A 115343-nucleotide genomic window follows, 5' to 3' on the forward strand; every position below is an offset into this window, starting at 1 on the left:
ACTCTAAACGCCATTCCTGTAAGTTTACCTTCCAATGATGGAATAACTTTAGTTACCGCTTTAGCAGCACCAGTAGACGCAGGGATAATGTTTAATAAGGCACTTCTACCGCCTCTCCAGTCTTTCCTGGAAGGACCATCAACAGTCATTTGCGTAGCTGTGGTAGCATGAACCGTAGTCATTAACGCTTCCTCAATTCCAAAATTGTCGTTCAATACCTTTGCCATTGGAGCAAGACAGTTCGTAGTACAAGATGCATTGGAAACAATATTATCCGATGCTTTAACATCTTTATGGTTAACTCCCATTACAAACATAGGGGCATCACTAGAAGGTGCAGATATAACTACTTTCTTAGCACCTCCATCAATATGGTACTGTGCTGTTTCCAAGGTAGTGAAAATTCCGGTACATTCCGCAACGATCTCGGCTCCTACTTCATCCCACTTTAAGTTTTTTGGATCTCTCTCAGCAGTAATTCTAACCGTTTTACCATTAACTACCAAGTGACCATCTTTTACTTCAACGGTACCATCAAATTTCCCGTGTACGGAATCGTATTCCAACAAATACGCTAAATGATCAACATCTAACAAATCGTTGATTGCAACTACCTCTACATTATCTCTTTTGGCAATGGCTCTAAAAACCAATCTACCTATTCTTCCAAAACCGTTAATTCCTACTTTTAAATTTGACATTTTTCTTCTGTTTTAATTTGTAATTATGTTGTCATGATTTCTGAAACTCGCAAGAGTTCCTTATCAATCTTCGTATGTCCTTTTATTGCTTTGCTAATCGGTGTCAAAGTAATCGTATTATCCTGGATGCCCACCATTAGGTTGGTCTTCCCTTCCAATAACGCCTCTACTGCCTTAACCCCCATCCTGCTTGCTAGTACCCTATCGAAGCAAGAAGGTGAACCTCCACGTTGCATATGACCAAGTACCGATACACGCACATCATAGATAGGCAAGTGTTTCTCTACGTACTCTTTAAGTTCAAATACATTGTTTCCGGTCTTATCTCCTTCTGCCACCACCACGATACTAGATGATTTTCCAGATTCTTTACTGCGCTTAAGCGATTCCAATAACCTTTCCAATCCCAAATTTTCTTCGGGAATTAAAATTTCTTCTGCGCCCGCACCTACTCCAGCATTTAATGCGATGTGACCAACGTCCCTTCCCATTACCTCTACAAAGAAGAGCCTGTTGTGGGAACTAGCGGTATCCCGAATCTTATCTATACACTCCACTGCCGTATTCAAGGCAGTATCAAACCCAAGCGTATAGGTAGTACCGAAAATATCGTTATCTATAGTTCCTGGAATTCCAATAATAGGAACACCAAACTCCTTGTTAAAGGTTAAAGCACCTGTAAAACTACCATCGCCACCGATTACCACAAACGCATCTATCCCAGCTGCCATTAGCTGATCGTATGCTTGTTGACGCCCTTCTTTATTTCTAAAAGGCAAGCAACGGGCCGACTTAAGTATGGTCCCTCCTTTATTGATTATATTATTTACACTGCGCGCATCCATGACTTTAAAATCACCTTCCATCATGCCCTCGAATCCTCTATAGATACCGACACATTCTATCTTTAAATACGCACAAGTACGAACTACTGATCTTATTGCAGCGTTCATCCCTGGGGAGTCTCCCCCCGATGTCATAACACCGATTCTTTTTATTGTTGAAGCCATTAATTTTTTAAAAAAGCAAAATTAGCAAACTTATTTCAATTAATACAGGACTTTAGCTTTAATTTGACGAATAGATAGCACTAAAACGTTTTCGTTGCATACTATTCTTCAGATTGTTAAATTCACAATCAAAATTGCAGTAAAAGTGATAAATTACCCCTAATACGAATTCAATTTTCTAAGCCGATTAAACTTAGTTTTCCCTCCCTAAAATTTTACGCAACAAAGCCCTAAAACTATCAAAATCGACTTGGTAAGAAAGCCCCACTCCCTGCGTATATCCTTGGCGGTCTGCTAGGAATTGCTGGATTTCATTTTCCCTATTGAATATCTTAGCACTTAGGGTGCCTTCCTCATTCAGCAAGACCTGCACCTCTACATCACCCGCTACTACGGTTTCGGAAACTCCACCTACCGGAACCCCAACCCTACCGTTCAATAGAATCCTATCGCTTATTTGGGTAGATAAGGTAACCCCAATCCTGTTTTCGGTCTGTATATCCGTACTCTTATCAAAAATCCCCTGCTCATAAGAAAGCCCAAGGTTTAACTTGTCATTATCACCAGCTAAAACGGAGTTCAGTAAGCCAGAGGCCGACTGTAACAAGTTGCCAGTTACTGCCTGTTGGTTAATTCCCGTTTGCTCATTTACAAAAGATCCTTGTGCCAATAAAAACAAAGCGTTTCTCTCAGCAATAGTTGGGTCTTGCAACCTATATTCCAATTCCGACTTTACAATGGAGTTGGTTCCTGGGAAATCTATTCTCCAATCTATAACCGGACTCTCCAATTCCCCAGTTAAGCGCACCACTACATCTGTAGGAATACGGCGGGTATAACCGGGATTATCCAACAATGGGGCCGGATTCGCGTTTAGGGAATAGATGGCTTCCATGTTCAATTGCGCTGCTAAAGGCTCCCTTTCCCAAGTAATGTTCCCACCAGGTTTTACTTTAAAGGTCTTATCTATAATACCTCCAAACATATAGTGGAACTCTCCCGTTACCACCACAAAATCCCCATACATATTAAACTTCCCGTTGGTATTGATCTCTATAAACAGAATCCCCACTCCGGTACCTTTTAAAGAGCTTCCCGTTTTGGTATCCACTACTATTTCTACCTCCGCTTCTGGTGTAACATCCAGGTTAAACGCCAACTCTAACCCCTCTACATCCCTAAGAACGCGCTGGGAAGTTGCTTCCCCTTCTTCTTTCTTTCCTACAAAATTGATAAAAGAAAAATCCCCCACACTGGCTACGTCGCTAATCGGAATTTTAAGGGAGGTACCCCTAGCCGTCTCCCCATCTACTTTAATGGTTAAGGCATGGGTAGGACCATAGATCCTTCCCTTTCCATTTAAATATCCCGTACCATAGTAAAGCACCTCTTCTTCAAAGGGGGTATTCAATATTAAAAACCGATTTTTCTCCGTGTCTACGTTCAGATCCAAACTCCAGTCCTTAAATAAGTTATGGGTTATAGTCCCATCTAAAGTAGCACTTGTCTTCATGGCGATATCCGTCAGCTTCACCTTTTGAAAGTTAAAGGTCTGGTCATTGAGCCTAACTTTCGAAAAAGGTGCAAAACTATAATCTACGTTTAAATAGGGAATGGCTATTCCCGCTTTATCTAAACTTAAGAGTCCGCTCATATTGGGATTCCTCAACGGACCTTTTAACTGCGCACTTCCTCTTAAGAGTCCGCGAATGTTCGTAATAACACCTTCTCCCAGCGGACTAAATGGTTCTAGATTAAAGTCGTTAAAATCTACTATCAGATTAGCCTGCGGCTCTTCGTCCTTTTCATCAATAATATTACCCACCACGCTAAGCTTCTCTTTCCCATCTTGAACCAAAGAGGAGTTCACCACAAAACTTGTTAAGTCTTTATTACCAACTATCCCAATACCTAGATCACCCAAAGGAAAATCATTGATACCAAATTTAGATATCTTTAGACTAGAGGATGGCAGATACACATTGTCTTTCTGAAGAAGATTAAGTGTCCCATTTACCTGTCCCATTAATTTAAGACTGTCTATCTCCGGGGTAATCTTTTCTAGGGATACCGAACTGAACTGTAGCTCCACATCTTTAAAGGTAGAATCTGCCAATTGCCCTCTTAGCCTAATCTGCTCCCTATCCCCATGGTTCATCACCATTTCTTGGATAACAATACTATCTAGCGAACTGTTGATGATCACTTTATTTTTAGTGTTCCCTTCTTTGTTCAATATCCACTTGTTCCCCTTAAAACTGATATCAGAGGTCTTAAGACCGATGACCGATTTCTTCTCCTTATTAAAAGTGTGGTAAAAGTTTAAGTTATAACTATCATTAAAATTGCTTCCCCCCTTAAATTCCGTCCTAAAGAACAGTGTATCCTTTAATGTGGTGTTAATCAGATTAAAATCTTTTACATTATAATAAGGAGTAGCCATATCCCCCACCGAAATATAGGTGTTAAACAAGGGGTTTTTATTATCTATCTTAACATCAATACTATCCATTTCGTTACCATAGGCCATGATGCTTGGGGACTTAAAATTCAATTTAAAGTCGCCCTCATCTGCAATAATATTTCCTCGGATAAAAGTATTGGGATCAAACTTTACCTCTGGGAAAAACACATCTACAATTTTGTTGTATATCTTAAAATTAAAGGTGAGACGTTGGTTTTTTGATATTTTGTACGGCTTGTAATTGGTATAGATACTCCCTAGGGAATTTTGCAACAACCGCCCCATTTCTTTCACCTTAAAATTCCCTTTTAAATAACCCGTAATAATGTCCGGGGAATTTATATCGATTACCCTAGTGGTATCGTTTTCAAAAGTGGAGGATATTTTAAAGTCGTCAAAATAATAGGTATCATTTACATTTTGAAAAATGGTTTTACTGAAGTTGATATCCCCAGCAATATTGTCCAGTGAACTGCCGGTTATATCCATAACAATATCTCCCTTAAAAATGGAAACACTATCTTTTATAAAATTCAACTTCTTAAGATCGGCATAATCTACGGAAGCTATAAAATTGAAATTATTCCTATTTTCTTCAAAATCTGCCAACCCCTTAAACGAAAATTTTACATGCTCATCATTACTCAAGAGTGAACCATCAAACAGCTGTTCTTTTAATACCCCAGATACTTTTAGGTTCTGATAGTTGTACCCATTAAATTCTAAGGAATACACTTCCCCTATCACTTCGGTATTCAGATTTTCCTTTACAAACCCCTTGCCTTCCACATTAAAATCGAGATTGGTTATCCCTACTTTTTCGCTCTCTATCAACTCTCCAAGATCAAAATCTATCAAAGCAACGAACCCCTTATAGGAAGCGTTGTCTATATGATCTATATCCGTTAGCTCTAGATCCACATAACTATTCCCTATCAAGGTGTTGATATTGGACCTAGTCTTTATGGAAGATTCGGTAATATTTGCATCCCCACGAATGGTGAATTGCCCCAGTCTCTCTATTGACGAAGGAAGCACATCCCCTAAAATATTGGGCAACAACGCCCGAATTTCATAATAACTAGAGGTTACATTCCTCATCTCGGCATTGAGGGAAAACTTACCTTCGGGATTAAAAAGATTCTTGAAGTTAAAGTCGCCCCTAATCCCAGTATCATCCATATTCAAAAACATCCTGGTAATATCTAGGTCATTCAAGACCCCATCTATCTTAGAGGAAAAGAGGACAATCTTATCACTCCCAAACTGGTCGTACAGGAGATTTATTTCATTTAGGGCCACGGTAGACTCTACAAATTCGGCATCTACATTCACCTTGTTCATAAAATCGGCCAGATCTTCACGCTCATAATTAAATACTACATTTCCCGATAACTGGGACTGCGGGGTTTTTATAGCTAGCGAATCAAAGCGCATTTGCTCCTTGGTATATTTAAATTGAGTGTTCATTTTATCAACGATCACCCCTCTTCCACTCCTAAAGGACATGGCTTTGATATTGGAAACCACATCTGGCCCTGTGATACTGAAATTACCTGCAGAAATATTAAGGTCATTAAAATGCAACATTTCCTCCGTCTCCTTGTTCTCATCTATCATTTTGAACAGACTATTGGAAATTTCTACGTTGGAAGAAGAAAGGAAGAAAGGGGGCGACTCCGGATCCCTAGGTTTCTTATCATCCAACTTATCAATAAAAACCTCTAGGTTAGTACCGCTCTCGGCCTTATATGTTTTAAGTTTAAAGTTTAACCCTTCTACATAGATATCCCCAAACTCCAATTTTCCTTTCACAAGATTCCCAACGTTGAGAATAGAGGTCTTTAAATCTTTTATATAAAAAAGGGTGTCCTGCTTATAGTCCTCCACATAAACCCCCTTCAGGGACGTGTCCCAAGTAATTAAGGACAACCGCATGCGATCAATATTAATATTGGTCCCGTACTGCTTATTTATTGCTGCAGCGGCATATCTAGCAAAACCTGTCTGTACAATGGGCAGGGTAAGCAGCAAACTTCCCATAATCCCCATAAGGAGGAATACCAAAAATACTCTGACCAGAAATTTTCTTAATTTTTTGATAGGGCTTAATGTTTTACCTTTGTACATTCAATTTTTATTCCAAATTCCAAACTAAGTGGAAAATAAAGCTATATATATTCTCGCCATAGAATCTTCCTGTGATGACACCTCGGCGTCTGTGATGTGCAACAATAGAACCCTAAGCAATGTTGTGGCCACACAAAAAATCCATGAGGAGTACGGAGGGGTAGTCCCCGAACTCGCTTCAAGGGCGCACCAACAAAATATTGTTCCCGTAGTACACCAAGCCTTAGCTCTGGCAAATATCGATAAAAAACAGTTATCTGCCATAGCTTTTACCCGCGGACCAGGACTAATGGGATCTTTATTAGTAGGGACCTCTTTTGCCAAGTCGCTTTCCCTCGGATTAAACATCCCTTTAATTGAGGTAAACCACATGCAAGCCCATATTTTATCGCACTTTATTGAAGAAGAAAATTATAAGATTCCTACCTTCCCATTTATTGCTATGACCATTAGCGGTGGACATACCCAGATTGTTTTGGTGAAAAATTATTTTGAAATGGAAGTTTTGGGGGAATCCTTAGACGATGCCGTTGGGGAAGCTTATGATAAAAGCGCAAAAATATTAGGTCTTCCCTATCCTGGGGGACCTTTAGTGGACAAATATGCACAATTGGGCAATCCTAAGGCATTCCCCTTCCCGAAGCCTAAAGTAGATGGACTTAATTTTAGCTTTAGCGGATTAAAGACCAGCATTCTCTATTTTATACAACGGGAAACCAAAAACAACCCTAACTTCATAACAGAGAATAGGAATGACATTTGCGCTTCCATTCAGCATACCATTGTAAATATTTTGATGGATAAATTAAAGAAAGCAGTAAAGCAAACGGGCATAAAACAAATTGCAATAGGGGGTGGAGTCTCAGCCAATTCGGGGGTTAGAAAGGCCCTAGCAGATGCAGAAAACAAATGGGGGTGGACAACATACGTTCCCAAATTTGAATATTGCACAGATAACGCTGCGATGATAGGAATTGTAGGATACTTAAAATACAAGGAACACGATTTTTCAGATCAGGATATTACTGCCCAAGCCCGGTATATTCTTTAGACAATTTACTACTAAAATAGAGCCGACAACAATTACAAAATCCCATATCACTAGATGCAACTTTTTTACCATCCAGATTTAGACGATACCACTATCGACTTTTCCTTCCCTCCAGAGGAGAGTAGACATATTTCCAAAGTATTGCGAAAAAAACCAGGCGATATATTACATATTACCAATGGTAAGGGGATTATATTTGAGGCGGAGATCAGCAGTGCAAACCATAAAAAATGCGAAGCAAAAATAAGCTCAAAAACTACCTCTCCCGAAAAGCCTTATAGGCTGCACATGGCAGTAGCTCCCACAAAATTGAATGATAGGTATGAATGGTTTTTGGAAAAGGCCACTGAAATTGGAGTCCATGAAATTACTCCGGTTATATGTGATCATTCTGAACGCAAAGTCATAAAAAAGGAACGGATGGAAAAGGTATTGCAATCCGCCATGAAACAATCACTTCAAACCCACCTTCCTAGGTTAAACGATGCTATCCCCCTGAACGAATTCCTAGAGAAGACCCACAGCGGAGAGCTCTTTATAGCGCATTGTGAAGTAGATCAAGTGAAGAAGGAGTTATACCATACCCTATCCCCTAAAGAGGCTACAACGATCTTAATTGGCCCTGAGGGCGATTTTTCACCATCAGAAATAGATTTAGCACTACGTAAAGGGTTTAATCCAATAGCTTTGGGGGAAACGAGATTGCGGACCGAAACAGCTGCTGTAGTCGCCTGCACTACGGTTGCAATGATAAACCTATAGCTTTGACCGTCCAAAAATAAATTACCACTAGAAAAGGCATCATGGGCAATTTGGCCTCTTTCTCCGAATATTTAATTTTGTTTTTAACCAGTTTACGCAGGACAGAAAATATCTAGATTAATATTGCTAAATTTGAGAGGATAAAATTCTGGGACCCAAATGAAACACCGAAGTACTTTTGTTTATCTCGTTTTACTTTTTCTATTCACTTCTCCCACAAACGGCCAAGAAATTGCCGTTTTAAAATATGGGGGCGGTGGAGATTGGTATGCTAACCCTACCTCACTACCCAACCTAATCGGTTTCTGCAATCAAAATATAAACACAAAATTAAATCCCAAGCCGGCAACAGTTGAAACTGGCAGCTCCACTATATTTCAATATCCCTTTCTACATATGACCGGACATGGGAATGTGTACTTTTCAGATGAAGATGCTAAAAACCTAAATAATTATCTTCTTGGAGGCGGATTCCTCCATATAGATGATAATTATGGGATGGAGCCCTACCTCAGGAAAGAACTGATAAAAGTATTCCACAACAAAGAATTAATTGAACTAGGTGCAGATCATCCTATCTTTAACCAACAGTATCAATTCCCGAGGGGACTTCCCAAAATACACGAACACGATGGGAAACCACCACAAGCCTTTGGCATCTTCCATGAAAATAGACTGGTACTCCTTTTTACCTATGAAAGCGACCTAGGAAATGGCTGGGAAGACCAAGAAGTGCACAACGACCCGCAAGAGGTAAGGCTTAAAGCACTAGAAATGGGTGCAAACATAATTTCTTATGTTTTTAAAAACTAACCTATGAATTGAGCATGACCGTAAACGGGTCGCAGGTAACAATATATTTGCGAACTGGACTGCCGCCAGGCAAAGTTTACCTATCTGTACTGGAGTTTACCTGCTGATAGGCAGGCGCAGTTAAAGTAAGATCATTAAAAACATTAACTATGTACACATGAAATCAAAAACAATAGCCAATGGTATCCTGAGGGCAGTTGGCGTTATTACCGCAATAGTCCTTTTAGCCTATTTTTTATATCAAATACAATCTGTAATCGCATATATCCTTATTGCGGCAGTTGTGGCCCTAATAGGTAGGCCCGTTGTATTTTTCTTGAAAAGAAGATTAAAGTTTCCAAACATCCTAGCGGTTACGGTTACACTGCTGTTGATCATAGGCATATTTGCTGCTATAGTAGCCCTTTTTATTCCTGTAATCACCCAACAGGGAAAAAATCTGGCTTTATTGGATTTTGATGAATTGCTCAATAGCCTCAACTCTGTTTATAATGATGCAATACACTATTTTGGAGGTCAAGGTGGCGGCAATGAAGAAGTGATCAAGAAAACCGATATCGGAAGAAATATTAAGGAAGAATTACAAACTGGACTTATACCCAATTTTTTAAATGCTTTTATGACCTTATTCAGTGATATTAGCATTGGACTCTTTTCTGTATTATTTATCTCCTTCTTTTTTCTTAAGGACAGCAATCTTTTACAAAACGGCTTACTGATTCTAGTACCCCAAAGCAAAGAAGAGAAGCTTGTTAATTCCATGGAGAAAATTAAGAATCTCTTGTCGCGTTATTTCGTGGGACTCCTCGTTCAGATATTTATTCTCTTCTCTATTTACAGTATTTTACTCTTGCTAATTGGCTTAGAAAATGCCATAATAATCGCCTTCTTTTGTGCGATATTCAACATCATTCCATACTTGGGTCCAATCATTGGTGGAGGACTTATGATAGCGCTGACAATAACCAGTAATATGGATGCTAATTTCGTCAATGAAATCCTCCCAAAAACAGGCTATGTTTTAATAGGTTTAACGATAGGACAGTTGGTAGATAATTTCTTCTCTCAACCTATTATTTTTTCCAACAGCGTGAAGTCGCACCCCCTAGAAATTTTCTTGGTAATCATCATCGCAGGATTGCTTTTCGGGATTACAGGAATGATCATTGCCGTACCCGGATACACCGCAATAAAGGTTATTTTAAAGGAATTTTTGTCCGAAAATAAAATTGTAAAATTCATGACTAAAGACTTATAGCAAAGCTTTGAATAAAGATATATTAAATACTGGTACACAAGATTTTATAAATAATAATTTAACAACTGACACGATGTCAGTTCTGCTAAAAGACCACGGTTTTGAAGGGGTAACCTCCAAAGAGATCGTTCAGCAGATAGAAGCGAAAAATAAGTGCAAGGAAAAGCTACCCACATGGTTTAAAACCCCACTTATCTATTACCCAGAAAAGCTGCATATAGAGCAGACCTCCTCCGAGGCTACCGCACAATATAAGGCCGAAATCAGTAGCGGAAAATCGCTCTTAGACGTCACTGGCGGACTAGGCGTAGACAGCTATTATTTTAGCCTTAGAATCGACCGAGTTATACACAGTGAAATTAATCCAAAACTAGCCGAAATTGCCGCTTATAATTTTAAAGTTTTAGGCAGGGATAACATCAAAACATTGACTACGGATGGGCTGGAATTTTTAAAGAATTCGGACTCCCATTTCGACTGGATTTATGTGGATCCTTCTAGGCGCAATAATGTCAAGGGAAAAGTATTTATGCTAGCGGATTGCCTACCCAATGTTCCTGAAAATTTGGACTTGCTTTTTGCTAGCGCAAAAAATATCATGATTAAAACTGCACCGCTTCTAGATATTTCAGCGGGTATTTTGGAGTTGAGATCTGTAAAGGAAATTCATGTTGTCGCCCTTAAAAATGAGGTGAAGGAATTGCTTTGGATCCTAGAAAGAGGGTGCCAGGGCGAGATAGAAATTAAAACCGTGAACCTTACCTCCACAGAAAGGGAGACGTTCAACTTTAAATTAAACAACGAAGCCATAGCATCTCCTGGTTATTCGGATCCTCAGAGTTATCTGTATGAGCCAAATTCCGCTATTCTAAAATCTGGAGCCTTTAAAACTATAGCCGAAAGCTTTGGAGTAAATAAACTGCACGAACATTCGCACCTATATACGAATAACCAGCTTTTGGATTTCCCAGGGAGACGGTTTACCATTGAAGGAGTCTTCCCCTACCATAAGAAAGCCATTAGTAGTCTAGATATAAGTAAAGCGAATATTACCACTCGGAATTTCCCCGTCTCGGTAAGCGATATTAGAAAGAAGTTTAAAATTAAGGATGGAGGAACAACCTATTTGTTCTTCACAACGGATATGCATGGAAACAAAATAGTGCTAAACTGCGCAAAAGTGTAATTGGATAGCCATTTCGCTATGGACAGTCCCACTTAAAGTTGGCCACTTTATCATTGGATCCGGCCGATAGGTTATAGTGCCACCATTCCGTTCTAATGGACCAAAATCCATATTTTTCCATGGTTTCCTTTAGCAAAAGTCGGTTTTCCAATATGTGTTGGGGCAAATCCAGATTATCATGGTATGCTCTTTTACCAAAGAAATCAAAATCGGTTCCCATATCCAATTCCTCACCCTCCAAAGTAACTAGGGTAATATCTACCGCTCCGCCTTTATTGTGAATGGAGCCTTTAACCGGATTGGCAACATATTGGGGATTGGGAACAATAGCCCACATTTTATACTGCACGGAATTGGGACGGTAGCAATCAAAGAACTTTATTTTAAAACCCTTGCTCACAAACTCCTTATTAGCCGCTAACAAGGCCTTTGCCGTTTTCACCCGAGTGTAACATTCTGCACAATCATACACCTGTTCCTTTAAAAAATTATTATCGGTCGCATACCTCATATCATATACAAAGTCATCGCTATAGTCCGCCAAACGCACAAAGGTGGTGTCTGCAAGCCCTTCCAAAGATTTTAAGGGAACTTTCTCTACCCTACTTACCTGTACCTCCTCTATAGATAACGTATCCTGTGGGCTCAATACTTCAGGGGATTCCGCATTTTCTTTCCCACTCTTTTTCGGTTCGCCACAACCTATCATAAACAGCATCATAATCACTCCTAGGCACTTAAAATAAAATCTAGCACTTTTCATCCTAACTGATTGGTTATTTTATTCAACTGTTAAAAATAAAAGATTCTTTTTAGAGAGCAAGTCTTAAGCTTCATTTGTTGAACAACTACCCTTTTTACAACAGTACTAAAAGGTGCCTACTCAATTGTTTATCAATAAAAAACCTTATCATTAATAGCGAATCTATAATGTATAATTACCTAAATAAGTAACAGCCCAAATAGATAATGGCTGTTTTAATTGATACGTTTATTCTAACTTAAGTTTGCGTTGGGCGCATTAGATCTAAAGGCAAAACGATTTTCATTATCCACCACGTTCTCTATGAAATAAAAGAAAGCAGCTCCTAAAGAGTACATTAAAACATCTAAAATATCAGCCGTGTATCGATCATTGATCTCTGGAAGGTATACTTCAAAGTACAAGGAATAAAATAGTGTAAGTGAGATAATTGAGGATAGTGTTAAGTTTAAATTATCGTCCGATTTAAGCCATCTAACTACATACCTACACATATAGAGAACTATAGGCATGCATAAAAGATCGTTCATATAATAAGCCGTCCAAGAAGGCAGCATTCCGCCATCACCCCACCTTTGAATAGCATATATTGCTCCTCCAAGAATAGAGAAAACAGGGAAATATATCTTTTTTACCCTAACCAATCCGTTGCTCATTTTATTCATCTGCCGTCTCATAAAAGCAATAGGCCTATGCCACTATATAACTGAATAGAAAGGCGATAAAAGCGCCAATTGACATAACCACTACCCAAATGGAGTAAAACAGCATAGCTGGAATTTTAACGAGTAAGTTGGGGTGTTTCAAGGCCTTTTCAAAAAACACGGTTACCGGGTTGGGTTTTTCTGCAGCTTTTTCTTCTTGTTTCTTAGTATCACTAGCTTCTCTCGCCAGTTTCCTCTTGATATGAATATTTATCAATTCACCACAATTACTACAGTAATCGCTATTAACGTTTACAGTACCACAATTAGAGCATTTTCTGTAGGCCACCTTCCCCATTTCCATTTTATTCAAAAGATTCATTTTTATACATGCCTGGAAACCCTTTATCTTATTTAAGCTCAACTATTAAAAGTCCCAATCCACAAAGGTCGTTAGAAAAAGGCATATAACAAATTTTGAAGAATACATTAGAGCTACACGACTACAGCACTGTCTCTGCGCAAGGGCTTTCAAATGATGTGGTTTTTAAAATCTACTAATTCGATTGCTTTGATTTTTACAGCTTCTACCACCTAATACAATTGATCGGTGCACAAAGCTTAAGTAGCACATATAAGCTCAGAGAACTTGGACTAAAGTCAGATGTACCTCTGTCATCTAACCCTATGATTAATAAGGCAGCAGTACAGTATATTTTTTTGAAGAGGAATACTTTTTATGAAGTGAGGATGTTAAACACGTTCTCTTACTAACTGAAGGGGGAATAACCGCACTTATCGTGAGCAAATGACAGCTTAGTTTCTTATTGGGCAGGTCAAAATTAAATTCTATACTTCCAACACCACACTAAATTCCAATGGCATACCTATTAAATTAAAACTTCATTATGAAGCGCGCAAATTATTTAATATCAACATTTTAAAATTTAATTATCGAAGCAGTGTTTTGACTAAAGTCCTATCTACATAATGCTCTTAATCCCCGTGATAAATCACGGGGCTATTCAATCTCCCAACTCTTGAGCTGGACTCCTTTAAATTGCCACAGGGCTATTCCCGTGTTGAAAATCAATTTGAAAAGAAGGCGTTTAGCCCAACTTTTAAGGTCCTATTTTTAAGGTAAAAATAAAACTATCTACCTCTCTTAATCCCCGTGATAAATCACGGGGCTATTCAATCTCCCCTAACCCATCTTCATCTTCAACTCTTGATTTGAACTCCTTTAACTTGCCACAGGTCTTTATCCCATGTTTAGAACCAATTTGGGAAGAAAGGCTGTAGCCGAGTCATATAACAAAAAACCCCGAAGCATACGCATCGGGGTTTTTAAAGACAACTCTTATCATTAGGTCAATAAATTGCCGTTTTCGTCCCATTCGGCAATAACATTACGCTTACTCTGATCTACACATTTAGCAATCCATTCCGGGTCATACGACATTCCGTGCTGCTCCAAAACATCTTCTGGAACTCCGTCCCAAACATTGGGAGAATTTCCCTTGTACCCTAAATCGGCAATACCCACTTTAGAAGTATAATAACCGGTTAAAGTAAGTCCACGGAACATATGGAAAAACTGAATTTCCAAAGGTTGTTTACTTAATGAAACCTCAGGATCATGATAGCAAATAGTATCACAAATTTGTTTCTGCTGCTCTAGCGTAGCCGATTTAAAATCGACCCCAAACTCTGTATTGCTCTTATGGTCCAACCACATTAATCCCCCTAACAAAGTCATTTGCATAGTAGGGAGGTCCTTTCCGATAAACTCGATAAACTGGGGCACTTCCGCCTCAATAGGTCCACCATGCGGCTCTTTTGGGGGAAGAATCACCGTGCTCAGCACCGCAATGGTTTCCATTTCGTGTTCGTTAAATAGCTCTTCCTCATGTAGTTTTGCATCTCGCTCCGCTTCTTCTGGTGTTCTACCATAAAAACCTTCAGCGCCTTTAATGATTTCTTCCTCAGCAGGTGCCTTTGTTTCCGGGGTACATCCGTGAAATGCCAAACCAGCGGCACCAACCCCCAAAATCATTGTCTGTATACTTTTTCTCCTGTCCATCATCTTCTAGATATTTTGCTGTTTCAACTGTTCAATAATGTAATCCGAAGCCCTCCAGGACAAAGCCATAATGGTCCAAGTACAGTTCTTATCCGCTTGGGAAACAAAAGGCCCTGCATCCACAATAAATACGTTGTCTACATCGTGCAACTGGTTAAACTTATTGGTTACCGAAGTTTTTGGATCGTTCCCCATTCTTGTGGTTCCCACCTCATGAATAATTCTTCCAGGAGCTTCCAATCCGTAATCGTTTTCTTTTCCTGGTTTGCTACCTAAAGGTTCTCCACCCATATTGTGAATCAACTCTTCAAAAGTATCCTGCATATGTTTAGCCTGATTTATCTCAAAATCGGACCATTTATAATTGAATTTCAATACTGGGATACCGTACTTATCTACAGTTGTTGGGTCAATTTCACAGTAGTTATCCTTTCGTGCAATACCTTCTCCTCTACCTCCGAAACCTATAACAGATCCGTAGTATTTTTTCACATCATCCCGAAGTCCATCCCCATATCCTCCTACTTTTAAACCAAAAAACTTATTAAAATCATTGGGGTTGTATGCAAATCCGTAGTTTGGCATTCCCATTCCTCCCCATACTTCAATATGGTATCCTCTAGGGAAATCTAGCTTGGAATTATCGCCCCACCATGGAGAATATACGTGCATACCTCCCACTCCATCTTCATTATAGGATGTTTTTCTGTTCATAAGACCTGGAATGAATCCTGCCCTACTAGCTCCCGTAGAATCGTGTAGATATTTCCCAATAAGATCACTACTATTACCCAATCCGTTAGGATGCTGCTTACTCTTAGAATTCAATAGAATTCTTGCAGAGCTACATGCAGAAGCGGCTAGGATTACTATCTTCCCTCTTAATTTATATTCTTTTCGGTCGTCCTTACTAATATAGGACACTCCAGTAGCTCTTCCTTCCTCGTTGGTAGTAACCTCTCGTACAACCGAGTTTACATATATCCTTATCTTTCCTCCACTTTTTTGTGCGGGAAAAATCAAACAACTACCAGATGAGAAATCCGCATATACGGAACAGGAGCGTGCACATTGTCCGCAATAGAAACAGACGCCCCTATCGTTATTTAATTTTTTTGTAAGCATGGACAGTCGACCCGGAATAACGGGGATGCCCGATTTTTTTGCACCTTCAATATAAAAAAGCTCATGTAATCTTGGTTTTGGAGGAGGCAAGAAAAATCCATCAGGATCATCTTCCAACCCTTCATTGGTTCCAAAGACACCAATAAGCTTATCTACCTTATCGTAATAAGGTTTTACGTCATCATAACCAATAGGCCAATCCTCTCCATGCCCATCCCTAGTTTTTCCTTTAAAATCTTTTGGTCCAAATCTCAGGGAGATACGCCCCCAGTGATTTGTTCGCCCACCTAACATGTGGGATCTAAACCAATCGAATTTTGTTCCTGGCTCTCTTGTATAAGGTTCACCTTCAATTTCCCATCCGCCATAGGCCATGTCAAACTCTCCAAAGGCACGGGTAGTTCCCGCACCTCTTCGGGGCGATTCATAAGGCCATTTTAATTGGGTCATCTGTTCCGGGTTCTTGGGGTCAAAAAAAGGTCCGGCCTCCACAACGGCTACATTTAGCCCCGCATCGGCCAATTGCTTAGTTGCCATACCACCGCCCGCACCCGAACCGACAATAATCACGTCGTATACTTCTGAGGATTCTTTGATTTGCATAATAAAAATTTATATTGGTGTTCAATATAGGTTTAAAATAATACTAAAATAAATATTTTTATACGAATAACCACTCATCATACCCCAATTGACACAAAACCACCAGTAAATGATAAAATTTTATCATAACTTAAATTTGTAGATAATTGTTATATCCTGTTACGGAAACAACCAAAATCTACTTTTATAATCAATATAAGATACCACTATATAGCGCTGATCGCATTTTCTTTAAAAAATATTCATTTGTAAATATATACTAATAAATAACAAAACTCCTCTTACGTTTTAAGGTAAAAGGAGCTTTGTCCTGACCACTGTTCTCTAATCTCTTTGCAGGTTAAAGAAAAATTGACTAATACCCGTTGTTATCTGTTCCTAAACTTGGGTTTCGTTGAATTTCCTGCTCAGGAAGCGGTAACAGCATATGTTTTTCTTCAATTACCTTTCCTTGTGATGTAACATGTCCAACTGCATTTACAAAACTAACTACCCCTGGGCTACTCGTTACAGGGAATTTTCTGGTACGAACAATATCAAACCAATTTTGAAATTCAAATACCAATTCTCTGTGTCGTTCTACCCACACCTCTTCTACAAACTCATTAACATCTAGTCCAGACAGAGACTGATTTATCGTTGTGATATCCGTATTCCAATAGGCTCTTCCACGAACTTGAGAAAGATAATTCACTGCATCTGCGTTTACTCCTGATGACTTTGTAATAGCCTCTGCAGCAATTAATAATACATCAGCATAACTTAACATAGCCTGATCTTTCCCAGACAGGGCGGTATCAAACATGGCCTCGTCATCATGCCAAATATAAGGTGAAGGAGGAAAGGTTTTATTAGTTCCTTCCAAGGTAGTATGAAAATACTGCTTTTCCTGTGCTCTTAAGTCATTCACAGGATCATATAGATCTAGAAAACTGCTAGATGGCTGATAGGCACCGTTGGCGATATCATATAATACGTCTTGGGAAAACCCTGTTGGATAAGAATATCTTGGAAAAGTAGAAGGTGCAATCGCAGCATCAAACTCCTTAATATAAATATGCTCTTCTGCAGACGCATCTGCCTTTCTTATTTTGTTATACGCTGAATTCCCAAAATCCAATTCGCCTGGATTCAATTCGTCATGCTGCACAAGACTATAGGTACCATAAACTCCATTGATAATATCTTGGGCCAATCCAGCGGCGTCCCCATAACGATCCGCATTAAGAGGTGCACCACTCATAGTGAGATATACCTCGGACAATAATGCCGCCACTGCTCCTGCTGTGATTCGTTTTCCGTTATTTACCATCGTAGCCGTGGATAACCCACCGTTTTCCAAAGCATCTTTTAGATCTGACTCAATCAAAGCATAAACCTCAGCGACTGAACTTCTTTCCAAATAAAGGTTATCTAAAGAATTATAAGGTTCAGTCGTTAGGGGAATAGGTCCAAAAAATCTCACTAGATAATAATAGGCATAAGCTCTAAAAAACTTAGCCTCACCAATTAATTGGCTACGCTCTTCATCTGAAAGACCTGGTGTTTCAGGAATGTGTTTTATAGCATTATTGGCCCTGGAAATTCCAAGGTACAACTCTCTCCATCTTCCCTGTAAATAATCCCCAATATTATCACCATTAAGTGTTAGTTGTTGGGTATTGCTAACATGCAATTCCTGACCGGCATATTCATTAGAAAAGAAACCCGACATGTATGCACCTAACATTACTGGCATTCCACTGTAGACACCACCGTCTGTCATGTTTGGGGCACCTGTTCTATAAAGTGAATTAACCGCACTATACGCTTGGTCTGGTTCACTAAAAAATTGATCGGAAGCTAATTCACTCAACGGCTCCTCATCTAAAAAATCGGAACAAGCACTTAAACTTGCTACTATTAGAAGTAATAAAATATATTTGATTTTCATGATATACATTCTTTATATTTAGAATTAAAACTTAAGACTACAACCCAAAGTAAAAGTTCTTGGTTTAGGGTATTGGAAGAAAAAGATATTCTGGCCCCACTGGTCACCACCCCAAGAAGTTGCCTCTGGATCATAACCTTGAAAATCTTTAGAATGGATTACAAAAGCATTTTCCAAACTTGCATATACTCTTAAGTTGTTCAACCCCATACTTTCCAAAGCAGCCTCATTAAAACTATATCCTAATGAAAAAAGATTACCTCTTATATAGGATCCATTAGCAATCCAGTGGCTATCTACCTGGCTATTTTGCCCAGCATAAGATTGGTTTCTAATCTCTTGAACCATGGTGTTTTGGTTTTGCTCCGTCCAACCATCATATAAAATAGTGGCCAAGCCGTTGGCAATTCCAGACCTGTCTTCTGTAGAGTGGTAGAACTGCTGCATTATATCTACCCCTCCCACAAATTGTATGTCCGCTGTAAAGTCAAAATTCTTATAGTTAAAAGTATTAGAGAAACTACCTGTAAAATCTGGTAATCCCTTACCTAAAATTTTCTTTTCTTCAGAACGTTTTGCTTCTCCTGGTAAGGCACCAACTAATGCGGCCTCTTGTGCCTCATCAGTTCCCCAAGTTCCTAGGCGCTCGTACCCCCAGAATGAACTTAAGGATTCTCCAACCCTTAAAATGGTCTGACTTCCAGAAACCCAGTTTGGACCGGGTAAAATATCCTCGTCATTTTCCCCCAAGCTTTTAATGGTGTTTTTGTTGTAATTTATATTAAAAGAAGTTTGCCAATTAAAATCTGGATTAGCTATGTTCTGTGTTACTAACATGGCTTCTATCCCTTCGTTAGATACCGCACCAATATTATCCCTTACGGAAACAAACCCAGTTGCGTATGGCACTGGCCTATCTAATAATAAATCTGTAGTTTCCTTATAATAATAATCAAACTCAAATCTTAACCTATTATTAAAGGCTCCAAAATCTAACCCTATATCCAATTGACTTGTTTTTTCCCACTCCAAATCAGGATTGGATAATCTGTTTACAGAACTTGCTGCTACTCTAGTTCCGTTGAGCAAAATGGTTCCGGTAGAAACGGTTGCCAAAGAACTATAAGCGGGAATTTCAGTATTACCTGTTATACCATAGCTAGCTCTTAACTTAAGTCGGTTAATTATTGCACTATCGGCTAAAAAATCTTCTTCAGACATCATCCATCCTAATCCTGCAGAAGGGAAGAAACCGTACTTGTTATTTGTTCCAAATCTAGAAGATCCATCTACCCTACCGGTTAGGGTAACCATATATTTGTCCTTAAGCGTATAACCCGCTCGCAAGAAATAGGAATTCAATGCCCATTTATTATAATTGGAAACCGGAGCGCTTGGGTTACTAGCCGCACCGATATTATTATATTTAAAGAAATCATCACTAAATCCACTAGCTTGAATATCTGAAGACTCAAACATATTCTCCTGCCAGCTTAATCCCAGCATACCATTAAATCTGTGATCGTCTATTTCTTTCTGATAGGTTAAATAGTTTTCTTGCTGCCAGTAGGTGCTCTTAGAATTATAGACTCTTGCGAATCCATTGGGAGCCGAAATATTTACCAAATCACGTGGAGAATATTCCTGTTTATTATTGATGCGTTTATCAAAACCAAATTGGGTTCTAAACTCTAATCCCGGAAGAATCGTAAATTTAGCGAAAGCATTCCCAAATATCTGGTTCCTTTCCCATAGTCTTTCCTGGGTTTCTAACACGTGTACCGGATTAGCCATTGCTTCTAGGTTATAGGCATCCTCAATATCAAAACTACCACTATAGGTACCATCAGGAAACTTTACAGGAAATATCGGGGGCATTTCTATCATGGTACGTCTTGGTACCTGGCCTCCGCCTCCTTCTTCAAATTCCCTTTCTTTAACATTATTTACCAAAAGATTGACACCAAAAGATAGCCAATCCTTAGGATTAATATCATAAGCTATCTTTCCACTTATTCTATCTACGTCATTATTCAACATTATTCCTTCCATATGGGAATAATTTAAAAAGGCACCTATTGATGATTTATCATCACCACTTTGAATACTTAATTGATGGTTATTAGAGATGGCAGTCCTGGTGGCTTCATCCTGCCAATCGGTATCATATAAAGGCTTTCCACTAGAATCAAACAATCTTGGGTCATTAGTTGTAAATACGGGCACCGGACCGTCTGGTCTGTATTTAGGAGTATTTTCCATACCAATTCTAACTACATCCAACCACTCTTCAGCATTCAAAAGATCCATTTTATTTTGCATCTGTCCAACACTAATAAATCCGTCGTACCCAATTGTCATTCTTCCACTCTGGGTACCCCTTTTAGTGGTAATTAATACCACGCCGTTAGCTCCACGAGCTCCATAAATAGCAGCAGAGGAAGCATCTTTCAATACTTCCATACGCTCAATATCGTTCGGATTTAAGTATTTTATGTCTTCCATAGCTACTCCATCTACTACATATAAGGGGTTTGAAGATGAATTAATAGTACCTACTCCCCTAATGACGATTTTAGGCTCTCCGGATGGGGATCCAGAATTTAGAAACACATTAACTCCAGCTACTTTACCTTGTAGACCTTGAAGCGAGTTGTTTACAGGAGCTTTTAAAAGATCCTCGTTACTCAACACCCCTACAGCACCTGTTAGATCAGATTTTCTTTGCGTTCCATAACCCACAACAACAACCTCATCCAAGCTAGCAGCCTCAGCCTGCATTACTACTTCAATATTGCTTTGGTTACCCACCAAAACCTCATAATTGGCAAAGCCTATGGATGAAAAAACCAATATATCGTCTGAATTTGCATTTATGTCAAACACGCCATCAAAGTCGGTCGCAACACCTTTCGTAGTCCCTTTTATAACGACACTAACTCCCGGTATTGGAGTTCCATCAGTGTCCTTAACGGTTCCAGAAACTTCATTTTGAACAGGTACATAATCTATAGGTTCCGCACTTATGTGCTTTTTAGGCATAAGACGAATTTGTCTATTATTATAGATGTTGTAAGAAATTTGAGAATTTTTAAACAATTCATTAAGTACTACATCTATAGTTTTATTTTTTACTTGGATCGATACTTTTTCATCCAATGATATATTTTTATCACGATATAGGAATCTAAATTCAGTATCTGATTCTATTTTATTCAAAACTTCTTCCAAACTAACATTTTCGAGCTTTAAAGATATTTTGGTGTTTTCGGCATAACTATTTGCCTGCATTTTAAAAAGTGAAAACAAGAGCAGTACTACCATAAGTTTTGCTCTTAGGTTATTTTTAATAGGATGGGTCAATAACATCCCATTAGGATTATTCTTTTCCATAATTTTAATTGGTTATTTAATAATTTTAATGAACGGTCACTTTTTTAAAAAATGGGAAAGATTGTGTAGCCCCCATTTTTGTTATACTAAATGATTTAAATAATTTACTGTCACAACATAATTTGAGCGATTTTAGGGGTTTATAATTATTTTTTTATTACTCACGGAATAGCTAAATGGCCGTTCCAATTTGAAATAATCCATCACGTTGGTAATACTTTCAATATCTACATTAAAAGATGCCGTAAAGATTTCTTTGTCTAAAAATTTATCATTATTAATGATCTCCACACTGTAACTCCTCTCCAATTTTTTTATAATATTTTCAAAGGACATACTCTTAAATATCAATTCCTCATCCATCCAACTAGTATAAAGATTAACATCCACTTCATTAATATCGAAGCTTCCAGCTTCACGGCTCCAAGATGCCATATGCCCAGGTGTTAATATAGCACCATTCTTAGGGTCATTTGTATTATAAAACTGAACCGAGCCTTCGGTTAATACAGTAGATATATCGGGGTCTCCTGGATACGAAGAAATATTGAACCTAGTGCCTAATACCTTAATTACCATTTCATTGGATATAACAGAAAAAACTTGTGTAGAATCTTTGGCTACACTAAAAAAGGCTTCACCTTTTAAAAACACCTCACGCGGATGGCCTTTAATAAAACCAACAGGATACCTCAAGGAGCTACCCGAATTAAGGATTACCTGCGTCCCATCTGACAAATAGACTCTATATTTTTTACCATTGGGAACATAGAGTTCGTTGTACATAAGACGAGTTACCCGAGCATCGTCCTTATATTTTAAGACCCCTTTTTGTTGATTTACAAAAGCTACCCCTTTAGAGTTCTTAAGTTCGGTACTATTTGCAGGATCTATCTCTATAAAACTTCCATCATCCAAACGTAGCGCAATTGCATCCATTGGCAACTTATCTTCCGAAATATACGCTGGAGCAGGCTGCTGATAAAAAAAATACGAAAGGCCCAAAATCCCTATAAAAACTGCAGCTATCCTTAGTATAAAACTAAACTGATAGTTGCTTTTATAAGCACCCGTAATTTTTCTCAACTCCTGTTTCTTGCTCCTATCAAACTCCTTTCGCAGCTTTCTACGTCTGATACCTAATTTTTTGTCCGTAAGGTTTTTAAGAATATAGGCTTCATCTTCCTCATCAAAATGGGATTTTAAATCCATAACATCTTGACTATCCCCTCTTAAAATGGACAATGCCAACCTTTTGGATAACGAAATTATTCTTTTTAAACTAGCCATCTATTAATGGAATACAAAATGAAAATTATTATTCCTTTTCATTCTAAGACGATATAAAAATTGGTGTGGGTGAAAAAAATGATAAAATTTATTATTTCATAAGCTAAACAACAGCAAAATTTGAAATATATCATTTTTTAGTAATAATTTTAATTTACGATATGCAACCTTTTTCTGTGATTTTATAGTATTCACCGAGACTTGAAGACGTTCGGCTATTTGATCATTGGTTAAACCTCGCATTCCCAATTTAATCACCTTTTTATATTTTTTAGGAATTGAGTCTAAAGCTTTATCAACTTTTTCAGAAGTTTCTACCAACAGCACCTCCCTAATAAAAAAAGATTCACCTTCCAAATGCATCATATCCAGACCTATACGTTGTGATTTCGTTCTAGAATAACTGCTTTTTAGAAAGTCCAAACACTTATTTCTAACCGCAGTGTATAAATACGATTTTGTGGCCGCTTTATCTTTGATCATTATTTTTTTCTGCCAAATATTTACAAATACATCTTGAACCACATCTCTGGAATCCTCTGTATTTTTCAAATATCTATGTGCAAATAAACAAAGCGGTGTATAAAGCGCTTCAAACAATTGCTTGTATTCCTTCGGCGTTAATGCAATATTTTCCTTAGACAAATTTGAGGGTAATAAAATTCAATTAGAACTTGAGTTGAAAAATGTCGAACAAGAACTTATTAAAAATTCTTCATTTGCTCCATCGCCTCTTCTACTGTGGCTACGGGAAGTTTACAAGTATGATCCTGACACACATAAATATAAGTCCCGTCATCTGCATAGCGCTCTTTAAAAAGTGGCAAATCGCTAGATTTTGCACTCCCCACAATTAAAGTGTTAGGTATATTATAACGATGCAAACCTGCCAATAAACTATTGGCATCATCACCTACAACAGCAATCTCAAAAAATGGGTAAACCGACTTCAGCAATAAGGAATTCCATTTAGCATAATTATAGGCATTGGTTTCAATAACCGGAACCATGGCTGACAGCATCTCTTTGGCCTTATTGGTAGCTTCTTTATTGTATTCAATATGACCTAAGAGCAGGAGATTTTCTGCCATAATAGAATTAGGAGAAGGCAACACCCCATCATCGGTCATAACTATTTTTGAAATAAGTTCCTCATCAGCATTATAGGTGAACATACCTGAAGGCGCATCCTTAAATTTTTCTTGGGCAATTTCCATCAATTTATGGGCAAATTCCAGATACTCATCAGACATGGTGCTACTATATAGTTTTAGCGATGCATTGGCTAAAAAAGCATAATCCTCCAAAAACCCGTGATCTGTCTTGCTTCCTTTTTTATAGGAATGGACCAGATGATCCCCTTTTAACCCATTTTTCTTAAGAAAGGCAAACACCGCTTCAGCTTTTTTTAAATAGGCAACTTCCCCAAAAGCATTATAGGCATCTACAAGTCCATTTATCAAAAGTGCATTCCAAGATATTATAATCTTATCATCTATCTGCGGCCGCGTTCTTTTATTTCTAACCTTTAGTAGTTTTTCTTTCCACCCCTCCCGATGCTGATCCAATTCGCTTTGGGACATACCGTATTTCTGTGAAAAGGCGTCATCGTGCAAAGTGCGGGAAAGCACATAATTGTCCTTTTCCCAAATGTGGGAAGGTTTTATACCGAAATATTCCGAAAACATAGTGAAGTCTGCACCCAAAGCAGATTTTAATTCCCCCTCTGTCCACACATAAAATTTCCCTTCCTCTCCTTCGCTATCCGCATCAATTGCCGCATAATACCCTCCCTCCGGATTTTTCATTTCCCGATCTAAAAAAGCGATGGTTTCTTCAACAATATTTTTAAACAACGGGGCTTTAAACACCTTATATCCTTTAGAATACAGACTCAGTAGTTGTGCATTATCATAAAGCATTTTTTCAAAATGGGGGACTTTCCATTTAGAATCGGTGCTATACCTATAAAATCCTCCAGCCAACTGATCGTACACTCCGCCCATAGCAATCTTATCCAGAGTAGTTTCTACATAATCTCTACTTTCTGTATCTTCCGCTAGCAGGGCATAATCTAGAAGAAAATCTAAATTTACCGGTATCATAAACTTCTGCTCTCCTTTATTTCCACCCCATTTTAGATCCCAGTTGGACTTCCACTTCTCCACACTTGATTTTAATACCTCCTGAGTCAATACCCCTACATCTTTAGTTGGCGATATTAGGTTAATATTCTGAATCTCCTTAGCTACCATATCAGCATATTCATTGGCCTTTTCTGGTTTATCCTTATATAGTGTACTTATATCTGCAAGCACTTTGCTCCACTGCGCTTTGGTATGATAGGTTCCACCATATATTGGCTTGCCATTGGGAAGGGTTATCACATTTAACGGCCATCCCCCATTCCCTTTTAGCAGTTGTAAGGCGGTCATATAAATATGGTCTACATCTGGACGCTCTTCCCTATCTACTTTTATATTGATAAAATTCTCATTCATTAATTTTGCTACCTCCTCATCTGCAAAGGTTTCCTCTTCCATTACATGGCACCAGTGGCAAGAAGAATAACCCACACTGACCAATACTAATTTATTTTCCTTTTTGGCCTGTTCTAAGGCTGCGGGACTCCAAGGTTTCCAATTCACTGGATTATGGGCGTGTTGCAAGAGATAAGGACTGGTCTCGTTAATAAGTTCGTTGGTGTATTTATGGTCTTTAGCCTGACTATTACCATTGGAACAGGAAAGGAAAATTAAGGCCATAGCGAATAGTATAGTGTTTATTGATAATTGCATAATTTGCTTGGTTGTTATCATAGGTATTGCTAGTAAAGATGCTAAAAACATCCAACAAGGCAACAAAATACAAGATTTTAAACAATGTTTAGGTCTGGCCAACACTTTTAACTTAATCCGATTTTTCCTGTTCCATAAACCAATGGTATAATGTTTCGTTTTCATAGGCTTTATCCCACGCATTGTGACCTACCCCCTTATATATGGTAAACTGCACCCTATACCCCATCTCCTTAAGCTTGGCGACCATATTTACCGATTCTGAAATGGGGATAGAATCGTCCTGATCTCCATGAAAGACCCAAATAGGCATCTTTTTATTGATCCAAGAGGCATAGGGTAAAGGTGCCATACCGCAAACAACGGCTAGGGCTGCAAATGTATTTGGATATTGAACGGCCATTTCCCATGCAGCACCTCCACCCCTACTTAATCCTGTAAGATATATTCTATTGGGATCTACCTTATTCTCTTCGATTATCGTTTCTAACAATTGATGCACAGCTCTGGTATTCCACCACATTTTTTCATTCGGATTTTGGGGCGCTAAAATCAAAAAAGGAAACTTCTTCCCTCGGGACAACAGTTTTGGTGGCCCATTCCGTTTTACTGCATCCAGACTACCCCCAGCTTCGCCCCCTCCGTGCAAAAAAAGGAGCAGCGGAAACTTTTCATCTTCATTGCTCTGATAATTCTCGGGGTAATAGAGATAGTATTTTAAGGTTTCCGTAGTAATAACCTCCATTTTAGAATCTATTAATTCTGGAGAGGACTGCGAGGCGCAACCCATCAAAACAAAAAAGCTACAGAAAAACAATATTTTAAATCTCATAAATTGCAGTTTAAATAATTCCATATTAGGATAGCACCTATCAGTTGTTTACTAGTTCTTCCAATAAAGTGATAAATTGACGATTTTTAATTCGAAAATTTTAATATAAAACACCATTTTAACATTCAATAATTTGATAAAACAAAAATTGCTCACAACGTTATAAAATAGAAAAAACACTATTTCTTCAATTTTACGTTTTACATTAGTATTTTTATCCTAAATAGCTACACTTTATATTAATGAAGAAAATTGTCACCTTTGGAGAAATACTCCTAAGATTATCTACAGAACGACATTTGCGGTTTTCACAGGCAACCAATTTTAATGCCACTTATGGTGGGGGCGAATTTAATGTTGCCGTTTCCTTGGCCAATTTTGGTATGGAAACCGAATTTGTTACCAGACTGCCTCGGAACGATATTGGGGATTGCGCATTACAGGAAATAAGGAAATATAAAGTAGGAACAGATCACATTAAATTTGGAGGTGACCGATTAGGCATTTATTTTCTAGAAACTGGGGCAGGAGTCAGGGGAAGCAAGGTGGTTTATGACAGGGAAAATAGTGCTATTGCGACCATAGAATTAGGCAGTATAGATTGGAAAACCGTTTTTGCCGATGCAAAATGGTTCCATTGGAGTGGGGTTACTCCCGCCTTATCCAGTAATGCCGCCGCGGTCTGCCTAGAAGCAGTAAAAGCAGCTCATGAACTAGGACTTACCATCTCCTCAGATTTAAATTACCGATCCAAACTATGGAAGTATGGTAAGGAACCGAAAGATATTATGCCCCCACTCTTGCAGTACAGCCATATACTACTAGGGGATCTAGACACTGCTTTTTTTATGACCGGGCAAGAAAAAAAAGATCCCAATTATCAAGACACGGTATCCTTGCCCAAAATTTACGACCAGCTGTTTAACAGCTTTCCCAATTTAAAATTTGCTGCCACTACCCTAAGATATTCTATTAGCGCCTCCCATCAAAAAATTGGAGGTATCCTATATGATGGTACATCAATATACAATGCCGAGACCAGAGAAGTTACGCCTGTAATAGACCGTGTAGGTAGCGGCGATGCGTTTATGGGCGGATTAATTTACAGCTTGATAAAAAATCCGCAAGAAAAGCAAGAGGCTATTGATTTTGCTACTGCAGCATGTTGCCTAAAACATACCATTTCGGGCGATTATAATTTGGCTACCATAGAAGAAATAACCCAATTGGCTGCCGGGAATACGTCCGGAAAAGTAAGTCGATAATATAAAACACACCAGCATGTCACAATTTTCAAGAATAGAAATTGCATCCTTAATGAAGGAAACGGGACTTGTTCCCTTGTTTTACCATCCTGATATTGCCATAGGAAAGAAGGTTTTAAAAGCCTGTTATGATGGGGGCGCTAGGTTAATTGAGTTTACGGCTAGGGGTAGTTTCGCCCATGAGGTTTTTTCGGAACTCAATAAATATATCATCCAAGAACTCCCGGGAATGGCAATGGGAGTTGGCTCTGTAACCGATGCCGCTGCCGCTTCCCTCTATATGCAAATGGGAGCCAATTTTATTGTTACCCCTTCTTTAAGAGAAGATATCGCCATAGTTTGCAATCGTAGAAAAGTCCTATGGAGCCCAGGTTGTGGGTCCGTTACAGAAATCAATAAAGCGGAAGAAATGGGCTGTGAAATCATAAAATTGTTCCCAGGCGCCAATTTTGGGCCTAATTTTATAAAGGCTATTAAAGGCCCCCAACCTTGGACCAGCGTAATGCCTACAGGTGGTGTTACCTTGGAAGAATCTAATTTAAAAGCCTGGTTCAACGCCGGAGCCACCTGCGTAGGTATGGGCTCAAATTTAATTAGCAAGTCGGTTTTGGAAAATAAGGATTATAAGGGATTGGAAAATACTGTGAGAGAAACACTAGCTCTTATAAAGAAAGTACAGGGTTCTTAGCGTACAAAAAATTAGTTCATACGCTAAAAACCCTATAGCTTAAGAGGGGAGCGACTTCCTGATCCCTAATTCTAGGCCACGGAGTTCTGCCAACCCTCTTAATCTACCGATGGCCGAATATCCTGGATTGTTTTTTTTCCTAAGGTCATCTAACATCTTATGCCCGTGATCTGGACGCAAGGGCATTCTTAAATCCTTCCTGCCCAAATCTTTGCGTTTCTTCTGCTCTATTACTAAGGCTTTTAGCACCCCGTACATATCTACATCTCCAGCCAAATGATCGGCCTCATGAAAATTACCATCTTTATCCCGTTCCGTACTCCTTAAATGCATAAAGTGTATCCTATGCCCTAACCTCTCTACCATTCCTACTAGGTCGTTGTCTTCCCTAACCCCAAAAGACCCCGTACAAAAGGTGAGTCCATTACTAGGACTGTCCACCGCTTTAAAGAGCTCCAATATATCCTGTTCGGTACTTACCACCCTTGGCAATCCCAAAATAGGATATGGCGGATCATCTGGATGGATACACAGCCGTACACCACTTTCTTCTGCAACAGGAACTATCTGCCGTAGAAAGTCGATCAAGTGCTGTTTTAATTCCTTAGGACCAATATGATTATAAGTAGCAAGGATCTCATTAAATTCTTTTAAGGTATACCCCTCTTCTGCTCCGGGGAGACCGGCGATAATATTATTGATCAGTCGTTTTTTATCCTTTTCGGAAATTCCCTCTAGATAAGCTTTGGCAGCCTCTTGTTCTGTTAAAGAATATTCTTTTTCTGCATTTGGGCGTTTTAACAAGAAGAGTTCGAAGGCTGCAAAAGCCTTTTTCTCAAACCGCAGTGCCGTAGAGCCATCCTCTAGCCCATAATCCAAATCGGTTCTTGTCCAATCTAAAACGGGCATAAAATTATAGCAGATCGTGTCTATTTCGCAGCGCGCCAAATTACGGATAGTAGTCTTGTAGTTTTCCACATGCTTTATATGATCGCCCCTTTGCGTCTTAATATCTTCGTGTACGGGTACACTTTCTACCACAGACCAAGTTAATCCAGCTTCCTCAATCGTATCTTTCCGAGCCTGTATTTCTTCCATTGGCCATACAGCCCCATTAGGGATGTGGTGCAGCGCAGTTACTATCCCGGTAGCTCCAGCTTGTTTAATATCCGCTAAGGAAACTGGGTCATTAGGGCCATACCATCTCCATGTCTTTTCCAATGTTAATTCCATAATTCAATTGCAATAGAACAGCGTTCACACGCCTTGGTTTATACTATTTGTATACCTAGTGCCAAACTAAGCCAATAATGGCTACAAGATACAGATTTGGCGGACTTTCACAAAGGGAGTTTTTAAAGAAGCTTTTACAATTTATTTGCATGGATAAATGCAAAATAAGTTAGAAGTATAACCACGAAGAGAGAAATCCTTATTTCTGCCGTGTTTCAAGCAAAAACAGGCTATAAAATTTAACCATTTCAATTGTTTGCAGTACTTTTATAGATTAAACCAATAATGAACTAAAAATCGAGTTATAGATGATTAAGAGTGGAATCGATAAGGCAACCAGTTTTGAAAAACGGTTTGAAAAAGTAAACACGGTAATTTTTGAATCTTCAGAAGTTGCCTCTAAGGCAGTAGCTGCAGAAATTGCAGCACTGATTAGAAAAAAGCAAGAAGCCAACGAAATGTGTGTACTTGGACTTGCTACAGGTTCATCGCCGAAAAGATTATATGCGGAATTAGTTCGCTTACACAAAGAAGAAGATCTAAGTTTTAAGAATGTAATTACTTTTAACCTAGACGAATACTATCCAATGGAACCAGACGCCATACAAAGTTATGTGCGTTTTATGAAGAAGCTTCTGTTTGATCAAATCGATATTGACCCAGAGAATTGTCATATTCCTGACGGTACACTTGCAAAAGAGGATATAGCCGATTACTGTAAGGCATTTGAGGCCAAAATTGATGCTTTAGGTGGAATAGATTTCCAAATTTTAGGCATTGGTGGGAACGGACATATTGGATTTAACGAATCTGGATCTTTACCCAACTCCAAAACGAGATTAGTTACATTAGACCATATCACCAGAGTTGCGGCAAGTCAGGATTTCCAAGGTTTATACAACACTCCAAAGACTGCTATCACTATTGGAATTAAGCAAATTATGCGGGCCAAAAAGGTGGTTCTATTTGCTTGGGGTGAAGGAAAATCTAACATTATTAATAAAGCGGTAGAAGGGCCAATTACTGAGCAGGTTCCCGCCTCTTACCTACAAGATCACCCTAATAGCGTTTTTGTGGTAGACAAAGGTGCGTCTTCCCTACTTACCAGAGTAAATTCTCCTTGGGTTGTAGAGAAAGTAAATTGGGATGCTCAGTTGATCAAAAAGGCTGTGGTGGGGCTAGCTTCAAAACTAGAGAAACCAGTTCTTATGCTAACAGAAGCAGATTATATTGAGAATGGTATGAGTGACCTATTAACAGAAGTAGGTGATGCTTACGATATCAATATCCGTATATTTAATAAATTACAGCACACTATTACTGGTTGGCCAGGAGGTAAACCAAATGCAGATGATACCAATAGACCAGAACGTGCCAATCCTCCTAAAAAACGTGTACTTATTTTCAGTCCGCATCCAGATGATGATATCATTAGTATGGGTGGTACTTTTATGCGATTACAAGATCAAGGGCATGAGGTGCATGTAGCCTATCAAACCTCTGGGAATATTGCCGTAGCTGATGACGAGGCATTACGATTTTCAAATTTTGTGGTAGATTATAATCGCTCATTTGGCTTAGACAATGAAAAGTCTCTTGAAATTTACAAAAAAGCCACTAAATTTATACAGGACAAAAAGACAAGTGAAATAGATATTCCAGAAGTGAGGAGTATAAAAGGTATGATCCGAAGAAGTGAAGCTAAAGCTACTAGTTACTATGTAGGTCTTACTGATGAGCAGATCCACTTTAACAACCTTCCTTTCTACGAAACGGGTACCATAGAAAAAAATCCATGGGGAGAAGAGGACGTTAAAATCACTATGGACTTAATCGATAAGATTAAACCTCATCAAATCTATGCTGCAGGAGATTTAGCAGATCCGCACGGGACACACAAGGTTTGTTTAGACATTATTTTTGAATCTTTAAAGCGATTAAAATCTGAACCATATATGGACGATTGTTGGGTATGGTTGTATAGGGGAGCTTGGCAGGAATGGGATATTGAAGATATAGAAATGGCCGTTCCTATGAGTCCTAGTCAGGTTTTGGCGAAACGATATGGTATCTTTAAGCACCAATCCCAAAAGGATGGTGTAGTATTCCAAGGTTCGGATTCCAGGGAATTCTGGCAACGAGCAGAAGACAGAAACAGAGAAACTGCCATGAAGTATGATGAGTTAGGATTGGCGCATTATGCTGCAATGGAAGCGTTTGTACGCTATAAGTTTTAAGGAAACCTTATATAAAAATAAAAAAGTGGCTGTCCCGAAAAGGCAGCCACTTTTGTTTTATTGAATTGGTGTTTTTCACTCATTTACAGAGAAGTGAATGCAGGCCGTTCCATTCAGTCGTGGTCCATCTGCCTATTCCATATCTCATGGACTTGGCAGGTGATTGACAAAATTAATTCTAACAACTTTTTCTAAAGCACTATAGATACCCCTATCTTGCCACCCTAACAATAACGAATATGACAGAAAATATGCAAACGTAAATTAAATAGGATAAATTTGTCCGAAATAAGAATATGAGTTATATTTGTACCAATCAATCTAAGTGATCTATGTTTTCTAAAGCTTGTGAATACGGTATAAAAGCAACTATATTTATTGCGCAAAAGTCCCTACATAAGACGCGTGTTAGTCTTAAGGAAATTGCTGCAGAAATAAACTCTCCCGAAGCATTTACAGCGAAAATATTACAATCCCTAGCTAGAAACGGTTTGGTAGATTCTCACAAAGGTCCTACTGGAGGTTTTGAAATGAACAGAGCAAAGATGGACACCATAAAATTATACGATATCGTAAATGCGATAGACGGTGATAATATTTTTGTTGGTTGTGGACTAGGCTTAAAACATTGTGACGCCAATAAGCCCTGTCCAGTTCACGATAAATTTGTTGGGATAAGAGAAAATCTTACCCAGATGCTAAAGAATACGACCATGTATGAGTTGGCATCGGGATTAGATATTGGACTGACTCAGTTAAAACGATAATTTTTTAATAGTTTAATTCACTACAGGTTCATAATAAAATAATAAAAGATAAAAAGGTATTAAAATCGCAATATGAATAACAAACGCTCACTTATAACATTGCTTACGCTACTTTTGCCAATGTTAATATTGCCACAAAACACCAATATCAGTACTGATAATTGGATAACGAGTCCGGGAATTATAGGAACAGTAGTGCTTATCCTTATCGTATTCCTAGTCGCTATTATCATTCTCTTGGCAAAATTAAATACCTATGCAGATACCTATAAAAGGAAGCAGCTAAATAAGAAGGGCCTAGAATTCACTGAAGAGATGATAGGAATGCGGGAAGAAGAAATAGATCGCATTCTAGAAGGCCGTAAAAAAGCCCTTAATTTTAAATTATCGGGAGACGAATTAGGGAGTCAGGAAACGGTAAAGGACCGCAAAGGGCTGGTAAACATGGTAACACATGAGCCAGAAAATCCTATGTTTGATGAGAAAAAAAACACTCCCATTGCGCTAGAAACTCCAGAACCATTAAAGAAAATTGTACTTTATTACCTAGGAACCGCAGTTTTTTGGCTCGTATTTGGAACACTTGTAGGGCAATATGTTGGCATGAAATTCGTATGGCCCGAAATGGACAGTCAACCGTGGCTCTCCTTTGGTCGTCTTCGCCCAGTACATACCAATGCTGTTTTTTGGGGGTGGGCATCATTAGCGATGATTGGCTTGGGTTATTTTGTGATTGCCCGTACCTCCAATACCGTGATCCACAATTATAAAAGTGCTTGGTATTCTTTAATCCTGATAAACCTCGCCGTGCTCTTGGGCACACTCTTCTTAATGGGAGGTATTAATAACGGAGGTGGGGAATATAGAGAATACATATGGCCTGTGATGTTACTTTTTGCAATTGCCATCATTATAACTTTTTGGAATTTCTACAAAACGGTTGCAAGTAGAAAAATTAAAGATATCTACGTATCCAACTGGTATATTCTAGCTGCATTAATATGGACCACGGTATTAGCAATTATTGGGTATCTGCCCAATTTCCAGGACGGGCTGGGAGAAACCGTAATTCAAGGTTACTATATGCACCAGGGAGTTGGTATGTGGTTTATGACATTTACCCTTGGTTTAATATACTATTACCTTCCATCTTCACTTAATAAGCCTATTTATTCTTACTCTCTGGGCGTATTGGCCTTTTGGACACAAATGTTGTTCTATACTATGATTGGGACACACCATTTTGTGTTTAGCCCTCTTCCCTGGTGGTTGCAGACTACCGCTATAGTGTTTAGTGCCGGGATGTTTATTCCTGTTGTTGCTGGTACTACCAACTTTTTAATGACCATGAAAGGAAGTTGGAACCATATTTCCAAAAGTTACGTACTACCTTTCTTTCTAGTAGGCGTTATTTTTTACTTTGTAGGTTCTACACAAGGAAGTTTACAGGCTTTCCGGTTTACCAACTATGTATGGCATTTTACAGATTTTAACGTGGCTCACTCCCATATGACCATGTACGGAATTATCACTTTTATCCTCTGGGCCTGTTTTTACACTATTTTACCCAAATTAACGGGAAAAGAACCACCTCAAGTTTTTGTAGGCGCCCATTTCTGGTTAGCATTTATAGGGCTATTCGCTTATATGATGTCCTTAATGGCAGGAGGCACCTTAAAAGGGTTAAGCTGGATTGATGGCAATGCTTTTTTAGAGTCTGTTATTTTAATGAAACCATACTGGGTATGGCGTGCTATTGGTGGTTCGCTAATGTTTGTCTCGCATCTGGTTTTTGCCTATAACTTTTATTACATGGTAAACAATAAGAAACCTATTGAAAATTTAGATGCTCCAGTATTAGAGCGTGTGAATAACTAAAAACAAGAACGACATGTTTGATTTTCATAAAAACCATAAAATACTTGTCCTTGCTGCTTTTTTAGGGTTTGTAACCTTAAGCTTTATAGTTGCAGTGTTTCCTGCCTATCAGATGCAAGATGTTGAGCCCCTTCCAGGGCAGGTTCAATTGACGGAAAATGAAAGAAAAGGGCTTAATCTTTATATTAAAGAAGGATGTGTGGCCTGCCATACCCAACAGGTTCGGAATATAGAAATGGATAATACCTGGGGAGATCGCCCCTCTATCCCCTCCGACTATATTTTTAGTAAGGAACGAATGGATATATGGCGACAATCACCTTCCCTTTTAGGAAGTGAAAGAACGGGTCCCGACCTTACGGATATAGGCAGAAGGCAACCTAGTGAAGCTTGGCACCTACTCCATTTATATAATCCGAGGACTGTGGTAGGAGCGTCTATAATGCCCTCCTATCCTTGGTTATTTAAAGAAGTAGAAAGTGGTTCGGTAAAAGAGAATAATGTGGTAGTAAATCTACCTGAAGGCTATGCCACATCATCTGGGAGAACGCTAATTGCCAAAGAAGAAGCCTTACAACTGGTAGCCTACTTACAATCCTTAAAGCAAGTAAAGTTACCAGACGGGCAAGTTGAAGAATTTATACCAGCCTTAAAACAAATACAGACAGAAGGAAATAAAGTGAATCAAGGAAGTGCCAGTGCTTCCGGTATTAATGGAGCACAACTTTATAAACAAGCCTGTGCTGTTTGCCACCAAGATAACGGAAAAGGAGTTGCTGGGGCTTTCCCTCCCTTGGCAGGAAGTCCGATTGTAAACGATGTAGACCCTGAGCTTATGATCCGGATTATTTTACAAGGTTATGATGCGCGTAGTGAATATGCTTCTATGCAGCCCTTCGCAGATCAATTATCCGATGCTGAAATAGCAGCTATTGCAAATCACGAACGTACAAGTTGGGGGAATAATGCACCAGAGATTACGGAAGAAGAGGTAAGGAAACTACGTGAATTTGTGGAGAATCAACCAAGCAACTAAAATTGATAAAAAAATATGGATATAAATGAAAGTGATGGAAAACTAGTTACCCCCGTTTAAATACACCTTTTATTAAGCAAGCAGTTAGCAATAAACTTGGTAAAAAAGTCCATTGCCCAAAATTTAGACCAGTCTAGAAAAACGGAAAACAATTGAGATTGGATTATACAACCATTATTGAACAACTAATCGCTTCGGCACAAATTATTGCTATAGCATTTCAAACCATTGCCGCAGCAAATAAAGCTAGAGAAAAATGAAAAAATATTTAATCATCGTCATTCTGTTTTTTGCCTATCAACCACAGATGCTGGCATGCGACCAATGTAAAGAAATCCACTCCAATAATGTGGAGAATATAACAAATGATGAAAAACTTTCAGAAAGTATGGAACCACAGCAAAACTATTTACCAAGTTTAATAACAGCAACCCCATTTGAGGGTAGGCAATTGGCTATTACTCTGGCAAGAAAATCAATTGCAGAGATACAAACCGATCCTGAAACACGGAAAAAATTAAGATCGGATTATGCGACGGATACACAGCAACTAATCGCTTCGGCACAAATTATCGCAATTGAATTCCAAACGATTGCCGCAGCAAATAATTATTGGAGAAAATGAAAAAATATATCGTTCTGGCAATATTATTCATTGGCTATCACCCCCTATTGTTGGCCTGTGACCTATGCAAAGAGAAACAGCCCAAAGGTTTGGAAAACATAACCCATGGTCAAGGACCTACTGGTAATGTAGATTATATAATTACTTGGTCCGCTGTTATTTTGGTGGCAATAACACTTTTCTACAGCCTAAAATTTTTATTGCGGCCAAAAGAGAGCAATCCAGATCATATAAAAAATATTGTTTGGGATCAAAATTTTAAGGAAAATGGAGGACAATAGAATTATAAAAGTATATCTAGATGATGAAAAGCAGCCATTTGCAGCTTTTTCACCGCCTGTAAAATTTGTATTGGACACCACCAAGATTCCAGATGGTAAACATACTTTAAAAATCGTTGCAAGATCATCTAGCAATGTAGAAGGAATAAGGGTTATTCCATTTGAGGTACGTAATGGGCCGGCAATATCAGTAGTAGGTCTTAGTGAAAATGAGGTGGTGGACACCCAAATTCCAATTACTATTAACGCCTATGGCAGTGAGACCAAGGATTCGTTTGTAATTAGAGGGTCGGAAACCCCAAAAGCAATTCCGTCATGGGTATGGGCGCTAATTATTGCTTTTGTGGGCTTTGCCTTGTTCTATATAATAATGTACTGGAATCCTGATCTTTATACGTCTTTTTTCTAATGAAACAACACCTGCGACATAGAACCGACATTCATCGTTTAGTAGAGACCTTTTATTCTAAAATAAAGGAGGACCCCATGCTAGCGCCTATTTTTAATGAGGTAATCAAGGAAGACTGGGAAGTTCATATAAAGAAAATGTACTCATTTTGGGGAACGGTACTTTTAAATAAACGTACCTATTATGGTAATCCATTTATGCCCCATGCCGACCTTCCAGTTGAAAAAATACATTTTGATCGATGGCTATTACTATTCAATGAAACCCGTAATGAAAATTTTGAAGGGGAAAAAGCAGAGGAAGCAAAATGGAGAGCTCAAAAAATGGCTGAAATGTTCCACCACAAAATCCGCTTATATCGAACAACAAAGAATAGACCGCTGATATGAAAGGGTTAATAAAATCGGCCATTATTCCTTCTTCCGTTTTTATATGGATAGGATTTGTAGGTGCTATAAGCTTTATGGAGGCGTGGATTAAATTCCAAGTTACCGAACTCTCCCTCCCAGTGGGGCTGAAAGTTGGCAAATTAGTCTTTCATGCGCTGAATAAGGTGGAATGGACTTTGGCAATAATCATACTTATTCAATTGTTTAGGACAACTGGAAAAATTATTAAATGGAGTAACCTGTACTTACTCATAGCCATATTCATTTTGGTGCTACAAACCATAGTGTTATTACCAATTTTAGACATTAGGGCCAATGCCATAATCGAGAATCAAACTTTACCAGAATCACATGCTCATATTTATTATGTAGCAACGGAAATAGTAAAAGTAATAACACTTTTTTTATATGGTTTTAATTATCATAAAAGTAACTCATGAACAATACTCTCGATAAAATAGAAGATAAATATAATAGGTTAGGCGAAAATCCCGAAACTTACCTTAAGGGACTATTACATGCCAAACCCATAACGTATTGGGACTATATTGAGGTAGATACCTTACTATCTCTACAGAAACCAAGAACTAATTTTAAAGATGAGTCCATTTTTATAATGTACCACCAAGTAACGGAGCTCTTTTTAAAAATGATGCTGCATGAGTTGGAGCAAATTGTTGACGAGAAGGAGATTACTAGTCAGTTCCTACTTGTAAAACTAGATCGATTAATAAAATATACCTCCCTATTAATCAACTCCTTCGATATAATGAGGACAGGAATGGACTATGATGACTACAACACTTTCCGATCTACCCTTACCCCTGCAAGCGGATTTCAATGTGCCCAATTTAGGTTGATAGAGTTACATTGTACCTCCCTAAAAAACTTAGTGAGTAATACCTATAAAGACCAACTTTCCCCTGATCCCGGAATTAAAGAGTGTTTCGATACGATTTATTGGAAAGATGCAGGCATTAACCACAAAACAGGAAAAAAGACCTTGACATTACAACTCTTCGAGGAGAAATACCACAAGAAATTTTTGAATACTGCTGAGGAATTATCAGGTAATACTCTAGAAGATAAATTAAAGCAACTTCCCACCATCACAGATGCCCTACGGGAAAAGTTGCGCAAATTTGATCGACTTTATAATATTGAATGGCCCCTAGTCCATTTAAACACCGCTGAACATTATTTGAACGGTAAAGGGGAAAACAAGAAAGCCACTGGTGGTTCTGAATGGAAAAAATACCTACACCCAAAATATCAGCAACGTAAATTTTTTCCCTCTATGTGGACAAAAGAAGAACTCGCAGAATGGGGAACTAACATTAAAAGCGAACACTATGGAAGTATGGACTAAACCAGAGCTTACCCATAAAACGGTAGGTAAATCTATAAAAGTAGTGCAAATAACTGCTTTGGCAGGAATGGATATGCCGCTTCACCACAATACCAAAGAAACGGTAATAGTAGTACATGAAGGAGAAGCTATTTTAAAGACCCAGCACAAAGAATTGGTTTTAAAAAAAGGGGCTACACTGTTAGTACCTGCATATATAGATCATTGCCTAAGGGTAATACACGATTTTAAGGCTGTTGCCATAATGCAAATAAATTCTGAAAAAAACTTTAATTATATATAAGATGAAATGAGCATGACCGCAACCCGGTCGCCAGCCCGAAAGATTCATTCTGGCGGGCAAACACTAATGAATCTATGCGAATCGCACCCGCCGAAACGACATATTCGGGCAGGTATGACCGTTAATCAACAATACACATTTACATATGAAAAATTTAATGACTAAAAATATCGGACAAATCGTAGCGGATAATTATAGAACTGCACAAATTTTTAAAAATCATAAAATAGATTTTTGTTGTAAAGGAAATAGAACAATTATAGAAGTTGCCGAGAAAAATAAGCTTGACGCGAATTCTCTTTTAAGAGAAATTGAAACGGTACAGCAACAAACGAATGGCGACAATATAGATGTTATGACCTGGCCTTTAGACCTACTTGCCGATTATATTGAAAAGAAGCACCACAGATACGTAGAAGCACAGATACCGGTACTAAATCAGTATTTAGCCAAACTTTGTAGGGTACATGGGGAACGTCATCCAGAATTATTGGAAATCACCCAGCATTTTAATAAATGCGCTGGGGAATTGGCCATGCACATGAAAAAAGAGGAGCTGATGGTCTTCCCTGCTGTTAGGAAAATGGTGAAAGCCAAACATACTGGAACTAAATTGGAGCCCTCTAAATTAGGTAGCATCAAGAATCCTATTCAAATGATGATGCAAGAACATGAGAACGAAGGGGACCGATTTAGACTGATAGACGAATTAAGTAATAACTATACACCACCTACGGATGCTTGTAATACTTATAGGGTCACTTTTTCACTGCTCCAAGAATTTGAAGAAGACCTACACAGACATATCCATTTAGAGAACAACATCCTTTTTCCAAAAGCGGAAATCTTGGAGAAGGAACTCAATGATTAAGTCCGTTGTTGACCTAAAGTATTGTATGCTGTTATTTGGCACGGTTTAGAACTAAGAATTTACGCCGTGCCTTAACGGCGGATTACTATACATGGAAACTAACAATAACAACAGAAATGGTAAACATTGGAATAAAACGAATTTATGATGCTCCAGAGGAGAGGGATGGATATCGAATTCTGGTAGATCGGATCTGGCCACGGGGAGTTAGCAAGGAAGATGCTGAGTTAGATGAGTGGGCAAAAGAAATTGCGCCATCAGATAAGCTCAGAAAATGGTTTGATCATGACCCTGATAAGTTTATGGAATTTGATAAAAGATATCGACTTGAACTCCAAGAAAAAGAAGAAAAACTGAATGAGCTTAGGGAAAAAGCCAAAGAAAATATGCTAACCCTTCTTTATGGAGCAAAGGATACAGAACATAATCAGGCCATTGTGTTAAAAAAGATTTTGGAAAATTAAATTCAATGAATACCTAAACAACAGGGCTTTTAAAAATTAAAAGATGCTCTGTTAATTCTTAAACAACAATAAATGGAACAGAAAAAGCCGATCAAAAGACATAAGGCGATGCAGCCTTTAAGTAGAGAGCACCATCAAGGATTGTTGTTGTCTTGGAAAATAAGAACAGGTATCTCAAAAGGAGTTTCTGCGGAACGGATAAAAACCTATTTAAACTGGTTTTATGCCACTCATTTGGTGCCCCATTTTAGAACAGAGGAAAAGTTAATCTTCCCCATCTTAGGTAATGATCATGAGCTGGTAAAAAGAGCTATTGCCCAACACAGAAGATTGGAGCGACTTTTTAATACTTCCACTGATTTAGATAGGACCATTAGTTTAATCGAAGAAGAACTTGAAGCCCATATAAGATTTGAGGAAAGAATCCTTTTCAACAAAATTCAAACAGTAGCAAACGAACAACAATTCGAGACAATAGCTAAACTTCATCCGGAATCCAAGTTTACGGAGAACAGCAATGATGTATTCTGGGAATAGAAAACAATAAATATGAATCTCATGAAAATTTACAACGAATTACTAACGGAATTTAAAAGAGGCCAAACCGGGTATTCTACCATTGCTATTATTGGTCAAAGTTGTATTGGGTCAGTTGCAGTCATGCTGGCCCTAAAAAATGAAATGCCCATTGCACTTAGATTTTTCTTGGTTTTAATGGTCACTATTTTATGTATGGCATATAACGCAGCGGTATTGGCCCATTTAAAAGCTAAAATCACATTTAATCTATTAATAGTTAGTGTAGTCTTTAGTGTGATTACTATTGCAGCAAACATCCTTTAGGGTATTTTTAACCCTTACTAAATGGCGGCCTAATAACTAACCAAGATTTTAGATGTACACTTTAACCTATTTTGATGAGTTTGGGGACCGCTGCACGGCTAGTTTTAGCACCAATGAGTATCATAGCCTTATGGAACTCCTTTTTGATAAATATCTAGAGGAATGGGGCGAATGTAAAGGCAGGGCGTGGTGCGGAACCTGTCACATCAAAATTATGGAGGGATCTATTGGTCAGGAAATGGAGGAAGAAGAAAAGCATACGCTTTCCAAGATTGATGGAGCTACCAATGAGAGTCGTTTAGCCTGCCAAATTCCCGTAAATGCAGCATTGAACAATCTCGTTTTTAAAATCGTTTCTGAAAACCAGTATGACTAACAGCTCAAATTATAGATATTAATATGCGAAACCTTTTATTTCCCGACGTGAAGTACACCCATTATCTTTGTGACACGCATAATTAACTACCTTAGGGTAAAACTATGAGGCATAGGTTGGAAACCACCGATAAGATTATAACTTAAGCGTCAAAGATTTTAAAACTCACCTTGTGAGTAAGCAATAATTAAGTACATGATAATAAAAACAGAAATAAAAGAGCGAGAAGACGTTAATCTTCTTGTGACTAGCTTCTATGCTAAAATCAGAAAGCATGAGGTTCTAGGCCCTATTTTTAATGGTATAATTACGGACTGGGACAGCCACCTGGAGTTATTGACCGATTTTTGGGAAAGTCACCTTCTACTTAAACGAAAATATATGGGCAACCCCATTGTAGCACATCAGAAAGTAGATGAGAAAATGGATCATACCATTACGCAAGAACATTTTGGACTATGGTTAAATGAGTGGTTTGCCACTATAGATGAACTTTTTGAAGGAGAAGTGGCTTGGATAGCCAAGAATAAAGCACGAAAAATGTCGACCATGCTTTTCTTACATATTTTTCAACATAGGAGTCGCGCATAAGGGCCCTGTCCCTATTATCATTAAATGCCTTTCCTCAAATAAAATATCAGCGCTAGTTATCAATACGCTTTACCTTAGTATTGGACTGCCACAAGATTAGTATAATGGCTATGGGAATCAATACACTTCCTATAGCCAAGTACTTTAAATAACCATCTACCAATGGCCATCTCAACCATGCTGCCATCCCCTTATAAAATATGAGTACTTCTGTAAAGACAAATCCCATCAAATAAATAGCATAGGATACCCTAGTAAGCTTAATCATTCTAAAATATTCCAAAACAAAGAACAAGCCTAAGCTAATTACGCCCAAAAATGTCCAATGCAAATACCCAACAGTAAAGTCAAGAATGGTAGCCGCCAAATTTGCAAAATAGGGAAAGGTACTTAGCAACTGCAACATCATTTTAGCACATAAAAGAACGGCAACCAATATTAGCATACCATATTGCATTTTGGTCAAAACCGACGTTAATCCACTTCGATTTTCATAGCAAAACCGCACTAGAACTACCAAAGCAATCAATTGTAAGATGGCCCCCGCTCCTCCCAAAAGATAAAGCAATAGGTTGGGCCCCGTCCAAAGCGCAGATAGGAACACGCTCAGTATAATTCCTAGAGCGGCATTCCAGAAAAATATTTTGAAGGTTTTTGAAGACATTTTAAACCCATGTGCTTCTAAAATATGAATAAACAACCCAATAAGGGCTAAAATCATCCATCCATTATATTGAAAGTGCAAGTAAAAATAAATGGCCAGTCGGTACCAGATAGATTCAGGCCCCAATAGCGTCATAATTGGTCCCAAAGCCCATGGTCCAACACTTGAACCTACCATAAACCATAATGACACTGCAATACAGCGATAGGCATTGGTATCTTTTACTGATTTGGGAACGTGCTTTAAAAAGAACCCGGTAAACCAATAGGATGCTATTAAAAATAAAGTTGAAAAAATAATAGAAAATAAGGCATACCCTTGAAAAGGAAAGGTAAACAACATGCCTATTAAACAAAATTGGGTAAACCAAAATATTCTTTTATACTTCCCATTCAGTTCCTGTTTCCGTAGGAACACGTAGTATAAAAGTGAGGTAAGTGCACTATATACCCATCCCAACAGCGCAATATGAGAATGCGTATGAACTATAAATCGATAATTCATTTGTATGGGCATTGGTGCTACCACAAAGGCTCGCAAAAGGACACCTAACAAAGCGGCTAACAAAAAATAGCCCAAGGAAGAATTAATATGTGATTTAACTGAATTCAATTATAAGGTGGTAAAGCGCTAAAGTACTAATTATAGTGGTCTACGATAAAAAATTCCCGCAGGGGCTGCGAAGTTTAGTTATTAAAAATCCTTTCTTTTCGATTTGTATCCCAATCTCCAAACCGGGATTATGGTCCATAGAGTAAGCATCACTATAGAAATCATTAGGCCAAGATTAGTTCCAAAAAATTGTTTGAAAATTGCTCCTGTATATCCCAATAGGGCAGAAATATCCAATTTTAATAGGATAAGGGTCCTAGAGAGATCTATAGGATTAAACATGGTGGCAATCAAAGAGAAATTATCCAAAGGGTATTTTTCAAAAACAATCAAGGACATTAAAAACAGTCCGTCATAGATAACTGCTAGAAACAGCCAAACCAATACAGCGTAGCCAAATCCCTTAATTTTATTTTCGTTAGAAAGGGCTATGTTAAAGGCCAATGCCGTAAAAATCATAGTTAAAAACGCTCCCGTAATTAGCAATAGGGAAAAATCCCAAATGGCGTTACTTTCAAAAAGTCCATATAGTGCAAAGGGAATTCCAAGTCCCAATACCAAACTCATAGTTAATGAACCAGCAACCCCAAGGTATTGTCCAAAAAATATGGACGATCGTTTAATGGGTTGAGCCAATAGCAGTTCGGTAAATTCTTTGGAATTATAGAAGTACATCACACCAAAAATGGTCCCTATCAGCGGTACCAGTACAATTATGACATTCATTAACGTTATTACAGCCTTGGACAACTCATTGTTTAAAAACAATAATACAAAGCCCAACAGCAAGTAAAAAAGGAAATACACGTAGCTCCATCGGCTGCGCATTAGATCGTAAAAGCTATATTTTAATATTTTAATCATGATTTTTAGGGAGTAGATATGGCCGCAATGGCATGTTCAAAATTAGTTTGATTGGTTTTAATCTTTAAGGCACTTATACTTCCTTTAAAATATATTTTTCCTTCCAAAAGATAGACCACCTCATCGGAAACCTCTTCTACAAACTGCATAATATGTGAGGTTATTAAAAAAGTCTTTCCTTTTGCCTTTTCCTCAAAGATGAGTTCTTTTAATCTGATGAGCGCCAACGGATCTAACCCATTGGTAGGCTCATCCAGGATAATAAGTGGACAATCGAACATAAAGGTCAATACAATATTTACTTTCTGCTTGGTTCCACCAGACAGGTTGCTCAATTTTTTATCCAAAAAAGGCTCCAGGCCAAATCGGGCTATAAGTTGCTCTTCGTCACTAGGCATCTGCCGTATGTCCTTTATCATCTCAATCAACTCCTTTACCCTAAGGTTACCCGGAAAATTGGCTATTTGTGGTAAATAGTTGATCTGTTGTCGGTATTTCCACTGATTTTTAATACGGGTGTCCATAACAGATATAGTACCCTTATCCGGAATTACCATTCCTAAGACAGCTTTGATCAAGGTTGTTTTACCAGAACCATTGGGTCCTAAGACAGCAAATATATCACCTCCGTGAATACTAAGGTCCAATCCCGTTAATACCGGGATTTTTCCAAATTTTTTATATAGGTTTTCTACCAGTATCATTTGATTCTTTTCATTAATGGTTTTGCATCAACTAAATTATCCGGAGTAAAAACCGGAGAGACCTTTTCAGAAAAATCGATTATATCCATAAATAGACTTCGCAAAAGAATAATAGTTTCTGGAGTCCGGTTTACGATATAAGAAAATAGCTTAACAGGTCTATAGGGTATATCACCTATGCCATTCCTATCCAAATCATAACCAGTATAATCGCTCCAATAATTTTCCTCAAATACATTGTCGTTTAGATTACTGTTATAGGCAAGGTCAAATGAATTATACAGAAAATTATTTCTGGTGATCGTATTGGTATAACAAGCCCCTCGTACTTTTATGGCCCATCCATTCCTTATAAAATCATTGTTTTTATAAACTATTCGGTTAGAGCCTTCAATACTGATCCCTACGGTATTCTCTTCAAACGTATTCCCAGAAATCTCGGCGTCATTAATCTCCTTTAACAAAAGGCCAAAAGAAGCTGTTCCCCAATTATTTTTAAAGGTATTCCCGTGCATGTTTATCCTTTTAGAAAACATCACTGCTACCCCTGCCCCATTACTCTCAAAAGTATTCCCCTCATAGATATCATCATTGGAAAACATAAAATGAAGCCCATAGCGCAGATTATTGGCGCTATAGTTATTCTCGATGGTGATGAAATCCGAAAACTCTAGATAAATTCCATCCCTTACCTGCTGTACAGAATTATTGGCGACCATGATATGTTGCGAATGCCATAATTGAATGCCATTCCCTGAGTTGTATTCATCTTTTGCATCTCCTACAATAGTATTATTCAGGACTTTCCCGTTTTTAGACCTTTCTAAGTAGATACCAAAGAATAACTTTTCTAACTTCACATTCTGTATTAAAAAATCCTCACTTCTTATAACGCGTATGGCCGCATAGTCCGAGGTATAGCTAGTGCCCACATTTTTAATATGTAAGCCATCTATGGTAACGTTATTGGCTGCAATCTGAATAATCTCACCTTGCTCTTCCCCATCAATTATGGGATGGTCTTCTCCAATCAAGGTCAACGGCTTATCTATCCTAATATTAAACTCTTTATAGGTTCCTTTTTTAATCAAAATAGTATCAAAATCCGCTGCCTGGGCTATTGCTTCTTTAATAGTCTTTATTGAACATGTACTGCAGACCGTAATTGTAGAAGCCCACAGATTAGTGCCAAGCAAGAGCAAAATCACATATATTAAAACATGCTTCCTCTTCATTATATAATATTAAAGAATTTATAATTTCCCCCTGGGAAAATCCCATGTGGTATCGCTTTATGCACTTGCTGGTTGTTGTAATTGTTAATTATATACCTCATTAATTCAGTTCTCAAATCTCAGTTTTAACTGTTCCCAATTTAATTGGTCGCCATCGTGAATCAGCAAAGCCTCCTCTATCCCTTCCTTGGTTCCGAAAGCTGTTAGGTATTCTCCCATGGGACTGGGTATCCCCTCACTAACCAGGTAAAATGCTTTGGTTGCATCGATTAATTTTCCAGGGTTAGAATAATCATTTGTTAAGAATAGGGCTATTTCGCTAGAATCAATATCGTTTAGATGGTTCAACATACATTCCGTAGCATCAAAATTAAATCCCTTGCCCTTTTCCGTTACAATTTGAGCAGCATGTTGTCTATCTACTATCGTCATACTACAAAAGTGACACGCATCTGACCCGTAATCTATGGGTTGTGGTTTAATACTACAGGAAGTAAATACGAGTAATAAAATAGCAGGGAGAAAATATTTTGTCATTCTTTATATCTTAAAATTAATTGGCTGTTCTTTTAATTGGTTTCACTATTCACTTTTATTTTATCACTTTTCCAACCGAAGTAGGAAGCAACCAAAGTAAGTAGCATTCCAACAAACAACAGATAGCCACCAACACCCGGTAATGAGGTAACATTAAAATTCAAAATTTTAGCATTCCCTAATAGGGGCGGTTTATAGGTCATAGGAGTACCATCTGGTTGGGTAAGCTTCATAATGGCTCGCGGATCTAAATCAGTTCCATAATCCGTCATCCATGCATTAAAATCATACATTCCTAAAAGCCCCAGAACAGACATCAGCACAAACCATCCAACAAACCATTTATAGGAAACCTTGCCAAACAACCCAAGAAGTCCAATGAGTAATCCAAGAAAAACCATTCCTCCAACTACCAAAGGAAAAGTGCTAAACTCCCACATTTCATCTGGTTTAGGTAAGGTCTTCATCCCAATATAGTGATTTAACCCATCTATGTTCTGAATATCAAATTCCTGAACTCCCCTAATACCGTTAATATGGATATTCATTCCCAAAGGCTCCGGATATTGTGGTGCTCCTAGCATAATATTCCAAAGTGGAAATACAAAGAGTCCCAATAACAACAGTGAGCCAATAATCATTAATACACTTGCTTTTTTCATCTCTTTTCTTGTTTTTCAATACTAAATTGAAAATGATATTGGTTGGCTATTCTAGATATTAATTTGTTAAAAAAGCGGGCAGTTCTTTAACATCGCCCGCTTCCCATCTAAACCAAAATAAGTACGTTTAATCTTCTCCTAGGGACCAACTCAATTCCAAATCGGAATCTGCTGGTGAAACCCGTACATAACCTTGCATTTCTTGGTGAAGTGCAGAACAAAAATCTGTACAGTAGAATGGCCAGACACCTACTTTTTTAGGCTCCCATAATAGCGTCTTGGTCTGCCCTGGCACAATCAATAATTCCGCATTTGTAGCACCGATCATAGCAAAGCCGTGAGGGACATCAAAATCTTGTTCTTGATTGGTTATATGGAAATACACCTTATCTCCCACTTTTATACCTTCAATATTGTCTGGTGTAAAGTGGCTACGGATAGTGGACATATAGATATGTACATCTTTTCCGTCTCTTTCTATCTTGGTATCGTTTGCTGTTAAAGCAGCATAGGGATGTTTATTCTCAGAAAGTTTAAATATCTTTTTAGAATTAGCTATCAATTTCTCTGCTGGTATCCCTGCAGCATAATGTGGTTCCCCATGTGTTGGAAAATCATATAGCAACTCCATTTTATCGCCAGAAATATCATACAACTGAGCAGAGTGTTCCATTTCTGGACCTACTGGAAGATACCTATCTTTAGTAATCTTGTTCATAGAGATATAATATTTTCCAAATGGTTTTTGGGAATTTCCTCCGGGAATCATTCCATGTCCTACAGAATAATAAGAAGGCTGTCTGTCCACAACTTCCCAAGTTCCCAATTTCCATTTTACCACTTCAGAAGAGATAAAGAAAGTAGTATAGGCGTTTCCTTTTCCATCAAATTCGGTATGTAACGGTCCAAGACCTGGCTGGGAAACTACTCCCGCAAGAACATCTTCAAACTTTAAAATAGGAATTCCATAAGCTTCTCCATCAAATTTTTCTTTCTCAATGGCTTCCAACATTCTAGTAAAGGAATGTACTGTTAAATCTGAGGACAGCTTTCCGTTCCCTACTATATATTCCCCAGATGGATCTACATCACAACCATGTGGAGATTTAGGCGTAGGCAAGAAATAAACAGCGCCAGGAACTTTTGTTGGATCTACCGTAAGGACTTCTTTCTTCATGGTAGAAGTAGCAGTATGGGTATGATCATCATAAACGTTATGCGCATACTCGGCCGGCATTATAGTTCCTCCTCCGTTATTTACATACTCTTCTATTTTCTTCCAGTTTACAGCAGCAATAAAATCCTTATCATTTTGAGAAGAATTTACCTCCATTAGGGTATTTGCCTCCTCAGTATTATAGGTGGTAAAGAAAAACCATCCATGAGATTTCCCTCTTCCTGGATGCGACAGGTCATAATTGAAGCCAGGCATCATCAATTGGAATTTGATGTCCATACGACCCGTTTCAGGGGCCACACTAATAAAAGACAAGGCACCTTTAAAATTCCCTTTATAATCTTTAATAGGCATATCTCGCTGAGGAACAGGAACAGCAAACCTAGTACCAGCTACTACATACTCTGTATTTTCTGTAATGAAAGAGGAACTGTGGTTACCAGCACTATTGGGCACCTCAATAATCTCTGCCGTCTCAAAAGTAGTCAGGTCGATCCTAGCGATTCTAGGGGTGTTATTCCCATTGATAAAAATCCACCTTCCGTCTAACTCCCCATTCGTCTGAGAAATATCGGGGTGGTGAGCATCATCCCAAGGCACAAATCCGAAAGAGGTATTTAGCATGGGTTTGGTTTCCTCGGAATAGCCATAGCCATTTGTAGGAAACTGGGAAAAAACAGGAATCTCTTTAAACATCCTTCCAGAAGGCAATCCGTATACGGTAAGGTTACCGGTATATCCTCCGGAGAAGAAGGCATAGAATTCGTCATACTCACCAGGAGCAACATATACCCGCTCTGCAGCTCCTGAACTCAAGGCACCGCCAGAAGATGATTTCCCTTGGTTTCCGCAACTGGTCACTAGAGCAAAAATACCCAGCAATCCGAAATATAAATTAGTATATTTTTTCATTTCAAAAATTTAATTGATTATTCTTTATTACTATTCTGTAGGGGGTAATATTACCTTATCTACCACATGTACTATTCCGTTGCCGGCAGGAATGCTGGCTATAATTTTTGCGCCACCAACATACACATCGTCGCCTATGACCTCTACGGCAACATTCTGATTGTTTGCCTGCCCTAGTTTTTTAAACTTCTTCAACAAATCCACATTATAATTTCCAGGAGTTACATGGAACTTCAGAATATTGGCCAAGGCTTCCTTGTTTTCCGGTTTCAGCAAATCTTCTACAGTTCCTTCTGGCAGGGCATCAAAAGCTTCATTAGTTGGCGCAAATACCATAAGTGGCCCGGCATTTACCAACACGTTTTCCAAACCTGCCTCCTGCACAGCCGCTATCAAAATGGTATGATCCGGTGATCCTTTGGCAATGTTCAGTACATTGGGAGTAGAACTATCATCCTCTATAAAGGCTTGACCTTGATTGGCATCGATTTCTTTCTCCGTCGTATTAGAAGTATCCATCAGTGTAGCCTTGTCCCCATTTTTACAACCAGATACTAAACCCAGAATAAGAAATGAAACTGCCCATAACTTTAAGTGGATGATTGGCTTCATATTAAATCGTTTTATTATAAAGTTCTAAAATATTCCACGACAGCCCTTGCCTGTTCTTCGGTAAGCCCTTGATTGGCCATTGGTGATCCGTTAAACTCCATTAAAAGTGCTTTAGCTAAAGGATCTTCCTTTACCATCCCTTCTGGATTTAAGATCATATTCATTACCCATTCCGGAGTACGTCTTTCCATAACGCCATCTGGAGCTGGGCCTATAAATTTTTTCCCTACCCTATGGCAGGCCAAACACATCTGATCATATACTTCTTTTCCTTTCGCTGCCATCGCCTGGTCTATGTCTGCTCCCAAAGTGACTGAGGTAATTGGTCCTACCCCTTTATTAGTAAGATCTACCATCTCGGAGGCCTTCACATCTGAAGCGGCTGGTGCGGCAGGTTTCTCTGTTTTAGCCTTTGCCCTATCTACACTAAATCCGTCTTTTTTCTTTTCTTCCTTTCCTCCACAACTCATAATTAAAGCTGAAAAAAGGATTGCTGCACTCTTAAAAATTATTTTCATTGGTTTTTTATTTTTAATGGTTAATGGATAATTGTTCACTTAATTTGGTTTGCTAGTCCAATAATTCTTGATTGTTCTTTATTTATCTCAGTTGGGTTTAACTTTAATTTAAGACAAAATTAGGTGGACACCACCGTATAAAACATGATAATAATCATATATCGGACAAAAAAGTCCTAATTAATTGCTTTCTGATGTGATTTTTGATCTATAATCTATTTTGGAAATCAAACCAGCTGATTTACAATTGGGTACGATTAAATGACCCCCTAATTAAATCTGCCAACCCATTAATTACTCCTTACAAGTTGGTCTTCTATAAGGATAACTAGGATAGGTTTTTTAAATCTTTTACATATCTTAGTCCAACTAGTGGAAAAGAAAAAATCCCGTTGTAAAAGGAGAAAAGTTCCTCCACGATTAAACTGCATTATATGACCAACTATTTAATCAAGATTCAAGAAGACACCTTTAGCTTAACTGAAAAAGAATTAGACTCCTTGGATATTATCCCCACTGGTGACTCACAGTATCATGCCTTATCAGATTTAAAATCATATGATATAAGAGTTATCCAGTCCGACTTCCCTAACAAGGAGATTACATTGGAGGTAAATGGTAATCCCTATCATTTAAAATTAGAAGATCATTTAGATCAGATGGTGAACAAAATGGGAATGCTATCCACCAAATCACACCAAATTAACCAAATAACAGCCCCTATGCCCGGACTTATCATAGACATTATGGCTTCTGTTGGTGAAGAAGTTTCCAAAGGCACTCCCCTACTAGTTTTATCTGCTATGAAAATGGAAAATATAATAACCTCCCCAGGACAAGGAATTATTAAACAACTAGAGGTGAAAGTTAACGACGCCGTAGTAAAGGGACAGATTTTAATAGAAATGGAATAAGCTAGACCTAAATGAACATGAAAAAAATACTGGTAGCCAATAGAGGAGAAATTGCATTGCGTATTATGCAAACTGTCCAAAATATGGGTATAAAAACCGTTGCAGTCTATTCGGATGCCGATAGGAATTCTCCCCATGTGAAATTTGCAGATGAAGCGGTATTTATTGGCAATGCCCCCTCTTCCGAATCCTATCTAAATATGGAAAAGTTGCTCAAGGCGGCCCAAGACACTAATTCCGACGCAGTACATCCTGGGTATGGATTTTTGAGTGAGAATGCCGATTTTGCACAACTGCTGAACGATAATAAGATCACCTTTATTGGTCCCAAACCCCATGCGATACGCGTTATGGGCGACAAATTAGCCGCAAAGGAAACGGTGAAAGCATATAATATCCCCATGGTCCCGGGCATCGATAAAGCCATCACAGATTTGGTTCTAGCGAAGTCCATTGCCAACGAAGTTGGCTACCCAATTTTAATTAAAGCCGCGGCCGGCGGAGGCGGGAAAGGAATGCGAGTGGTACAAGAAGCCACCGAATTAGAGGAACAAATGCAACGCGCTATTAGCGAGGCCAAAGCCGCTTTTGGCAACGGAGCCGTATTTTTAGAAAAATATATTGACTCCCCAAAACATATAGAGATACAGGTATTGGCCGATAATCACGGAAATGCCATCCACCTTTTTGAAAGAGAATGTAGTATACAAAGGAGACATCAGAAGGTAATTGAAGAAGCTCCCTCAGCTGTACTTTCTCCTGAAACAAGAGCTGCTATGGGTAAAGCTGCTGTTATGGTAGCCCAAGCTTGCGACTACGTTGGCGCCGGAACCGTAGAATTTCTATTAGATGCAGACCATAACTTCTATTTCTTAGAGATGAATACGCGACTACAAGTAGAGCACCCAGTCACCGAATTAATAACAGGGGTAGACCTTGTAGAACAACAGATAAAAATCGCTAGGAATGAGGTTTTAGAAATAAAGCAAGAAGATCTATCTATAACAGGACATGCGGTAGAACTAAGAGTATATGCAGAGGATCCCTTCGACGATTTTCTACCTAGTATCGGTACACTAGAAACCTACCAACGTCCTCATGGACCTGGAATACGGTTAGATGATGGATTTGAGGAAGGTATGACCATTCCTATTTACTACGATCCCATGCTTTCTAAATTAATAGCATACGGCAAAAATAGACAAGAGGCCATACAACGTATGCTCCATGCCATTGCCAACTACAAAATTGAAGGTTTGGAAACCACCCTCCCCTTTGGAAAGTTTGTTTTTGAGCATGAAGCCTTTACTTCAGGAAATTTTGATACGCACTTTGTAAAGAAACATTTTAGCAAAGACGCACTCTTTAAGCTTTATAAAAAGGAGCGAAAAATTGCAGCTCTAATAGGGCTTAAACTATATTTAGAACACCAGGAAATCCTAAAAGTTCCAGAAGATAAAAGTTCCAACTGGACGTTAAAAAGAACCAACCGTTAATATTTAAGATTCACAAGGAATATAAAGTCTACTATTAAATGAAGGAGAAAATAAAAAAAGTGGAGGAAAAAATTGCCCTTGCCAAATTGGGAGGCGGTAAAAAACGGATCGATACCCAACATGCCAAAGGAAAATTAACGGCTCGTGAGCGAATTCATTTTTTACTGGACCAAGGTTCCTTTGAGGAAATGGGTGCTTTGGTAACGCATAGAACCAAGGAATTTGGTATGGATAAACAAATTTATTACGGGGATGGCGTAGTTACCGGGTTTGGAACAATCCACGGACGGGAAGTCTGTGTCTTCGCGCAGGATTTCACCGTTTTTGGAGGTTCCCTTTCCGAAACACATGCCGAAAAAATTTGTAAAATAATGGATATGGCCATGAAAATAGGCGTCCCAATTATAGGACTCAATGATAGTGGTGGAGCAAGAATCCAGGAAGGCGTCCGCTCCTTGGGCGGATATGCCGATATTTTTCATAGAAATGTAAAGGCTTCAGGGGTAATCCCCCAAATATCCGCAATTATGGGACCCTGTGCTGGTGGGGCAGTCTACTCCCCAGCTATGACCGATTTTACCCTAATGGTAGAGAATACCAGTTATATGTTTGTAACTGGCCCCAATGTGGTAAAGACCGTTACCAATGAAGAAGTTACCTCCGAAGAATTGGGAGGTGCAATCACCCATGCCACTAAATCCGGGGTTACCCATTTTACAGCTGGCAACGACTTGGAATGTATAGCCCAGATAAAACAATTGATTGGCTATTTGCCTCAAAACTGTGAGGATGCCCCAAAGGCACTCTCCTATTCCCTACAAACGGAAATTAGAGAGGGCTTAGAAACCATTCTTCCTGAAAATGTTAATCAGCCTTATGATATGCGCCATATTATCCAAGAGATAATAGATGCAGATACCTTTTTTGAAGTACATAAGCTCTATGCCGAAAATATTGTAGTAGGATTTGCCCGAATGGCAGGTAAGAGTATCGGCATTGTAGCCAATCAGCCTATGAGCTTAGCGGGAGTACTAGACGTAGACAGCTCCAAAAAGGCGGCCAGGTTTACTCGTTTCTGTGACTGTTTCAATATTCCGCTATTAGTTTTGGTAGATGTTCCTGGATTTTTACCGGGTACGGATCAAGAATGGAACGGTATTATTACCAATGGTGCAAAATTGCTCTACGCCTTAAGTGAGGCAACAGTTCCTAAAATTACGGTCATTACCAGAAAAGCGTATGGTGGGGCCTATGATGTAATGAATTCCAAACATATTGGGGCCGACTTAAACTATGCTTGGCCCAGTGCTGAAATTGCAGTAATGGGCGCCAAAGGAGCCAGTGAAATAATTTTTAGGAAAGAGATTATGGCCGCTGAGGATCCTGAAAAGAAACTTGTAGAAAAAGAACGGCAATACGCAGAAATGTTTGCGAATCCTTTTAGTGCTGCTGAAAGGGGCTTTATAGATGAGGTTATCCTACCCAAGGATACACGTAGAAAATTAATAAAGGGGTTCTCCATCTTAGAAAATAAGGTGGTAAACATGCCCAAGAAAAAACATGGAAACATACCTTTGTAGAAGGATATTCCATAAACATTAAGACTTAGTTGCCAAAATATGAACAGTATAGAAGATTTAATAGACCTAATTAGCCTAGAGCGCGTAGATGATACTACCTATGTCGGACAAAATTACCAGGCCCCTTGGGGTAGGGTTTTTGGAGGACAAGTATTAGGGCAGTCGCTCCATGCTGCCTATCAAACTGTACCAGATAATAAGCTTGCCCATTCCATGCATGCCTATTTTATTTTGGGGGGCGACCTTAGTATTCCCATAACCTATGAGGTGGAAAACATTAGGGATGGAGGTAGTTTTGCTACCAGACGTGTGGTGGCAAAACAAGATGGGAAGGCTATTTTTAATATGGCCGCTTCCTTTCAAGTAAAAGAAGAGGGAGAAGACCATCAGATTTCCATACCCAATGTAATAACCCCAAAAAAACTCTTGAGCAGTTTAGATCAGCTAAAGGAGATGGAGCAAATAGACCCCTATACATATAAGTTTCTCCAACTTACACACCCAACCACATTCGAATTTAAGCCAGTAGAACGATTGAGTGCACTACTTACTAAAAACGGTCCCCCTTTTAATCATATGTGGATGCGTACAGCAGCTCCTATAAGTGTAGGCTTACCTATGCAACAGCAACTGTTGGCCTATATGTCCGACTACAATATTCTTACCACCGCCTCCCTACCCCACCGGGAAAAATTGAGAGCGGATAAAACCTTTTACGCAAGTATAGACCATGCCATTTGGTTCCATCGCGATTTCAATATTTCCGATTGGCTATTATATACTATGGATAGTCCAAGTGCCAGTAATGCTAGAGGGTTCTCTAGAGGAAGTATTTTTGATAGAAAGGGAAAGCTAATTGCCTCTGTTACCCAAGAAGGGCTGATGCGAAAAATGAAATAAACTACCTCGGGGCAAGCCCACAAGGCATTAAAAGAAAAAAAACGTATTGATTTCGAGGCAAGCCTTGGAGCATTTAAATCTCGATTATCGAGTAATATATAATAGACTGCTCTGGACCTTTTAAATAGTCTAGAGCAGTTTATATAACTCCTCTTCCGTATTACCTGCCTACAATTTTTTTGCTCACTCTATAGCTGATACTTCACCTCTTATTTCTAAACTATCCTACTTCCCTTAAATCCAATCCCTTTAGGATAAGCCTATGAAACATTTAATTCTCATTTAGAGATTAAAGTATTTTGTGGATAACATTATATGGATTATATCCATTAACATGGAAATAATCCATAATTTAGCATACCTATTTTTTGATATGCTATGAACAAAACAATACTCCATTTAGATTTGGATACTTTTTATGTATCCGTAGAGCGACTCCAGGACAGTAGGCTTAACAATAGGCCTATATTGGTAGGCGGCACTAGTGATAGAGGTGTTGTAGCTGCTTGTAGTTACGAGACCCGAGGCTTTGGCGTACATTCCGGAATGCCTATGAAAATGGCTAAGGAACTCTGTCCCGAAGCAGTAATTATAAAGGGGAACGCAGGTAACTACAGTAAGCAATCGGATATTGTAACCGAGATTATCAAAGAACAGGTACCCTTATTCGAAAAATCGAGCATCGATGAGTTTTACGCCGACCTTACGGGAATGGACCGTTTTTTTGGCGCTTACCAATACTCCTCAGAACTCCGCCATAAGATCATTAAGGAAACGGGACTCCCTATTTCCTTTGGGTTGTCCGTAAACAAAGTGGTATCAAAAATAGCGACCGGTGAAGCCAAGCCAAATAATCAAAGAAAAATAGACTATGGCCATGAAAAACCGTTTTTAGCACCTTTATCCATAAGAAAGATACCCATGGTGGGCGATAAGACTTACCAAACGCTGCGGAATTTGGGATTGCGCCAGATAAAGACCATCCAAGAGATGCCCATGGATGTGATGCAACGGGTATTGGGAGCCAATGGTGAGGTAATATGGAAACGAGCCAATGGCATGGACAATACTCCGGTTATCCCCTATTCGGAACGAAAATCCATCTCTACCGAACGTACTTTTGATAAAGACACCATTGATGTGATAAAACTCCGCGGTATTCTTATTGCCATGACGGAGAACTTGGCCTATCAACTCCGGAGAGGGGAAAAACTGACCGCTTGTATATCGGTAAAGATCCGTTACTCAGATTTCAACACCTACTCCAAGCAATTAAAGATTCCGTATACCAGCGCAGACCATATTTTGATCCCCCAAATCCTAGGCCTGTTCAATACGCTCTATAACCGAAGACTATTAGTGCGATTAATCGGTATCCGTTTCAGCCACCTAGTACAAGGTAATTATCAGATCAATCTCTTTGATGATACCGAGGAGGCACTGAATCTCTATGCCGCTTTGGATAAGATAAGGGAGCGTTTTGGCGATAAGAGCGTTATAAGGGCAGCAGGATTGGGCGCCAAGACCATCGGTAGAATGCAGAATCCCTTTAATGGGCAGCCACCAGTGGTATTGGCACATAGGAAGTTTTGAATAGTATTGAGTAGTGGTCAGTAAACAGTAATCGGTAATCAGTGGTCCGTGAACAGTTGGGACCATTTTAAGTGAAATTTAGTACTCCATAATCGGTCGACTCTAATCGGGGAAGCAAAGCGAATAGTAAGAAGTGGGCAGTTCTATCAATAAACAATTAGTAATTAGCATTTTTTTAAGGTGGTTTTAAGTATTGAAATACTCGGTTTCCCTAGAAATACGCTACAAAGAAAAAAACAAAACCACCTCCCTTTTTTAAAGGGAGGTGGTTTGCCTGAAAGTGCAAAGCGGAGGGATCTTTTATAGTATTAAGTAGTAAGTAGTAAGTAGTGAGATGTTAGTATTGAGAGCAGTTCAGTGATTAGTAACCAGTTTCGGTCAACTCATAGCTACCTGAGAATTGATTTTATGTCGGGCGTTCCCCTATCGGGTCGCTCTTTCCGCTGTATCTTTTTTGGTTATTACCCTGTAAGATGATTGTCTAGTTTTTCCGTAATTATCAACTAGACCTACAAGTTTTGAAAAACCTCGCAGGTCTTGGTGTCATCTTCCATCACTAGCCAAAAAAGGATGCCGCTGCAATAGCTAACGCGGCGTTCAGTGGACAAGATTTCAATTAACAATAACCAATTAGCAATAAACAGTTGGGTAGACCCCTGATTAATTAGGGTATGAATAAGGAATCTACAAAACAGGTTTATTCAAAAGTAAAAAACCGAATATTTGGTTAAAGCCACCTATCCCCATCTAATTTTATCCAATGGGCTAAAGCGCCGTAGCTATTCAAAAGCTTCCCCTCTAGCCCAACTTTCAAATTAACTCATTTCCAAATCTCCAAATTAAAACCCATTGTTACATTATTACATTGATGAATTTTCACATTAGCACATTTCTAAATAACTTTGAGAAAAATCAAAAACATGGTAGCAGAGGAAAAATTTACAAATGCAATTGAGCAGTTTGATGCTGCCAATAAGGAAGATCCAAATACCGAAGAATGGCAGGGTAAAAGCTATCCTAAGGAACTGCTGTATGCCATTAGAATGACGGAGAAACTGAATGGCTTTGCTCCCAATGCTTCGGAAGCCCTACAATTAGCAACCCGTTGCCAACATATCCAAAGATGGAAGATTCCAAGGGACACCTACGAAGAAGGTAGAAAAGGCTATTTAAAATGGCGACAAGACCTCCAGAAATTTCATGTAGACAAAGCTTCCGAGATTTTAAAAGAGGTAGGTTACGAGCAGGAAGTAATAGACCAAATAGCCTTTCTATTACAGAAAAAACAATTGCATAAAAATGAGGAAACCCAAACGCTGGAAGATGTCATCTGTTTGGTATTTCTAGAATATTACTTTGAGGACTTTGCAGCGAAGCACCCAGAGGAAAAGCAATTGGACGTACTGCGAAAAACCTGGCGCAAAATGTCGACCAAAGGGCATGATGCCGCCTTGCAACTCCCCTTGTCCCATCAAGCGAAAAAAACAATAACCAACGCCATAAAAGGATAATATCCAAGGATTGGAAACACCCCCAAAATCAGTGCGGTTTTTCGCAAAGATCAGGTGTTTCCAATATGTGTTATATTTGTAAATAGGCCTAGTAGTCGTGAGAAACACCCTTTTTTTGTAATTAATCTCCTTCTAGGCATATTTAATCTAATATCAATTATAATTTAATACATATGAAGATTGTTGTTTTGGATGGATATACACTTAATCCAGGTGATTTAAGCTGGGAAGGATTGGAAGCTTTGGGATCTTTGACCGTTTACGATAGAACCCCTTATGATTCCGAAAAAATTGTGGAAGCCATTGGCGATGCCACCATCGTTTTCACCAACAAAACGCCACTACCAAAAGAGGTGCTGGATAAAGTGCCTGCCGTAAAATATATTGGTGTTTTGGCTACGGGATTCAATATAGTGGATATAGAAGCTGCAAAATCCTTGGGAATGATAGTCACCAATGTCCCCACCTACGGAACAGCCGGAGTGGCACAAATGACTATGGCACTGTTGTTGGAAATGTGCCATCATGTGGGAGAACACAATCGCGCAGTAAAGGAGGGACAATGGGCTAATAGCAAGGATTTTTGCTTTTGGAATTACCCATTAGTCGCTTTAGAAGGCAAAACCATGGGGATTATCGGATACGGTAGTATCGGCCGGGCCACCGCCAAATTAGCAGAAGCTTTTGGAATGAAGATCTTAACTGCCGGAAGTCGGAAAAGACCAGAATTTGAAACAGAGAATATCAAACAGATAGAAATGGACGAACTTCTGCGTGAATCCGACGTAATAAGCCTTCACTGTCCCTTAATGCCCGAAACCGAAGGCATGATAAATACTGCCAATATTTCCAAAATGAAGGATGGGGTAATGTTGATTAACACCTCTCGCGGACCGTTAATTGTGGAAGAAGATCTAAAAACCGCCTTGGATAGTGGGAAAATAGCATTTGCTGCAGTGGATGTGGCCTCCCATGAGCCTATTAATGCCGACAGTCCGTTGCTGCAAGCAGAAAACTGTATTATCACCCCACATATTGCCTGGGCGCCTTTAGATTCTAGAATCAATCTTATGAATACTGCTGTGGAGAATTTGGAAGCATTTCTTAAAGACAGTCCTCAGAACGTAGTGAATTAAATTTTCACTCAATTATAATAAAAACGAAAACACCTTCTCTTGATTCCAAGGGAGGGTGTTTTTTATTATGGAGGGGTAGATAAATACCCCGAAACTTACCTCGCTAGTTTATGGTTAGAGTTGGAAAACGTATTCCGCAATGCTCCATGAGATTGTCCCACTTACCCTACCCTCGACTACGCTCAGGGTACAGTTTATTTTATTCAAAATCCGGCCAATATTCCTTTATTTTTTTCCTTACAAAAGTTACGCTACGTTCTAATTGGTCCATGCCATCTACACCATCCTCAATACTAATCCAACCATTGAATCCCACTCTTTTCAATTCCTTAAAAATAGCATCGTAATCGTTTAGTCCCTTTCCTATTTCACCGTGACTCAATCTTTTGGCATAGCCAGTAGCGCCGCCTTCTTCCTTTCGCAAATCTTCTATAGTCCCCTCTTTAAGATACCGATCACTGGCATGTATGGTGACCACTCGGTCCGAAACCCTATATAGTAGTTCCAACGGATCCTCGCCAGCCAGAAAAGTATTACTAGGGTCGTAATTCACTCCAAAATTAGGATGGTCTATACGGGATACCAGCTCGCAAAAAACATCCATTTGCTGGGCAAACTCGGGATACTCCCAAAAATCGTCCTTGTAATGGTTCTCTAGAATCAGGGTTATTCCTAACTTTTGTGCATGTGGTAAACATTGTTTTATACAGTCGGCCGCAAAAGTCACGCCTTCTTCCATGGTTAATTCGGGTCTACGTTGCCCAGACAACACCCGGCAATAAGAACCCCCTAAGGCATGGGTCATTTCTATCCAATGAATCTGTTTCTTGATTTCCGCTTCCCTAAAGTCCGCATCTGGATGGGTGAAATCTGGGGAGCAGCACAGCATGGGAATTACTTTTCCATGGCTTTCTACCTGTTCTCTAAAAACAGGCCAATTAGATTGATCTTTCATTTCCAAGAACCCGGCATACCATTCCAGTCCGTCAATATCCAACTTAACGGACAGATCTATCCACTCGGAAACCTTCATGGTTCCATCTTTACAAAGTTCTTGCATAAATGCTTTGGGGAATACGGCTAATTTTGGCAAAATAATATGGTTTTAAAAGGTTCATTAATTGCTTAAAAATAAGGTCTCGACTGCGCCTACCTCCGGTAAGTAAACCTACCTCCGGCAGGCAGGCTCTACTGGACATTCCTCCGCAAAACTCAGTCACCGTCAGGTGACTTCAGCTGCCGTCAGGCAATCTAAATTCTCATTATCTAACTCCGATCGAGTAAGCATCTCTATAATCAATAATAACATCAATTGGTAATTGGTTATTGTTAATAATTCACTGAAAAATCTGATCACTGATTACCGTTTACTGCACACTGAACACATTGTTTATGGCTCACTGAAAAAACTGATTACTGCCCACCGTTCACTGCTTACTGAACCTTTCTCAATACTAATTTTCATTGCCAACCCCCAATTGTGACTTCGGCTCCGCCTACCTCCGGCAGGTAAACTCAGTCACTATCGGAAAAATCGCCACCGTCAGGTGACTTCAGCTGCCGTCAGGCAATCTAAATTCTCATTATCTAACTCCGATCGAGTAAGCATCTCTATAATCAATAATAACATCAATTGGTAATTGGTTATTGTTAATAATTCACTGAAAAATCTGATCACTGATTACCGTTTACTGCACACTGAACACATTGTTTATGGCTCACTGAAAAAACTGATTACTGCCCACCGTTCACTGCTTACTGAACCTTTCTCAATACTAATTTTCATTGCCAACCCCCAATTGTGACTTCGGCTCCGCCTACCTCCGGCAGGTAAACTCAGTCACTAGCGGAAAAATCGCCACCGTCAGGTGACTTCAGCTGCCGTCAGGCAGGCTAATTTCCCATTATCTAACTCCGCCCGAGTAAGCATCTCCACATCCATTGGTAATTGTTTATTGTTCACTGAAAAAACTGATTACTGCCCACCGTTCACTGCTTACTGAACCTTTCTCAATACTAATTTTCATTGCCAACCCCCAATTGTGACTTCGGCTCCGCCTACCTCCGGCAGGTAAACTCAGTCACTAGCGGAAAAATCGCCACCGTCAGGTGACTTCAGCTGCCGTCAGGCAATCTAAATTCCCATTATCAAACGACGACCGAGTAAGCATCTCTATAATCAATAATAACATCAATTGGTAATTGGTTATTGTTAATAATTCACTGAAAAATCTGATCACTGATTACCGTTTACTGCACACTGAACACATCTCAATTCTCACTACTCATATCTCAATACTAATTCTCAATACTCACTACTCATATCTCAATACTACTTAATACTTTGTACTAAATACTTAATACTATTAATGCGACCCCTCCCAACTCTTGGGCAAATTCCGCCCTATCACCGGGAACTGTTCCAAATCCATTACTTGCGAACTTACCGGGCCACATTCGTCTGAAAGCCAATAAAGGCATGCAGTAGCAATTTCTTCGGGAGTGAAGATTCGTCCTGCAGGGGCAAAAATATCGGGGATATCCTTATACCAGTCGGACTTCATCCCTTGTTCTTTTTTATTTAAAATCTCTTTTTCAGTAAGCACCCAGCCAGGGTTAATCTGATTAACCCGTACTCCATAATCTCTGAACAGGCTATCACCCAAATTTCTGGTCATGGTCATCAACGCCCCTTTAGAAATACTATAAGCCAACAAATTGGGTTCCCCTCCCCAAGCATTAATAGAACCAATATTAAGCACACACCCCCGCACTTCGGATAAATGGGGCAAAGCAGCCTGAATTATCGCCAAAGGAGCAATCGAATTCACTGCCAGCATTCGCTCCATAAGGGGAATATCTGTGGTATTTATATTGGACGAACCAATAAATGCCGCATTATTAACCACTGCATCTAGTTTGCCATAAGTATTCAGCGCTTCTGCTACCAGTTTCTGCGGAGCCTGGGGATTGGTAATATCTATGGTGAAAGTGCTGGCGTTTTCTGCTCCTAACTCCTCCACAAGGGTCTTTCCCCGATCCTCCTCCAATCCGTTCACCATCACCTTAGCCCCTTCTGCAACACAGCGGCGGGCTATAGCGCGACCAATGCCTGTGTAGCCACCCGTTATTAGTATAATTTTTTCTTTTAATCTCATCTAATCAGGTCTTAAAACACTTTTAACTACGCTACCATTATGCATTTGTTCAAATGCCTCCCTCCACTCGGTTAGTTTCCATACCCCACCAATAATAGGTTTTACATCCAATTGGCCCGAAGCCAATAGCGAAAGTACTTTTTCCCAAATAGGCCAATTATGGCTAAAGCTTCCCTGCAGCGTCACATTTTTTTGCACCAAGGGATCCAAAGAAAAGTTTAAGGGCTGTGGCCCCCATCCTACTTTGGTAATATGTCCATTAGGTCTAACTAATTGTAAAGCAATCTTAAGGGTGGCACTCGCCCCAGCAGCGTCTATTATACAATCGGCTCCCAAACCGTCTTTTTTAAGGGCCCATGCCGACGCGTCCCCAATAATGCCTTCACAACCATATTGTTTGGCAATCTCCAATCTTCCTCGATCGGATTCCAGTCCTATAATTGCTACTTCGGCACCACATAAGCGGGCCATGGCAGCACAAAGGATACCGATAGTCCCTGGCCCTAAAACCACTACCCGATCTCCGGGTTTTATGGGCGAATTCACTACTACGGCATTATAGGCCACGGAGCAGGGCTCAGTAAGACAGGCTTGTTCAAAAGGAAGGTTGTCGGGCACCTTATGAAGACAACGAGCAGGTACCTTTACAAAGCGCGTCATGGCCCCATTTACCCCATAACCAAATCCTTTTCTGGTGGGATCTAGGTTATAAAGCCCCTGTTTGCACATGGGATTATTGCTATTTATCACCGCTGCGGTCTCGCTCACTACCCTGTCTCCCTCCTTCCAATCTTTTACCCTACTGCCTAGTGCTACAATATGGCCCCCAAATTCGTGCCCCAACACTACGGGATAATTCACGGGCCAACTATGGTCGGCAGTCCATTGGTGCAAGTCGCTGCCACAGACCCCTACGTTGGCTACTTCCAACAGCACATCTTCTTCCCCAATTTCTGGCTTGGCGACTTCCCTAATTTCTACACTTCCCTTTTCTGGGGCATAGTTTACAACTCCGATCGACTTCATAATGGTATTTGTATCAAATCTGATTACTAGTTATTTTGAGACCTTCCCATAGGCATGGATTTTCTCACATATTAATCGCAAGGAAGTTTCCAGATCTCCATCGGCTGTTTTAAAAGAATCGGCATCAATGGTCAGCGGAGCTCCTAAAACTACCATAGGCGCACCGAATTCCGGGCAGCGTATGGCCTGCTCTAAACTGAGTCCGCCTACCGCTTGCACCGGAACGTTTACTGCATTTACCACTTCTCTTAATTGATCTAATGGGCTGGGCATTTTTAATCCTTGTGCGGCAATGCCTCGGCGTTCATCATACCCTATATGGTGAATAACATAATCGCATCCCAATTCTTCCAGCAGTTTTGCTCCTTCTACCATATCTGGACATCCAAGATTGTCCCCCATTACTTTTACGCCATAATCTTTGCCCGCCTGTACTACAACCTTGATGGTCTCTATATGTGCCCTAGCCATTACTACAACGTGTGTAGCGCCAGCTTTGGCCATCATTTCTGCTTCTAAATAGCCTCCGTCCATGGTTTTTAGATCGGCCACAATCGGAATACCCGGAAAGGCTTCCCTTAGCTTCCTTACCCCGTGCAGGCCTTCTGCCAAAATAAGCGGTGTCCCCGCTTCCAGCCAATCTACTCCGGCTCGTAAGGCCATAGCGGCAGTTTCTAAAGCTTCATCAATATTGGTAAGGTCAAGGGAAATTTGTACAATAGGTTTCATGTTGGTGGTATAATTAGTTACAATAGAATGTCTGGATTAATAGTTCCTCTTAAAAATGTTATAAGAAATACAGGAACCATCTCAGTCATAAAGGTAATTAATCATCCTATACATATTTGATCAATTAGTTAGTCAATCTTACCCTTTTTAGGTCGTTTTCTTTATGAAAATGGTGAATTCTGAGATTTTTAGCCATTATTTTTATTATTTAACCTCCCCATAAACAGGAGTTACAAACTTCCCGTTCAGAAAGGGTAACGGGTCTAGCTGACTTTGCAGAATCAATCCTTTTGAGATAGAAGTCAATAAATGATAAGCGGCCTGTACCATGGGTACTGCGGTGGTGGTCTGAATTGCTTTTAGGGTATGTTTCCCTACTTTTTGCGGGTAGATTTTCTTGGCTATTTCCTTTCTTCTAAGAATTCCCTTGGCATCCTTCCCTTCTACGGCGGCATAGAGTACAATTTGATCGTCCTTTATATGGGGAATTGCAGCACCCATTATCCGTTGCAAGGTGGCTATTGTATCATCATCCTTTTCCATACCCTTAATGTGTTGGTCTATCCACGCATAATGGCCGGGATGTCTCAAGGTTTTATAATCTAAATTCCCTACTTTTCCTTCCAACGCATGGGGCAGATCGGCAGCACCGCCGGAAGTAAGGTCTTCCTCATAGGCAATTCCGTCTATAATAATAGTGGCCCTTTCCGAGAGGGACGGACGCTGTTTTATTTTATAGTTCCGCAATGTTTCGGCTTCTTTAATATACTCTGTAGCCACGCCAACCGGACTCCAGGTAAAACCATAATAATGAGGCGCTACGGCATGGTGCGTTAAAGCCCCTACCTTAAACTCCAAGGAATCTACCTTTTCCACCTTGTTGTCCTTACAAAACTCCAAAAACAGATGATGCGCCAATAAATCGATATATCCTGGTGCCAAACCAGATTGAAGTATAAATCCCGTTTCCGCATCCTTGGCGAGTGCCATAATCTCCTTAGTTTCGGCCACGTACTCCGTTAGGTTAACGTAGTGCATGCCATACGCTGTGGCATAGCCTGCCATTCTAGGGGCCAAACTCCCCGGAAGACAGTCTAGCAGAATATCGCCCTCTCTGAAGACCGACTCCATTTCACTGGTAGTATCATTTTCTGAAAGCAGAAATGCCTTCACCTCGCAGGGTTTGGTGACCCCATCTTTAATCCATTGAGCCACCTGTTGGGCTTTGTCCAAGGTTCGGTTTCCAATAAACAGCTGTGGAGCATCCTCTCCCCACTCCGCTATAATAAGCCCCACCGCACTAGCAATCCCACCAGCGCCGGCAATTACGATTTTATGTCCCATAGTAGTTGATATTTAGTATAGAAAGATACCAAATTTATTGAAGGTAGATGTGGGTAATGAAATATGAGTATTGAGATTGGGTCAGTGATCAGTAACCGGTGAACAGTTAAATCAGTAGTGAGTCCAATCCACGGGCCGGCCAGAGAACACGAATATTAGCTAACATAAGTTTGGGTGATTTTATTGTGGTATACTGTTTAAGAGGCGAAGCAAAACTTCCTTATCCGCAGAATAATGGACCAAAGCTTCGAGAGCAGGAGCGGAGGAACGTAGCGACGCGGAGTTTGGCCCATGGTTTTTCGACCTCGTTGTCGAAAAAATTCATCGGAGATGGCGCCTTTTTCTTTGTTTCGTTTCTTTTGGGCGAGCAAAAGAAACCGACGAAGGAGGTTCATGAATACCTTTAAAAAGGAAATAGAAAGCAATGAACTAAATGAAAGCAAGTAGGTTAGAGAAATTGATAAAAAGCACTTATGATTCAATTACAAAACTAACAACATAATGCATACCCAATATATGCTTAGATATTACCCTAAAAAACTGAAATATGAAATAATAAACACTTCAAAACCAATTCTTTATAGGTTTTATTACATGATAGATTGGGTCAGTAGTCTGTTCAATTAACAATAACCAATTAGCAATAACCAGTGTTCAGGAATTAGTAAACAGACGTCTGTCAAGCTCTATAAACAATAACCAATTAGCAATAAACAATTGGGTAGGCCCTTTATAAATCAAGGGATGAGTAAAACCTACAAAGCGCTTAGTCAGTTCGAATGAACGATAGTGAAGAGAACTACGGGAACAGTGGTCAGTAATCGGTGAACAGTAAAATCAGTAGTGAGTAGTGATCAGTAAAAAGTAATCAGTAGTCTGTTCAATTAGCAATAAACAATTGGGTAGGCCATTTATGAATCAAGGGATGAGTAAAACCTACAAAGCGCTTAGTCAGTTCGAATGAACGATAGTGAAGAGAAATCGCACAAGTAGCTAACTCCATTACCCTAGCATATGTGATTTCTCAATCGTTGCGAAGAGCAACTCATTTCGAAATGACATTTACATCTAACCTTAACCAATTAGCAATAAACAAAATGTAAGCCCCTTATTAATTAGGAGAGGATTAAAGAATCTACAAAGCGGGTTTAGTCAAAAAATAAAAGCCAACTATTTGCCTAATACCACCAATCCTCCGCTAGCGCGAGCATTTTGTTCGTGCCAGCATGAGGAGGCAGATATACTTTAAGTGGGATACGAACGTAAGGCTTGCCCGACAGCAAAGGCGGGCATGCACCAGCTAGGGAATCAAATTCTGGTCCGTCTTTAACCCTGTCCCCATTGATAGGTAACACCCAATCCAAACCAACGTGTGGGCATAGGTACGGCACCCGCTTCTTTGTAAGTGGCATTGAATAGGTTGGTTATCTCGGTGTATAAAAGGAAGTTTTGAACTTTGTAATTTAGGCGAACATCGGCAACGTTATAGGCATTGGCAAGTTCGCGCTGTAACCACCTGTTTTTAATATGAAATGAAAAGTCGTTGATACGATAATGAACACCTGCCACTAACTGATGTTTCAAAGACTCTAATATATATTTCGATTGAATTTCCGTTGAAGTCTCCATGGAAGGGCGCAAATAATTATAGCTCACCTGATATCCAAAAGATTGCTTCCCAGCCAATTCAAAGTCCTGCTGTACTCTTCCGTAAACGCCCTGCATGGTATTTTTCCCCAAATTAATTGGAGAATAAGGTGTTGAGGCATCTTCTCTTACCCAATCGATAAATTCAGAAATTTGGCGATAAAAATAACCGGTTTTCAACTGCAGGTTTCCATTTTGGTACTGAATATTCCCCTCATAGTTCCATGCGTTTTCAGGTTGAAGCAAGGCATTTCCAATATTCCCAGGTCGCTGATCAAGGTATAAGTCCGTGAACGAAGGGATGCGTTGCCCAGAACCCATACTCGCAGCTATTTTCCAGTGGTGATTGATAAGGTATGCCAAATCTAACCCTGGATACAGCTGATGGCCAAAATCCGTGTTATAGTTGCCATATAGACCGATAGTTCCTCTTAGTTTTTCACTTAGAAAGCTTTTTAATTCTGCATATACACCGTGATTATCGCGCTCATGTTCACCAATATTTGAACTGTTAATTTTTTCTAATCGGGACTCCCAACCAAAACCAAAAGTTCCTATTCCTGTTTTAAGGCTACTATTCAATTCAAGCATCAGCGCGTTGGTATAGTGTATAGACCGCCCTCTACTTAAATCATCTTTAAAATATCGGTAGTCATCTTCCCCATAGCGATCACTAATTCTAGGAGAAAGTGTAAAATCACCCCAAGTATGCTTAGAGGACAGACTAAAAACAGATGATTTTACATGTTCTTCCGAATTAATATCACCCGGAGCAGCATAAAACCCGTTGGCACCAAACTGGCTTTGAGCGTAGCCTGCCATTGCCTGAATGCTGTTATTTGCATTAAAATCATAATTTCCGCTATAAAAAAGACGCGTATTTTTTGATGCCGAATTGTAGCGCTGTCCGTTAGAGTTGCTTTGGGTCAATGAAAAAAGTTGACTCTGGTTATCAGATCCGTAAACTCCTGTAACCTCCGCTGCTCCGCCTCCGTAAATTCCTGCACCGTCACCTTCCTCCTTGCCTTTAAATGAACTTCCAGCCCTTATATCTGCAATTACAGTTGAGCGTTTGCTCTTTTTGGTAACAATATTAATAGCTCCAGTAAGGGCATTGATTCCATAAACCCGAGCTGCAGCACCTCTTATGACTTCAATATGATCTATGGCGCTTAAAGAAACAGGAATATTCATCATATTATGGGCAGTTTGGGAGTCTAACATTTTTACCCCGTTAATCAGCACCAAAGTTTGCTCCGAAGTTCCACCATCAATAGAAATATCGCTCTGTGTCCCAAACGGACCACGCTGCCGAATGTCCACACCACTTATAAAAGATAAAACCTCGTTGAGCGATTTCGCAGGAAGCGCCTGAATTTGCTTTTGGGTAATGACCTGAATATCCCGTGTGGACTCACTAAAAGGAGTTTGCAATCGGTTTCCCTGAATAATAACTTCATCCAATTCGTTAATTTCCAGGTCTGGATCGGTAAGGGTATTTTTTTGTTGCGAGAAGCTAGGTATGGCAGCTAATAGTATTAATGTCGCTAACAGTTTTTTCATAAATTATTCTTTAACCGTAGTATTTAAAATTGATGGCAAAGGTTTGGATTAAAATAGTATTTTTGGTAGTCCGAAATGTAAATAATGAGTAGTCCGGTTATAGTCCCTTTTAATTCCTTCATAAAAATAGATCGTCGCAAAAAAGAGGCGATCTATATGCAAATTGTTTATCAGTTTATTAATGCCGTAAAAAGCAACCTATTGGAAGATGATGACCGACTTCCTGGCAGTAGGAAAATTTCCGAAGAGCTTCAAGTACACAGAAAGACAATTGTAGCCGCTTTGTCAGAACTACAAGAACAAGGGTGGATAGAAACGCTACCAAACATTGGTTCTATCGTTAGAAACCCTGAGCTTTCCCCCACTCAAACCAAAAAAACCAAAGCTTTTCAGCATCCTCCAGAAAAGGCTGCCTTTCATTTCAAGAAGGATTTTATATTGGATACCCCGATAGAAAAAAAACAAGAAAAATTATATTTCACTGATGGCACGCCAGATTATCGCATTATTAAATCGGAGGAACTAGTTCGTTTTTACACTTCGGTAATTCGAAGAAAAAAACAATCAGGTCCCTTCTTAAATACCATAGATGACAGTCTGTTATTTAGGGACCAACTCAGTTATTATCTAAATTTAACCCGTGGCTTTCATTTGTCTAGAGATTTTCTGCTACCGGTAGCCGGATCGGAGCAGGTTCATTCCATTTTATCGCGTTTACTGATCAAAACAGGCGATATTGTTTTGGTGGAAGAGCTCAGTTACTTTTTACCCAATATGATTTATAGTCAAGCGGGGGCCAAAATGAAAACAATTCCGGTGGATGCGGACGGAATGAACATTGATTATATTCAAAACCATTATAAACCCGGCGAGATACGATTGGTTTATATCAACAGCTCATGCCAATATCCCACCTCCGTTCGTCTTTCCAAAAGGCGGAAAAAGCAATTGCTAGATTTGGCAGAAGCATACAATTTCATTGTAATTGAAGATGATAGGGATTTTGAATTTTCTATGATAAAAAACAAAAAAGAATCGCTGTTTAGAATAAACGGCAGCAATCGCATCATTTATGTTGGCACTTTCGGACGGTTTTTAAATCCCGGTTTTCAAATGAATTTTTTAATAGCTCCTAAAGACCTTTTGCAGGAAGCAGCAAAATACCTAAATATCTTTGGTAAACCAGATACAATGATGGAAAAAGCATTAAGAGAGCTCATTCACCAAGGAGACATTCATCGATACCAAAGAAAATCCAAAAAAGTAATCGCTGAGCGGAAAGAAATGTTTGCCCAACTACTCAACACGCATTTTAAGAACAACATTCTATTTACTATACCGCAAGCTGGTTTAGCTTTTTGGATTCGATTTAACACCTCATTTTCTTTGACGCAATTGCAAAAAAAAGCAGGAGAAAAAGGACTCTTTATTCCGAGTATTTGCCTCTATCAAAATCGATCGATAACCGCTCTAAGACTGGGATTTGCACATTTTAATCAGCAGGAAATGGAAGAAGCCGTGAAAGTCCTAGGTGAGGCTTATTGGGAAGTGGTTAAGTAGCTATTATCCGATGTTTAGAAATAATATTGCTGATTTTTTGAGTTTGAATTCCGCTTAGCCAAAACCTAAGGTTCGAGGCTTCATATCATTAATCCTTAGACTTCCTGTCTAGGCCTATTATAAATTACATGGATGGACTCCTCCACTAGCGCGAGCATCTTGCTCGTGGCAGAATGAGGTAGTAGATATAATTTACTTGGGATACGAGTGTGCCGCCCGTATGCCGACAAAGACAGGCCTGCCCGACGGCAAAGGCGGGCTCGCACACTGAGGTTAAAAAAAATCTCAATTCTCACATCTCAATACGCACTACTATTATATCATTTGTTTTGGTTAAATTAGACATCTCAAAACCGCATTAAATTTACAAGAACTGTTTAACAATAACCAACCTAGTAACACCAAATAAAAAACATGAAATACATAGTATGTGAAGAACCCGGTAACTTTCAATTAAAAGAAAAAGAGCCTCCAATAAGAAAGCCTGGGGACGCTCTTTTAAAAATCAACAGCGTAGGGATTTGTGGGACCGATCTACATGCCTATAGCGGAAATCAGCCTTTTTTTACCTATCCTAGAATATTAGGGCATGAACTGGCGGCTCAGGTACTTGAAATAGAAAACAACAGTAAGGGCATACAGGTTGGCGACAAAGTGGTGGTGATGCCTTATTTAAGTTGTGGCCATTGTATTGCCTGTAAAAACGGGAAAACCAACTGCTGTACCCAAATTCAGGTTCTGGGGATTCATACTGATGGAGGAATGCAAGAGCAAATCACTGTTCCTATATCCATTTTACTGCCCGCCAATAATTTAACCGACAATCAGATGGCTATTGTAGAACCATTGGCCATTGGTTCCCATGCCATTAAGAGGGCTCAACTAACTAAAGGTGAAACCATTGTGGTAGTAGGATGTGGTCCCATAGGAATCGGGATTATGAAATTGGCACAGCTGGAAGGTGCAAAAGTAATTGCAGTGGATATGAATGAGGACCGACTCCAATATGCAAAGGAAAAAATAGGAGTCGATTTTATTGTGAATGCCAATAATGACGCAATAAATCAGATTTCTGAATTTACAAATGGTGACCTGGCTACCGTAGTCTTTGATGCTACTGGTCACAAAGGAGCCTTGGAATTAGGCCCCTCTTATATGGCACATGGCGGACGCTATGTTTTAGTGGGACTCTCCAAAGGGGAACTCACCTTTAAACATCCTGAAATTCACGCTAAAGAAACTACCTTACTATGTAGTAGGAATGCCACGGTGGCCGACTTTGAATACGTTATTTCCATGATCGATCAGTTCCCTACTGAATCCTTCATTACCCATAGCGTACACTTTACAGAGATGAAAGAACACTTTAATAATTGGCTAGATCCTGCTGCTGGAGTTATAAAAGCGACAATCGAATTTTGAAAATATCATCTATGTCCACAACCTTTCTACAAATACACCCTGAAGATAATATTCTTGTCGCGCTACAAGAGTTGCGTCAAGGTCACCCAATTACATTTAATGGCGATACTTTTCCACTAACCGCCAAAATCTCTGCTAAACACAAATTTGCGCTAAAGGATTTTAAGCCGGAGGACCCTATTTTAATGTACGGGAACTTAATTGGAAAAGCGACCACGTTCATCGCCAAAGGGGAAACCATCACCATAGAAAATGTGGTGCATGCCTCTTCCGACTATAGCGTAGGAAAACAACAATCAGAATGGATAGCTCCTGATGTCTCCAAATGGAAAGACCGCACTTTTATCGGCTACCATCGCGCCGATGGCAGTGTAGGCACTGCCAACCACTGGTTAGTAATTCCCATGGTGTTTTGCGAGAACAGAAATGTAAATGTATTGCGTGACGCCTTATTGGATTCACTAGGCTATAGCACCTCAAAAGAGTATTTGGTAGATGCAGAAGTCCTAGTTTCCAAATATAAAGCTGGTGCCAGTAAAGAAGAACTAATGGCGGCAACTATCATTAAAACCCCAGAAGAAATTAAAGAGAACCGCACCTTCCCCAATGTAGATGGAATAAAATTTTTAACCCACGATGGAGGATGCGGCTGTGACCGGGGTGACTCGGATACTCTTTGTAATTTATTGGCTGGTTATATTACCAACCCCAACGTAGCTGGGGCAACCATTCTTAGTTTGGGATGCCAAAACGCACAGGTGAAAATTCTAACCGATGCCATTGCAAAACGAGATCCCAACTTTTCTAAACCCCTACATATTCTAGAACAACAAAAAAGCAAAAGCGAACGCCACTTTATGGAAGATGCCGTAAAACAGACCTTTTTAGGTCTTATAGAAGCAAATAAAGTAAAGCGAGAGTCCGCACCCTTAAGTAAACTCACCTTAGGACTGGAATGTGGAGGTTCTGATGGATTTTCTGGTATCTCTGCTAACCCTGCCCTTGGTTATACTTCCGATCTTTTGGTGGCCTTGGGTGGCGCCACGGTACTTGCTGAATTCCCCGAATTGAACGGGGTAGAACAAGAACTCATCAACCGATGTGAAACAGCAGAAAATGCGGAGAAATTCGCTACCCTTATGCGTGCCTATTCGGATAGGGCAATAGCCATTGGCTCGGGCTTCGAAAATAATCCGTCTCCCGGAAATATTAAGGACGGACTCATCACAGACGCTATGAAATCGGCCGGAGCAGCCAAAAAAGGGGGCACTTCCTTGGTAAAAGATGTGTTGGAATATACAGAACCGGTCACTAAAAAAGGATTAAACCTTCTTTGCACCCCGGGGAACGATGTGGAAAGTACTACCGGACTAGCAGGCTCTGGTTGCAATATAATCGCCTTTACTACAGGATTGGGCACACCCACAGGGAATCCTGTGACGCCCACTATTAAAATCTCCAGTAATAACGCCTTAAGTGAACGCATGAAAGACATCATCGATTTTAATGCAGGTACCATTATTACTGGGGAAGATACTATAGCGTCTAAAGGAGAGGAATTATTGGAGTATATCATAGAAGTTGCCAGCGGTAGCATTGTCCCAGCCGCAGTGCGATTGGATCAGAACGATTTTATTCCTTGGAAAAGGGGGATTTCGTTGTAAACAATTAACAGTGAACAATTAGCAATTAACAATTTAATAGATTTGAGTACAGTGAATTAGTATTGAGAATTGAGTAGTGCGTATTGAGACGGTTCGGTAATCAGTGAAAAGTGAACACTAGGTCCATAAATTTGATATCCTTGGTAAAAGAATGTGACCATGTGGAAAAACTAGGAAAAGGTCGGTGGCAGAGCGGAGCCGAAGCTACGCTTCAAAAGCATAACTTCTGAAATTCAGTGGCTTTAATTAACTATTAACAATAAAATAGATATGAGTACTGAGTATTGAGAATTAGTATTGAGAATTGAGATGGGATCAGTGATCAGTGAACAGTAAACAGTCTAGTTTAGATATCACATCTCCAAATTGACTAATTTTCAAATCACCAAATCAACTCATTGGTACATTTACAAATTAATAAATCAACAAATTAACCATGCAAACCTTAAACCGTAATCTCATAAAAAAACCAACCACTCCCCTACCAACCAAAATACTTCAATTTGGAGGTGGAAATTTCCTAAGGGCTTTTGTAGATTGGATGGTACAGATCCTAAACGAGAAGACCGATTTTAATGCGGGCATAGCCATTGTTAAGCCAACGGAATATGGGGATTATCAGGAATTAAAGGATCAAGGCGGACTTTTCACCGTGATTCTAGATGGTGTTAAAAACGGACAACAGATTCAGGATATTAAACGGGTAGATTGTGTGAACTCCATCATCAACCCCTACACCGAATGGGAACGTTATTTGGAACTTGCCAAAGATCCCCATCTGCGGTTTGTGGTTTCTAATACCACCGAAGCCGGAATCAAATTTAATCCCGAGGACGAATTTCAACATACTCCTCCCAAAGAATTCCCTGCAAAACTAACCCTATTTCTATACCATCGATTCCAGTTTTTTAATCAAGATCCGTCTAAAGGAATGATTCTATTGCCTTGCGAGTTAATCGAGAATAACGGACTCGCACTACAAAAAGCAGTGTTGGATTATGCCAACCATTGGGAGTTGGGATCCGAATTCACCTCTTGGATAGGTACCGCCAATCACTTTTGTAGCAGCTTGGTAGATAGAATCGTATCCGGATATCCAAAAGATCGCGCCAAAGACATAGAAACAGAATTAGGATACAGAGACCCCATGATGGTCTCCGGGGAATACTATCATAGTTGGGTGATTCAGGCTCCAGAATCGGTACAAAAAGAACTCCCCTTTTCCCAAACCGACCTCAACGTGCAGTTTGTAGAAGACCTAGTCCCCTATCGTGAAATGAAAGTGCGGATTTTAAACGGTGCCCATACCGCCTTAGTACCTGTAGCTTATTTAGCAGGAGCCAGATTAGTGGATGAAGCCTTGGGACAACCTGAAATAAGTCGATTTATAAATGAGCTATTGTTACAAGAAACCATCCTAACATTAGATTTTCCAGAGACAGTAAAACAACAGTTTGTTTCCGATGTCTTAGATCGATTTAGAAACCCCTTGCTAAAACACCAACTGATCAGTATTGCCCTTAATAGCACCTCCAAGTTTGTTGCCCGGTTGTTGCCCACCCTCAAAGATTACCTTGCCTTGGAGAACACACTACCTAAAAGGATTGTTTTTGGATTGGCCGCCCTCCTCTATTTCTACAGAGGAAACTATAATGGGGAGAAAGTCGACCTGAAAGACGACCCAAAGGTGCTCTCCTTTTTTAAAGAATGTTGGGATCAGTACAATCAACAAAACACCTCTCTGGAAGAAACCATCAACCAAATCCTGGCAAGTACCGATATCTGGGGGGAAAACCTCAACATGATTCCAGGCATGACCGAAATGGTTGTTGGTTTTATTGGTTCTGTAGAAAAACAGGGAATCTTAGTAGCTCTTCTTAGTATCCAGTAATCGGTAAGTAGCTGTTTCAATAAACAGTAATCAATAAAATAGATATGAGTACAAAGTAGTGAGTAGTGAGAGCGGTTCAGTAATCAGTAATCGGTGGGTAGTAAACAATTGGCAGTAATTTCAATTAGCGATTTTCTTCAGTAATCGGTAAGTAGCTGTTTCAATAAATAGTAACCAATTAAATAGATATGAGTACAAAATAGTGAGTAGTGAGATGCTTACTTGGGCCTGCCAAATATTACAAACTTCAGATAGCTTAAAATTGTGTGATGTTATGGGATTCAGAACTTATAAGGTAAAGGTTTGCATTTAATAACCTTCACTGTAATGCCAGAAAAGTCATTACCCCATGCCCTAAAGGGTGGACTTTTGCTAGCATAGTTTAGATGTAAATTGAATTTTCGATCCCTTTTATTCCGATTGCTCTCGGAAGGGGTTAACGAAAATTCAGCGTAAATTAACGATCATTTTTATGACAATTGAAGTATGTGCTGATTTTCAGACAAGCTTATTAATACCTGATAATCGGAGAATTGAACATTTAATTAGACGATGTGTTTTCAACTTTTAACATCCAGGTAAAACTGTAAACTCTAATTTGAGAAGGTCACATCTCCAAATTGTCAAATTTACAAATCACCAAATCAACTCATTGCTATATTGATCAATTGATACATTTTCATATTAACTCATTGGTACATTAATCCATCTCCAAATCAATTTGGATTGATCCAACAAATCCTCCTACGTAAAGAATCAAACCTTTAACTTTGGGATTAAAACTGAAACTTATCCCAATGTATCTAAACTGCCATACCTACTACAGCCTTCGTTTTGGAACTATTTCCGAAACGGAGTTATTGGAATTGGCGCAAGAGATGCAGGTAACGCAACTGGCACTTACCGATATCAACAACACCTCCGGCTGCCTAAATTTTGTAAGGAAAGCTCAAGAACATAATATTAAACCCATTTTGGGAATAGATTTTAGAAATGGGGTGGATCCATGCTTTGTAGCCCTAGCTAAAAACAACGAAGGGTATCGAGAAATAAACAGTTACCTCTCCCAACACCTGCACGAGGAGAAGAAAATTCCGGCCATAGCGCCGGCTTTTAAAGACGCTTTTGTCATTTATCCTTTTCAGAAAGCGTTACTCAATGAGCAGCATACTTTACAAGAGCATGAGTATATCGGTATTTCCATCACCGATCTTAGACGACTGCCCTTTACCAAGCTTGCAGAACTCAAGGATAAACTAGTAGTACAACAAGCTGTTACTTTACGTAATAAGCGCGACTTTAATGCGCATCGACTGCTACGAGCTATAGATAACAACCTATTATTGAGTAAATTACCAAAAACAGAGGAAGCCAATCCCGAGGAAAAAATGAAACCCATAAAGGAATTGTTTGAGGTGTTTTCTGAATATCCCTATATTTTAGAAAATACGGAGCGTATCATGAATTTTTGCACCATCTTCTTCGATTTCTCCGACAACCGCAAACCCCAAAACCTAAAAACCTATTTGGGGAATACCGCGGAAGACGAAGCGCTACTAGAAAAGCTATGCAAAGAAGGCCTACCCTACCGATATCCCAAAACCGATACCGTAATATTAGAACGACTCCAAAAAGAAATGGACCTCGTTAAAAAAATGGGGTTTGTTTCCTATTTCCTCATCAATTGGGATATTGTTTCCCATGCCCGTAAACAGGGTTATTTCTACGTGGGGCGTGGTAGCGGTGCCAATAGCATTGTAGCTTATTTACTCCGAATTACCGATGTAGACCCCATAGAACTGGATCTGTATTTTGAGCGGTTTATAAACCTCTATCGAGTTAATCCGCCCGACTTTGATATTGATTTTTCATGGAAAGATAGGGAAGCCATGACCCAGTATATTTTTGAGCGTTTTCCCCATGTTTCCCTTTTGGGGACCTATGTTACCTTTCAAGAAAAAGGAGCCATCCGGGAATTGGGTAAGGTGTTTGGACTTCCCAAGGAGGAAATAGATATGCTCTGCAATAGGGATTACCATATTTCTCAACTAGACGATATTTCAAAATTGGTGCTTAAGTACGCCCAGTTTATCCAAGGAAAGCCCAACTACCTCAGCATTCATGCAGGGGGGATACTCATTACAGAGAAACCCATTGAATACTTTTCTGCCACCCACCTACCTCCAAAAGGATATCCCACTACGCAATTTGATATGGTGATAGCAGAAGACGTTGGGCTTTTTAAATTTGATATCCTATCCCAACGTGGACTAGCAAAAATTGCGGAGGCCTTGGAAATCATTGCCTATAATCAGCCCAAGGAAATCAGGACTTTCGACATTCACGATATTGGAAAGTTTAAAACAGATCCCCATATAAATTCTATCTTAAAAAGTGCACAATGTATGGGCTGTTTTTATATAGAATCTCCTGCCATGCGTATGTTGTTAAAAAAGCTGGAGGTGGATACCTATTTGGGGCTGGTAGCGGCAAGTTCCATTATACGTCCCGGAGTGGCTAAAAGTGGAATGATGCGCGAATATATTCTACGACATCGGGATCCAGAAAGGACCAAAGAAAAAGCACACCCCGTAATGTTGTCTATTATGCCAGAAACCTATGGGGTAATGGTATACCAAGAAGATGTGATAAAAGTAGCCCACTATTTTGCCGATCTTACCCTCGGCGAGGCCGATGTGCTTAGAAGAGGAATGAGTGGCAAATTCCGATCCAGAGAGGAATTCCAAAAGGTAAAAGACAAGTTTGTAGATAATTGTCGGGCAAAAGGATACGAGGACACCCTTATTTTTGAGATTTGGGACCAAGTGGCCAGTTTTGCTGGCTATGCCTTTGCCAAAGGGCATTCTGCATCCTATGCCGTGGAAAGTTATCAGACCCTATTTCTAAAGGCCTATTACCCTCTGGAATATATGGTGGCCGTGCTTAATAATGGTGGCGGATTCTACAGTGCGGAATTCTATATACACGAAGCTAGGATGCTAGGGGCTAATATTCACCCTCCCTGTATCCACAATAGCTTTATAGTGAATCATATCTATGGCAAGGAGTTGTACTTGGGGTTGATGTACCTACGGGAACTGGAAGAAAAGGTGGCAGAGCGCATCTTAAAAGAAAGAGTAACCAACGGCGATTTCTTATCATTGACCGATTTTATTGACAGAGTATCCATTTCCGTTGAACAACTAAGTATTCTGATTCGGATAGATGCCTTCCGATTTACGAAAGTGAATAAGCACGAACTATTATGGCAGGCACACTTGTCTCTGTCCAAAAGTACAAAGTTGGAACACCCTAAGCTTTTTTCGCCCAAACAACCACATTTCCAAATTCCTACCTTATACACTACTGACTTGGAGACGGCCTTCACCCAGATAGAACTTCTAGGTTTTCCGCTATGCAGTCCGTTTCATTTATTAACCGAAGTTCCCGAGAATGAGAACGGTAAAAAGGACTTGGAAGCTTACCTCGGAAAAAACATCGATATCTATGGATATTTAGTAACCGTAAAAAACACCAAGACCCATAAAGGAACCCGAATGAATTTTGCCACCTTGGTAGATCAACATGGTGAGGTTTTTGACACGGTGCTGTTCCCTCCTATTGCTGCAAAATACTTTTTTCGCGGTAGAGGCATTTATAGGTTTTATGGAAAAGTAGTGAGCGAATTTGGGTTTCTAAGCATAGAAGTGATTAAAATGCAAAAACAAGATTATATTCAAGATCCCCGGTATGCGGACAAAAAACCATAACTACTATAATTCTTTACGACATTGACTTAATTTAGGTGGGGAAAATCTGTAATCCAAGGCCTTAATCAAAAGTATTTTTACTAGATTGGAGGGGTGAAAAATGTAGAAGTCCATTAGGTAGAGAAAATGATGATTTGTCCCCCCTAAAGGCACAACCCAAATCAAAATGAAACGCATAACCAAACTTATAAACCAAAAAATTCCCTATTTAGATAAAACCAAGAACAAGCTTATTTTAATTGGCTTTATCTGTTTGTATTCTTTTATATTCATAAAAATATATGACCCCTACGATATCAATGAATGGGGAAAGACCTATTATTTAGAATTTGTCTTATTAGGGTTAGGAGTATTCCTATTTTCCCAATTTATTCTCCATCCCCTATTTAAGATCAAAAGATTCAAAGTTTACAGTTTAATGCTATGGGGGCTTATGGAAATGCTCTTAATTGCAGCGGTATTCGAATTAGTATATAGTCCGCCAATAAATAGCTTTCAAGAACAAATTGTTGAGTATTTAATAACTGTAAAGCAAATAGTGCTAGTAGTGGTTGTGCCTTACACGCTATTTTTGTGGTATACCCAAATACAATTGAAACTATCATCCTATAAAGAGGTTCGTCCCAATACGGTAGCAACCAATGATGATAAAGGGAGTGATTTATTGGTAATCAATGGGGAAAATAACAAGGTTCTACTAGCTATAAAGTATCCAAAGCTTCTATACATTAAATCTGCAGGTAATTATTTGGAAATCTTTTACCTATCTGGGGAAAAGCTTACAAGGGAATTAGTAAGAATGAGCTTTAAGGAATTAGAGGGAAAAATAAATGACCCTAATGTAATCCGTATCCACCGTTCTTATATGATAAATACCATCCATATTTCTTCTCTAAAAAAGACCAAAAAAGGGTATGCGCTACGCGTACAAAATATTCCTGAAGAAGTTATCCCAGTATCATCAGGATACAAGGAAGCATTTGAGAAATCCTTAGAGCCCGGAAGGTCCCATTAATCCCAAATAGGGATTTTCTATCACAAAACCATGAAGATATGATAGGCTGAAAGCAAACTACCCTTAATTTGGTGGTAAACTCAACCAGCAAAAGAACAATCTGTTTTTAGTCGGATTTCATCGTGAGAAGTAACAAGATGTTAAAGATGACTCTGTAGAACTAAAACAGAACAAGTTTTAATAAGGTTGCAAACCACAAATTAATTCTAAGTAGTGTGAGTAAAAACAGCATTCTATTTATGGCGGTAATTATCAGCCTCTTTATTGGAGGCTATGCCCTTGTTAAAAATTCAGGGGCACAACCTCCTATATATTATGATGTTCCGCAATTAAGCAGTACTTGTCCGCCAGGATTTAAATTAAATGAGCGGAACGAGTGTATTTCTCAAAATTTGTACAAACTATACACCACCGATAATGACCCTGGTGTAGGTGGGTTAAAAACCGCCTTGCCAGAAGTTAGGGACGGTTTTTCCCCACAAGAGATAGATTTGGGGAGGTATTTGTTCTTTGATCCCGCCCTTTCGGGTAACGGCACCATCTCTTGTGCCACTTGTCACGATCCCAATAAAGGGTTTAGCGATGGCCTGCCTAGAAGTAGAGGAATGAACAATCAAATATTAGATAGGGCAGCTCCTACCCTATGGAATGTAGCCTATCTAAAGAGTTTCTTTTGGGATGGGAGAGCTAGTACATTGGAAGAGCAAATGAAGGGTCCACTATTTGCAGATGATGAAATGGCCAATACTCCAGAAAATCTTATACAAACAATGAATTCCATTGATAATTACAAATTCTTGTTTGCCGAGGCTTTTCCAAATAGAAGTAAAAACGATTCTATAACCATAGATGAAATCTACCGCTCTATTGTTGCTTTTCAATCCTCCTTAGTTTCCCTAAACAGCAAGTACGATCAATATGCGCATGGATATCATAAAGCGCTGAATCAAAAGGAAATAGAAGGATTAAATATATTCCGATCCTTTGTGGCTAGATGTGCCGAGTGCCATACCCCACCACTCTTCACCAATCAGCAAATAGCGGTATTGGGTGCTCCCGAACCCAATGGACTCCCTTTTGACCCAGGAGCCGAAGTCCCATTTAAGGACAAAACATTAAGAGGCGGATTTAAAGTACCTAGCCTAAGGAATATTGAAAAAACAGCGCCTTATATGCATTCGGGAATGTTTCCGACCCTTAGAGAAACAGTACAATTCTATACGGATGGTCGCGGACATGCAGTCCCAGAAGATGAGGATTTAATTCTGCATTGGCATATCTGGGAGCCCAATTTAACCGACTATGAGCTAGATAGGGTGGTTGATTTTCTGAGAACCCTGACAGATGAATCTTTTATGCCAAAAATACCAGATGTAGTACCTTCTGGCCTAACCACAATGAACAACCAATAAATACAACTTAAGAAATGAAAAAAAAATCTGGATTTTTAAAAATAATCGGTTTGATCCTAACGCTGGCCGTTGGTGTTTTTATCGGGAAAACATTTTTTACCAGTAGCCCCTCGGAAACCGTTCCTATGCCCACCACCATGAAATACAGAAATGTGGGACTCACCAAGGATAGCACACAGACAGCGATGAGTGAAGAGTTTACTGGTACAATCATTCAGGTTAAAAAAGGGGAATCCATCCAAAAGGCCGTACAGGCAGCCAACCCCGGAGACCTAATTCAAGTTTTCCCAGGTACGTATTATGAAACGGTGTATATAGACAAGGACAACATTAGTGTGCAGGGAATAATTATAAAAGGAGAATGGCCCACCTTAGATGGAAAAAAAGAACTAAATGACGCGTTCTTATATTCAGGAAATAGCATCCATATAGAGAACTTTAAAATCATGAATTATAAGGGCAATGGCATTATGGGTCAGGCTGGAAATAATTTTGTCCTAAGGAACAATTGGATAATGGATGCTGGAGTATATGGAATTTTTCCTCAGTATGGGAAGAATGGGTTAGTTGAACACAATGTGCTCAGTGGAATTGAAGACGCTGCTATTTATGTTGGAATGTGTGATAATATAGATGTACTCCACAATGAGGTCTTTAACAGTGTGGCGGGAATAGAAATTGAAAACTCCCGACATGCGTTGGTGGAAAATAATTACGCTCACAATAACACTGGCGGTATCTTAGCATTTATTACACCAGGATTACCCATTAAAACGGCGTATGATATCATTATCCGAAATAACTTTATTGTAAATAACAACCATCCCAATTTCGGTGCCCCAGGTTCTATTGTAGCTGGGATTCCCCCTGGAACCGGTATTCTAGTTATGGCGGCCGACGATGTTATTATAGAAAATAATATTATATCCGGAAATGATAATGCAGGGATTACCATTGTAGACCTCGCCACCGGTGGTAGCACCTCCAATGATAGAAATTCCGAGCCCAATCCAGATCGAATTGTTATCCTAGATAATTTTATGCATAACAATGGTAACAATCCTACCGGGGAGATAAAAGCCCTAATGCTCACCCAATTATCCACCAAAGGACCAGATATACTTGCTATGGGCGGCGGAGTTGGCAGTACAATAAGGGACAAGAATAGATATCGCACCTTTGGGTTGGATGATTTTGGACCGGCACAAATAACCGATACCAAAGACGTAACCAGCTTTTTATTGGACGCTCCTGTAGCACCAAGATCGGTTTCCAAAGAAGAAGTAGGGCAACTTACCTACTACGGGGTATGTGCAGGCTGCCATGCATGGGAAGAGCGACTAATAGGTCCGCCTACCCAAATTATACAAGCCATTCACGCCAATAATCCTCAGGGTATTGTAGACTATATCACTAATCCGAAAAATTTAAGAAAAGATTATCCAGAAATGCCTCCTCAAGATTACCTGTCCGACGAAGCTAAAATGGCCGTGGCAGAATATATTTTGGCCATGAAAGAATAATCAGGAATAAACCACCTGCGAAATAGACCATTTCCCGAGGGAAAAAAAACTAACTAAACCACCAAACTTTAAATTATATGAACAAACTATTCTTTTTACTGATCGCAATAGGGTTTTCCCTATCTGCATCAGCGCAACGGTCTATATCGGGCCAGGTACTAGAGAAAGAGACCAATGTCCCCCTCTTGGGAGTGTCCATATTAGTGAAAGGAAGCAGTAAAGGAACTACATCCGATTTTGATGGAAACTATGAACTTAATAATCTGGACGATAATACCGTATTAGTGTTTTCTTATCTAGGGTATACTACTCAAGAAATTATAGTAGGTAACCTGAGTACTATCAACGTTTTGTTGGAAATCAATGCCCAGCAAATGGATGAGGTGGTTATTACCGCTCTAAATATTCAGAGGGATAAAGAATCTTTGGGATATTCCATCTCACAGGTCTCAGCGGAAGAAATTAATGTGGCTCGGGAAAATAATGTTATGAACTCGCTTTCTGGAAAGGTATCCGGCCTGCAAATCACCCAATCCAATACCGGTGTAGACGGATCTAGTCGGGTTTTACTTAGGGGTATTACCACTATAAACGGATCTAACCGCCCTTTGGTGGTAGTAGACGGAATTCCCATCAGCAATGGAGGTAGCGGTGGTTCTTCGTGGGGAGGAGTAGACCGTGGGGATGCGCTGTCTGATATTAATCCAGACGATGTAGCCTCTATCAGTGTCCTTAAGGGAGCTGGTGCGGCTGCTGCCTATGGATCTTTGGGGATGAACGGGGTTATTCTTATTACTACTAAATCTGGTATTAGAAAGAAGGGAGTAGGTATATCCTTTAATTCCACCTTTACCTTTACCGATATTGCCCTAACTCCAGATTTACAGAACGAATATGGAACTGGTGCCTTTGGCGATTTTGCTCCCATGGCAGGAAACGGAAGACCTATTTTGGACTATCCCTTTTCTTGGAGCTGGGGTCCGAAAATGGAAGGCCAAGCCTATACTGATTGGTTGGGTCGTCCGGGAGTTTATTCTCCAAATTCCAATGGTAATCCATATAAGGAGTTTTATAATACGGGTTATTCCCTCTCAAATTCTGTTTCTTTTGATGGGGTGAATGAAAATGGATCTTTTAGAGTTTCCATAACCGATGAGGACGGACAAGGAATAATTAGCAATAATACCATATCCAAACAAACATTAAACCTTAGGGGATCATCCAAATTGACCGATAAGTTTAGTATAGATGGTAAGATGACCTATATCACCTCTAAAGTGAAAAATAGGCCAGAATTAGCGGAAGGCAGTGCCAATACCGCATTACAGCTCTCCTTAATGCCAAGAGATATACATCTTTCCGATGTAAAAAATAATATTGTAAACCGGAACGGAGAGGAAATTAAATGGAATCTAGACAATACATTTAACAACCCTTATTGGTCTAATAGGTATGTCCAAAATTTGGATGAAAAGGACCGTTTTCAAGGCTTTATTTCTGCCAATTGGGAAATTAGTGATCATTTTAATCTTACCGGAAAAACCGGAATGGACTATACCGTATATGATTATGTGTCCCATGGAGCAAGAGGAGCCCAGGCTATTAGCAATGGCCTAGGAAGTTATTCGCACAATAGTGGTAAGAGCAATATCTGGAATTCGGATATCTTAGCAACTTATACTACAGATATAGCTGCATTTAAAATAACCACTAGTTTGGGCGCCAGCTATAGAAATGAATATAGCAGCTATAATAATATTTCGGGTAACGATAGTAAGGTGCCCCATTTTTATCAAATCAGTAACTACAAAAATTCATTTAGCTCAGAAGGAATATCAGAAAAAGGAATCTATTCCTATTACGGATTGGGACAGATAAGTTATGGCGGATTTTTATATTTTGATGTCACCCTAAGAAACGACAATTCCTCTACCCTACCCAAAGAAAACAATTCCTATTGGTACCATTCGGAAAATATGAGTTTTCTATTTCCTAAACTGTTGGGGATAAATGACAATATTCTAAGTTTGGGTAAAATTAGAGGCTCATATGCCAAGGTAGGTAACGACACTAGCCCATACCGTTCCCAGGCTGTGTATAACGTAGACCAGACCGTAACGCTTCCCTATACCGTTGGATCTATTCCCAGTAGTCTCCCGTCGTTTGACCTTAGACCTGAAACGTCAAAATCTTGGGAAGTAGGCACGGAACTTGGATTCTTTGAAAATAGATTACAATTTGATTTTACGTATTACGAAACCGAGACTACAGATCAGATTATGGCAGTCCCCTTATCTGGTTCCACTGCTTATTCTAGTAAGGTAATTAATGCTGGAAATATTGAGAACAAAGGATACGAACTTCAATTTAATGCAATTCCTTTTACTTCCGATAATTTTGAATGGAACCTTGGATTCAATTTCACCAAGAGTAATTCCAAGGTGGTGGCCTTAAATGAAGGTTTGGAAGCAATCACCCTAAATACACTTTGGAACGTTTCTGTTGAGGCCAGACCTGGAGAAGAATTTGGTAGCCTTTATGGCAACGATTTCTTAAGAGATAATTTTGGACGTAAATTAATTACCAATGATGGATATGCCCAAAGAGGTGACCGTGCGAAGCTGGGAAATATAAATCCAGATTGGTTTGGCGGTATCACCTCCAACATCAGATATAAAAACCTATCCTTAAGTACTCTCATCAGTATTCAACAAGGTGGGGAGTTTTATTCTTACGGTCGTGCTTATAGAATGTTCTTTGGTACCGATGAACGCAGTTTACTGGGAAGGGAATCCGGAATTGTTGAGGAAGGTATTAATGAAAATACCGGCTTTGACAATACCACGCCTGCAAATGCTATGCTAAAACAATTCTCAGATGTTTTTACCAACGAAATTGCCACAGATCAAATATTAGATGCTAGCAATGTTAAGCTAAGGGAAGTGGCACTGACCTTTGATTTCCCCAGTTCCATGTTACACAATACCTTTATTCAATCAGCCAGTTTATCGGCAATAGGTAGAAACCTCTTCTTTTTCTATAATGCTGCAGGAGATATAGATCCCGAAGCTAGTTATAGCAGTGGTCCCGCAGGTACAGCGTTTGAACACTCCTCGCTGCCTTCAACGAGAAGCTATGGTCTTAACCTAAAAATCAACTTTTAATCCCCAGTTATGAAAAACATACAAACCACCATAATAAAAACAGCTGTTGTCATAGTCATAGGATTGAGTTTCTTTTCATGTGAAAAACACTTAGACGACCTAAGAGACAATCCCAATGCCGTTACTCAAATAGACGATGCGGCCTTATTTACCAAAGCGGTCAGAAGTCTTTTTCAAGGCACCACCGATCAGTCCGTATCCCGTTTTGCCGGTCAATACGCCCATTATTTTGTTGCAGGAAGTACGTCCAGACCACCAGATCAGTACGGAGATGGATTTGATGAAAACTACAATGAAATGTTTACCGGGATGTACGGAGGTACTATTCGACATATTGAAGAAGTATTGGAGATTACCTCTGCTTCGGAAACAGAAAACGAAGTAAGACATGCCATGGCCCAAGTTATAGCCGTTTTAGGGTATGCCCGACTCACAGATGCTTTTGGAGATATACCCTATACCGAAGGTGGAAAAGGAAAGACAGAAGGTATTTTACAGCCCAAATACGATACTCAGGAGTTTATTTACCAGGATATGATTAAGCGTTTGGGAGCGAGTGTAAACGTGCTTAAGAATGCAGATCCTGCTATGGGGTATCCTAATTCGGATCCTATTTTCAATAACGATCTTGAAAAATGGACACGCTTTGCCAATAGCATAAGATTGCGATTGGCCATGCGTTTAAGGGAGGCAGACAATAGCCTATCTATGCAAACGGTTAGTGAATGTATAGCAAATCCTTTAATGGAAGATAACAGCCATAACGCTACCATGATTGAAACAGAAGGTAATGGCAATGCGTGGTTTGGGAACCGCACCGGTCACCCATCTATAAAAATGTCTACTAAACTTATAGATCAGTTACAGGGAACAAATGATCCTAGATTAGCAGTTTATGTCAGTAAGGATCAACAAGGCAATTATTCCGGTATGATCAATGGTCTTGGTGATGTGGCCTTTGGAAACTCTAATTTCTCTGCCAAATCCGATATGGGCCTAGCCCTATCATCTAGGGACAGTGAACTATACCTAATGAACGCTGCGGAAGTATGGCTCTTACGTGCCGAAGCTGCACTAGTTTACGATAATGATCCTGCGACGGCCAATACACTCTATAGAAAAGGTATAGAGACCTCTTTGCTGCAGTGGGATATAGAAAATACAGATATAACTACCTTTTTATCCTCCCCTACCGCTACGCTTTCTGGTAGCAATGATGAAGAACAAATAGGAGTTCAAATGTGGCTTGCACTTACCCCTAACTTCTATGAATCTTGGAGCTATATACGTCGCACTGGATTTCCTGTTATTGAAGAAAGAACAGATCCTAAATTAAGCAGGGGTGTTACAAATGGTATTATGCCCAAGCGATTTTTATATTCCTCTTTTGAACTAAGTTCTAATAATAACAATGTAACGCAGGCCATAGAACGGCAGGGCGGTAATAAGATTAGTGTTCCCGTATGGTGGGATAAAAATTAAGCACCTACTAGGTAACCGTATTGGTAATCGGATAAAAATTCAATAAGGTTTATAAAACCTTGATTAATAAAAAATATAAATATATGAAACTCATCAAATTAATTAGTCTGGCTGTGCTTCCCTTCTTCCTAATTAGTTGCAGCGACGATTCCCCTGCAACTCCTTTGGCAGATTTTCAATTTATGGTAGAAGGTACCCAAGTTACTTTTAACGGAACTGTTGAGAACGCCCAAACTTTTCACTGGGACTTTGGAGATGGAACAACTAGTACCGAAGAAGACCCCGTTTATGCCTATTCTGATATAGGGACTTTTAAGGTAGTACTTACCGTAACGGGTGAGAATGGAAGCTTTTCTGAAACCAAAGAGGTGACCATCCTTCCATCAACCGAAATTTTATTGACCGGTGGACAAGCGAGAACGGAAGGCAAGTCCTGGCGATTAAAAAAGGCATATACCTCTGGAAAAGAAGGAGCAGGAATGGTAGATAATGAATTGGGGCTTTTACTTCCCTCTCAAGAGAATTTATTAGATCTTGTGGGATTAGGTGCATCCTATGAGGACACCTTTACCTTTTACCATGATGGTAGGTATGTAGTAGATAATGTAGACGGACAGAGTTTAATGGGGCTCGTATATGCTAGTATTTTTCATGCTGAGCAAATAACGGGCGTTTCTTATGATGTTAATAATGTGCCTTTGGCACACGCCCTCTATACGCCGGCCACTGATGCTACTTGGGAAATTATGAAAGGTGATTTTACTGTTGATGGTGCAGCGGGTCCCGTCAATTTCACCAACAAAACGCAGCTTATCCTTGGTGAGTATTTAGGTTTCAAGGATAGTAAGGTATTGGTAATCCTTAAGGATATTACTGAGACCACAATGAATGTGGCACTAGGAATTCATACTGAGCCCAGTGTTTATGATAAACCAACATTACTGTTCCATTTATCATTAGAATCTTTATAGGTTACGCATAGTAATTAAACACACTTTCCATTTTTCTATAAATCGGCCCAGTCTTGTTCAAGACTGGGTTATTTTTTAAACCTATTTTAAAAGGGTTTTCCTAAAATAGACTTATTAAGAAAACTAAAAGTGAGAAAATAGAAAAACCCTGTCCAAAATAGAACAGGGTTTAAACTAAAACTATAAAGTAATGGCTTATACAGCCACATTAACGACTTTTCCGTTTTTCATTTCTCCTAAAACGGTTACATCTTTACTTTTTTTATACTCTTCGTAGGCATACATCATTTGTTCTTCTGTATCCCTTCTGATTTTTATTCCTCCCGATTTTTGGTTCTTGTTACGAACTTCGATATAATAACCATCTTTTAATTCTGTCGGTCTTGTAGCCGGTCTCCCCAATCTACCTCTAGATCTAGTCATAAATAATATCTATTTTTAATAGTTCAACATTATTATTTGCACATTAAATTCGCTTTATTGTATCAACATAAAAAAATTTAATGTTATAATCGGGCATTATATCTCTTATTCCATATTAATCCTAATATTTATAGTCTTTTAACACAAACTTAGCACCAATCTTCCCTAAAAAATGGGTTTATTTGCGATTTTTGAATTTAGTCATCCTTTTTCACGTTACATCTCAGCAAATCTGTAATCTATTTTTTACATGTGTGCTATGCAATTTATGTACGTTCAAAAGGATGATTTAAAATTATTTTTATTCTTCCATGGGATGTGCTTTTAGTAATTCTTCAGAGGAATAAAATCCTTTTTTATCCTTAGTTGCTTCACGGATCTGTTTCACCTTATTAGGATCTATAACTGACGCCTTATTTCCAAATGCATTCCGAACATAAGTAAGAACGGCAGCCATTTCTTCATCGTTTAGCATACCACCAAATGGGGTCATAGGCACCTGCCCAGGATATTTTTTCCCTAATACCTCAATAGGACCCATCATACCACTTAGCGTTATTTTTATCAAACGGTCTTCACTGCCTGTTACCCAACGTGATCCTGCAAGTGGTGGAAACCCAGAACTCTCCAGTCCTTTCCCATTCGGTTGATGACAAGTAACACAAAATCCTTCTCTAGCATAGATTTCTGCTCCTTTAATAAAAGCTTCCCGATTTTTGCCTGTTAGTTTGGTATTAACTTTATTAGCTTCGGGATCTTCTCCCAGTTTATGTCCGTTTAAATGTGCAATTGCTGCTTCATAAGGTTTTTGCATCCAACTATCCAATGGCTTCTTTCCAGCTTCTTCCACAATGGGCAGTCCTATTTCCTTATCTAACCAAGATGCAGCCACCAATGCTTCTAACCGGACCCTAGGATGCTCATCTTGTGCAGCTTTCATTAAGATTTCGCCTTGATTTGCTAATTGATGTCCGCCATATCTTGCTACTCTTACGGCTGCGGCACGGGCTCTAAAGTCCTTCGATGTTAGGACTTGCGTCAAGAGATCTTCATTTATCTTATTTAATCCCCAACTTACCCATAGCCCCTCTAAAAGATGGTGCTCATATCTGGGATCATTTTTATCCAAGTTATTTGTCCATTCCTTCAGTTTGCTCAGAACCTCATCAGCATCTCTTCCTCTTAACTCCAATCTTGTTCTTTCCCTAGTGCGAAATTCGGGCAACTTCAGATTGTCCAAAAGCTCCACTATGCTAGCATCCGTAATTTTAGCAGGTTTAACCAGTGGTCTAGATGGATAGGTAATTCTATATACCCTTCCGTGTACGTGATCTCTAAGCGGATCCCTTGCATTGTGCTGCATATGTCCGATCAACACATTGTGCCAATCCAGAAAATATAAAGATCCATCTGGTGCAAACTCCATATCGACTGGACGGAAATTAGGATCGGTAGATTTCACCAAATCTAGGACATGTTTGCTTAGGTAACCCGCAGAATCTGGATCGTCCTTCATAGAATGCTGTTTTGTTCCTAAAAATCCAATAGTATTATTTATAATGATATCACCCTGCGCCTCTTCTGGAAAATGCCTGCTGGATATAAACTCCAGTCCCGAAGTGGGTCGAACTCTATGTGAATCCTCTATTAAATTTTTAGGTAATGGGCTTGCTACTCCGTAGCGCGATTTTATAGATCCTGGCATCATCCAAGTCATATCAGGACCTGAAGTATGGGCAAAGAAATTCTGTCCCCACTCATCAAACGCAATTCCCCATGGATTAGGAATGGAGAGCTGAGCAGTTCGCTCCAGGTGATTCCTCTGCGGACTGTACCTATAGAATCCGCCATTAGTACCTCTCACAGGACCATAGGCAGTTTCTACATTAGTGTGTAGAAATACACCTTCACCCATATAAATAGCTCCTGAAGGATCCGTAGCAAAAGCACTAATTGCGTGGTGCGTATCATGATCATCAAAACCACTTAGTATTATTTCCTTTACATCGGCCTTATCATCACCGTTAGTATCTTTTAACAGTACTAAATTAGTGCCTTGAGAAACATACACCCCTTCTGGTGCAAATGCAAACCCTATCGTTAGATGCAGACCATCTGCAAAAACGGTTTGTTTATCTGCTTTCCCATCATTATTTGTATCTTCTAAAATTAGTAGTTTGTCATTTGGTTTACTATCTCCAGGTTTATAGTGGGGATAGCTGGGCATAACACCTACCCATAAGCGTCCTTTATTATCAAAAGTCATTTGTACCGGATTGGCCAGGTCCTCAAATTCTTCTTCAGAAGCAAATAGCTCTAATTTATAACCTTCCGGCACCGTTATTTCATCAACGGCTTCCTGCCCATACAAGTACTTTGGATCCCCATTTTTATTACTAGGTCGGTAATTTGTCTCCACCTCTGGAAGCTCTGGTGTTTTAGCATCCGCAGCAGCCAAATCCATGGTTTCGCCTTTAGCAACCTTCCAAATAGCGGTATCCCGTATGGCGGTCATCTGCCTAATTTTTTCAACTTCAAAAGGATAATTGTCTGGTCCAAAGGGATCATATCGTCTTCCATAGGCATGCACCCCATTTGGAATTTTAATGTCATTGTGCCAAAACCAATTTTTTTCCATTACGGCATCATGTACTACGCTTCTGTTTTCTTCAGCAATAGCTTTTTCCTTACCAAATAGGCCATCTGCCAATAATTTGGCGAACTTTTGATATCCTAAATCGTTCAACTGAAAACCATCTGCCGTTAAATTCTCCTTCTCGGAACCGTACCATTTCTGGGTAGGTGAGAAAGCATCAAGAAAAAGAACGCCATTATTAGCAGCAACCTCCCTCATCGCATCGGTATACATAGAAAGGTTTTCATTCTCTTTAACCCCGTTAGGTAAATCTCTTTCTGAGGATAGGTCTTCAAAGGCAATAGGCGATATTAACGCTAATTTTGGCGCCTCTGTCCCGTTGTATTTTTGTTTTAAAGTATGCTGAATAAAAGCATTGAGTTCCTCTTTAAAATTTTCTAAACCTTCTTTTCCCTCAAAAGATTCGTTATATCCAAAAAACGCAAGAACAATATCCGCTTTTAGTCGGGTTAGCCACTCGTCCTCGGTATCGAAATGCCCAATACTTCCAGAAGGCTGCGCTAATTCGGTTTGAAAAACTTCAGCTCCTGGAAAGGCCCAAGGCGAATTTCGAGAAGAATGAGGCCTAAATCCAGGAGTATTACCACCATCGGCCATATTTCTGATAACCAATAGACTATCCGGATATCTCAATTGCATCTCCGTTTCAAAATGTCCAAAATTCATCATCCTAGAACTTAGGTTATTACCTATAAGCACTATTCGTGATTCTTTCTGTAGAGGTATGCCTTCTCCCCTATCCTTATCCCCACAGCTATACGCTATAATTGCTATTAAGAACGCTAGGCTAATTCTCCCTAGGATCCACTTTTTATTTAACTTCATAAGTCTGGTTGTTTATTTAAAATAGTTTTTATCCGAAATTGACGTGGATTCCCTTATCCACAGATTTCTCACAAGCTTCAATGATTTTCTGACAACTAATCGCATCATCTAAACTAGAAAGCGGTTCCTCATTAATTCGTAATACCTTATCCACAAAATGTGTCGTCGTATTTTTTATGGATTCTGGATAGCATTCATAAGTTTGTGAATGGGCTCCGTTACGAGAATTTACTACCCAATCCCTATAACTGTAACGTGTACTTCCCTTGGTTCCAATTACTTTTATAATGCAGGTCCAAGGATCTCCAGCATGATCGTCATTGGCAAAACTAGCCGATAAATGGCTCAGGCTTCCGTTCTGCATTTGGATATTTGCCATAGCCACATTTTCCTGTGGGGCAAGACTTGGATCTACCGTGTGTTTTAAACAAGAGATTGTTTTTGGCATTCCTGCCAAGTATAACATCGTATAGCTATGGTGAGTTAATATCTGGCGGATAACCCCAGGGTATCTTGCACGGATATCGTCTGCATGATGAATATTATACATCATATAAAACTGGGTAATCTCTCCCAATCTTCCCTCTTGGATCATTTTTTTGGTCCTTTGGATTCCGTCTTCGTAAATATAGTTGTGCACAGGCATACATTTCACCCCGGCTTCTTCTACGGCCTTTTTCATTTTTTCCAGCTCAGCAATAGTAGAGGCTGCTGGTTTTTCTACTAAAATATGCTTACCTGCTTTGGCGGCCCTAATGGTATAATCACAATGGGTTTCCATATTGGTGAGTATAAAAACCGCATCTATTTCTGGATCTTGGAGGAGTGCATCCACCGATTTATAGGTCTTACACCCATATTTCTCCGCTTTTATAACCCCTTTTTCTGGTGTCCTGTTCCATAGACCGACCAATTCTGCCCCTGGAAGAGAATTAATTGCCTCAGCATGTAAATTGGCTATATCCCCTGCCCCCAGCAATCCTATTTTTATGGTTTTCATGAGCCTTGTTCCGAATAGTTTAATATTCCCTTTTCTGCCATTTCCATAAATTCCTTTAGGGATTTCCGAACCCCTTCTCCTATTGGAGTTAAAGGCAACCCATTAAAAGTACGGTCAATTTTTTCGTGACTAAGATCAGAAACAAAGAGGTTGGGCTCTGCTCCCTCAGCTATAGATAGTTGTGCATATTCTCCTATGCCCATCCCTTTTGCTTCTTGTTCAACAATTTCCAAAAAATCTTCTATAGCTATAGTTTCGCCTTTGATATTAAAAGCTCCAAAACCAGTATAATCAGCAAGTGCACATGTCGCAAAATGAGTTCCCACATCTTCTACAAAATGGTAATTTTCACGTCCCTGATAGGGCATTTCAAAAGGCATCACTTCTCCTTTTACCGCTCCCATGGCAATAGCCTTAAGTGCATTTGTAGGCGCAGAGGTCTTTCCTTTGTCCCTTCCCTTCCCATAGGTGGTATTGATCCTTAGACAAACCGTAGGAATTTTGGTATTGTCATGAAATAATCTAGCCAAATGCTCTCCAGCAAGTTTCCAAATTCCGTAATGGTTAGGAGGTGCCAATTGTGCATCCTCTGTAATACCCGGATTTGGATACATAGCACGCATTCCATAAACAGCTGCGGAACTGGCAAATACAAATCGCTTTAAATTGCGTAGTTTTTCTGCTACATCAAATAGGGCCATAGTACCTCCAGTATTAATTTCCATACCTCTGATATGGTACTTAGAGCAATCAGGACTTTGATATGCTCCCAAGTGAATAATATGAGTGGGATTTATCCGTAATAGGACCTCTTCCATAGCCTTATAATCGGCTACATCTAAAGTTTCAAATTCCAACCTTGGGTCCAAATCCTCCCCTAACCACAATTTTAAAGAATCCGTATTGTTAGCGCGTGTAGCTACAATTATTTTGGAAACCTCTTCGGATTCCAATAATTTAAAAATCGTCGCAGATCCTATACAGCCTGTACCACCTGTTATAAATATTGTATGCATTATTTTCTTCTGTTATCAGTTCATTTTCACGACCGCCTTTACATTGGTGGCTTTTATAGAGTCTTCAAATGCTTGTGTGATGTCCTTAAAATCATAGAAATCCGTGTAGTGTTCCGTTGGAAATGCACCAGTTAGCATCAGTTTTTGGGCCACCATATAATCTGCTCTGCAAGAACCCATAGATCCTCTCATATTTAGGGAGGTCCTAGTAAGGTGGGTGGCATTAATTTCTACTTCCTTACCATAGGTCGCTATAACACAGATATCCCCTTCGGGACGTACAACACTAATGGTTTCAGACAGAACTTGGGGAACGCCCGAGCATTCTATCAGTAGATCTACTTTGCCTTTTTTACCAAACGCCAATCCGTTTAAATCTGTAATTCCTTCTTGCAATTGGGCAGTTAAGGTATTTTCTGGGGATACCTCAATGGTAATAAACCCTCTTTCCCTTGCTTTTTTTAATCGGGTATCCCTATCATGGGCAATTCCGGTGATGGCAACCCTTGCCCCAGCAGCACGAGCCACCTCAGCAGACATTAGTCCGATAATACCACAGCCCGTTACCACTACATCGTCACCAGGTTTGATAGCACATTTATTATATAGGGCATTTACCACTACAGATAGGGGCTCTATTAAGGCGCCTTGCTCTGGCCTTAATCCGTCCATTAATACTACAGCGCGATCCGACTCCAATACTACTCGTTGACCAAATCCACCGTTTCTATGGAAGCCTATAATCTCTTTGGACGGACATAGGTTCCATTTAGATACGCTACAAGCGGGACACTCTTCATCTTGACAGCCCAACATGGCCAGTGGGGTGAAAATGTCTCCTACTTTTAAATCTCCGTGGTCTCCTGGACCCAATTCTAGCACCTGTGCACTAAATTCGTGCCCGATGACCCTTGGACGCTCTACCCAATCAAAATTGGCTTTCCCCAAAGCGGCGCTATTGTCCGAACCACAAATTCCGGTAAATAAGGTCTTTGCCAGAATCTCTCCTTCTTTCAATCTAGGGATGTCCATTTCTACTACTGAGGTGTTCCTGGTAACCAATCCATCCGAATTGGGCATTATCTTTTCCCTTCCGTGAAGACAAAAGCCTTTTATTTTTTCACTCATTTTTCCTTGTTTATTACAATCGATAAAAGATTAGGGTATTCATTGAATACCCCTTTAAACCATTACCAATTAACTCCAGTATCTTTCCACTGTCTGTCTTTTGCTGAGTCCAATACGGCCTCGCAAACTTTTTGTGTTTCCTGAGCTTCTTTAAAGGTAGGGGAACAAACTGAATCGTCCTCTAAACTTTTAAAGAAATCCGCTGCTTGATGTATAAAGGTGTGCTCATACCCCACACTTAATCCAGGTACCCACCATTTGTCCATATAAGGATGATCGCCATCCGTAACGTGTATCGATCGCCATCCTCTTTCCATAGATTCATCCCTATGATCAAAATACTCCAATCTGTTTAAATCGTGTAGATCCCATCTTATAGAGGCATGTTCTCCGTTTATCTCAAAAGTTTTTGCTGCTTTATGTCCGCGGGCGTAACGCGTAGATTCGAATACCCCTAAAGATCCATTATCAAAATGGCAATGAAAGATACAGGCGTCGTCTATACCCACCTTTTGTACTTCCCCCGTTCCGGTATGAACACGTTCTTTTACAAATGTTTCTGTTACTGCAGACACATCCTTAATTCCCCCATTAAGCCACATGGCCGTATCTATACAGTGTGCCAATAAATCTCCTGTCACCCCAGATCCTGCAGCGTCATTATCCAAGCGCCAAGTACTTTCCCCTCCTTGGGGCACATCTGGACTTATAGTCCAATCTTGCAAAAAGTTTGCTCGATAATGGAATATTCTACCCAATTTCCCCGCATCTATAAGATTTTTTGCAAGAGTAACCGCAGGCACTCTACGATAGTTGTACCACACTGTATTTTTCACTCCTGCTTTCTCCACGGCATCTACCATAGGCTGAGCCTCTGCTACGGTTCTGGCCAAAGGCTTTTCACATAGCACCATCTTCCCTGCTTCTGCCGCTGCAATCGCGATCTCTGCATGCATATTATTAGGCGTACAGATATCTATAGCGTCAATATCGTCCCTTGCGATTAATTTTCTCCAATCAGTTTCTATAGATTCGTATCCCCATTGATCCGCAAAGGCCTGCACCCTTTCTTTGTTACGTGCGCAGACCGCCTTCAATACGGGTCGGAATTTTAAATCTGGAAAGAAGTTAGCCAATCTATTGTAGGCATTGGAATGGGTACGTCCCATAAACCCATAACCTACCATTCCTATTCTGATTATATTTTTATCTGACATTCTAATTTGCTTTTATTTTTTAATGAAAATTATTTAAGTACTTATTCCTTGTAATAGGGCGTCCTACTATTCGGCTTCGTACCAACCGTGTTGTTTTCGCACCTTAATCATTGCTGCTAGGATATCGTTCCAAGTTTTTGGTTGCATCATCACCTCATTAGGGAACATACAACCATCCCAACAAATATGCTTGAATTTTTTGGTTAGTATTCCATTTTCATCACGTAACCAGAATCCCGCATCCTCTGCAATATCTAATTTACCATTGGGATCTGACGCCAAACAGTGTCGACCTGTTTTATCGTGTGAACCCGCACCAAACACGGTTCCATCATTCTGGGCAACATGGAAATCTATAGTCCATGGCCTAAGGGCAGCCGTCAAGGTTTTTAATCCCTCTTTAAGCGTCTCCCTATCTTCCCATTTAAAGTCTTCAGGCAAAATTCGCTCATCGGGTTTATTGTAACCTAATAGGTATAATAAAGTATGGGCCATATCGGCTTGAAATCCAATATTGGGTCTATCTACTTCTTCCAATGTATTTATCATTGTTTTCCATCCGTGCATCCCTCCCCAACATATTTCTCCTTCGGCAGCTAAAGATTCACCATAATCTGCTGCTACGTCACAGGCTTCCCTAAATGTTTGGGCAATTAGTTTGGTGTTGGCTACCGGATCGGCTGCCCAACTAGCAGGATCTACAGAAGAATCTATACGAATAATCCCATGAGGCCTAACCCCAATGTCCCGAAGCTTTTTACCAATAATACAAGCTTTTTTCACTTGGGTCACAAACTGGTCCCGCTCTGCTTTGGTACCCATTGCAGAACCTCCGCCAGTTCCTGCCCAAACTGGGGCTACTAGGCTACCGATTTCAAGGTTTTTTGCACTTGCCTTATCCGCCATCCTCTTAATACCGTCATCGGTAGAATCTATATCCATATGAGGATCGGAAACAAAGAGATCGAATCCGTCAAATTTTACCCCATCTACCTCCGCATTGGCTGTAAGGTCAATAAGGGTGTCCAACGAAACTGGTGGTTCAGAATCTGGTCCTTTTCCCACTACGCCTGGCCAGGAGGCGTTATGAAGCTTAGGAAAGTTGTTTTCTTGCATAATTTTTGATTTTTTATAAATTGGTGTTAGCTGTATTCCTTTGGTGGAAAAAGCTAACCAGGTTTACAGGATTAAGATGCAACTCACGATATAGGCAATTAAAAATTACCTGATAAATAAGTCTAAATATATCAATTAAATATGAGCACATCAATCGACTCCTACAAATCTAGAATACATTATTACTATATATTTCCTGTATTTTACTAAATATTGATACTTTTCTGTCTTATATTAGAGGCTTTCAAATAAAATGAGAGAATTTATGAGTAACCCGAATATTGAAAAAACACTTACCAATAAGCAAACCTTTATTTTTAAGGATTTGGTTGGCCCTTATTTCAACCCCAATTGGCATTTTCATCCAGAATTTCAAATTTCAATTATTGCTGAAGGGAAGGGCACCCGCTTTGTAGGCGACCATGTACAGTCATTTGAAAAAGGCGATCTAGTAATTACAGGCCCTAACCTTCCACATTTATGGCGTAGTGACGATGCCTATTTTGAAAAAGATAGTGATCTTACTACCCGAGGTCTAGTTATTTATTTTGATAATGAATTACTAAGCGAGTCCCTTTTAGAAAAGGAAGAGTTTTATAATATCAATAAATTAGTAGAAAATTCGGTGAGGGGCATGGAATTCTATGGAGAAACCAGACAGAAGGTTAACCAATTAATGCCGGAAATAGCAGAGGAACGGGGCTTTTCTAGAATCATGAAGTTGTTAGAAATATTAGATATACTTGCAAATTCTGAAGAATATAACCTTTTAGCAAGTCCGGGTTATGTAAATGTATTTAAGGGGGACGATGCGGAAAAAATGCAAATAGTTTACGATTATGTAATGGACAATTTTAAAACGAAAATCTCTTTGGAGGAGATTGCCAGTTTGCTAAACATGACCCCTACCTCATTCTGTAGGTATTTTAAGCCCCGCGCCAATAAAACTTTTACCCGTTTTGTAAACGAAATACGTATAGGTCACGCCAGAAAATTATTATTGGAAGACAATTTTAATATTTCCCAAATTAGTTACGAATGTGGTTTTAATGCCCTATCCAATTTTAACCGACAATTTAAATCCATTGTAAAAATGAGTCCGCATGAGTTTAGAAAGCTCTTTTTAAATATTAAAACCAGCATATCCTAATTAAGGTATGTTATTATTTAGGTGTAACTTATTAAGGAGCAATATATTTTAGTAAATCGTACTTTCCCCAATAAATAGTTCTTATATGTCTTAAATATCAATAAACGATCAGGTCAAAGACAAAATAGTATTGTTCTTTAACAAGAAATAGGAAGCATGCAAATTCTTTAAAGTTTAGATTTGTTGAGGTAAATCCGAAATAGCAAGTACAAACCATCAATTTTGGTATTTTACGAAGCGAATTAAAAAAATGCCTATCCTTGTCAATAGGATAGGAAAATTATAAAAAAGTGTTTAATCTTATAGAATCTTATCAATTAACCAAACAATCAATATAAACTATTAACTCGATGGAAAAAACAACATCTATTTTACACCCTAATGCGAACAGACTATTTTTGGGTAGCTGCCTCGCCTTAATTACAACAGCATTCTCCTTTAGTATTAGAGCTGGAATTTTACCACAGCTTGGTGAGGAACTAAGCTTAAGTGGAGAACAATTGGGCTTCATTAACTCCATGTGGTTTTTAGGTTTCCCTATTTCTATGGTTATTGGAGGGTTAATTTACCATAAAGTGGGAGGAAAAGCCATTATGCAATTTGCATTTTTCGCACATACAATAGGTATAATAATGACGATTTATTCTGGCAGTTATACCGGCCTTTTAGTATCTACTTTACTCATTGGTTTAGGTAACGGTTGTACTGAAGCTGCTTGTAACCCTATGATTGCGGATGCCTACCAAGGTGTTAGGATGAGTAAAATGATGAACCGATTCCATATGTGGTTCCCTGGTGGGATTGCTATAGGTAGTGTTATCTCTACCTTTATGTCTGACGGATTTAATATTGGTGGAAGTTTATTAGGCGGAGGTATGAGTTGGGAGAGTCAGATTTGGGTTATCCTTATTCCTACCTTAATATACGGTTTTATTTTCCTTGGTCAAAAATGGCCTGAAGCTAAAGTAGAGGAAGCTGCTACCCTTAGCGGTAACTTAAAAGCGATGTTATCCCCGCTATTTATTTTTATGATTTGCTGTATGGCATTGACTGCAATCTCTGAATTTGGTCCCCAGCAATGGTCGAGCCTTATCTTAGAAAAGAGTGGTGCCAACCCTATGCTTATTTTGGCCTTGGTAACAGGGTTAATGGCAGTTGCTAGATATTTTGGTGGAAGTGTAGTGAAGCAGTTTGACCAGACAGGGGTTCTATTAGGGTCTGCTGTTATCGCTACAATAGGTATTTTCTTATTTAGCACTCAAACAGGGGCAATGGCATATGTAGCTGCCATATTCTTCGCTTTGGGAGTTGCCTATTTTTGGCCAAATATGATTGGTTTTGTGGCTGATAAGATTCCGAAAAGTGGTGCTTTGGGAATGTCCATTATTGGTGCGGTAGGAATGTTCTCAACCTCAATTTTTCAACCGATTATAGGACGCTGGATCGATGCTGATAAAGCTGAAGCTGCAGCGGCAGGGCTTACTGGGGATGAATTGGAGTTGGTAGCCGGTCAAGCTACTTTGAGTACAATGGTTTCGTTTCCCGCGATCTTGATTGTACTATTCACCATATTATGGTTCTGGATGAGAAAGCGCAATCAGACTTCGCCAGCGGAAGCAGCAAGTGGGCAACCCGTAACTGAACTATAAAACCTAACAATTTTAAAATAAGTTATCCCCGAGGCACAGACCTCGGGGTATTATTTAAAATATATAATCCATACCAATAAATTTTTTTCGCCGTTTAATACTTCCTGATAATATATATCATTTAGGCGAAATTGGTTTTAAAACTATAATTTATGAAAATTGGAATGAATATGTTGCTTTGGACCAACCATGTTACAGAGCAGTACTTTCCCATTGTGGAAAAAATAAAGGCTACCGGTTATGATGGTATAGAGTTATTCCTTGGTGAAGGCGATGAAAGCCATTATTCTAAGCTCGGAACCTTCCTTAAGTCGCAGGAACTAGGTGTTACTGCGGTTGCAAGTTTAGCACCTGATGAGAATATAGCAAGTCCGGATGCCAAAACAAGAGAAGCTGGATTGGAAAAATTAAAATGGTCTATAGACATGGGCGCGGCATCAAACGTAGAAGTTATATGTGGCCCCTTTCATTCTAGTTTTGCTCATTTTACCAGACAACCTCCTACTTCATCGGAAAGAAAATGGAGTGTAGAAATGCTTCAAAAAGCAGCAGAATATGCTGGCTCTGCAGGGATTGTACTTGCCCCTGAAGCCTTAAACAGGTTTGAATGCTATTTGTATAATACCATGGCCGATTTAAGGACCTTGGCCGAACAAGTAAATCATCCAAATTTAGGCGCCATGTACGATAGTCACCACGCGCATATAGAGGAGAAAAGTCAGGCAAATGCCATAAAAACCATTGCACCATTTCTAAAGCACGTTCATATTAGCGAAAATGATCGTGGAACACCTGGTAGTGGACAGGTTCATTGGGAAGAGGTTTTTAGCACTTTAAAAGAAGTAGGGTATGATGGTTGGCTTACCATTGAAGCTTTTAGCACGGTTATTCCCGAATTTGCGAACGCCATTAACGTTTGGAGGGATTATTCCCCATCAGAAGAAATCTATACCAAAGGCTTTACCTTGATAAAACAAGGGATGAAACCTTAGGCAAATATTCGCAACCAATTGCGTCCTTTCCCTTAATGAAAGCTTATATCCTAGTTTGATACTCATTTGATACTCACACTATTTAAAAAAGATCATGAAAAATTATTTATACCTATTACTTACTACCCTAATTGTCTCCTGCGGCGGGATAAAAGCTAAACAGGAAAAAAACAAATTGGCAACAGAGGAGCCTATACAATGGTTAACATTTAATGGAAAGAACAAAAATGCAAAGCACATTGTTTTTATATCTGGTGATGAAGAGTACCGATCTGAGGAGGCACTAACACAAATGGCAAAGATTCTAAGTACCCATCACGGGTTTAAGTCGACTGTTTTATATGCTCAAAATCCAGAAAATCCAGGAGTAATAAATGCCAATTACGGGCAAAATATTCCAGGTTTGGAAGCATTGGAATCAGCAGACATGATGGTCATTTTTACTAGGTTCCGTGCGTTACCAGACGAACAAATGCAACATATAGACAACTATTTAAAGACTGGGAAGCCGGTAATGGGTCTCCGTACGGCCACCCACGCCTTTAATTTTAAGCCTGAATCCAATTCTAATTTTAAACATTACGGCAATTACTATAATGGTGAAAAAACAGAATGGAAAGACGGTTTTGGCCGATTTATACTAGGAGAAAATTGGATAAACCATCACGGACATCACAAGCATCAAAGTACAAGAGGTATAATTGCAGATGGAGCTGATGGACACCCTATTACTAACGGAATAGAGGATGGGGATATTTGGGGCCCTACCGATGTATACGGAGTGCGATTGCCACTTCCTGGAGATTCCCAGCCAATTATATTAGGGCAGGTAGTAAACCGTGCGGGAGCATTTGATGAGAAAGATATTTTTTATGGGATGAAACCTACGGATGATGACGTGGCAAAAACAAATGACAAAGGAACCGATCTTAACAATCCAATGATGCCTGTGGCCTGGACAAAAAGTTATCAGCTGCCAAACGGTAAAAAAGGAAAGGTGTTTACATCTACAATTGGAGCGGCGAACGACCTATTGATTGAAGGCACACGCCGACTCTTGGTAAATGGTGTGTTCTGGTCTATGGATCTACCCGTACCCGCAAAAGCAGATGTTACTTTGGTAGGAAATTATAAACCTACTACCTACGATTTTAGAAAAGACGAATATTGGGATCAGAAACAACTTAAAATATCTGATCTTAAATAAAAAGCATACCTAACTATACTGCACCGCCTTTAGAATCTAATCCGCTCCATAGGAAGGTTTTTAGGCGCTGCAGCGATAGTAATTCCTACCTAACTACAACCCAGCAAAAGAAGCAGGAAAACGTGTTGATGAAAAATCCTGCACACCGCACCTACATAAGTAAACCTGAAAAGGATACATTTTAAATAGACTAATCTCATGCTATTTAAGGCCGTTCTTATTGCCATTTTTTTCTAAATCAGTTGACTAACTGAGGATTACAAACTAAGACCCTTAAATTTAATTTCCTTATTTCTTACAATAAATTTCATTTTATCAACGTTTTTATAGAAGTAATTCTTTTAGGTTTAAAGTACTATTTATCCGACAAACAGAAAGAATTATGTATTTTTGCTGCAGTAGCCCAACTTCTATTCTATGTCTAACCCCTCTATTTTAAAGAAACAGTTAACTAACCTAATTCAATATAATCCCACCCTTTTTAGTTGGACAACGGAAAAACCAATTGATGGATTATGGTTTTTTAAAGCGAATAGAAACGACCATTTTTGGGTGAGTCAATCTTTTTGGAAGAGCTTAGAGTATAGCCTAGCAGAATCTGAATACTTTGGGTCATTTTTAAATGAAAAACTGAATCCATTCCCCAGTGAAAACCTTCAGGAATATATAACAGCCTTAAGCAAGGAAAATTCTGAAAACTCCTCTACTACTCTTTCGATAAAGGATGCCTCGGGCAAGCGAAGGGATTTTTCTGTAGAAGCTTATCCCATAAAAGACAAGGAAAACAATCTATTTTATTTGTTGCGGTTTAATACACTAAAAAATGGGTTTGAAGAAACAACAAATAGCCTAAATAAACTTATCGATGTTTATGAGGAAACAAATGAAATTGCACAAATTGGTGGTTGGGAAATTGATTTATTGAATTACAAAATACTTTGGACAAAGGTAACCCAAGACATTCATGAAGTAGATAATGATTACGTGCCCGAATTCGAGGAAGCTATCAACTTCTACAAAGAAGGATGGAGTAGGGATATTATAGTTAACTCGTTTAATGATTGTATTAACAAAGGCACCCAGTTTGATTTAGAATGTAAATTAATCACTGCAAAAGGGAAGGATATTTGGGTCCGCGCATTTGGGAAACCAGAATTCAAAGATGGAAAGTGTATACGGGTATATGGAGCATTCCAAGATATAGATAAAAAAAAGAAACGGGAAATTGAATTAAAGGAAGCTAGGGAACAGTTTGAGAAAATTTTTGAAAGTTCCACCATTGGGATTCTTTTGGTCAATAAAGACAATAAAGTTGTTGATATTAATCCGGCCAGTATACAGATCCTTGGGTTTGAAAACCAGACTAAGGAGGAAATATTACAGCTTACATTTAAAGACGTTATACATCCCGATAATCTAGCTACGGTCACTGATTTTCGCAATAAACTTATAAGTGGTGAACTCACCAGTTATAAAATAGAGGTAAAATGCATTCATACTTCTGGTAAGATTATTTGGTGCAACCTAATCAGCTCCTTAATTCCTGGAGCCAACCATCATCAAGACCTTATTATATCCCAAATAGAAGAAATTACAGAGCAAAAGGAGTTACAGCGATTGGCTAAGGAGAACGCGGACAAGTTTATAAAGGCTTTTGATAATTCTCCAAATGGGATGGGCGTAATAGGACTAGATCGGAAGTGGGTAATGTTCAATAACAAGCTTGCAGAAATGATAGGGTATTCTAAGGAGGAATTCACTAAGCTGAGGTTTAGGGATATTATACACCCCGAGGACCTAACCAACGATCGTCACTTAATTAAAAAACTCATTAAGGGGGACATTGAAAAATATAGTGTAGAAAAAAGATACATTCATAAGAATGGGGATATTGTACACTGTCATTTTCATGTTGCCGGTATTTATGATGAAGAAGAAAACGTTATTTCTCTTATTGGGGAGGTTGTAGATATGACCGAAAATATATTGAATCAGAAGGCCTTAGAGCGAAGTCTAAACGAACTAAAGGCCTTAATGAATGCTACTACCCAGATATCGATTATAGAGACCGACCTTAACCTCTCCATTAGGAAATTTAACAAAGGTGCCGAAAATCTTTTAGGGTATTCTGCCGATGAAGTAGTTGGAAAATCCAATGCGGCCATTTTTCATCTAGAGGAAGAGATCCTCGACCGTGTTAAAGAACTTTCTGAGAAATATGGGTATCCTATAGCTCCAGAGGCTGCCTTCAGCATAGATGTAGAACATGGTATTATTGAGCCTAAAGAATGGAGCTATGTCAGAAAAGATGGAACTACGTTTCCAGTTCAGCTTATAGTCACCCCTATCCAAGATAACACCGGCAACACTACTGGTTATTTAGGAATCGGGACCGATATTTCTGATCTAAAAGCAATGGAAGAGTCGCTTATAACAGCTAAAGAAACTGCAGAAATGGCTAGTAAATCGAAATCAGATTTTCTAGCAAATATGAGTCATGAAATTAGAACACCATTAAATGGGGTAATTGGTTTTACAGATCTTTTAATGAAATCAACGCTATCAGACAGTCAACTAAATTATATGAAGACTGTTCATATTTCTGCTATATCATTGTTAGACCTAATCAACGACGTATTGGATTTCTCCAAAATTGAGGCTGATAAGCTGGAATTAAATATAGAAAAAACGGACATAGTGCAGCTTTGTGGTGAGGCAATAGATCTTATTAAACATCAAGCACATGATAAGGACCTAGAAGTACTAATTAATATTTCACCTAAAATAAAACGTTTTATTTACGCCGATACCGTTCGTTTAAAGCAAATTATTGTAAACCTTCTTGGGAATGCCGTGAAATTTACACATCAAGGAGAAGTAGAATTAAAAGTAAAGGCAAATACCACAAATATAGAAGGGGATCAAATGTTATATCACTTTTCCATACGCGATACTGGAATTGGGATTGCCCCTCAAAACATGGATAAAATTTTCCATGCGTTTGACCAAGAAGACGCGTCAACTACCCGTAAATTTGGTGGTTCTGGCCTTGGCCTAACTATTAGCAACCGCTTACTGCATCTTATGGATAGCAAACTCCGAGTAAAAAGCACTCCAGATGTGGGAAGTGTATTTTATTTTGATGTAGCTTTTAAAACGGAGTTGGAACAAAATCCGAATAAGACCATTGGTACCCGCAGCGTTACGGAAGTTTTAGTGGTAGACGACAATTCTAACAACCGTACTATACTGAACGACATGTTAGCCGTGGAAAAAATTAACTCTACCCTATTGTCCAATGGAATTGAAACTATAAACACCTTACAAAAAGGTGAAAAATTTGATTTGGCCATTATAGATTACCATATGCCATATCTAAATGGGCTAGATCTTATAAAACATATACGAACCGTATTGAAAATTTCAGAAGACGAGCTACCCATTATCTTATTGCACAGTTCTGGGGATGATATTAAGGTTAGGCAGGAGTGTGCCGAATATCAGGTACAGTTCAATGTGGTAAAACCCATACAAATGAATGTGCTTTTTAACCTTATTTCACAAGTTCAAAATCAGGAGATTCAAAATTCAATAGCCCCATCTAACAATGGGCAAATAATTATCTCCGACAATAATTTTAAGATTATGGTAGCGGAGGATAATGTGATTAACAAGCATTTAATTCGAACCATTCTTAAAAAGCTGCTTCCCAAGATAGAGCTGATAGAAGTAGATAATGGAGAAGAAGCTATTGAAGCTTTTATGACTAATGAGATCGACTTAATTTTAATGGATATTCAGATGCCGATTTTAAGTGGTTATGAAGCATCTAGGCAAATAAGAAAAATAAAAAATGATGAAAACAGGGTTCCTATTGTTGCATTAACGGCAAGAACAGTGTCCGGAGAACGCCAACGATGCCTTGAAAATGGCATGGACGATTACGTTACCAAACCTGTAGTTTTAGAAACGATTAAACAAATTATACTTAACTATTTAATAGATTCGGAAAAGCAATCTCTGGACCTAAGCTAAGATCCACCTCATAGAATTTAAACTAAACTCCCTAATACCAAGTGTATAATAAAAAAATCTTATTAGTAGAACGTCAAGACGACGAACGCGGAATTTTAAAGAAAATTTTAACCAACAGTTCGTTTGAAGTTCTGGATTTTAGTGACAGCATGGGCGCTATTCAGTGGGTCATGGAAAACGGCAATCCCAAATTGCTCATTTTAGAAGAATTCGCTGTTCCGTTAAACGGCTGGCAAACCATGGATTACATGCGCAGCGAGCTTAAAAAAGACCATCCAACACTAATTGTATTAGATGCCGATACCAAAACATCGAATAAGAAATTACAGGGCTATTTAAGAAAACCTTATTCGGATAAAACCCTTGTGGAAATACAAAGTTTTTTAGATAATCTAAAAACACCAGATGAAATTGAGGAATTGTCCAAAGCCTATTCTCTTGACTATTTAATAGATTTATCTGATGGAAATAAGGAGTTCATTTCAGAATCACTTGAACTGTTTAAGGATTCCGTTTCAGAAAGAATAACTGCGCTTCAAGCTGCTATCGATCAACAGCAATTTGGAGAAGTAAGAAAAATTGCCCATAGTATAAAACCCTCATTTCACATGCTTCTAAATCATAAGGGAAAGGAACTGTGTCAAGCTCTTGAGCATTGTAAAATTGATAATGAGTTATCCGTTTTAGTGCAAGAACTCAAATTAGAGTACGAACTAATTCAAAACCAAATAACTTTAGATTCTCCAATAGAAAAGATATAAAATGAAGAAAAAAATATTGGTCATAGAAGACAACCCAATGGTGGTTAAGTCACTTGAGTTTAAGCTTTTAAAAGAAGGCTATGATGTTGCTACAGCAATAGACGGAAGAAGGGCTATGGAACAATTAGAAACGAACAGTTTTGATTTAATTTTAACCGATTTAATGTTGCCTTTTGTCTCTGGTGATCAACTGATAGAACATATCAAGATAAATCACCCCAATATCCCCATTATTGTGCTTTCTACATCTACCCAAGAAGATATTATTACCAATGCCTTTACTATGGGCGTTGATGATTTTATAACCAAACCTTTTAGTCCAAATGAATTGGCTTTGCGGGTCAAAAGAAGTATTGGCTCACTTAAAAAAACAACTAACCGATAAATAAAACATGCCAATAGGCCCTACCTGTATCTTTTTTATGAACATATCATTATCCATTACGGATTTACCTTCCGTTTTGGAAATTAATCTGGTATTGTCCTTGGTATTTTTTATTCTCGCAATTTCGGTAATAAGCCTTATTCTTTATTTACGGGTCCATAAAAACATTAGCAATCACAGAAAAGATAAATTGGATATTTTACTAATCGATTTTATCAACAACTATTTGTTCAATGATGACTTTGATAAATCTAATGAAATGGTCAATTTTAAAAATAAGCATCTTAAAACTACGCTGGATAAACAAGTAGCAACAAAACAAATATTAGTTTTTGCGGAAAATTTAAAGGGTGAATCTTCGGCCGTCATAAAAGAAATATTTTATGGTTATGGCTTATACGACTTTCTTATCCAAGACTTAACAAACAAGGCTTGGTTTAGAAAGGCTAGAGCACTAAACGTTGCTTATCAATTAGCCCTAAACCTCCCAAGTTCCTTAGTCGACTCATTAATTAATGCTAAAAATAAAGACGTAAGACAACAGGCTTTTTTTTACTTTCTTCATAGGTCTACTGACAACCCATTGGGATTTCTAGACAAGGTTACTACCCCATTAACGCTTTGGGAACAAATTCATATTGAAAATGGTCTTAAGAGTTATGAAGGGGAAACACCTGATTTTTCGAATTGGATCAATCATGAATTAATTAGTGTGAGAGTTTTCAGTATGAAAATGATTGCTGATTATAACCAATATGAACATACCCCTATCCTGTTAGAGTTTTTAAATCATAAAGAACACGAAATTCGACTACAGGCTATAATTTCCTTACGGAAAATGGAAGCTCCTGAAATGATACCCACTTTAATTAAAAAATTCTCTAGGGAAAGCATACAAATTAAACAAGAAATCTTTAAAACTATAGGAAGAATTGGCCATGTAGAAGACCTGAAATGTTTAGCTCCATATATTCAACAGGAGGATACGGTCCTTAAAGTTGAATATCTGAAAATAGCGCGACATTTTAACCCACGAATATCAGCAGAAAAAATAGATGAATTTAGAAATATCACTTTATAAAAACATAAGCAAATTTAGATCATTTTTAGACCAGTAAACTCGGGAACAAAAAATCATATTTTCGCCAACATCCACATAAAAAAACTTAATCACTTTTGAATTTTAACCTTTTCGAATTTATAGATATAGCAAGTTTGCTGTTTTTAACCTATGGTTTAATCATCATTTCAGGCTATATTTTTTTGGCTTTATTTTCCTTTTTAGAATTACGGGATTATAAACGTAAATATAATTTTAGAGATGAAGTTCCTTTATTGCAATCTTCCCATTTACCTAAAATTTCTGTTCTGGCCCCCGCTTACAACGAGGAAGCAAACGTCATTGAAAACGTAAGGTCATTGCTTACCCTTGACTATCCTTCTTTTGAAATTGTAATCATTAATGATGGGAGTTCCGATAACACTCTGCAAAGTTTAATCAGCACCTTTGACCTTTATTTAGATGATGTACTTTATTTTCCTCATATCCACACTAAAAATGTTCGAGGGATATATTCCTCAAAGCAACAGTCCTATAAAAATTTAAAAGTAATTGATAAAGAAAATGGTGGTAAAGCAGATGCATTAAATACTGGGGTTAATTGCTGTAGTCATGATATCATTTGCTGTATAGATGTAGATTGTATTTTAGAAAGGGATGCGCTGCTAAAACTAGTTAAACCATTTTTAAACAACGATAAAAAAGTAATAGCCTCTGGAGGGATTATCCGTGTTGCCAATTCCTGTATTATAGAAGACGGCAGGATTATAGAAGTTAGATTACCAGACACCTTTCTTGCCCGCGCGCAAATACTAGAATATTTTCGAGCTTTTTTAATGGGTAGAATGGCGTGGTCCCGTGTAGATGGCTTACTACTAATTTCTGGAGCATTTGGTATGTTCGATAAAAAAACAGTCATAGAATCTGGCGGTTATAACCCTAATACCGTAGGCGAAGACATGGAACTACTTGTGCGTATGCGACGCTTAATGCGAGATAAGAAGATACCTTACACAGTAAGCTTTGTCCCCGACCCATTATGTTGGACGGAAGTACCCCAAAGCTGGAAGGTCCTATACAGGCAAAGAAACCGTTGGACACGGGGTACAATAGAAACCTTAGGCTTGCATAAGGGATTGTTATTTAACCCCAAATACGGTGTTTTAGGAATGCTTAGCACCCCCTATTGGATGTTTTTTGAATGGTTTGCACCCCTAATAGAATTTGCTGGAATCATATTTTTAATTTTAATGTTTCTTTTCGGCCAATTAAACCTGCACGTATTTCTAATATTTTTTGGGGTTGTCTATACCTTCTCTATTTTATTTTCCATAACAGCCTTATTTTTTGAAGAATTTTCTTTTCAACAATATAAAAAGCCCAAGTACATGGTACGTTTGCTTCGCACCGCTTTTCTAGAGCCTCTATTATATCACCCTTTTGTAATGTGGGCTGCGGTGAAAGGAAATATAGATCTAATATTGGGGAAAACCTCCTGGGGAAAGATGACAAGAACAGGTTTGTCTAACCCCTCAAAAACAAAACCTAAATAATTATTATCTATTGATTATGGCTAAATATAAAGCTCAACTTCTTTTGTTATTTCTCTTAGCATTTAAGTTTGTTCCGCTTTCTGCACAAACAGAACTATCAACAGACGAACTCTATACCAATGCAAGAACGGCTGCCTTTGATGAAGACAACTATAAAAAAGCAATTTTCTTGCTTAAAAAAGCATTGGATAAAAGTCCAAATTATTTGGAAGTAAGTGTATTTCTAGGCCGTTTGTATACCTATACCGATAGCCTTCCAAAAGCTAGAATGGTTTTTGAGGAAGTGCTACAAAAAGAAGCAGGACACGAAGAAGCATCACTAGCTTATGCCAACCTTGAATATTGGAATTCCGACTCCCAAAAAAGCTTAAGTTTTCTTAATTCAGGTTTAAGCCAAAATCCTAATTCAGAAAAACTTGGATTGTTAAAGGCTAAGGTTCTAAAGGATTTAAAACGGTATGACGAATCTAGAACTGTTATAGATCAGTTGCTAAGAAATAATCCTGAACTCACAGAAGCGAGAAGTTTATTAGGAAGCATTAATAATTCTGCAGCAAAAAATAGTATTGGACTAACCTACGATTTTATTTATTTTGACAAACGATTTGATGATCCATGGCATTTAGCTAGCGTAAACTATAGCAGACAAACAAAATTAGGCTCTGTGATTGCCCGTTTTAATCATGCGAATAGATTTACAACCAACGGTGCACAGTTTGAAGTTGATGCATATCCAAGAATATCAAATCTTTTTTATGCTTATGTCAGTGGTGGAATTTCCGAAAACAAAGGTATCTTTCCACGGTACCGTGCAGGCTTTTCTTTATATGCCAACCTTCCTTCTTCCTTTGAGGCAGACGCAGGTTTTCGCTTTTTAGCCTTTACTGGAAATACTTGGATCTATACCTTAGGAGTAGGTAAATACTATAAGAGTTATTGGTTTAATTTACGAACCTACCTCACTCCATCAATCAATTCTATCTCCCACTCCTACTCTTTAACTACCAGATATTATTTTGGGGGAGCAGATGATTACCTCAGTTTTAAAATTGGTACTGGGGTGTCCCCAGATGATAATGTAAACAGCCTAGCCTTTGATCCAGAAAATATCTATAAACTTAAGTCAATAAATATGGCATTGGGGTATAGAAAGCTTCTCTGGGATACCCATGTGATTAGTTTTCAGGCTTCATTGGAAAATCAGGAATATGCACCAGAAACAAAAGGAAACCAAATTTCCCTTAGTGTGGGATATAGTAAACGTTTTTAATCTATGGCAAAAAGAATCATAGGACTACTACTTTTTCTTATTATCGCAACTCCCATAATCATGTGGGTGACTTGGTTGGCTACGCCCAAAAAGAAATTGGTAATAGCTTTGGTAGATAAGACCGTATTAACCACCAAAGGCCAAGAACACATTTCATTAGGATGGATTTTAAATCATAACCGTTATACCAAAACTTCTAACAAACCCTATAAAATAGGTGAAGATTATTTTGGATTTTTCCCATTAAAAGATGAAAAGTTTCGATTAAAAGGTCTAGAAAGGTTTACTGAAGACCAGTTACATAAATTAAGTGACGACGCCGATATGGTGTATTTTACCGATACCTACGGAATCTATAATAATGAATGGTATAAGCAAGGCGATGAAGGCGCCCAATCAGGAATGCTCTATGGTGGCTTAAGCAATGACGATATTATCTTTCTAAAAGCCGTAAAAGATCGTCGTAAACTTATAATTACCGAGTTTAACACCATTGGCTCCCCTACTCGATCTGATAATAGAAGAAAATTTGAAGAATTGTTCCAGCTATATTGGACAGGATGGACAGGCCGATATTTTAACAATCTAGATCCTACTAAAAACTTAGAAATTCCTCGATGGCTTATTGAGAATTACAAAAAATCCCATAATGGAGATTGGCCATTTACCCGTGCCGGTCTTGTTTTTGTAAATGATAGTGACCAGGTAGTAATTTTAGAAGAGGGCACACACGTTGATAATGCCCTCCCATATATACACGCAACTCCTGAAGGACAAAGCAAATGGCATTTGCCAGAAAGAACAAAATATCCATTTTGGTTCGATGTTATGATACCTAACTTAGAGGTGAATACGGTTGATGCATCTTATAATTTAAGCCTATTGCCAGAAGGCAGTAAAGAACTGGAAAAATACAGCATACCGGAAACTTTTCCCGCAATTACTCGCCATTTGGGGGATGACTATCGCTTTTTTTATTTTTCGGGCGACTTCAGTGATAATCCAATTAAATTTAACAGCTCCTATTTTAAAGGCATCGGTTTTTTTAAAGGATTCTTTTTTGACGACCGCGATCCTTTAGAACGAGGTAGTTTCTTTTGGAATTTTTACAAACCCATGGTCACGCAAATTTTGGAAAATGAAATGAAATTGATAAACCAAAATCAATAATTAGCGTTGTGTTTTTTATAAATAGAGTCGGGTACCAAAGGTGCTCCTTCAATAATCTGTCTATTACGTCGTTTAAAAGCCTCGAAAGCGGCCTGCAATTCTCGCTTTTTTTCGGGATTGTCAACTAATACCTCTCCCATATTTTCATTCAACTTATACAAGGTATTTCCATTAAGATGATAATCGCCCATTACAAAATCTACCAAATCTGTCTTTGTTTGCATCAATGGGATTTGTTGAACATTTCTAAATTTTCGGACCGTGTCAAGACCATTACCCATAAAACTCACCTGTTCCGGGATTTGAAACTTGTGGTTATTCCCCAAATAGTTTAATAAACTAGGGGCAATATCAAAATGACTTGACACCGATGCAATTTCTGCCCTCCTTGTTAACATAGGAGAATAAATCAACAAAGGCACATGATAGCGATCTATTTTAGTACTCATAGGAATCTCAGGAATACGATGGTCACCGGTAATTAGGAAAATAGTATTTTTATAATCTTCCCGTTTTTTATATGCTTCCATAAAAAATTTAATAGCATCGTCTGCATAAAGTAGGGTAGCATATTGCTTGGCATAGCCAGCGTATTCTTTCTTTTTCTCATTATTAAAACCTAAGTCTTCCATGCGTTGTTCAAACTTCTTCTTGTAATACTCATTATTGTGCACTAAAAATGGACTATGTGTAGCAACAGTAAGTAATATATTAAATTTAGGTTTTGTTAAGGTATCTTCCTTTTGGCTATGTAAATAAAAACGATATAGTTCTTCATCCCCATAGCCCCAAGTGAAATTATTATTTGCAGGTAGTTTGTTATAGGTTCTGGGGAATGTTCCTTCATCAAAAATATGATCTATCCCATTTTTTTTAAGATAGCCTTTCATCTCATCAAAACTAGCATCCCCTCCATAATAAAAATTAGCTTCGTATCCATGATTTTTTAATACACTCATCAGTGAATTTTCATTGGGCATCTTATCACCCAATGCTAAAAATCCGTTCTCAGCAAAAGGAAGTGATCCTATAATTGAGGGCAATACAGCAAAGGTTCTCCCTCCATTACTCAAGAAATTTTTCCAATAAAGACTTTTTTGGGATAAAGAATCCAAATAGGGAGTGAAATTACCCAAATAAGCATCCTCATTAGTAAAAGCCCTCCCTAAACCTTCTACTACAATAATAACGATATTAGGACGCTTCAGTTTAGGCTTAAAAAATGGGGATAGTACGTCGTCTTGAGACCTAGTATGCAAAAAAGGATAGGCATTATCTAAAAAGTCCACAGTTTTTAAACCAGCTAATTGTTCGGCGC

The 115343-nt window shown here is 39.1% G+C and carries 92 protein-coding genes (2 of these 92 cut by a window edge); 54 read left to right on the top strand and 38 right to left on the bottom strand.

What is annotated here, in order from left to right:
• The 3 genes from gap to G466_RS22850 form a co-directional block, all read right to left on the bottom strand.
• On the bottom strand, positions 1-701 hold the 5' portion of the coding sequence (gap, locus tag G466_RS0119755) for a type I glyceraldehyde-3-phosphate dehydrogenase (RefSeq protein WP_026815160.1). 301 nt of this gene lie to the left of the window's left edge; only the first 701 of its 1002 coding nucleotides appear in the window; its start codon is at positions 699-701; its stop codon lies beyond the left edge, outside the window.
• Positions 702-724: 23 nt separating this feature from the next.
• A complete protein-coding gene (gene pfkA, locus G466_RS0119760) occupies positions 725-1711 on the bottom strand; it encodes a 6-phosphofructokinase (protein WP_026815161.1) in 987 nt (328 codons plus the stop codon).
• Positions 1712-1904: 193 nt separating this feature from the next.
• The gene (locus tag G466_RS22850) at positions 1905-6305 is read right to left on the bottom strand and encodes a translocation/assembly module TamB domain-containing protein (protein ID WP_051315799.1); all 4401 of its coding nucleotides are present in this window, start codon (positions 6303-6305) and stop codon (positions 1905-1907) included.
• Positions 6306-6333: 28 nt separating this feature from the next.
• Between G466_RS22850 and tsaD the strand changes: the two genes are divergently transcribed.
• From tsaD to G466_RS0119790, 5 genes are all read left to right on the top strand, one after another.
• Positions 6334-7356 (top strand): tRNA (adenosine(37)-N6)-threonylcarbamoyltransferase complex transferase subunit TsaD, encoded by a 1023-nt coding sequence (tsaD, locus tag G466_RS0119770; RefSeq protein ID WP_026815162.1) that lies wholly within the window; start codon positions 6334-6336, stop codon positions 7354-7356.
• A 54-nt stretch (positions 7357-7410) separates the two neighbouring features.
• The gene (locus G466_RS0119775) at positions 7411-8118 is read left to right on the top strand and encodes a 16S rRNA (uracil(1498)-N(3))-methyltransferase (protein ID WP_026815163.1); all 708 of its coding nucleotides are present in this window, start codon (positions 7411-7413) and stop codon (positions 8116-8118) included.
• A gap of 159 nt (positions 8119-8277) precedes the next feature.
• Complete coding sequence (locus G466_RS0119780) at positions 8278-8931, top strand: DUF4159 domain-containing protein (RefSeq protein ID WP_026815164.1); 654 nt, start codon at positions 8278-8280, stop codon at positions 8929-8931.
• Between the two features lie 157 nt (positions 8932-9088).
• On the top strand, positions 9089-10189 hold the full coding sequence (locus tag G466_RS0119785) for an AI-2E family transporter (RefSeq protein WP_026815165.1): 1101 nt from the start codon (positions 9089-9091) through the stop codon (positions 10187-10189).
• A gap of 73 nt (positions 10190-10262) precedes the next feature.
• Entirely contained in the window at positions 10263-11375 is a 1113-nt protein-coding gene (locus G466_RS0119790; protein WP_308427448.1) for a class I SAM-dependent methyltransferase, read from the top strand.
• A 16-nt stretch (positions 11376-11391) separates the two neighbouring features.
• Here the strand turns inward: G466_RS0119790 and G466_RS0119795 are convergent, their stop codons facing one another.
• From G466_RS0119795 to G466_RS0119845, 11 genes are all read right to left on the bottom strand, one after another.
• Positions 11392-12138, bottom strand: coding sequence for a M15 family metallopeptidase (locus G466_RS0119795; RefSeq protein ID WP_051315800.1), 747 nt, complete (start codon positions 12136-12138; stop codon positions 11392-11394).
• 233 nt (positions 12139-12371) lie between these two features.
• Complete coding sequence (locus G466_RS22855) at positions 12372-12803, bottom strand: hypothetical protein (protein ID WP_051315801.1); 432 nt, start codon at positions 12801-12803, stop codon at positions 12372-12374.
• 25 nt (positions 12804-12828) lie between these two features.
• A complete protein-coding gene (locus G466_RS0119805) occupies positions 12829-13155 on the bottom strand; it encodes a hypothetical protein (RefSeq protein ID WP_157374058.1) in 327 nt (108 codons plus the stop codon).
• Positions 13156-14148: 993 nt separating this feature from the next.
• Complete coding sequence (locus G466_RS0119810) at positions 14149-14865, bottom strand: gluconate 2-dehydrogenase subunit 3 family protein (protein WP_026815169.1); 717 nt, start codon at positions 14863-14865, stop codon at positions 14149-14151.
• A gap of 6 nt (positions 14866-14871) precedes the next feature.
• Positions 14872-16593, bottom strand: a complete 1722-nt coding sequence (locus G466_RS0119815; protein ID WP_026815170.1) for a GMC family oxidoreductase — start codon at positions 16591-16593, stop codon at positions 14872-14874.
• A gap of 355 nt (positions 16594-16948) precedes the next feature.
• Entirely contained in the window at positions 16949-18526 is a 1578-nt protein-coding gene (locus G466_RS0119820) for a RagB/SusD family nutrient uptake outer membrane protein (RefSeq protein ID WP_026815171.1), read from the bottom strand.
• A 24-nt stretch (positions 18527-18550) separates the two neighbouring features.
• Entirely contained in the window at positions 18551-21919 is a 3369-nt protein-coding gene (locus G466_RS0119825; RefSeq protein ID WP_026815172.1) for a TonB-dependent receptor, read from the bottom strand.
• A gap of 132 nt (positions 21920-22051) precedes the next feature.
• On the bottom strand, positions 22052-23209 hold the full coding sequence (locus G466_RS23385) for a FecR family protein (protein ID WP_051315803.1): 1158 nt from the start codon (positions 23207-23209) through the stop codon (positions 22052-22054).
• A 96-nt stretch (positions 23210-23305) separates the two neighbouring features.
• On the bottom strand, positions 23306-23854 hold the full coding sequence (locus G466_RS0119835; RefSeq protein WP_051315804.1) for an RNA polymerase sigma-70 factor: 549 nt from the start codon (positions 23852-23854) through the stop codon (positions 23306-23308).
• A 59-nt stretch (positions 23855-23913) separates the two neighbouring features.
• Positions 23914-26007 carry a thioredoxin domain-containing protein gene (locus G466_RS0119840; RefSeq protein WP_034236306.1) on the bottom strand — a complete coding sequence of 698 codons (2094 nt, stop codon included), beginning with the start codon at positions 26005-26007 and terminating at the stop codon, positions 23914-23916.
• A gap of 112 nt (positions 26008-26119) precedes the next feature.
• Complete coding sequence (locus G466_RS0119845) at positions 26120-26839, bottom strand: carboxylesterase family protein (RefSeq protein WP_026815175.1); 720 nt, start codon at positions 26837-26839, stop codon at positions 26120-26122.
• 242 nt (positions 26840-27081) lie between these two features.
• Here G466_RS0119845 and G466_RS0119850 point away from each other — a divergent pair, with 242 nt between their 5' ends.
• Positions 27082-28104, top strand: coding sequence for a sugar kinase (locus G466_RS0119850; RefSeq protein WP_026815176.1), 1023 nt, complete (start codon positions 27082-27084; stop codon positions 28102-28104).
• Between the two features lie 16 nt (positions 28105-28120).
• A complete protein-coding gene (locus G466_RS0119855; protein ID WP_026815177.1) occupies positions 28121-28792 on the top strand; it encodes a bifunctional 4-hydroxy-2-oxoglutarate aldolase/2-dehydro-3-deoxy-phosphogluconate aldolase in 672 nt (223 codons plus the stop codon).
• Positions 28793-28831: 39 nt separating this feature from the next.
• Here G466_RS0119855 and uxuA read toward each other — a convergent pair whose 3' ends face one another.
• Positions 28832-30013 carry a mannonate dehydratase gene (gene uxuA, locus G466_RS0119860; RefSeq protein ID WP_205622062.1) on the bottom strand — a complete coding sequence of 394 codons (1182 nt, stop codon included), beginning with the start codon at positions 30011-30013 and terminating at the stop codon, positions 28832-28834.
• A gap of 320 nt (positions 30014-30333) precedes the next feature.
• Between uxuA and nagB the strand changes: the two genes are divergently transcribed.
• The 18 genes from nagB (at position 30334) to G466_RS0119950 (ending at position 42444) form a co-directional block, all read left to right on the top strand.
• The gene (gene nagB / locus G466_RS0119865; RefSeq protein WP_026815179.1) at positions 30334-32262 is read left to right on the top strand and encodes a glucosamine-6-phosphate deaminase; all 1929 of its coding nucleotides are present in this window, start codon (positions 30334-30336) and stop codon (positions 32260-32262) included.
• Between the two features lie 332 nt (positions 32263-32594).
• Complete coding sequence (locus tag G466_RS0119870) at positions 32595-33029, top strand: RrF2 family transcriptional regulator (RefSeq protein WP_026815180.1); 435 nt, start codon at positions 32595-32597, stop codon at positions 33027-33029.
• A 72-nt stretch (positions 33030-33101) separates the two neighbouring features.
• The gene (locus tag G466_RS22865; RefSeq protein WP_034236254.1) at positions 33102-34907 is read left to right on the top strand and encodes a cbb3-type cytochrome c oxidase subunit I; all 1806 of its coding nucleotides are present in this window, start codon (positions 33102-33104) and stop codon (positions 34905-34907) included.
• A gap of 13 nt (positions 34908-34920) precedes the next feature.
• Positions 34921-35943 carry a cbb3-type cytochrome c oxidase subunit II gene (locus G466_RS0119880; RefSeq protein ID WP_034236255.1) on the top strand — a complete coding sequence of 341 codons (1023 nt, stop codon included), beginning with the start codon at positions 34921-34923 and terminating at the stop codon, positions 35941-35943.
• Positions 35944-36101: 158 nt separating this feature from the next.
• Entirely contained in the window at positions 36102-36203 is a 102-nt protein-coding gene (locus G466_RS24810; protein ID WP_169720779.1) for a hexameric tyrosine-coordinated heme protein, read from the top strand.
• On the top strand, positions 36200-36568 hold the full coding sequence (locus G466_RS24555; RefSeq protein ID WP_229797126.1) for a hexameric tyrosine-coordinated heme protein: 369 nt from the start codon (positions 36200-36202) through the stop codon (positions 36566-36568). The genes G466_RS24810 and G466_RS24555 overlap by 4 nt, the downstream gene beginning before the upstream one ends.
• A complete protein-coding gene (locus G466_RS0119895; RefSeq protein ID WP_034236256.1) occupies positions 36565-36849 on the top strand; it encodes a hypothetical protein in 285 nt (94 codons plus the stop codon). The genes G466_RS24555 and G466_RS0119895 overlap by 4 nt, the downstream gene beginning before the upstream one ends.
• Positions 36836-37258 (top strand): hypothetical protein, encoded by a 423-nt coding sequence (locus tag G466_RS0119900; RefSeq protein WP_026815183.1) that lies wholly within the window; start codon positions 36836-36838, stop codon positions 37256-37258. The genes G466_RS0119895 and G466_RS0119900 overlap by 14 nt, the downstream gene beginning before the upstream one ends.
• Entirely contained in the window at positions 37258-37647 is a 390-nt protein-coding gene (locus G466_RS0119905) for a group III truncated hemoglobin (protein ID WP_026815184.1), read from the top strand. Before G466_RS0119900 ends, G466_RS0119905 begins: the two co-directional genes overlap by 1 nt.
• Complete coding sequence (locus G466_RS0119910; protein WP_034236257.1) at positions 37644-38087, top strand: hypothetical protein; 444 nt, start codon at positions 37644-37646, stop codon at positions 38085-38087. Before G466_RS0119905 ends, G466_RS0119910 begins: the two co-directional genes overlap by 4 nt.
• On the top strand, positions 38084-39016 hold the full coding sequence (locus tag G466_RS22870; RefSeq protein ID WP_034236258.1) for a tryptophan 2,3-dioxygenase family protein: 933 nt from the start codon (positions 38084-38086) through the stop codon (positions 39014-39016). Before G466_RS0119910 ends, G466_RS22870 begins: the two co-directional genes overlap by 4 nt.
• Entirely contained in the window at positions 39000-39299 is a 300-nt protein-coding gene (locus tag G466_RS0119920; RefSeq protein ID WP_026815186.1) for a cupin domain-containing protein, read from the top strand. Before G466_RS22870 ends, G466_RS0119920 begins: the two co-directional genes overlap by 17 nt.
• A gap of 145 nt (positions 39300-39444) precedes the next feature.
• On the top strand, positions 39445-40170 hold the full coding sequence (gene ric, locus G466_RS0119925; protein ID WP_026815187.1) for an iron-sulfur cluster repair di-iron protein: 726 nt from the start codon (positions 39445-39447) through the stop codon (positions 40168-40170).
• A 116-nt stretch (positions 40171-40286) separates the two neighbouring features.
• Positions 40287-40634, top strand: coding sequence for a DUF488 domain-containing protein (locus G466_RS0119930; RefSeq protein ID WP_026815188.1), 348 nt, complete (start codon positions 40287-40289; stop codon positions 40632-40634).
• Positions 40635-40706: 72 nt separating this feature from the next.
• Positions 40707-41171, top strand: a complete 465-nt coding sequence (locus G466_RS0119935) for a hemerythrin domain-containing protein (RefSeq protein WP_026815189.1) — start codon at positions 40707-40709, stop codon at positions 41169-41171.
• 21 nt (positions 41172-41192) lie between these two features.
• Positions 41193-41477: a hypothetical protein gene (locus G466_RS0119940; RefSeq protein ID WP_026815190.1), complete on the top strand. Its 285-nt coding sequence runs from the start codon at positions 41193-41195 to the stop codon at positions 41475-41477.
• A gap of 52 nt (positions 41478-41529) precedes the next feature.
• Positions 41530-41853, top strand: coding sequence for a 2Fe-2S iron-sulfur cluster-binding protein (locus tag G466_RS22875; protein WP_051315806.1), 324 nt, complete (start codon positions 41530-41532; stop codon positions 41851-41853).
• 195 nt (positions 41854-42048) lie between these two features.
• Positions 42049-42444, top strand: a complete 396-nt coding sequence (locus tag G466_RS0119950; protein WP_373296562.1) for a group III truncated hemoglobin — start codon at positions 42049-42051, stop codon at positions 42442-42444.
• A 52-nt stretch (positions 42445-42496) separates the two neighbouring features.
• Here the strand turns inward: G466_RS0119950 and G466_RS0119955 are convergent, their stop codons facing one another.
• From G466_RS0119955 to G466_RS0119995, 9 genes are all read right to left on the bottom strand, one after another.
• Positions 42497-43720, bottom strand: a complete 1224-nt coding sequence (locus tag G466_RS0119955; RefSeq protein WP_026815192.1) for a hypothetical protein — start codon at positions 43718-43720, stop codon at positions 42497-42499.
• A gap of 81 nt (positions 43721-43801) precedes the next feature.
• A complete protein-coding gene (locus G466_RS0119960; protein ID WP_026815193.1) occupies positions 43802-44584 on the bottom strand; it encodes an ABC transporter permease in 783 nt (260 codons plus the stop codon).
• A 5-nt stretch (positions 44585-44589) separates the two neighbouring features.
• Positions 44590-45288: an ABC transporter ATP-binding protein gene (locus G466_RS0119965; RefSeq protein ID WP_026815194.1), complete on the bottom strand. Its 699-nt coding sequence runs from the start codon at positions 45286-45288 to the stop codon at positions 44590-44592.
• Entirely contained in the window at positions 45285-46523 is a 1239-nt protein-coding gene (locus G466_RS0119970) for a nitrous oxide reductase family maturation protein NosD (RefSeq protein ID WP_026815195.1), read from the bottom strand. The genes G466_RS0119965 and G466_RS0119970 overlap by 4 nt, the downstream gene beginning before the upstream one ends.
• 105 nt (positions 46524-46628) lie before the next feature.
• Positions 46629-47060 carry a nitrous oxide reductase accessory protein NosL gene (locus G466_RS0119975; protein ID WP_026815196.1) on the bottom strand — a complete coding sequence of 144 codons (432 nt, stop codon included), beginning with the start codon at positions 47058-47060 and terminating at the stop codon, positions 46629-46631.
• Positions 47061-47092: 32 nt separating this feature from the next.
• A complete protein-coding gene (locus G466_RS0119980; RefSeq protein WP_026815197.1) occupies positions 47093-47722 on the bottom strand; it encodes a hypothetical protein in 630 nt (209 codons plus the stop codon).
• A 127-nt stretch (positions 47723-47849) separates the two neighbouring features.
• The gene (gene nosZ / locus G466_RS0119985) at positions 47850-49811 is read right to left on the bottom strand and encodes a Sec-dependent nitrous-oxide reductase (RefSeq protein ID WP_026815198.1); all 1962 of its coding nucleotides are present in this window, start codon (positions 49809-49811) and stop codon (positions 47850-47852) included.
• A 30-nt stretch (positions 49812-49841) separates the two neighbouring features.
• Entirely contained in the window at positions 49842-50423 is a 582-nt protein-coding gene (locus tag G466_RS0119990; protein ID WP_026815199.1) for a fasciclin domain-containing protein, read from the bottom strand.
• 14 nt (positions 50424-50437) lie between these two features.
• A complete protein-coding gene (locus G466_RS0119995) occupies positions 50438-50941 on the bottom strand; it encodes a c-type cytochrome (protein ID WP_026815200.1) in 504 nt (167 codons plus the stop codon).
• A gap of 434 nt (positions 50942-51375) precedes the next feature.
• Between G466_RS0119995 and G466_RS0120000 the strand changes: the two genes are divergently transcribed.
• From G466_RS0120000 to G466_RS0120030, 7 genes are all read left to right on the top strand, one after another.
• A complete protein-coding gene (locus tag G466_RS0120000; protein WP_026815201.1) occupies positions 51376-51855 on the top strand; it encodes an acetyl-CoA carboxylase biotin carboxyl carrier protein subunit in 480 nt (159 codons plus the stop codon).
• A gap of 17 nt (positions 51856-51872) precedes the next feature.
• Complete coding sequence (gene accC, locus G466_RS22880) at positions 51873-53351, top strand: acetyl-CoA carboxylase biotin carboxylase subunit (RefSeq protein ID WP_034236259.1); 1479 nt, start codon at positions 51873-51875, stop codon at positions 53349-53351.
• A 38-nt stretch (positions 53352-53389) separates the two neighbouring features.
• Entirely contained in the window at positions 53390-54931 is a 1542-nt protein-coding gene (locus G466_RS0120010; protein ID WP_026815202.1) for an acyl-CoA carboxylase subunit beta, read from the top strand.
• A 39-nt stretch (positions 54932-54970) separates the two neighbouring features.
• Positions 54971-55831 (top strand): acyl-CoA thioesterase, encoded by an 861-nt coding sequence (locus G466_RS0120015; RefSeq protein ID WP_026815203.1) that lies wholly within the window; start codon positions 54971-54973, stop codon positions 55829-55831.
• Between the two features lie 378 nt (positions 55832-56209).
• A complete protein-coding gene (gene dinB / locus G466_RS0120020; RefSeq protein ID WP_026815204.1) occupies positions 56210-57424 on the top strand; it encodes a DNA polymerase IV in 1215 nt (404 codons plus the stop codon).
• Between the two features lie 920 nt (positions 57425-58344).
• Positions 58345-58935, top strand: a complete 591-nt coding sequence (locus G466_RS0120025; protein ID WP_026815205.1) for a DUF4202 domain-containing protein — start codon at positions 58345-58347, stop codon at positions 58933-58935.
• A gap of 173 nt (positions 58936-59108) precedes the next feature.
• Positions 59109-60071 carry a D-2-hydroxyacid dehydrogenase gene (locus tag G466_RS0120030; protein ID WP_026815206.1) on the top strand — a complete coding sequence of 321 codons (963 nt, stop codon included), beginning with the start codon at positions 59109-59111 and terminating at the stop codon, positions 60069-60071.
• A gap of 199 nt (positions 60072-60270) precedes the next feature.
• On the opposite strand, the gene G466_RS0120035 is transcribed toward G466_RS0120030, so the two are convergent.
• From G466_RS0120035 to G466_RS0120065, 6 genes are all read right to left on the bottom strand, one after another.
• A complete protein-coding gene (locus tag G466_RS0120035) occupies positions 60271-61164 on the bottom strand; it encodes a sugar phosphate isomerase/epimerase family protein (RefSeq protein ID WP_026815207.1) in 894 nt (297 codons plus the stop codon).
• A gap of 1273 nt (positions 61165-62437) precedes the next feature.
• Positions 62438-63229, bottom strand: a complete 792-nt coding sequence (locus G466_RS0120040; protein ID WP_026815208.1) for an SDR family NAD(P)-dependent oxidoreductase — start codon at positions 63227-63229, stop codon at positions 62438-62440.
• The gene (locus G466_RS0120045; protein ID WP_026815209.1) at positions 63230-64255 is read right to left on the bottom strand and encodes a zinc-binding dehydrogenase; all 1026 of its coding nucleotides are present in this window, start codon (positions 64253-64255) and stop codon (positions 63230-63232) included.
• A 30-nt stretch (positions 64256-64285) separates the two neighbouring features.
• Positions 64286-64984 (bottom strand): orotidine 5'-phosphate decarboxylase / HUMPS family protein, encoded by a 699-nt coding sequence (locus G466_RS0120050; RefSeq protein WP_026815210.1) that lies wholly within the window; start codon positions 64982-64984, stop codon positions 64286-64288.
• A gap of 204 nt (positions 64985-65188) precedes the next feature.
• Positions 65189-66328, bottom strand: coding sequence for a saccharopine dehydrogenase family protein (locus G466_RS0120055; protein ID WP_034236261.1), 1140 nt, complete (start codon positions 66326-66328; stop codon positions 65189-65191).
• A 1326-nt stretch (positions 66329-67654) separates the two neighbouring features.
• Positions 67655-69538, bottom strand: coding sequence for a TonB-dependent receptor plug domain-containing protein (locus tag G466_RS0120065; RefSeq protein WP_026815213.1), 1884 nt, complete (start codon positions 69536-69538; stop codon positions 67655-67657).
• Between the two features lie 84 nt (positions 69539-69622).
• Here G466_RS0120065 and G466_RS0120070 point away from each other — a divergent pair, with 84 nt between their 5' ends.
• The 11 genes from G466_RS0120070 to G466_RS0120120 all read left to right on the top strand — a co-directional run bounded on the left by G466_RS0120070 (position 69623) and on the right by G466_RS0120120 (position 89412).
• Entirely contained in the window at positions 69623-71098 is a 1476-nt protein-coding gene (locus tag G466_RS0120070; RefSeq protein ID WP_026815214.1) for an aminotransferase-like domain-containing protein, read from the top strand.
• A 414-nt stretch (positions 71099-71512) separates the two neighbouring features.
• Positions 71513-72520 (top strand): zinc-binding alcohol dehydrogenase family protein, encoded by a 1008-nt coding sequence (locus G466_RS0120075; protein ID WP_026815215.1) that lies wholly within the window; start codon positions 71513-71515, stop codon positions 72518-72520.
• Between the two features lie 11 nt (positions 72521-72531).
• Entirely contained in the window at positions 72532-74184 is a 1653-nt protein-coding gene (locus G466_RS0120080; RefSeq protein WP_026815216.1) for a UxaA family hydrolase, read from the top strand.
• Between the two features lie 436 nt (positions 74185-74620).
• Positions 74621-76075, top strand: coding sequence for a tagaturonate reductase (locus G466_RS0120085; protein WP_026815217.1), 1455 nt, complete (start codon positions 74621-74623; stop codon positions 76073-76075).
• 797 nt (positions 76076-76872) lie between these two features.
• A complete protein-coding gene (locus tag G466_RS0120090; protein ID WP_026815218.1) occupies positions 76873-79845 on the top strand; it encodes a DNA polymerase III subunit alpha in 2973 nt (990 codons plus the stop codon).
• Positions 79846-80011: 166 nt separating this feature from the next.
• Positions 80012-80860: a LytR/AlgR family response regulator transcription factor gene (locus G466_RS0120095; RefSeq protein WP_026815219.1), complete on the top strand. Its 849-nt coding sequence runs from the start codon at positions 80012-80014 to the stop codon at positions 80858-80860.
• A gap of 215 nt (positions 80861-81075) precedes the next feature.
• Positions 81076-82272 (top strand): cytochrome-c peroxidase, encoded by a 1197-nt coding sequence (locus tag G466_RS0120100; RefSeq protein ID WP_026815220.1) that lies wholly within the window; start codon positions 81076-81078, stop codon positions 82270-82272.
• A gap of 14 nt (positions 82273-82286) precedes the next feature.
• The gene (locus tag G466_RS0120105) at positions 82287-83795 is read left to right on the top strand and encodes a parallel beta-helix domain-containing protein (protein ID WP_026815221.1); all 1509 of its coding nucleotides are present in this window, start codon (positions 82287-82289) and stop codon (positions 83793-83795) included.
• Positions 83796-83872: 77 nt separating this feature from the next.
• Complete coding sequence (locus tag G466_RS0120110; RefSeq protein WP_026815222.1) at positions 83873-86959, top strand: SusC/RagA family TonB-linked outer membrane protein; 3087 nt, start codon at positions 83873-83875, stop codon at positions 86957-86959.
• 9 nt (positions 86960-86968) lie between these two features.
• Complete coding sequence (locus G466_RS0120115) at positions 86969-88441, top strand: SusD/RagB family nutrient-binding outer membrane lipoprotein (RefSeq protein ID WP_026815223.1); 1473 nt, start codon at positions 86969-86971, stop codon at positions 88439-88441.
• A gap of 83 nt (positions 88442-88524) precedes the next feature.
• On the top strand, positions 88525-89412 hold the full coding sequence (locus G466_RS0120120; RefSeq protein WP_026815224.1) for a PKD domain-containing protein: 888 nt from the start codon (positions 88525-88527) through the stop codon (positions 89410-89412).
• A gap of 195 nt (positions 89413-89607) precedes the next feature.
• On the opposite strand, the gene G466_RS0120125 is transcribed toward G466_RS0120120, so the two are convergent.
• From G466_RS0120125 to G466_RS0120155, 7 genes are all read right to left on the bottom strand, one after another.
• On the bottom strand, positions 89608-89835 hold the full coding sequence (locus tag G466_RS0120125; protein WP_308427449.1) for a hypothetical protein: 228 nt from the start codon (positions 89833-89835) through the stop codon (positions 89608-89610).
• Positions 89836-90136: 301 nt separating this feature from the next.
• On the bottom strand, positions 90137-93316 hold the full coding sequence (locus G466_RS0120130) for a PVC-type heme-binding CxxCH protein (RefSeq protein ID WP_026815225.1): 3180 nt from the start codon (positions 93314-93316) through the stop codon (positions 90137-90139).
• Between the two features lie 28 nt (positions 93317-93344).
• A complete protein-coding gene (locus tag G466_RS0120135; RefSeq protein ID WP_026815226.1) occupies positions 93345-94316 on the bottom strand; it encodes a Gfo/Idh/MocA family protein in 972 nt (323 codons plus the stop codon).
• On the bottom strand, positions 94313-95332 hold the full coding sequence (locus G466_RS0120140; RefSeq protein WP_026815227.1) for an NAD-dependent epimerase/dehydratase family protein: 1020 nt from the start codon (positions 95330-95332) through the stop codon (positions 94313-94315). The genes G466_RS0120135 and G466_RS0120140 overlap by 4 nt, the downstream gene beginning before the upstream one ends.
• A 15-nt stretch (positions 95333-95347) precedes the next feature.
• A complete protein-coding gene (locus G466_RS0120145; protein ID WP_026815228.1) occupies positions 95348-96460 on the bottom strand; it encodes a zinc-dependent alcohol dehydrogenase in 1113 nt (370 codons plus the stop codon).
• Between the two features lie 62 nt (positions 96461-96522).
• Positions 96523-97677 carry a Gfo/Idh/MocA family protein gene (locus tag G466_RS0120150; protein WP_026815229.1) on the bottom strand — a complete coding sequence of 385 codons (1155 nt, stop codon included), beginning with the start codon at positions 97675-97677 and terminating at the stop codon, positions 96523-96525.
• 66 nt (positions 97678-97743) lie between these two features.
• Positions 97744-98793, bottom strand: coding sequence for a sugar phosphate isomerase/epimerase family protein (locus G466_RS0120155; RefSeq protein ID WP_026815230.1), 1050 nt, complete (start codon positions 98791-98793; stop codon positions 97744-97746).
• 265 nt (positions 98794-99058) lie between these two features.
• Here G466_RS0120155 and G466_RS0120160 point away from each other — a divergent pair, with 265 nt between their 5' ends.
• From G466_RS0120160 to G466_RS0120210, 11 genes are all read left to right on the top strand, one after another.
• On the top strand, positions 99059-99943 hold the full coding sequence (locus tag G466_RS0120160) for an AraC family transcriptional regulator (protein WP_026815231.1): 885 nt from the start codon (positions 99059-99061) through the stop codon (positions 99941-99943).
• Positions 99944-100293: 350 nt separating this feature from the next.
• Positions 100294-101592 carry an MFS transporter gene (locus G466_RS22885; RefSeq protein ID WP_034236268.1) on the top strand — a complete coding sequence of 433 codons (1299 nt, stop codon included), beginning with the start codon at positions 100294-100296 and terminating at the stop codon, positions 101590-101592.
• Between the two features lie 152 nt (positions 101593-101744).
• Entirely contained in the window at positions 101745-102584 is an 840-nt protein-coding gene (locus G466_RS0120170; protein WP_026815232.1) for a sugar phosphate isomerase/epimerase family protein, read from the top strand.
• Positions 102585-102678: 94 nt separating this feature from the next.
• On the top strand, positions 102679-103791 hold the full coding sequence (locus G466_RS0120175) for a ThuA domain-containing protein (protein ID WP_026815233.1): 1113 nt from the start codon (positions 102679-102681) through the stop codon (positions 103789-103791).
• Between the two features lie 417 nt (positions 103792-104208).
• Positions 104209-107826 (top strand): PAS domain-containing hybrid sensor histidine kinase/response regulator, encoded by a 3618-nt coding sequence (locus tag G466_RS22890; protein ID WP_051315808.1) that lies wholly within the window; start codon positions 104209-104211, stop codon positions 107824-107826.
• Between the two features lie 41 nt (positions 107827-107867).
• A complete protein-coding gene (locus G466_RS23390; RefSeq protein WP_051315809.1) occupies positions 107868-108587 on the top strand; it encodes a response regulator in 720 nt (239 codons plus the stop codon).
• Between the two features lies 1 nt (position 108588).
• A complete protein-coding gene (locus G466_RS0120190; RefSeq protein ID WP_026815234.1) occupies positions 108589-108972 on the top strand; it encodes a response regulator transcription factor in 384 nt (127 codons plus the stop codon).
• A 37-nt stretch (positions 108973-109009) separates the two neighbouring features.
• Complete coding sequence (locus G466_RS0120195; protein ID WP_169720780.1) at positions 109010-110053, top strand: HEAT repeat domain-containing protein; 1044 nt, start codon at positions 109010-109012, stop codon at positions 110051-110053.
• A gap of 95 nt (positions 110054-110148) precedes the next feature.
• The gene (locus tag G466_RS0120200) at positions 110149-111585 is read left to right on the top strand and encodes a glycosyltransferase family 2 protein (RefSeq protein ID WP_051315810.1); all 1437 of its coding nucleotides are present in this window, start codon (positions 110149-110151) and stop codon (positions 111583-111585) included.
• Positions 111586-111601: 16 nt separating this feature from the next.
• Complete coding sequence (locus G466_RS0120205) at positions 111602-112855, top strand: YaiO family outer membrane beta-barrel protein (protein WP_026815237.1); 1254 nt, start codon at positions 111602-111604, stop codon at positions 112853-112855.
• A 3-nt stretch (positions 112856-112858) separates the two neighbouring features.
• The gene (locus G466_RS0120210) at positions 112859-114025 is read left to right on the top strand and encodes a hypothetical protein (RefSeq protein ID WP_026815238.1); all 1167 of its coding nucleotides are present in this window, start codon (positions 112859-112861) and stop codon (positions 114023-114025) included.
• Here the strand turns inward: G466_RS0120210 and G466_RS22900 are convergent.
• Positions 114019-115343: the 3' portion of an LTA synthase family protein gene (locus tag G466_RS22900; protein ID WP_034236270.1), read on the bottom strand. The gene runs 709 nt beyond the window's last position; the window shows 1325 of its 2034 coding nt (coding positions 710-2034); its start codon lies beyond the right edge, outside the window; its stop codon occupies positions 114019-114021. The two genes, G466_RS0120210 and G466_RS22900, sit on opposite strands and share 7 nt — an antisense overlap.

Source organism: Arenibacter certesii DSM 19833 (assembly GCF_000429545.1).
In the GTDB taxonomy this organism is placed as follows: domain Bacteria; phylum Bacteroidota; class Bacteroidia; order Flavobacteriales; family Flavobacteriaceae; genus Arenibacter; species Arenibacter certesii.

Coding starts and splice junctions, on each gene's coding strand:
- nosZ (WP_026815198.1), bottom strand. CDS start 49,811: ATGAAAAAATATACTAATTTATATTTCGGATTGCTGGGTATTTTTGCT.
- G466_RS0119950 (WP_373296562.1), top strand. CDS start 42,049: ATGATAATAAAAACAGAAATAAAAGAGCGAGAAGACGTTAATCTTCTT.
- G466_RS0120140 (WP_026815227.1), bottom strand. CDS start 95,332: ATGCATACAATATTTATAACAGGTGGTACAGGCTGTATAGGATCTGCG.
- G466_RS22885 (WP_034236268.1), top strand. CDS start 100,294: ATGGAAAAAACAACATCTATTTTACACCCTAATGCGAACAGACTATTT.
- G466_RS0119900 (WP_026815183.1), top strand. CDS start 36,836: ATGGAGGACAATAGAATTATAAAAGTATATCTAGATGATGAAAAGCAG.
- G466_RS0119920 (WP_026815186.1), top strand. CDS start 39,000: ATGGAAGTATGGACTAAACCAGAGCTTACCCATAAAACGGTAGGTAAA.
- G466_RS0119910 (WP_034236257.1), top strand. CDS start 37,644: ATGAAAGGGTTAATAAAATCGGCCATTATTCCTTCTTCCGTTTTTATA.
- G466_RS0120105 (WP_026815221.1), top strand. CDS start 82,287: ATGAAAAAAAAATCTGGATTTTTAAAAATAATCGGTTTGATCCTAACG.
- G466_RS22855 (WP_051315801.1), bottom strand. CDS start 12,803: ATGAATAAAATGAGCAACGGATTGGTTAGGGTAAAAAAGATATATTTC.
- G466_RS22865 (WP_034236254.1), top strand. CDS start 33,102: ATGAATAACAAACGCTCACTTATAACATTGCTTACGCTACTTTTGCCA.
- G466_RS22890 (WP_051315808.1), top strand. CDS start 104,209: ATGTCTAACCCCTCTATTTTAAAGAAACAGTTAACTAACCTAATTCAA.
- G466_RS0119810 (WP_026815169.1), bottom strand. CDS start 14,865: ATGGACAGGAGAAAAAGTATACAGACAATGATTTTGGGGGTTGGTGCC.
- pfkA (WP_026815161.1), bottom strand. CDS start 1,711: ATGGCTTCAACAATAAAAAGAATCGGTGTTATGACATCGGGGGGAGAC.
- G466_RS0120080 (WP_026815216.1), top strand. CDS start 72,532: ATGTCCACAACCTTTCTACAAATACACCCTGAAGATAATATTCTTGTC.
- G466_RS0119825 (WP_026815172.1), bottom strand. CDS start 21,919: ATGGAAAAGAATAATCCTAATGGGATGTTATTGACCCATCCTATTAAA.
- G466_RS0119935 (WP_026815189.1), top strand. CDS start 40,707: ATGGAACAGAAAAAGCCGATCAAAAGACATAAGGCGATGCAGCCTTTA.
- G466_RS0120150 (WP_026815229.1), bottom strand. CDS start 97,677: ATGTCAGATAAAAATATAATCAGAATAGGAATGGTAGGTTATGGGTTT.
- nagB (WP_026815179.1), top strand. CDS start 30,334: ATGATTAAGAGTGGAATCGATAAGGCAACCAGTTTTGAAAAACGGTTT.
- G466_RS0120095 (WP_026815219.1), top strand. CDS start 80,012: ATGAAACGCATAACCAAACTTATAAACCAAAAAATTCCCTATTTAGAT.
- G466_RS0119970 (WP_026815195.1), bottom strand. CDS start 46,523: ATGAAGAGGAAGCATGTTTTAATATATGTGATTTTGCTCTTGCTTGGC.
- G466_RS0119990 (WP_026815199.1), bottom strand. CDS start 50,423: ATGAAGCCAATCATCCACTTAAAGTTATGGGCAGTTTCATTTCTTATT.
- G466_RS0120010 (WP_026815202.1), top strand. CDS start 53,390: ATGAAGGAGAAAATAAAAAAAGTGGAGGAAAAAATTGCCCTTGCCAAA.
- G466_RS0119905 (WP_026815184.1), top strand. CDS start 37,258: ATGAAACAACACCTGCGACATAGAACCGACATTCATCGTTTAGTAGAG.
- G466_RS0120045 (WP_026815209.1), bottom strand. CDS start 64,255: ATGAAGTCGATCGGAGTTGTAAACTATGCCCCAGAAAAGGGAAGTGTA.
- G466_RS0119840 (WP_034236306.1), bottom strand. CDS start 26,007: ATGCAATTATCAATAAACACTATACTATTCGCTATGGCCTTAATTTTC.
- G466_RS0119850 (WP_026815176.1), top strand. CDS start 27,082: ATGAAGAAAATTGTCACCTTTGGAGAAATACTCCTAAGATTATCTACA.
- G466_RS0120170 (WP_026815232.1), top strand. CDS start 101,745: ATGAAAATTGGAATGAATATGTTGCTTTGGACCAACCATGTTACAGAG.
- G466_RS0120210 (WP_026815238.1), top strand. CDS start 112,859: ATGGCAAAAAGAATCATAGGACTACTACTTTTTCTTATTATCGCAACT.
- G466_RS0119815 (WP_026815170.1), bottom strand. CDS start 16,593: ATGCAAATCAAAGAATCCTCAGAAGTATACGACGTGATTATTGTCGGT.
- G466_RS0120175 (WP_026815233.1), top strand. CDS start 102,679: ATGAAAAATTATTTATACCTATTACTTACTACCCTAATTGTCTCCTGC.
- G466_RS0120160 (WP_026815231.1), top strand. CDS start 99,059: ATGAGTAACCCGAATATTGAAAAAACACTTACCAATAAGCAAACCTTT.
- G466_RS0120065 (WP_026815213.1), bottom strand. CDS start 69,538: ATGAAAAAACTGTTAGCGACATTAATACTATTAGCTGCCATACCTAGC.
- G466_RS0120070 (WP_026815214.1), top strand. CDS start 69,623: ATGAGTAGTCCGGTTATAGTCCCTTTTAATTCCTTCATAAAAATAGAT.
- G466_RS0120120 (WP_026815224.1), top strand. CDS start 88,525: ATGAAACTCATCAAATTAATTAGTCTGGCTGTGCTTCCCTTCTTCCTA.
- G466_RS0119820 (WP_026815171.1), bottom strand. CDS start 18,526: ATGAAAATCAAATATATTTTATTACTTCTAATAGTAGCAAGTTTAAGT.
- G466_RS0119940 (WP_026815190.1), top strand. CDS start 41,193: ATGAAAATTTACAACGAATTACTAACGGAATTTAAAAGAGGCCAAACC.
- G466_RS0120090 (WP_026815218.1), top strand. CDS start 76,873: ATGTATCTAAACTGCCATACCTACTACAGCCTTCGTTTTGGAACTATT.
- G466_RS0120055 (WP_034236261.1), bottom strand. CDS start 66,328: ATGGGACATAAAATCGTAATTGCCGGCGCTGGTGGGATTGCTAGTGCG.
- G466_RS0120145 (WP_026815228.1), bottom strand. CDS start 96,460: ATGAGTGAAAAAATAAAAGGCTTTTGTCTTCACGGAAGGGAAAAGATA.
- G466_RS0119785 (WP_026815165.1), top strand. CDS start 9,089: ATGAAATCAAAAACAATAGCCAATGGTATCCTGAGGGCAGTTGGCGTT.
- G466_RS0119975 (WP_026815196.1), bottom strand. CDS start 47,060: ATGACAAAATATTTTCTCCCTGCTATTTTATTACTCGTATTTACTTCC.
- G466_RS0120030 (WP_026815206.1), top strand. CDS start 59,109: ATGAAGATTGTTGTTTTGGATGGATATACACTTAATCCAGGTGATTTA.
- G466_RS22850 (WP_051315799.1), bottom strand. CDS start 6,305: ATGTACAAAGGTAAAACATTAAGCCCTATCAAAAAATTAAGAAAATTT.
- G466_RS0119845 (WP_026815175.1), bottom strand. CDS start 26,839: ATGAGATTTAAAATATTGTTTTTCTGTAGCTTTTTTGTTTTGATGGGT.
- G466_RS22870 (WP_034236258.1), top strand. CDS start 38,084: ATGAACAATACTCTCGATAAAATAGAAGATAAATATAATAGGTTAGGC.
- G466_RS22875 (WP_051315806.1), top strand. CDS start 41,530: ATGTACACTTTAACCTATTTTGATGAGTTTGGGGACCGCTGCACGGCT.
- G466_RS0120115 (WP_026815223.1), top strand. CDS start 86,969: ATGAAAAACATACAAACCACCATAATAAAAACAGCTGTTGTCATAGTC.
- G466_RS0119880 (WP_034236255.1), top strand. CDS start 34,921: ATGTTTGATTTTCATAAAAACCATAAAATACTTGTCCTTGCTGCTTTT.
- dinB (WP_026815204.1), top strand. CDS start 56,210: ATGAACAAAACAATACTCCATTTAGATTTGGATACTTTTTATGTATCC.
- G466_RS0120190 (WP_026815234.1), top strand. CDS start 108,589: ATGAAGAAAAAAATATTGGTCATAGAAGACAACCCAATGGTGGTTAAG.
- G466_RS0120195 (WP_169720780.1), top strand. CDS start 109,010: ATGAACATATCATTATCCATTACGGATTTACCTTCCGTTTTGGAAATT.
- G466_RS0120000 (WP_026815201.1), top strand. CDS start 51,376: ATGACCAACTATTTAATCAAGATTCAAGAAGACACCTTTAGCTTAACT.
- G466_RS0120085 (WP_026815217.1), top strand. CDS start 74,621: ATGCAAACCTTAAACCGTAATCTCATAAAAAAACCAACCACTCCCCTA.
- G466_RS0120015 (WP_026815203.1), top strand. CDS start 54,971: ATGAACAGTATAGAAGATTTAATAGACCTAATTAGCCTAGAGCGCGTA.
- ric (WP_026815187.1), top strand. CDS start 39,445: ATGAAAAATTTAATGACTAAAAATATCGGACAAATCGTAGCGGATAAT.
- G466_RS0120050 (WP_026815210.1), bottom strand. CDS start 64,984: ATGAAACCTATTGTACAAATTTCCCTTGACCTTACCAATATTGATGAA.
- G466_RS0119870 (WP_026815180.1), top strand. CDS start 32,595: ATGTTTTCTAAAGCTTGTGAATACGGTATAAAAGCAACTATATTTATT.
- G466_RS0119980 (WP_026815197.1), bottom strand. CDS start 47,722: ATGAAAAAAGCAAGTGTATTAATGATTATTGGCTCACTGTTGTTATTG.
- G466_RS0119795 (WP_051315800.1), bottom strand. CDS start 12,138: ATGAAAAGTGCTAGATTTTATTTTAAGTGCCTAGGAGTGATTATGATG.
- G466_RS0119780 (WP_026815164.1), top strand. CDS start 8,278: ATGAAACACCGAAGTACTTTTGTTTATCTCGTTTTACTTTTTCTATTC.
- G466_RS0120025 (WP_026815205.1), top strand. CDS start 58,345: ATGGTAGCAGAGGAAAAATTTACAAATGCAATTGAGCAGTTTGATGCT.
- accC (WP_034236259.1), top strand. CDS start 51,873: ATGAAAAAAATACTGGTAGCCAATAGAGGAGAAATTGCATTGCGTATT.
- G466_RS0119930 (WP_026815188.1), top strand. CDS start 40,287: ATGGTAAACATTGGAATAAAACGAATTTATGATGCTCCAGAGGAGAGG.
- G466_RS0120040 (WP_026815208.1), bottom strand. CDS start 63,229: ATGAGATTAAAAGAAAAAATTATACTAATAACGGGTGGCTACACAGGC.
- G466_RS23385 (WP_051315803.1), bottom strand. CDS start 23,209: ATGGCTAGTTTAAAAAGAATAATTTCGTTATCCAAAAGGTTGGCATTG.
- G466_RS0120125 (WP_308427449.1), bottom strand. CDS start 89,835: ATGACTAGATCTAGAGGTAGATTGGGGAGACCGGCTACAAGACCGACA.
- G466_RS0120155 (WP_026815230.1), bottom strand. CDS start 98,793: ATGCAAGAAAACAACTTTCCTAAGCTTCATAACGCCTCCTGGCCAGGC.
- G466_RS0120205 (WP_026815237.1), top strand. CDS start 111,602: ATGGCTAAATATAAAGCTCAACTTCTTTTGTTATTTCTCTTAGCATTT.
- G466_RS24555 (WP_229797126.1), top strand. CDS start 36,200: ATGAAAAAATATTTAATCATCGTCATTCTGTTTTTTGCCTATCAACCA.
- G466_RS0120110 (WP_026815222.1), top strand. CDS start 83,873: ATGAACAAACTATTCTTTTTACTGATCGCAATAGGGTTTTCCCTATCT.
- G466_RS0119965 (WP_026815194.1), bottom strand. CDS start 45,288: ATGATACTGGTAGAAAACCTATATAAAAAATTTGGAAAAATCCCGGTA.
- G466_RS0119995 (WP_026815200.1), bottom strand. CDS start 50,941: ATGAAAATAATTTTTAAGAGTGCAGCAATCCTTTTTTCAGCTTTAATT.
- G466_RS0120075 (WP_026815215.1), top strand. CDS start 71,513: ATGAAATACATAGTATGTGAAGAACCCGGTAACTTTCAATTAAAAGAA.
- G466_RS0119960 (WP_026815193.1), bottom strand. CDS start 44,584: ATGATTAAAATATTAAAATATAGCTTTTACGATCTAATGCGCAGCCGA.
- G466_RS0119775 (WP_026815163.1), top strand. CDS start 7,411: ATGCAACTTTTTTACCATCCAGATTTAGACGATACCACTATCGACTTT.
- G466_RS0120135 (WP_026815226.1), bottom strand. CDS start 94,316: ATGAAAACCATAAAAATAGGATTGCTGGGGGCAGGGGATATAGCCAAT.
- G466_RS0120130 (WP_026815225.1), bottom strand. CDS start 93,316: ATGAAGTTAAATAAAAAGTGGATCCTAGGGAGAATTAGCCTAGCGTTC.
- G466_RS0119855 (WP_026815177.1), top strand. CDS start 28,121: ATGTCACAATTTTCAAGAATAGAAATTGCATCCTTAATGAAGGAAACG.
- G466_RS0119790 (WP_308427448.1), top strand. CDS start 10,263: ATGTCAGTTCTGCTAAAAGACCACGGTTTTGAAGGGGTAACCTCCAAA.
- G466_RS0119895 (WP_034236256.1), top strand. CDS start 36,565: ATGAAAAAATATATCGTTCTGGCAATATTATTCATTGGCTATCACCCC.